The following is a 115,343-nucleotide window of genomic DNA, read 5'->3' as shown; positions in this document are numbered from 1 at the left end:
CCTTCCGCAGCCTTCTGCGACAATGCAGAGATCAGGCCGAGGCGGCGCACTTTTTTCGGCAGGTCATAACCATGGTCACGCAGAACCGGCCCGTGCACCACACCACCTGTGCGGAATTGCGGGGCACGCAACGAACCCTGACGTGCAGAGCCCGTGCCTTTCTGGCGATAGGGCTTCTTGGTCGTGCCGGAAATTTCGCCCATGCCTTTGACGCGGTGCATGCCAGCACGACGCTTGGCGAGCTGCCAATGTACGACGCGGGCCATAATGTCATTGCGCGGCGTAATGCCGAACAATTCCTCCGGAAGGATCACCTTACCGGCGCTTCCGTTATCGAGGGTCTTGATCTCGTATTCCATACCCTCAGTCCTCAACCGGCGGCCGTCAGAGTCGCAGCCGGATACGGCGCGTCAGCGTGACGGTCCTTCTTGATCGCATCGCGGATCAGCACCGTGCCGTTTTTAGCACCCGGGACTGAACCACGAACCATAATGAGATTACGCTCTTCATCCACCGCGGCGACTTCGAGGTTCAGCGTGGTGATGCGCTCATCACCAAGATGACCGGCCATTTTCTTGCCTTTGAAGACTTTGCCGGAATCCTGACGCTGTCCCGTCGAACCGTGTGAACGGTGACTGATGGAAACGCCGTGCGAAGCTTCGAGACCGGCAAAGTTCCAGCGCTTTATGGCGCCGGCAAAACCCTTACCTTTACTCGTTGCGGTCACGTCCACTTTCTGGCCGACGACGAAATGCGCGGCTGAAAGGCGTGTCCCCGCCTCAAGCACCGCGTCGTCACTGACGCGAAACTCGACAAGCTTCTTGCAGGGCTCGACCTTGGCGGCCGAGAAATGTCCACGCATGGGCTTGGAGACGTTTTTAACTTTTGCCTTGCCCATACCAAGCTGCACGGCCGTATAGCCGTCACGCTCAACATTACGGGTGGAGACAACCGTCACATCGTCGAGATGAAGAACGGTGACAGGCACGTGTGTGCCGTCTTCCTTGAAGAGTCGGGTCATGCCCAACTTTTTTGCGATCAATCCGGTGCGCATCGTCTGGACCTTAAAGCTTGATCTCGACATCGACGCCAGCGGCGAGGTCGAGCTTCATGAGGGCGTCCACGGTCTGCGGGGTCGGCTCGACAATATCGAGCAGGCGGCGGTGAGTCCGAATTTCGAACTGCTCGCGGCTTTTCTTATCCACATGTGGCGAGCGGTTAACAGTAAAACGCTCAATATGCGTCGGTAGCGGGATGGGACCCCGAACCTGCGCACCCGTGCGCTTCGCCGTGTTCACGATCTCCTTCGTGCTGTTATCGAGCACGCGGTGGTCGTATGCCTTGAGGCGAATGCGGATGTTTTGGCTGTCCATCTTTACAAATCGTCCAACTCAATAAGGTTCGGGGGCTACCCTGCTCCTTCTAAGCCTCGAAGGCTGACCCGACCAGGTGCGCCCGGTCGGGTCAGCCTTCGAGGCTATATTTTCGTTCAGGCGGTGATCGACGCGACCACACCTGCGCCGACAGTCCGGCCACCTTCGCGGATCGCGAAGCGAAGGCCTTCATCCATCGCGATCGGTGCGATCAGCTCAACATCCATCGCGACGTTGTCGCCCGGCATGACCATCTCTGTGCCTTCCGGCAGCTGGACAACACCCGTGACGTCCGTCGTGCGGAAGTAGAACTGGGGACGATAATTAGTGAAGAACGGCGTGTGACGGCCCCCCTCCTCTTTCGTGAGGATGTAGGCTTCGGCCTTGAACTTCTTGTGCGGGGTGATGGAGCCGGGCTTGGCCAGAACCTGACCGCGCTCAACGTCTTCACGCTTCGTGCCACGCAGAAGGGCACCGATATTATCGCCCGCCTCACCACGATCAAGAAGCTTGCGGAACATCTCAACGCCGGTCACCGTCGTCTTAACTGTGTCCTTAAGACCGACAATCTCAACTTCCTCACCGACATTGACCGCACCGCGCTCAACGCGACCCGTCACAACCGTGCCACGACCGGAGATCGAGAAGACGTCCTCAATCGGCATCAGGAAAGGACGGTCAATCGGGCGCTCAGGCTGCGGGATGTAGGAATCAACCGCTTCCATCAGCTCAAGAACGCGGTTCTCACCGATTTCGGCATCGCCATCTTCAAGCGTGACGAGCGCGGAGCCCTTGATGATGGGGATATCGTCGCCCGGGAACTGGTAGGAAGAGAGAAGCTCACGCACTTCCATCTCAACGAGCTCAAGCAGCTCAGGGTCATCCACCTGATCGACCTTGTTCAGGAAAACGACCAGCGCAGGAACACCCACCTGGCGCGCGAGCAGGATGTGCTCACGTGTCTGGGGCATCGGGCCATCAGCAGCGGAGACAACGAGGATCGCGCCATCCATCTGCGCCGCACCGGTGATCATGTTCTTGACGTAGTCAGCATGGCCCGGGCAGTCGACGTGCGCGTAATGGCGGTTTTTCGTCTCATACTCAACGTGAGCGGTCGAGATCGTGATACCACGTGCACGCTCTTCCGGCGCCGCGTCGATCTGATCATAAGCCTGATATGTCGCACCACCTGACTTGGCGAGCGTCTTAGTAATCGCAGCCGTCAGCGAGGTTTTGCCATGGTCAACGTGACCAATCGTTCCGATATTGCAGTGCGGCTTCGTCCGCTCAAATTTAGCCTTAGCCATCGTTCTCTCCATAACCCACCGCCGAAGTTACGGCGGGGAAGATTGCTCATTAACATCAGGTTCCGATTGAAACCCGAAACTGTTGAGCTGGTTAAACTTACCAGCGGTAGTGGCTGAATGCCTTGTTGGCTTCAGCCATGCGATGCGTGTCTTCACGCTTTTTGACGGCCGAACCGCGATTATTGATCGCATCCATCAGCTCGTTGGACAAGCGCTCCTGCATCGTGTTCTCGCCGCGCTTGCGCGACGCGTCGATCACCCAGCGTATCGCCAAGGCCTGACGACGTTCCGCACGGACTTCGACAGGCACCTGATACGTCGCGCCACCGACGCGGCGTGAGCGCACCTCGACGGCAGGCTTGACGTTGTCGAGCGCTGCGTGAAACATCGCAACCGGATCCGTCGAAGCACCGCCACGACGGCGGACAGCTTCAAGCGCACCGTAAACGATACCTTCAGCAGTCGATTTCTTACCATCGTACATTAGCGCATTCATAAAGCGCGTGATGACGACGTCTCCAAACTTCGGATCGGGAAGGATCTCACGCTTGACAGCGCGATGTCGGCGACTCATGCCTTATATTCCTCTTACTTAGGACGTTTCGCACCGTAAAGCGAGCGACGCTGGCGGCGTTTTGCAATACCTTGTGTATCCAGCACACCACGGAGAATGTGGTAGCGCACACCCGGAAGATCCTTCACGCGGCCGCCACGGATCAGAACCACGCTATGCTCTTGCAGATTGTGCCCTTCACCAGGGATGTAGCTGACGACCTCATACCCGTTTGTCAGGCGGACTTTTGCCACCTTACGCAAGGCCGAGTTCGGCTTCTTCGGTGTGACCGTATAGACGCGCGTGCACACGCCACGCTTTTGCGGGCACCCTTGCAGGGCTGGCACTTTATTCCGCTTCGCAGCAGGATCACGCCCTTTTGCGATTAACTGGTTGATGGTCGGCATTCGCCCTTCCCGATTCTCGTTTAAAGACAGACCAGATTCGCACCTGATCCGCGCGCATTCAACACAACTCAGCGCGCGATGCAAGATCGCCCGCCAAACAAATCTACCCCAGACCTTGGTTTACCAAAGATAAACGGCGTCCAAAGCAAAAAATAAAGTCTATCCTCGGCCTTAACGTCCCGAGAGACGGGGGAAGCCGGAAGCGTGCTACCTACGGCGCTTACCAGCAAAAGTCAAGCATCTGGATAGAGTCGCCACGATATTTACCGATACCCCAGCAATAAGCGCGCAGCCTGACGCTGCGCGCTTATTTTCAACCTCAAGCCTCCGATGATTCTTCGGTCGTTTCAACAGAAGTCTGCCCCAGTCGCTGGCGATCCTGAGAGGCGGCAATCGCCCGCAGGCGATTCATGACGCTGCCCGTTCCCGCCGGGATGAGACGTCCGACAATGACGTTCTCTTTCAAGCCATTCAGCGTATCGACCTTGCCCGCTGTCGCGGCCTCTGTCAGGACACGCGTCGTTTCCTGGAAGGACGCTGCCGAGATGAAGGACTGCGTCTGGAGCGACGCCTTGGTGATGCCCTGCAGAACAGGCGCACCGCGTGCCGGCGTCTCATCCAGCTTCAGTCTCTTGTCATTCTCCGTCTCGAACTCAATCCGATCAACGATTTCCCCGACAAGATAGGTTGTGTCGCCCGGCTCCAGAATTTCAACTTTCTGGAGCATCTGCCGGACAATGACCTCAATGTGCTTGTCATTAATCTTCACGCCCTGGAGACGATAAACATCCTGAATTTCATTCACGAGGTAATCTGACAGGGCTTCAACACCCATGACCTTGAGAATGTCATGCGGCACGCGCGGACCATCAACCAGCGGGTCTCCCTTCTGGACAAAATCACCTTCCTGAACGGAAACATGCTTGCCCTTCGGGATGAGGTAATTAGTCTCCTCACCCGTCTCATCATTTTTGACGATGATGCAGCGCTTCGACTTATAATCACGACCGATTTCGATGCGACCTTCCGTCTCGGCGATAATGGCGTGGTCTTTCGGGCGCCGCGCTTCAAAAAGCTCAGCAACGCGCGGCAGACCACCCGTAATATCACGCGTTTTGGAACCCTCACGCGGGATACGCGCCAGAACGTCACCCGCATGCACCTTCGCGCCATTATCGACTGATAAGAGGGAGTCCGGCGCAAGGAAGTAACGTGCGTCATTTCCGTTCCCCAGTTTCACGACATTGCCGGAAGCGTCCTTGACCTGCAAACGCGGCCGCAGATCGACGCTCTTGCCACCCTGCTTATAATCGACAACCACGCGAGAGGTCAGCCCCGTCACCTCATCCATCCGCTCAACCAACGTGATTGAATCGATGAGATCGAGATATTCGACCGTGCCGGATTCCTCAGTGATGATCGGTAGGGTGTAAGGGTCCCACTCAGCCATTTTGAGGCCGCGCTCGACATTCTGACCCTCCGTGACCAGCAGACGTGCACCATAAGGCACACGATAGCGGGCACGCTCGACATTTTTCTCATCCGTCAGCACGATCTCACAGTTACGCGACATGACGATCGTCATGTTCTGGCTGTTCTGCACGACGTTGCGGTTACGGATGGTCACCTTGCCGTCGCGGGACGCTTCCACCATGGATTGCTCAGCACCGCGCGTCGCCGCACCACCAATATGGAAGGTGCGCATCGTCAGCTGCGTGCCGGGTTCCCCGATCGATTGCGCCGCGATGACGCCGACAGCCTCACCGATATTCACCGGTGTGCCGCGCGCCAGATCACGCCCATAACAATGCGCGCAGACGCCGACACGACCGTCACAGGTCAGGACAGAACGGATCTGCACCGTCTCAACCCCGGCCTGCTCAATCGTCTCCGCCTCCGCTTCCTCAACCAGCGTGTTGCGCGGATAGAGGACCTTGCCGTCAGCTGGGTTGAGGACATCGGCGGAAAGGGTCCGCCCCAGAATACGCTCGGAGAGGGAGGAGACGATTTCACCTCCATCCATAACCGCACGCACGGTCAGGCCGCGCCCCGTGCCGCAATCATTCTCAACGATGATGCAATCCTGCGCGACATCAACCAGGCGGCGCGTCAGGTAACCGGAGTTCGCCGTCTTGAGCGCCGTATCCGCGAGACCTTTACGCGCACCATGAGTGGACGTGAAGTAATCGAGAACGGAGAGCCCTTCTTTAAAGTTAGCAATAATGGGCTGCTCAATAATCTCACCGGATGGCTTGGCCATCAGGCCGCGCATACCGGCCAGCTGCTTCATCTGCGCTGGCGACCCACGCGCCCCGGAATGGCTCATCATCCAGACGGAGTTGGTCGGCTTGCCGATGACCTGCTTCGAGATCTCCTTCATCATCGCGACCTGCACTTCATCCGTGCAGCGTGACCATGCATCGACCACCTTATTATAACGCTCACCCGCCGTGATCAGACCATCCTGATATTGCTGCTCGAACTCTTTGATCTCGGCCTGAGTCCGCTCAACAAGTGCCTGCTTCTCAACCGGGATGATCATATCATCCTTGCCGAAGGAGATACCGGCACGCGCCGCATGGCGGAAACCGAGCCCCATCAGACGATCACAGAAAATCACCGCCTCTTTCTGGCCGCAATGGCGGTAAACCGCATCGATCACGTCAGAGACGTTCTTTTTGGTCAGCTGCTTATTAACGACCTCAAACGGCACAGCCGCATTATCCGGCAGGATCTGCGCGATCAGCGCACGTCCCGGGGTGGTGATCACCACGCGCCGCGTCACCTGCCCCTCCGCTGAAGGGACTTCCAGTCGCAGGCGAATCTTGTCGTGCAGCTTCAGCGCACCTTCATTCATCGCCAGTTCAATTTCAGCGACGGAATGGAAGGCTGGCGGACCGGCTTTGGTCACGCGCCCTTCTTTATCATATTCCGCCTGATCCGGTGTCGCGAGATATTCCGGCACTTCGAGGCTGAGATAATAAAGACCCAGCACGATATCCTGTGAGGGCACGATGATCGGCTTACCATTGGCCGGGCTGAGGATGTTATTTGTCGACATCATTAGCACACGCGCCTCAAGCTGGGCTTCCAGCGAGAGTGGCACGTGCACGGCCATCTGATCCCCGTCAAAATCCGCATTGAACGCGGTGCAGACGAGCGGATGAAGCTGGATGGCCTTGCCTTCAATCAGGACAGGCTCGAAAGCCTGAATGCCCAATCGGTGCAAAGTCGGCGCACGGTTCAGCATCACGGGATGCTCACGGATCACCTCTTCAAGGATGTCCCAGACTTCCGGACGTTCCTTCTCGACCATACGTTTCGCGGCTTTAATGGTCGTGGCGTGACCATATTTCTCAAGCTTCGAATAAATGAAGGGCTTGAACAGCTCCAGTGCCATTTTCTTCGGCAGACCGCATTGATGCAATTTGAGTTCCGGCCCGACGACAATGACGGAACGACCGGAATAATCGACGCGCTTGCCCAACAGGTTTTGACGGAAACGCCCCTGCTTACCCTTCAGCATGTCCGAAAGGGACTTTAACGGACGCTTATTGGCGCCCGCAATCGCACGCCCACGCCGACCATTATCGAACAGCGCGTCCACCGCTTCCTGCAACATGCGCTTTTCATTCCGGACAATGATATCCGGGGCACGAAGCTCAATCAGACGCTTGAGGCGGTTATTACGGTTGATGACGCGCCGGTAGAGATCGTTAAGATCTGACGTCGCGAAACGTCCGCCATCAAGCGGGACGAGCGGACGCAATTCCGGCGGGATCACCGGGACGAGGTCCAGGATCATCCATTCCGGGCGGGAACCGCTCTCGGCGAATGAATCATAGAGCTTGAGGCGTTTGACCAGCTTTTTGCGCTTCGCTTCGGAAGTCGCGGCTTTGAGATCTTCCCGCAGCAGATCGCCGTCGGACTTATCCTGGTCACGCCCTTCCCGATCCACTAGGCCAGGGCGGTCGATTTCCTCCGCATGGAGGCGGGCTTTCCAGAGGATCTTCTTGATGGCCTCCGCGCCAATACCGACTTCAAGCCCCTCATCCGCGTAATCATCCAGCGCGTCGAAATATTGATCTTCCGACAGCAGGCTATATTGCTTGAACGGGCTCGTGCCCGCTTCAAGAACGATGTAGCTCTCGAAATATAGAACCTTCTCAAGATCTTTCAGCGTGATGTCGATCAGCGTCGCGATACGAGATGGCAGGGATTTCAGGAACCAAATATGCGCCACCGGTGAGGCGAGCTCAATATGGCCCATACGCTCACGTCGCACCTTCGCGAGCGTGACTTCAACACCGCATTTTTCGCAGACGATGCCGCGAAATTTCATGCGCTTATATTTGCCGCACAGACATTCATAATCTTTGATCGGGCCGAAAATACGGGCGCAAAAAAGCCCGTCACGCTCCGGCTTGAAGGTGCGGTAATTGATGGTTTCCGGCTTTTTGATCTCACCATAGGACCAGGACCGGATCTGCTCGGCTGAAGCGAGCTGAATTTTGATCTGATCAAAAGACAGGCTTTGGCCCGTCTGGCCCAAAATCTTCATCAGTTCGTTCATGCGCCAAGACCCCATTTCACGCGGCGGCCATGGGCCGCGCGCGCCTTATCATCAATGCAATTTTCAACAAATGACAGCGTCATCACGATGCACTTTGCTCCAGATCGACATTCAGGCCGAGAGATTTGAGCTCTTTGATCAGGACGTTGAAGCTCTCTGGAATACCGGCTTCGAAATCATCCTGCTCACGCACGATGGCTTCATAAACCTTGGTACGACCGGAGACGTCATCTGACTTGACGGTCAGCATTTCCTGCAACGTGTAGGCCGCCCCGTAAGCCTCAAGCGCCCAGACTTCCATCTCACCGAAACGCTGCCCGCCGAACTGGGCTTTACCCCCGAGCGGCTGCTGCGTCACGAGTGAGTAGGGACCGATGGAGCGCGCATGGATCTTGTCATCGACAAGATGGTGCAATTTGAGCATGTAAATATACCCAACCGTCGTTTTACGTTCAAAGCGTTCACCCGTGCGCCCGTCAATCAACTGAGACTGACCGGAACGATCAACCCCGGCCTTATCCAGCATATCTTCAATATCTGGAATCGACGCACCATCGAAGACAGGTGTTGCGATCGGCACGCCACGGCGAAGATTACCGGCCAGTTCGGAAAGCTGCGCGTTATTCATATCCGCGATGTCGCTTTCAAAAACAGCGTCGCCATAGACCGTCCGCAGACGCTCCAGCAATGCCATCTTCTCTTCCCCGTTGCGCTGATATTCATCCGCCAGGCGTCCGATATCCTGACCGATATTAGCACACGCCCAACCCAGGTGGGTTTCCAGGATCTGCCCGACATTCATACGTGAGGGCACGCCCAGCGGGTTCAGCACGAGGTCAACCGGTGTGCCGTCTTCAAGGAATGGCATGTCCTCAACCGGCACGACGCGAGACACGACACCTTTATTACCGTGACGACCCGCCATTTTGTCACCCGGCTGAAGCTTGCGCTTCACTGCAACGAAGACTTTGACCATTTTCATCACGCCCGGTGGCAACTCGTCACCACGCTGAAGCTTCTCAACCTTGCTCTCAAACCGCGCCTGAATACGCGCCATCTCGGCATCATATTCACGCCGCAGGGTTTCGAGCTCGGACATCACGCTGTCTTCCGACACCACAATGTGACGCCATGCACTGCGCGGATGCTCATTCATCACCTCATCAGTGATGACTGTGCTGGAACGTATCCCTTTAAAACCCGCACCCGCTGACTGATTCAAGAGGCGCTCACGCAGACGGTTGATGAAGCTGCGCTCCTGCACGGCGCGTTCATCATCCCGGTCTTTCGACAGGCGTTCGATCTCGGCGCGCTCAATGGCCATGGCGCGCTCATCCTTGTCGATACCACGACGGGAGAAGACACGCACATCAACGATCGTCCCCGTCGTGCCGGGCGGCAGCTTCAGGGATGTATCGCGCACATCGGAGGCTTTTTCACCGAAGATGGCACGCAGCAATTTCTCTTCCGGCGTGACCGGGCTCTCGCCTTTCGGCGTTACCTTACCGACCAGAATATCGCCGGGATTCACCTCCGCACCGATATAGACAATGCCCGCTTCGTCGAGATTGCGTAGCGCTTCCTCACCGACATTCGGGATGTCGCGGGTGATTTCCTCCTGACCCAACTTTGTGTCGCGGGCCATGACTTCAAACTCTTCAATATGGATTGAAGTGAAGACGTCATCACGCGCAATGCGCTCGGAGATGAGGATGGAATCCTCAAAGTTGTAACCATTCCAGGGCATGAAGGCGACGAGCACGTTACGCCCCAGCGCCAACTCACCCAGTTCAGTCGACGGGCCATCCGCGATGATGTCACCGGATTTGACGACATCATCAATATGCACCAGCGGGCGCTGATTGATGCAGGTCGACTGGTTAGAGCGCATATATTTACGCAGGCGGTAAATATCGACACCCTCCGTCGCACCGGTCTCACCCGTAGCACGGACAACGATACGAGCACCGTCGATCTGGTCAACGACGCCGTCGCGCCGTGCCACAATGGTCGCACCGGAATCGCGGGCAACAGCGGCTTCCATACCTGTGCCGACAAGCGGCGCTTCCGCCCGCACGAGCGGGACGGCCTGACGCTGCATGTTTGACCCCATCAGAGCGCGGTTGGCGTCGTCATTTTCCAGAAACGGAATCAACGCCGCGGCGACGGAAACGAGCTGCTTGGGCGATACGTCACAAGCCGTCACCTGCTCCGGCGGGACGAGACGGAAATCACCCGACCGACGCACGGAAACGAGCTCATCCGCGAGGCGCCCCGTCTCCTTATCAAGCTTGGCATCCGCCTGCGCGACGATGAGTTTCTCCTCCTCCATGGCGGAAAGATATTTCCACCCATCCTGAAGCATCCCATCCTTAACGAGGCGATAGGGCGTTTCAATAAAGCCGTACTTATTGACCTTCGCATAGGTTGAGAGCGAATTGATTAGACCGATATTCGGCCCTTCCGGCGTTTCAATCGGGCAGATACGGCCATAATGAGTCGGGTGAACGTCACGGACCTCAAACCCGGCCCGCTCACGCGTCAGGCCGCCCGGGCCCAATGCGGAAAGGCGGCGCTTATGCGTTACTTCCGAGAGCGGGTTCGTCTGATCCATGAACTGGCTGAGCTGGGATGAGCCGAAGAACTCACGCACCGTGGCCGCGGCCGGTTTGGCGTTGATGAGGTCATGCGGCATGACCGTGTCGATATCGACGGACCCCATACGCTCACGAATGGCGCGCTCCATGCGCAACAGGCCGATGCGATATTGATTCTCCATCAATTCACCGACCGAGCGGACACGGCGATTGCCCAAATTATCAATATCGTCTATCTGACCACGCCCATCTTTCAGGTCGCACATGATCTTGACCGTGCGCAGAATATCCTCCTTGCGGAGCACACGCACGGAATCCGGCACGTCAATTTCCAGACGCATGTTCATTTTCACGCGGCCGACGGCGGAGAGGTCGTAACGATCCGGGTCGAAGAAAATGCCCTGAAACATCGCCTCCGCTGTTTCCGGGGTTGGCGGCTCACCGGGGCGCATGACACGGTAAATATCGATCAGCGCATCATCGCGATTATTGTTTTTGTCCACGGCCAGCGTGTTACGGATCCACGGCCCATGAGTCGTGTCGATCGCCAGCATCGGGATTTCGGCAATACCGGCTTCCTCAAGAGTGGTCAGACGTGCGTCCGTCAGCTCTTCACCCGCTTCGGCATAAATCTCACCCGTGTGCTCATTGACGATGTCACGCGCGATGAAACGCCCCAGCAGATCGGCGCGACCAACGAGGACGTCATGGGTTTTTTCTGCGATCTTCTTGACGACGCGACTGGTCAGCTTGGCTTCCGCCTCAGCCACGATCTCACCCGTATCGGCATCATAAAGCGCTTCCAGCAGCTTCAGACCACGGAAGGCCTCCGGGTCAAACGGGCGGGACCAGCCTTTATCACCTTTTGAGAAAACAACCGTGCCGTAAAAATGCTCCAGGATCTCATCCGGATCCATGCCGCGTACGGAAAGGGCGTCAACATCGCCTCCTTCAGCCGCTTTCGCCGCGCGCGCCGCAGCGGATTGTGCCCCCTCAAGCGCGTAAAGCAGGGTCGTGACCGGCAATTTACGCTTCCGGTCAATGCGGACATAAATCAGGTCTTTGGCATCAAACTCAAAATCTAGCCATGAGCCACGATAAGGTATGACGCGCGCCGTAAAGAGATATTTGCCGGATGAGTGCGTCTTGCCCTTGTCATGATCAAAGAAGACGCCGGGGCTGCGATGCATCTGGCTGACAATGACACGCTCCGTGCCATTGATGATGAACGTCCCATTATCCGTCATCAGCGGCATATCGCCCATATAGACAGGCTGCTCCTTGATGTCCCGGATGGAACGGGAACCCGTATCCTCATCCACATCCCAGACGATCAGGCGGAGGATGACCTTGAGCGGCGCCGCAAAGGTCAGGCCGCGCTGGATGCATTCCTCAACATCATATTTCGGCTCCTCCAATTCGTAGGAGACGAACTCCAGTCGACCACGCCCCGCAAAGTCGTTGATCGGGAAAACGGAGCTGAAAACCTCCTGCAACCCCGTGCGCTGACGGCTGTCGGCGCTCACATTCATCTGCAGGAATGTCTCATAGCTGGACCGCTGCACATCAATGAGGTTCGGCATTGGAGCCACTTCGGGAATACGCCCGAAACTCTTACGGATCCGCTTGCGTCCCGTGAACGATTTGCTGACTGCGCTCATCTATCCCTGCCTCTAAGAACCAGACCTTCAAGTCTCCACCGACATGACCTGCAACGGCGACCGGAACGACTGACCGTTATAACCTCTTTATCGAAAACGGCAAAGCGGGCGGCACCGACGCGGGTGCCGCCCTCCTCGCTAAACTGAAGAAGCGACGGGCGCCTGAGGGACGCCTGAAGCCTCTGTGACGCTTACTTAATCTCGACCTTGGCGCCGGCTTCCTCAAGCTTTGCTTTAAGCTTGTCGGCTTCGTCCTTGCCGACGCCTTCCTTAACCGCTTTCGGCGCGGCCTTGCTGTCATCAACGAGCTGTTTGGCTTCTTTCAGGCCAAGATTCGTGTGGGCGCGGACTTCCTTAATCACTTTGATCGCGGTCGCACCCGGGTCGGTGATAAGAACATTGAACTCTGTCTGCTCTTCAGCAGGCGCGGCAGCCGCACCGCCAGCAGCAGGCGCTGCAACAGCAACCGGCGCTGCTGCGGAAACGCCCCACTTCTCCTCAAGGAGTTTGGAGAGCTCTGCCGCTTCAAGAACGGTCAGGGTTGAGAGTTCTTCGACAATTTTGTTGAGATCGGCCATGATGAATGGTCCCACTATACATGCACTGGTTTAAACGATGCAATCCCAAACCCCGCCCATCGGGCAGGAGATGAGATTGCGCTAGATGACAAGACTAGGCAGCCTCGCTTTTGGAATAGGCGCCAAAAACACGAGCAAGCTGTCCGGTCGGAGCCTGGACAACACTGGCGATCCGCGTGGCGGGGGTATTGAGCATACCCACCAGTTTTGCACGCAGCTCGTCCAGAGATGGCAGTTCAGCCAGTGCCTTGACACCGGACGCATCAAACGTCTGGCTTCCAAGCGCACCACCCAGAACAACCAGATTCTCATTCGTTTTGGCGAACTCAACGAGCACCTTTGCCATTGCCGCCGGATCCGCACCCCATGACAGGGCGGTCGGTCCTTTGAGCAACGGCGCGATACCGTCGAATTGGGTCCCTTCCAGAGCACGACTGACCAGTCGATTTTTAGCAACCTTATAAGTCGACCCCGTCGCACGGATGCGCCTGCGCAGCTCCGTCACATCAGCAACCGTCAAACCTTTATTTTCGGTGACGATCACGATGGATGTGCTGGCAAACACCTCGGCGAGGAATGCGACGAAGGCCCGCTTTTCCTGACGGTCCAATTGCTGTCTCCTCGTCAGCTGCATGATATCTCATGCAGCCTGGTTACCCCTGGCGGCTTCACCCTGTTGAAGCAGAGTGTCACCACCGCTCGCCTGTCCGTCGTCAGGAAGGCCAGTGCATGCGTAACCGAAATTACGCCAAATCCGGCAAACCGTCTGTCGCGCGGGGGCATATGCCTTTTAAGCCCCGAAGGGCACGTGCGGTCTTGGACAGGATAGGTGCGACATCAGCCACACCCTTGATACCTCCCGGCTTCTCGGCAGGCATCAATTTCGTAAAAGATGTTACAGTGACGCGATGTCCACGCGCACACCCGGCCCCATCGTCGATGAGACCGCCGCTTTTTTCAGATAAGTACCTTTCGCGCCAGTCGGGCGTGCCTTCTGCACCGCGTCAACAAGCGCTTTAATGTTCTCGACCAGTTTCTCGGCCTCAAACGATGCTTTGCCCACGCCCGCATGCACGATACCAGCTTTTTCAGCGCGATATTCAACCTGGCCGAATTTGGCCGCCGTGACGGCACCCTTGATGTCCATCGTCACTGTGCCGAGACGGGGGTTCGGCATCAGGCCGCGCGGCCCAAGCACCTTACCCAGACGACCCACCAGCGCCATCATGTCCGGCGTGGCAATGCAGCGGTCAAATTCAATTTCGCCATTCTGGACTTTTTCAGCGAGGTCTTGAGCGCCGACCACTTCAGCACCGGCGGCTTTCGCCTCCTCAGCTTTCGAGCCACGTGCGAAAACACCGACGCGCAGGGTCTTGCCCGTGCCATTCGGCAGGGAGATCAGCCCACGCACCATCTGGTCGGCATGACGCGGATCAATGCCGAGATTTAGCGAAACTTCAATGGTCTCGTCAAATTTGGCTTTGGCGTTGGTCTTGATCAGCGAAACCGCTTCCTCGATCGAATAGGCACGCGCGCGATCAACAGCGCCTCTGGCGGCGACGAGACGTTTATTCTTCGCCATTTTCTCAGCCCTCCACCACATCAAGGCCCATTGAACGGGCAGAACCGGCGAGCATACGCACGGCGCCATCAATGTCATGGGCATTCATGTCTTTAAATTTCGTTTCGGCGATCTCACGCAGCTGCACGGTCGTCACCTTGCCGACAGATGCCGCCTTGCCAACTGTCTGGCTACCCTTGGACAGTTTCGCGGCTTTCAGCAGAAAAAACGTGTTCGGCGGTGTTTTTGTGATGAAGCTGAATGTGCGATCCGCATAGGCCGTAATCACGACCGGGATCGGCATACCGGGCTCAAGCCCCTGTGTCTTCGCGTTGAATTCTTTACAGAACTGCATGATGTTAAGGCCGCGCTGACCCAGCGCCGGGCCCACTGGTGGGGATGGATTTGCCTTACCCGCGGGGATTTGCAGTTTGATGTAGCCAACAATTTTTTTGGCCATATCCGGGACTCCTTTATCGTTGACCCGAACCGCGGTACAATCGAATCCGTCATGCCTCGCAGCACGTCCCGGCCTCTCCCGCGTTTCGCTAAGTGGCGCCCCGTATCCTTTTAGAGGGCGGCATGTCAAGTGAAATGTGCACTCAGGTCACAATTCGCTGTGCCCGGTTGAGCTTTTCCGAGCGCCGACCGGCACGTCGCGCACAGGATGAAGCGGCCAGGTCACGATCCTTTCCCGGTCAGGTCGGATGATGCCGGATTAGCCCCTTCCCTGACGTCGTTGACTGGTAGGGCCTGGTGCAGCCCCTCATATTGCAAGGGATGGATCGGGTCGATCTGCTTCATTGTCGGCAGGCTCTGCCGCGTCCAGCTGCCACCCAGGGCGCGGATCAGCCGCACAGTGGCCTGAAGCTGCACTTGTCTGCGCCTGCACAGCGGCGATCCGGGCTGTGAGCGCCGCCTGCTGCGCCACCACAACATCGAGGTAATTGGTCAAGCCGCCCGTATAAAGCGCCATCGTCATGCGCTGCGTGCGCAATGCCGCGGAAACCGCCTCATATTGCTGTTTCGTCTGGCGGTCATAAAGCCGCGTCTGGGAAAGACCATCCTCAACATCCTGAAAAGCGGAGAGGATGCTGCCGCGATAAGCGTCCGCATATTGACGATATTGCGCCCAGGCCTGCTGCAAGGCTGCCCGGCGCAGGCCGCCAGTAAAGGCCGGTTCCACCACCTGCACACCGTATGACCACATGGAATTAGCAAGATTGCCGAAGCTGAAGCCGTTATTCTCAAACCTGCCACTCAGGCTGAACGTCGCACGACCGGGTAGAAGGCGGCGCGCGCCACACCGATTGCATGGCTGGCGGATGACAGGCGTCGCTCCGCCGCTGCAATATCCGGGCGGCGTTCAAGAAGCTGCGATAGCAGGCCCTGCGGCACGCGCACCGTGTCATAAGGCAGCACGACGTCGCGCTTGCGTTCGGCAATGCTGAACGCGGCGGGCGCGCGGTTGACGAGCACGGCGATCGCGTGTTCCAGCACCTCGCGCTGCGCCTGCACCCCTTCAAGCGCCGCGATGGTGCTGTGAAGCTGATTTTCCGCCCATGATACATCCAGCCCGGCTGCAATCGCTCCCGCCTGACGCAGGCGCGTGATCTTAACGGCGACCTCGAAATAAGTGATGGAATCACGATAAACCGCGATCTGGGCATCCAACCCGCGAAGGCCGATATAAGTGGAGGCCAGTTCAGCCTGAAGCATCAGCCGCAGATTGGCGTAATCCGCCGCCTGCGCCAGGTTTCGCTGGCCGCGCTCGGTATTGCGGATCTGATCGAAGAAATCCGGCTCCCACGTCGCGGCGCCACTATAGAAGACGTTGGACATGTAGATGGGTGAGGCACTGGATTGCGTGCGCCATAACCGCGTCCGGGAAGCGCGATTATTGCTTATCCCGCCTGTCGCACCGGCCTGCGGGTATAATTGGGCCTCCGCCTCCCGGGCGACATCGCGGGCCTGCGTGAAAATTTCAGCCTGCGCCTGTAGGTCCGGGTTATTTTCTGCCAGCAGCGTCTCAAGTCTATTCAGCTCAGGGTCTTTGAAAATCTCCCACCATGTCCAGCGGGAAGCCGCATCATTCGGGTGCGCGTCTTCCAGCACGCCCTGACCTTTCGAGCCATTCGGGTAAATATAATGGGGCGGCTGATAATGCGGTGCGAGATCACACCCCGTCAGCAGAAGGAGGAGTGCTGAAAGCGATCGCCGCACAGGGCGCCGACTTTCCGCATGTTTTTGACCCCGGACGCGCGTCATTTGCGGATCGCACCGACATGTTCTCCGGCGCAGCGCGGTCCGGCAGCACCTGCACGGGCGCGACCGGATGGTTCGGCGGGGCGGCGGATTATGCGGCCTTGTCATTATAACCCTTCGTAGTGGGGACAATCTTAACTTCATCCCCCTCCATCATATCGGCGGTAGGGTTTCCAACAATGTCATCGCCCGGTTTGATACCGTCAATAATTTGGATCGTCATGCCGTAATTGATCCCGGTCTCGACGCTGACAAGATGGATGTGGCGATCCACCACCGTCGCAACCTGCGTCCCCTGCGCCCGGAAAATCAACGCATTGACCGGGATAATAAGGATATCCGGCGCTCCGGGCACGATGAAATGCGCTGTCGCGTAAGAGTCCGGCCATAAAATATGGTTCGTATTATCCAGCGCCAGCTCCGTCACGATCGTGCGCGTCGCGGGTGAAAATGCCTGCGCCGTGGCGAGATAAGTCGCCGTGAACTTCCGGCCCGGATATTGCGGCACGGTGATTTTCGCCGAGAGCTTATCCGAAATGATCGAGGCATATCCCTGGGGGATGGAAACAAAGACGCGGATGCGATGAATATCCGCAACCGTAAAAAGCTCCGACGCGCCGCCATGCGCATTGAGGTCACCACTGCCCTCATTGACGTAATCACCGACATTGACGCGGCGCGACGTGACAATCCCATCAAAAGGGGCGACAATTTTCTTGAAATTCTCCAGCGCCTCGAAGCGCCCAACCTCATGGCGCGCCTGATCCACCTGCGCCTTTTTTGCTGCCGCATTTGCCGCCTGGACATCAACCTCCTGCCGTGAAACGGCCTGCGTATTGCGCAGCGCCGCCCAGCATTCAGCGGTAATGACGGCCAATCGATATTGCGCGGCCACGACTTCCTAATTGGCCTTCGCGGCCTCATATTGCGCGTCAAGGCATTGGGATGCTGATTTCCGCGAGGAAATCGCCGGTTTTTACGTGCGCACCATAATCCTTTTATCACATTTTCTCACATAGCCGGAGACCTGCGCATAAATCGGCGCCTGATACCACGCGGCCAGGTTGGCGGGCAGGTCAAGCCTGCGTTCCTTAGGTGCCGGTTTCGGCATGGATGATGGTGACGCGGACGTGCGCCAGATCTTCCACCTCTTTTCGCAGGGCACGGTAATGGAAATGCCGTTCAATAATGCCGATCAGCGCGATCAGCAACGCCGCCGCCACAAGCATCAGGATCTGCTTTCGTTGAAGCGTGATATTATGGGCCAGCTTCATGTCCGCACTCCTTTAGCCGGGGTGGGGTCCGTCCGGCGATGATGGATCATGGCAAAAACACAGGGCACGAAAAGCAGTGTCGCGATTGTCGCCACCAACAGCCCGCCAATCACGGCTTTACCAATCGGCGCATTATCCGAGTTGCTCATCGACATCGGGATCATGCCGACAATCATGGCAAGCGCCGTCATAATAACCGGGCGTATCCGCTCATACCCGGCCCCCAGCGCGGCTTTGAGGGCGTCCTCGTGGATTTCGAGCCGTTCACGCGCGAAGGCGACGACGAGGATGGCATTGGCAGTCGATGTGCCCATACACATAATGGCCCCCGTCAGGGCCGGGACAGAGAGGGATGTATGCGTCAGGAAGAGGCTCTCCACGCAATCCCGGCCAAGCGCCCCTGGCAAAGCCATGATGATGATGAAAGGGTCAAGCCAGGATTGAAAATTAACGACGATCACGAGATAGACCAGCACGACGGAAAGAATGAGCCCGATAATCAGCTGCCCATAAGCCTCGACCATCGTCACAGCCTGTCCCCGCACCACAATGTGGGAACCGCGCGGTAATTGGGACCGTATGGAATCCGTCACTTTTTTTGACCCCATCCACGACATTGCCGAGATCCAGCCCTTCATTGGACCCGTAAATATCAAATACCGGGATGATGTTATAATGCAACACCTGCGCCGGCGTGCCGGTCACGCTGATTTCCGACAGGTCTCCAAGCAGCTGGGACAGCTTGTTTTCAGGATTGCCGTCCCCTCTATCGATCGGCAATGTCTCCAGATCATTCATGGTTTGCAGATAGATCGTAGGCACCTGCACATCGATCAGGCGGGCGATCCCCTGCGGACTTAGCCAATAAACCTGCTCCACCTGCGCACTGCCTGAAAGCGCGACAAGTTCGTTACGCGCCACATCCTCTTCCGTGATGCCTGTCCCCATGGCGTAACTTCGCTGGGCGGCCAGGCGAATAGTGGGCTTCGTCATCGGCTGCTGGATGGAGAGATCCGCCAGGCCGGGGACGGTCAGCAGTTTCTTCTTCAGCTTTTTGGCGAACTCATAATTCCCGAACAGGTCCCGCCCACCACCTGCACATCGATCGGCGCAGGCAACCCGAAATTGAGGATTTTCGCGGTGAGATCGGCAGGCTGAAAGGTGAATTGCGTCCCCGGGAACGCATCCAGCAAGGCCGCGCGTAATTCCTGGCGGTAGCTTGCGATCGGGCTCTCGTCATTTTTCAGGGACACAGTGATATCGCAATCCTCGGCGCCCAAAGTCGGTGACGGGATGAAAGCCTGGTTCATCTGGGAAAATGGCAGGCCGCAATTGCTCAGGACGGAACTGATTTTACCGGGGAGCACCTCGTGCATTTTCTTTTCAACAAGCGAGGCAATCTTGCCAGATTCCTCCAATCGCGTGCCGATGGGTGCGCGCATATGGAGCTGCAATGTCCCCGATTTGATTTCGAGGAAGAAGTCACGCCCGACAAAGAGATAAAGCCCCATTGACGCCACCGAGACAGCGAGGAAAGAGGAGATGAAAAGCCGCCGCGCCGCGATCAGATGGCCGAGAAGCACCTCATACCGGTCGCGGAAATCCTTGAAACCCGTCTCAAAACGCATCTGAAGCCGTGTGAAGAACCCGACCGTGTGATGGTCTGACGGGTGCTCCTGCGCCTTATCATGTCCGGCCAGAAGATATTTCGCCATGGTTGGCACGAGCGTTCGGGATAAAATGAAGGAGGCCGCGATCGCGTAAATGATCGCTTCCGCCATCGGCATGAAGAGCCACCCCGCCACCCCTGTCAGTTCAAAGAGGGGGAACCAGACGATGCAGATACAGGTCGTCGAGACGAATGTCGGGATCACGATCTGATTGGCCGCGTCGATAATCGCGATTTCCAGATCCTTCCCCATTTCCAGATGCGCGTCGATATTTTCGACCATGACGGTCGCGTTATCGACAAGGATGCCGACAGCGAGGGCCAGCCCGCCCAACGTCATCACATTGATGGATTGCCCCGAAATTTGCAGAAAGATCAGTGACGACAAAATCGCCAGCGGGATGGATGTCGAGACAATCAGGGTGGAACGCCATGAGCCGAGGAAAAGCATCACAGCCAAGCTGGTCAACAACGCGGCGATCACCATCTCGCGCACCACATCCTCGACGGAATCTTTCACGAATTTTGAGGCATCCGTCAGGATTTTGATTTTTGTCCCCTTGGGGAGGGACTCTGAAATCTGCGGCAGCAGTTTTTTCACCCCCGACACGACGGAAAGCGTCGAGGCGTCACCACTTTTCATGATGACCATCATGACGGATTACCGCCCTTTGACGAGCACCATATTGGTTTGGGCGGCCCACCCGGATGCACATTGGCGACATCACGCAGATAGACAACGGCATTCCCAACCTGTTTGAGAGGGAGGTTATTGAAAGCCTCGATCTCTTTCGGCTGGGCATTTGTCTCGACCATATAATCATAGGGGCCGATACGCTGATCACCGGTGGGGAGCACGATATTCTGTTTATTAAGGGCATTCCCGACATCAACCGCGGAAAGATTATGGGCCATGAGCTTGGATGGCACGATGTCCACGGTGATATAAGGCGCAAGGCCCCCGTAAGGTGCGGGGATGACCACGCCCGGTATCGAAACAAGTTGCGGGCGAATCAGGTTAGACGCCATATTATAAAGGTCTGCACCATTCATCGTTTCTGAATTGATCTGAAGGGTCAGGACGGGGACGGAGGACGCATCATAGGCAAGGATCAGAGGCGGCGTCGCCCCTTGCGGCAATTGCTTGATGATCGTCTGAGAAACGGAGGTGATCTGGGTCTGTGCCGTTGAAACGTTCGCACCAGGCTGAAAGAACAACTTGACGATGCCGCGCCCGTAGAAAGAGCCACTTTCAATATGCTCGATATTATTGACCGTCGTGGTCAGGGCGCGCTCATAATAATAGACGATCCGGCCCGGCATATCCTCCGGCATCAGGCCAAGATAGGACCAGATGACGGCCACGACCGGGATTTTGATGCTCGGGAAAACATCCGTCGGCGTCGTGACCGCCGCGCGCACGCCGAAAATGACAATCAGAACGGAAAGGACGACAAAACTATAGGGGCGCCGCAGCGCGGTGATGACAACTTTATTCATCCAGACGGTCCGAAAATCGAGGGCGTATGCGGGCGAAACGCAGCTTTATCACGTTTCGACGCATCGACTTCACATCGCGCCACATGAAACTATGGTCAGGTTTCCGCCCGGTTTGGCTTGAAAATCGGCTGGTTATGACGAAGCCCGCCGGCGATTCAGAGGGTTTCGGGCAGGGGTTCTGTGAGCAATAAGTCGGCCTCCTCCTGATGTATCGCGAAAAACATCTGGAAAACAGCGCCAGGATTGGCCGTCCCCTCCCGATAAGACGAGATTTCGAGCGAGGTTCCATGCAGGCGGAGGATTGCCATGACCAGGCTGAGCCCGAGGCCGCTCCCCGGGATATGGCGGCTTTTATCCGAACGGTAGAAACGCCCGATCACCGCCTTGCGCTCGGATTCCGGGATGCCGATGCCGGTATCCGCGATGCGGAGCACAATCTGATTGCCCTCACGATAGGCCGCTGCCTCAATATGACCGCCAGCGGGCGTGAATTTGATGGCGTTATCGAGAAGATTGGCCATGACCTCAATCAGCAGGTCCCGGTCGCAATTGATCGGCAACGGGTCACCCCGGGATGACTTATCAATCAGGGTAAGTTGATGGGTCTCGGCAATCGGCTCATAAAGCTCGACCATATCCGCCACGATAATGCGGAGATCATGCGTCGCGAAGCCCGCCTTGCGGCGTCCATCCTCAAGTTCCGCAATGCGCAGGATCGCGGTGATGGTTGAAAAGCACTGGTCGAGATCCTGCGTCGCTTTCTCGATAACCTCATGCAATTCGGCCGCGTTGCGCTCTCCATTCAAGGCGCGCTCAAGCCGCACCCGCATACGGGAAAGTGGAGTTCTGAGGTCATGCGCGATGTCATTCCCGACATTGCGGATTTCAACCATCAAATACTCAATGCGGTCCAGCATCCGATTGACGGAACCCGCCAGGCGTTCGAGATCATCGCGGGATCGGCCTGCGGGTAATCGGCCGGACAGGTCCCCCTCCATAATGCGCTCAATCGCCTCATTGAGGCCGCCCACACGGGATAATGTGCGGTGACTGAGGTAAATCCCGACACATAGCGCGAAGGCGATGAGTGGCAGGAGGGAGTATACCATCGTGTGCAGAAGGGAGTTACGCAGACTATCGAGACGCCTCTGCGATATCCCAAAGACAAGCACATGGCGTGAAGGGAGGCGCGCTGTCAGAAACAGGTAATTATAACGCGGGCGGAGGGGAAGCGCGTAATTAAGCTGCTGGACATCATCCTCAATCCGCAACCCATCGGGCCAGGATAGGAGATCTCCCGCGATATAGCTTAAATCACGGTCAAAAAGCCCGACGCAATCGAGGGTCAGGTGGATTTTGCTGCCATTAATGCCCTCAAGCACTTGCACAATTGCCTGTTCCGGACGCTGGGCAATCATGAAAGCCTCACGCCGCAGAACGTTCTGGAGGTAAATAATCTCCGAACTGACAAACCGCAGATAGAAAAAGGTCAGGTTGCTCGCGACACCTGCAACGACGGTAAAGACAACGGCGAGCGTCAGTCTGAATGTCGCGGTCCTGAAAAGCCCCAGAATCTGCAAATCAGTCCTGGATACGCAGCATGAACCCGGCCCCCCTGATACTATGGATAAGCGGCGTCTCGCCGGGCGCGTCAACCTTCCGCCGCAATTTGCCTATATGCACATCTACAAGGTTCGTCTGGGGAATGAAACGATAATTCCAGACATCCTCAAGCAACATGGTCCGGGTCAGGACCTGATTGGGTCGCCGCATAAGATATTCAAGCAGGCGGAATTCACGCGGCAGGAGGTCAACCTCACGCCCCATGCGATCCACCTTGCGGTCAATTAGGTCCATCTCAAGCGGCCCGACGCGAAGTTTGGTGGCGCGGGACGAGTTCGGACGTCGGAGGAGTGCCTCCAAACGCGCGACCAGCTCATCCATCGCAAAAGGCTTGACGAGGTAATCATCCCCGCCCGCCTTAAAGCCCTGCACGCGCTCATCAACGGCGGAAAGGGCCGAGAGCACCAGGACCGGCGTCATGATTTCACTCTGACGCAATTCCTCGATGACGCTCAGGCCGTCAACATGCGGCAGCATCCTGTCCATTACGAAAATATCGAACTGCCCGCTTCTCGCGGTCGCAAGCGCTTCACGCCCGTCGGCAGCGCGGTCTGTCTTGAAACCGCGGGACTCAAGCTCCGCAACGATTTCGGCAGCCAATGTGTCGTCATCCTCGACGACGAGCACATGCGGCGCTTTCTCGTCACGATCGTCCTGCGAAACTTTTCTATCCTGTCTGACCATGGCTTATAATTACTTAAACGTTGAGATGTCTGAACTAAAAGCGAATTTAAATTTCATCCTCGAGGTCCCTTTCCGTCGCGTCCTCAATCGCATCGAGTTCACGAAGCCTCTTGCCGAGTACGCGCGTGCGGCGACGAGCAGCCTCAATTGTGTTGCTCATCGTTCCGGCGCCTTTCGCCAATTTTTCGAGAACGCCGTCCATTTTCATGATTTCCTGTCGGGTGACGCCAAGCAGCCGCGCGATGGTATCTGTCCGCTCCTCAAGCGCAATCGTGACATAACCGAGATGCACTGTGCGCAACAACGCGGGGATGATTGACGGCCCCATCACTATAATGCGGGAAACGCGGCTAAGTTCGTCGATCAAGCCGGGAATACGGGCGATTTCCGAGTATAATCCGTCAGTCGGCAGGTAAAGGACGGCAAATTCCACGGTTGAGGGCGGCGCAATGTATTTTTCCGCCATTTTTCGGGCCTCAAGGCGAATCGCCGTTTCGAGATTGCGGCGCTCAATCCGCTCAGCGGGCGCGTCGGCGCGCTCAATGGCACTCAGGAGCCGCTCATATGAATCGGTCGGGAACTTACAATCAATCGAAAGATAAGGTGCCGGGTGGGCGCGTGAGGGCATTTTGATCGCGAATTCGACGAAGACATTTTTCTCCGGGATCCGGAAATTACATTCATAAGCGTCGGGCGGCAGAATATCGTCCAGGATCGCCCTGAGCTGCGCTTCGCCCCAGCCGCCACGGGTTTTGACATTGGTGAATAAACGTTTGAGATCGCCGATCTGGGCGCTGACAGCCGTCACTTCCCCGATCGCTTTCTGCATCTCTGCAAATTGCTCGACCACGCGGGCAAAGGAGGTCTGCATCTGTTTTTCAACGCTGGCGCTCAATTGCTCATTGACGGAAGCGCGGATGGCCGCAAGCTGCGTCGCGTTGGAGGTGGCCATTTCCTTTAACGCATCTGACTGCGCAAGTCGGGCCTCCGCGTGCTCCCGCCAAAGACGTTGCGCGACATCGCCGAGGCGCTCATTCACGTCCAGATGCATGCGTTCCATCCGTGCCGTCAGAGCGCGCTCCGCCTCCCGAAACGCCAGTTGCGTCGCGCGACTTTCCGTGCTCTGCGTATCCTGAACATGCGTCTTCATCTGATCAAGCTGCGTCAAAAGATCCGCCGTGCCACGCCTCCCCGATCGTAACCAGAGAGACATGGCGATCCCGAGGCAGAAAAACGCAATGAGCCAGGGGAGGAAGGAGGCGACGCCGACATGCATGGAGAATAATCCCGTAATTTGTTGATTTATGAAAGATGGGGAAAGCCTGCCTCAAGACGGCGTCGCGTCAAGGGTCAATCACCGATTTTTGCGATAAAACATCCTCGCCCCAATGTGGCAGGATGCGGGATCGATAAGCATTCCGCCTATTTTTATTGTTTTTTACTGTTTCATCCACAGTAAAAATATGCGATGATTTCACGGTTTTATATGCTACCTCGCCTTCGTGACCGTGATTATTTTAAAGGGGTTTAGATGAGATTTTTTCGAACATTCTGTATCTGCATCCCGACCCTTTTTGCCGCCATGCTGGGCGCGGGGGCTGCTCAGACGACAGATGGTCTCGGCCGCACGACCGACGCACGTGGCGGGATCTTCTCGAAAGATCTGTCGGAAGGCCAGACTTATGATGGCGCAGGCAGGCTTTATAACCATCGCACGGCGAATGATCTCGTAACCGGTCCACGCAATGACTTCCGCCTGCATCTGGACGCGATGGGACGCATTTCCGACGCGCGGGGCCGACTTCTTGCTCATGTCAGCAGTGGGCGCTTCACGTCAGCGGAGGGCGGCTTTCTCGGTCGGCAAAATCCTGACGGACGCGTCTATGATGCGCATGGGACGTTCCTTGGCGTGGCGCCGCAGAGTGATGAGGTCGCCGTTTATCGTCCACTCAATCACGCACCCTGACGCACGGTGGCGGGCCGCGCCGCCGGTTTTCTTTTTCTCGCCCGCGCCGGAGAACGGGCTTTAGCCTCCTCCGCCTCAGCACCCCGTTTCACCTTTGCGGGGGCTGCGCGAAGGGCCTTCCGCCGCGGCTGCGCCTTCGGGGTGGCGCGTTCATACTGCCCTAGAAGTGCCTCACAGAAAATATCGAGATCATCGGGGTTGCGTGAGGAGATCATGTTTCGATCCTCAACCAGCGCTTCGTCTTTCCAACGCGCGCCTGCAGCGACAAGTTCCGTCCTATCGCCCCGCATGGACTGGATGCGGCCTTTCTCCAGCGCGACGAGCACGGTTTCAAACCCTGCTTTTTTAAGTTTCTTCCAGGGTTTCAGGAGTTCGACCTCCTCAACACCATGGGTGGCCAATATCGCGATTATTTTCGTCATCCTCGTCTCTCCGCACGGAATCTCTCCTTACGTAAGCGCATCAGGCCTGTGTCGGATTCGTTTACCCTGCATTGCGCGGGGCCTGAACTTCATCGGGGCGCGTCTGGCGCTATGTTGCCAGCGTCAATGCCTCAGAAATCAAGGTCCGTGTAATGAGGCGGCGGGGTGAAGCCGGGCAGTTTATCATGCAGAAGAGCGCGGAAGCTCGGGCGGGATTTGACGCGTGCGTACCAGTCTTTGGCGAAGGGCGCGCGTGACCAGTCAATATCCCCGATAAAATCGAGACAGGACAGATGCGCGGCAGCCGCCAGATCCGCATAAGTGAGCTGTGCGCCGCCCAGCCAGGCGCGCGTTTCTGAAAGCCATCCAATATAGTCGAGATGAAAGCGCAGATTGGCATATCCAGCGCGGATTGCCGTGCCACCCGGCGTGCCACGGCCTGAAATCCGCTTATCGACCTTTTCCCCCAATAGATTTCGCGACACTTCATTACTAAATTTGACGTCGAACCAGTTCAGGAGCCGACGCGTCTCGATACGTTCTTCCAGACTATGGCCCAATAAAGTTGAGCCCGTATAGGCTTCCTCAAGATATTCCGCGATAACACTACCGCCAGGGATGGCGAGGCCGGACTCCTCAACCAGCACGGGCACCTCACGCGCCGGGTTGAGTGCGAGGAAGTCCTCTCCACTTTCCCACACGTTTTCCACGCGCATCTCGAAAGGAATGCGTCTTTCCGAGAGAGAGAGCCGTGCAAGACGACTTTGAGGTGATAAAGGAAGGTGATAAAGAATGCGCATCCGGTACTCATTAATGGGCGTTGACGTTGGCAACAAGCCAAACCGTGTTACAAGCTCAAACTTTAAAGCCCGCATTCGCTTCATGCTTTTTGAGAAGATTTAATGTCCGAGCAAACAGTCGACATCGCCCAATCCCCACGTCCTATGACCATTCGGGCCTGTGGGTGCTCATTTATGGCCCTTGTCCTCGCCCCTCAGGCACCGATTGCGCAATGGCTGTCCGCGCTTGACCATCAGGTTGCGCGCTCATCCGCCTTCCTTAGTGGCAAGCCGATTATTCTTGATCTCGGTCTTCTGGACGCTCATTCTGAAGGGCTGGCGGATATTCAGGTCGCCTTGCGGGACTGGGATTTTCCACCCGTTCTGACCGGAGGCCCATGATATCGCCCCTCCGCGGTCGGGCCATTGCCGGGGTCGGAGGAAATGGAGCGGCGCGGATCTTCGCGCGGCGCATGTTTGCGGAACTCCTCGCCATCGATGGCTTTTACATGACGGCGGAGGAGATCGACCAGCAAAGTGTCGGTCAACCCGCGCAAGCCCTGTTGGATTCCGATCATGTCCTGATTCATCCGCTCACCTGAACTTTATTTCTGAATTTTCCGCGTTGCCGAAAACATTTCATTGTCAGTAGACTGGGACGTCATGATCGGACCATAAAACTAAGAGGAACCTGGAGCGCATATGGCCAAAGTGCTGGTAGTCACGTCGGGTAAGGGCGGTGTAGGCAAAACCACGTCGACAGCGGCACTAGGTGCCGCGCTGGCGCGGGTTGGCAAAAATGTGGTCGTCGTCGATTTCGATGTCGGGCTGCGCAACCTCGATCTTGTCATGGGGGCGGAACGTCGCGTCGTGTTCGATTTCGTGAATGTCATCCAGGGAGATGCCAAGCTCGGCCAGGCGCTCATCAAAGATAAAAGATGTGAGACGCTTTCCATCCTGCCTGCCTCGCAGACACGGGATAAAGACGCGCTGACATCTGAGGGCGTGGCCCGCGTCATGGCTGAACTGCGTGAGAAATTTGACTGGATCATCTGTGACAGTCCGGCTGGTATTGAGCGCGGGGCGCAAATGGCGATGCATCACGCTGACATGGCTGTGGTCGTCACCAATCCGGAAGTCAGCTCCGTGCGCGATAGTGACCGCATTATCGGCCTGCTCGACAGCACGACGGAGCGCGCCATTAAAGGCGAGAAGGTCGAGAAATTCCTCCTCCTCACCCGTTACGACCCCAATCGCGCCGCGCGGGGCGAAATGCTGAATACGGAGGATGTGCTGGAGATCCTCTCTGTCCCACTGATCGGCATCGTGCCGGAGAGTGAGGAAGTGCTGAAAGCCTCCAATGTCGGGGCGCCGGTCACTCTCTCAAACCCTGATTCCGCCCCCGCGCGCGCCTATGTCGACGCCGCAAAACGCCTGAATGGGGAAAAGATCGACCTTCAGATTCCGGTTGAGCGCAAGGGCATCCTGGACCGGTTGTTCAAAAAGAGATCAGCATGAGCCTATTCAACTTTTTCTCCCGGCCCAAAACCAGTTCCGTCGCCCGCGATAGATTGCAGATCCTTCTCGCGTATGAGCGGTCCAATCACGGGAACTCTGAGCTTATCAAAAAGTTACAGAGCGAGATCCTTGCTGTCATCAAAAAGCATGTCGCCATTGATGATGAGAAGGTTCACGTCAAAATGGACAGCATCAATGGCGAGTACGCCACGCTGGAAATTGACATTGAAATGCCGGGGCTGGAGAAGGCCAGTTAAGTCTGTGCGCACCCCTTCCCCGATCAACAGGATTGGGTGCCATGAGCGGATTTTTCAATAATATTCTTAACTCGGCCATCAGCGGCCTGAGTGGCCCGTTGCAAAAGAAACTGGGCAGCAGCCTGAGTGAGCTGCTCACGTCGGAGCAAGGTATTGAGACATTGCTTCAACAGGCAAAAGCGGCCGGTTTGGACGATAAGGTGCATTCCTGGATCGGCAATGGTAAAAACCTGCCAATTTCTTCTGAGGAAGTTCAGACTCTCTTATCGAATGAGCAGGTGCAGACCCTGATTTCCAAAACAGGGATCTCGCCGTCACTGATTATGCCCGCTCTGGCCATGATATTGCCGCGCCTTGTCGATAGTCAGACACCTGACGGCAAAGTCAATGGTGAGCCTCCGACGACAGCCTGACTGGCGCTGAGTGGCTGCTTCCCTGACAGGATAAATGACGTCACCCCGGGCATTTTGCCGGAGCGGCTGCGCTTTGCCGTAGGGTGTCGGCTTGTATGAATTGGAAGGTCACGGCAGGCCCTCGGCTCTTCCGATCGCCAAAACCCCAAGCTTTTTAGCGGTTTCCTAAAGATGGCAGGGTGCAGCGGGTTGCGGCAATATGCGCCGCCCGCCTCCCCCGGCTTGATAGCTGGATAACGGGTGCTCAAGCTTTTAAACAGGAGCCCGTTAATTACCTCTTCCTCTCCAAAACCGTCTCCCCGACCGAAAGTAACCATCGCGCGTGTGCACCGCGTTTTCATCGACACGATCACAGCAAGCGACCATTTGATGGAAGATCGGCTGTAGACGGTGCATCACCAGCCTCCCAGCCAATGATGCACCAATCAAAAACGTTTAAGGCAGTGCGCCTTTACTCAATAAAACCCAATTTGAATTGTATCTTCCCCGCGAGGGAGACGAGATCCGGGTCTTCCGGATAAGCGGCGAGCAGAGGGAAGAAGACAGAGCCGCCGACGATGCTTCGGCTCTTCCCGTCTTTGGGTCGAAGCCCCCAAAGATCCTGATACGTCATCGGAACGTTTTGCCCGTTCACCACCGCATTACCGATATAGAGCATGATATGCCCCGGGATGTAGATGAGGGTCTTGAAAGGCTTGCCATGATCCCTCAGATAAGCCAGGCGCGCGTTGACATCCTCTTTGCTGAGATCGACCACACGTACAGCAGATTGAATCTGCGCGGCCGAATTTCGCGGCAGGAATATGCCGAAAGGCATGAGCAGGCTGCGCAATTCCGCAGAGCAGTCATTATGGAAGTAGTCATTTCCCCATCCATAGGGCCTGTCATGCATCGTCCGCATCAAGGCCGCCACATGGCCCGACAGCATCTGCCACGGTATCGGGACGAAAGCATGGTCATCCAGCGTCACCCAATGGCGCTCCGCACTATTGCCTCGGCCCTGTACCGGTACCGCAACCTGGAAAATGCCGGGTCGCAACTTGCGGAATGGCAGTATCGTGCCTGGCCGCGCGGTGAAGAAGAATCGACCGCCATCGGCGACGCTGATAGAATCTCTGATGATGGCGCCGAGATTGCGGTTTGCCATCGCCACCCATTCCGTCACGAAACCCTGACTGACGGATGCGAGATCCTCACTATGCACCCAACCTATTACAGTCGGCGTGCACACATATTTCCAGCGTTCATCGCGGCTGGTCGTCAATATATAAACCGGGGCGCCGGGTCGGACGGCGGACATTTGCAGATTATCGAAAGGATAACCCTGCCCGGCCTGGCGGTAATCGTCAAAAGCCGGGTCATCGGTCGGGAGAACCCTCACCAATGTTTCCCTGAGGGCGATGGCGCGATGAGCGGGGTGGTAGTCGTGGCTGATATCCGTATCCGCATTCCCCCTAACTTCCATCTTCCACCGGGCGGAATGGGGCCTGAAATTCTGTGCCCATAGAACTTTTTTATCCGAGAGCAGCTGATTGACACTGGCATCGCGGACGGTTTCCGGCCCTTTCTTCAGGACAGATGCGATGTAAGTCGCGTTCCAGGGTGAGTTCTCGTCCTGCCCAAGGCCGAAATAACGGGTTTTCAACGCGGCAAAATATTTCTGCTGCGTCGCCTCATCCATAAGCGGGGTATTCGAATCAGGGCCCGCAGGAAGCCATTTATCAACAGATTGCGGATAATTATCTAGCGGGAAAATTTTTTTTGTCGGATCAATGTAAAGAGCCGCCGCACGACCAGGATGGGCAGCATCCTGCGCCCCTTTACCCGATGGGGCCGTTTGGCAGGCGGTCAAAATAAAGGTAACAGCCAGAAATAAAAGGTTACGATTTCTGACGGCGTGATTGATTTTCATTTGGCATCTCCGTCAGTAGCCGGTTTATTCGGTTCGTATGACGATCATACCTGGTTTCTGACGCATGTAATCTAGAAAAGGTGAATCAATGACCTTTCTATTTTCACGACGGGAAGAGGCATTTCGAAACCACACGCGCCCATCATGCCGCACAACGATGCCCACATGTGAGACATCCTCTTGTTCTGTAAGGGAATATACCCCCACATAGTCGCCCGTCCTGAGATGGTGCAGAACGCGCTCATTGATTCCCGCTGCCGGGATATAGGTTAATTTGCGCGTGGAAAAGCCGATACCCGGCACGTAAGGTTTGCCATTCGGCAGGCGATTCAGGTCCCTGTCGATGGTCACGTGATCAGGGCTGATTTCCGCTGTGACATCGCGCGCGATACGGGGCCGTCTCGTGAACCAGTCGGAAAAGAAATGTCGGCGGCTGGCATAAGAAACCTTGTTATCCGCGTAACGGATGTGAACAAGGTTTCGCAGAAACGTGTCCCTGTCATGACTGCGCGACAGCGCCTCGACATATTCAATTAACGTCGTGCAATCGACGAAGCTGAAATCCGCCACCAGCGCTTCTTCCGCGCCCGGCCCGCCAATGAGCGTGCCGCCACGATAAGGGGTACCCAGAAAAGCAGCGGAAACGCGGCTGATGATCTCACCGTGATTCTGACCTTCCTGCGGGCACACGATGTATCGGATGATGTCATCCAGCTTTTTTTCCGTGGGGCTGTCGATGACAATCTTATATCCGCGCGGTTTGGGTGCGGCGCAGCCTACCAGACATGCTGAGAGCAGCAGAAGAAACCATGTTTTTCCACGCATCGCGTCGCACCTTCACTTGAGAAAAACCTATCAGATCTTCCCAGAAAATTTTGCTATGGGATAGAGGGTTAACCTTGCAGAAATCGCCCCGCATATGATCGAGGGACGTATCGTCGAGAGGTGGCAAGGACTCATCCTTTGAGCGGGCATCGCGGCGCGAAGACGCATCCGGCCGGACGTTCCGAAGGGTGGGCAGCGAATCCCTGATGACGGGCAAAGGCGGCGGCCGCTCTCCGCGCTTTCCATCAAGGGTGGGGACGGTTGCTAGCAGAGCGCTGGTATAAGGATGGCGCGGGCGGCCCAACACGATGTCGGTCGGGCCGCTTTCGAGAATCATGCCGCTATAGAAAACAACCATGTGATCGCAGGTTTCAGCCACCACGCCGATATCGTGCGTGACAAGGATCAGCGCCATACCGAGAGGATCTGCGCCTGCACCGTCACATCAAGGGCTGAACTGGGCTCATCCGCAATGAGGAGGTCAGGTTGGCATGAAATCGCCATCGCGATCATCGCCCTTTGCCGCATCCTGCCCGAAAGCTGGTGAATATAACGATGCTGCGTCTCCTGCGGGTCAGGCAGGCCAACCATCTGCAGAAGCGTGATCAGCCCGGCCCCGACCCGATGACCCAGCAAAGCGGCACCCATACCGAGGGACAGACACCCCAGGGCGATCATCACCGCCGCGAGCCCGACAAGTGAGAATGTGACCGCCGCCACCATCACCTGCGTCACAACATTCTGCCCGTGATGCACGTAAGATGTCAGGCGGCGTTGGATAAAAATCCCATACATCATGCGGGTATATTGCTGCGGAAGGGGCCTGTCGAAACCATATTGGTGACGCACTTCAGCCAATAAGGTCGGGCTGGCTACCTTTACCGGCGAACCGAGCAGCGGGGTCTGTCCCTGGCGTCGCGAAGAAGACTGTAAACATCACAACTGAAATACCCGCCAGAACCGCGATACCATGGGCAAAACGGCGGAGGATGAAGCTCATATCATGTCGCGCCGACGCAAGACGCGGGTGCAGCTTTCAGAAACGATATAGAAGCTGAGAACGGTCAGCATGATCATCATGCCGGGCAGGATTGCAACGACGGGGCGGGTATAAATCAGCCCCTCCCCGTCACGTATCATTGACCCCCATGACACATCCGGCGCCTGCACCCCGAGTGACAGAAAGGAAAGAGCGGACTCCGCCAGCAGGCAGAGAGCCATCAGAAGTGGAAAAAACGTCATAAGGGACAAGAGCAGCCCTGGTAGGATTTCCCGCACCACCACCGTGAAAGGTGACGCACCAAAAGCTGCGGCGATTTTGACGTAATCGCGTTGCGCCAATTGCCGGACGCACGTCGTTAAAAGGCGCGCTGCATAAGGGAGGTAAACCGCCGCAATGACGCAGACAGGTATAAGGCGGTTATCCGCTGTCAATGTGACGGGGCCGAGCCGGAGCCCGTCCCGCAACATCGTCATGGAGAGGCAGCTCGCAAAAAGATAGACCGGCACTGCCCATAACATGGTCATGATCCATGACACGATCCGCTCCACCCCTCCCCCCCGGCATAACCAGCGCACAGGGGACAGAAATGTCGCAAGTGTCAGCCCGAGAAGCGCCGCCGCACTGGCAATCATGAGGCTGTTGCGACCACCACAGAGAAGGCGTGACGCAACATCCCGCCCCTGCGCATCGGCACCTAGCGCGTAAGGACCGGCACGCCAGCTCGGCCCGATCGGCGTATAACCGAGATGGAGGGGGTTGTTGTTTCGTTGCATGACACCCACCCGGTGCCCATCCCGATAGGTTGTGTCGACGATGTGACTTTCAAACGGTGTCATGCCATTGAGGCGCGCATAGGGTGCTGCGAATACCGCGCCCATAACGATGACACTGAGCGCGGTCAACGCAAGAAGCACGGAGATAGGTGTAAGCATGATCCATTCTCGCATTGATCTCCCTTCCCGCTATCTTTTTTCGTCCAGCCTTGCGGCCGTCGCGCTTCTCAATTTCGTGTCGTCAACGAAGCACCGTGCGTGCATCCGACATCTTCCCGTCTTTCGCTTTTCCGTTACTCATTTCGCATCTCATTTGCTGAATGTTAGGTTAGTTAAACGATCAGTGAGGGACGGTGTTCCCGCGATGAAATGCTGGAAAGCGCGCATTTTGACCCGCCTCGCCGATCAGCTGTCGGCGAGGCGGGTCATCTTATATCCTACCTGTTTCGGGGGACTTAAGGCGGTGCCTGAGTGATGCGCAATGCCGGGATTTTCGGTATATGACCGGGCTTGAAAAGACGGTCCGTTAGGCGGAGAAAGCGCGCGGCCCGAAACATAAGCGGGCAATATGCCGTCGCGCGAGGGCAAAATCGGGTGCGCCCGTCTGCTTACAGGCCAGCTCCAGCTCCTGCGTTGCGGAACAGGCGGCGAGAAGCGCGGCGCTGTCCCAACGCCGCACGGCCGTCCAAAATAAATCAGCGACCTTGAAGAAAATTGGCGGACGCAGGCCGCGTTCCGCCTCGGAGGGGGATGCGCCCTCATCCATCGCATGTCGCACCGTCAAGACACGCAGAAGCGCGTAAGAGCACGCGCGGACAATGGCCACCGGCACCGCGCCATCCGCAATGGCACGCTCAATCGCCGCATCGGCCTGCGCTCTCTCACCCGCCAACGCGCTTGACGTGGCATTGCTGAGGCTTTCCGCACGCGTGTCACCGATGCAGAGCTGCACATCATCAAGGCTGAGCGGCGCTGACGGTTCAGCAAACAGGATAAGCTTTTCAACCTCCTGACGGATTACGGCGCGATCAGCAGGCAGCACGCTCGACAGCCACGCCATCGCATCCCGATCCACCCTGACCTGCGCCGCGTCGAACATCGTGCGCAACGCGACAGAGAGGGAACGCCCTTCTTCAGGATAACAGGCGATCACGGCGACATCCTGCCGCTTTTCCATCGCGCTGCGCAATTTGGAGCGTGAGGCCAGTCCCGGCGCTTCAAGGAGAATGACATTATCGGACACGCCATAAAGCGCGCGCTGCAGCATCGGCAGGATATGATCCTGCACGTCCCGCACCCAGATGAGCCGTCGCCCGCCAATCAGGGAAAGTGCCGTGGCCTCCTCCTCAAGCCGGGCATGGTCTTCCCGATCCAGCACCACGACGCGAAAAGGATCATCTTTATCCGGCACGACCTGACCCGCGACCTTGATCGCGCGCTCACGGATCAAACCGTGATCCTCACCATGTAAAACAAATCCGCGCCACGCCAAAGCGTCACCAAGCACATGTTCGGTGCGTCGCGGTTCGATCTTCATCCGATATCACTCATCATCAATGCCGATATCCGTCCAGCCTGTTGCCGCCGCCGGGAAGCCATCTGGCCCCGCTTTCTGCATCGGCTGGCCATTTCGGGACGGCATGGCGTTCGGATCAAAATATTCCGGCACGACAGGCTTATTCCTCTGCGCAGGCGTGACATGGGAGGTGAACCACGCTGCCAGTTGCTCAGAGATCTGCCCGGCGAGATTTTTGGAAATGCGGGCGTCCAAAGCTTTAATATTCAGTGACTGCGCGAAATATTGCTGGAAGGTCGTCGTGTAACCGTCGAGTAGCGATGCATCCCCTTCCGCCAGAAGCTGAGGCTGATCCGCCACTGTGTAGAGGCGCCAATGTGCCGAGGCATTGGCACACATACGACCCGACGTGTTGTCCTTATGGATATCGACAGCATCAATCCCGACATTGCGACTGACGCTCAGAGTATATTTCTGCGGAATCGCACCATCGTCGGAACCGAGATCCTCCTGCAAAGCCAGTCGAAGCAACTGACCGCCACGATTACTGATGCGATCCACGAAAATCTGCGACATCTCGCTGCGCGCCGACTGTTTTGTCGCACCCCCCTCACCGTAAAGCGGGCGGAACCCACATGAGGCAAGGAGCAAAGCCGGGAGGATCGCAAATTTTTTCATATTTCAGGCCGATACGACAAAATTGACGATGCGTCGAGGCACGTAGATGCGCTTGCGGATGGTTTTACCCTCCAAAGCGCGTGCAACATTAGGCTCTGACAGCGCGGCTGAAAAGACGGTCTCCTCATCCGCATCGACAGAAATATCGATCGTGCCGCGCAGCTTGCCACCCACCTGAACCCCCAAAGTCACATAGCTGACGGTCAGGAGCGCTTCCTCCGCAATCGGCCATGACTGACTCACCACCAGACCGGCCTCAGGTGCGAGGCGATGCATCAGGGTTTCCGCCAGATGGGGCATCATTGGCGCGATGAGTAAGGCCAGCGTCCGTCCGGCCTCACGCCGTGTCGCCGCCATGCCGGCTTCATGACTTTTTTCCGCATCCGCAAGGGCGGACGTCAGTTCATAAATCCGTGCAATGGCGACATTCGGGGCAAAGCTCTCCATGGCCTGGGTCACGGCGGCGATGGTCCGATGCGTCACCTGCCGCAGGGCGCGGCCACCCGGCGCATGGGAAGCTTCCGACGCGTCATTCTCGGCAATGTGCGTTATTAAACGGTGCAATTTCTGGATAAAACGGTGGGAGGTCGCGATGCCAGCCTCAGTCCACTCAATATCACGCTCGGGCGGGCTGTCTGAAAGCACAAACCAGCGCGCCGTATCCGCCCCGTAACGCGCGATGATCTCGGTCGGGGAGACAGTGTTTCGCTTGGATTTGGACATTTTCTCCGAGCGGCCAATTGTGACCTGCGCGCCATTATCCCTGCGCACAACCCGGTCACCCTCCCGTCGCACATCCTCGGGTGAAAGCCAGCCCGACGCGTCGCGATAACTTTCATGCGTGATCATCCCCTGTGTGAAGAGCCCTTTGAAAGGCTCATCCACATCAAGATGTCCCGTTACCTTCATCGCCCGCGTAAAGAAGCGCGCGTAGAGAAGGTGCAGGATGGCATGTTCAATCCCGCCAATATAACGATCGACCGGCAACCAGCGCTCAGCCGCTTCCCGATCAACCGGTGCGACGGAATGGGGCGACACGTAACGGGCGAAATACCAGGAACTATCAACGAACGTGTCGAAAGTATCCGTCTCCCGTGTCGCAGCCTCACCGCATTGGGGGCAGGTCACGTGCTTCCAGCTCGGATGGTGATCCAACGGATTGCCGGATGTGTCGAAAGAAACATCCTCCGGCAATGTCACCGGCAATTGCGCGTCCGGCACCGGCACGGCACCGCACGTGGCGCAATGGATGATCGGGATCGGGCAACCCCAGTAACGCTGGCGGGACACGCCCCAATCACGCAAGCGCCAGCTGGCGGAAGCCGCGCCGGCACCCATATCCTCCAGCGCGGTGATCGCCCTTTTTTTGCCCGTTTCCGTATCGAGCCCATCAAGAAAGCCCGAATTATAAAGCGTCCCGTCATGGACATAAGCCTTGTCTTCGATGACGAAGCTTTCAGGCGATTCACCCGGTGGCAAAATGACGGAGCGCACGGGCAGGTGGTATTTCCGTGCAAAATCGAGGTCACGCTGATCCCCGCAGGGGCAGCCGAAAACAGCGCCCGTACCGTAATCCATCAGCACAAAATTGGCGATCCATACAGGTGAGATCTCATGCGGCGCAAACGGATTGACGACCCGCAAACCTGTATCGACGCCACGCTTCTCCGCGCTCTCGATCGACTCCTCACGCGTGCCCAGCCTTGCACATTCCTCCGCGAAGAGACGCACCGCCTCATTGTGAGGCGCCAAACGCGTCACGAGGGGATGATCCGCGGCGATGGCGACGAATCCCATGCCGAATAACGTGTCAGGCCGGGTTGTGTAGACCTCGATCGCATCCGCCATGGCATCAAACCCTTCCGGGGGATGATGCAGAGGGAAGGTGATGCGCGCCCCTTCCGAAAATCCGATCCAGCGTGCCTGCATGGCCCGCACGCGCGCGGGCCAGTCCTCAAGCCCCTCCAACCCGTCGAGCAGTTCTTTCGCGAAATCGGTGATTTTGAGGAACCATTGCGCGAGATGACGTCGCTCAACCAACGCGCCGGAGCGCCAGCCACGCCCATCCACCACCTGTTCATTCGCCAGCACGGTCTGATCAACCGGGTCCCAATTGACGGCGGACTCACGACGCTCAACGAGACCGGCCCGGAACATGTCCAGAAATAATTTTTGCTGATGCCCGAAATAGGACGGCAAGCACGTCGTGACCTCTCGCGTCCAGTCAAGGGAGAAGCCCAGACGTTGCAGCGTCGTGCGCATTTTCGCGATGTTGCTGAGTGTCCATTCCCGCGGGTGCACATTGTGCTCCCGCGCCGCATTCTCCGCTGGCAGGCCGAAAGCATCCCACCCCATCGGATGCATCACCTGAAAGCCGCGCGCCCTTTTATAGCGCGCCACGACATCGCCCAGCGCATAATTGCGCACATGCCCCATATGGAGCTGGCCTGAGGGGTAGGGAAACATTTCGAGTACATAATAAGTCGACGCGTTAAAATCCGGCACGTCCCCGACGGAAAAAGCGCCGATTTCCTCCCAGGCTTTCTGCCATTTCAGCTCCGTCGTTTCGAAATCCAGATTTGTGTTTTCTGTGGTGGTCATGAGAGGTCGATATTCTTTTCGTCAAATCACGTGAGTAAGGCTGTCAGATGCGCTTGGGAGCCGGGCAGCGTTTAGTCCCCGCCTTTATTCTCGGCCCGTAGCTCCCGCGCACGATTGAGAATACGGGTCGTGATATCGGAGACCGTATTGGACGAAACGGGGCTATCGACCCATTGCCCCCCCTGCCTCTCCTGCCGGAAGACGGCAACACGCAGGGAGTCTGAGCGCAGGCGGCGGCTCATGACATAAGCAGCGATTTTAAAACGCTCATCCGGGCTGGTGGGCGGGGTATACCAGTCCGTCAATATGATACCTCCCACCGCATCGGCGGAGGAAAATGGCATGAATGACAGCGTATCCAGCGCCCCGCGCCATAGATAGACATTGACGTCGTCTTTCAATTGGTCATCCCCCCCCGTCGCACCGCGATCGACGGTCATGAGATGATTTTTCGGCTTTGCAAGGCCGCTCGGGTCCCGGTCAGAGCTGCAACTCGCAAGCAAGGAAAACAGGAGCACGCCCGCAAAAACATTCAGGCGCAGAATGTGGTGATGATGGCGGGACCAGTGATCTGGCTTCGGGCGCGCGGATGCGATCATGTTACCTCTGAGCTGAAACGTTTAAGCGCGGCCCCCGTGGGCGCGCATGGTGGTTGGGTCCAAGTCTTTTCTATCCTGTGGTTCAGCTAAAGCCAAGCTTTGACACGGCGTCTCAACGCGGCAGGTCGGAAAGGGTCAGCATTTGACGCACCCATTCATAAATCATGAGGGCAGGTAGCTCAAGCGCGCGAGAATGCCCGTCACTGTCGCGTCCGGCGCGAGGCGCAGAAGGCGCTTGCCCGCAACGGCGGCGTCAACCGTCGCGCGACGCTGGATCAGCCCCATCAGATAGACAAGAAGCCCGGCTTCAGACTTCGGATAAAGGCAGATATAGGCGGTGCAGGCCTGGTGGGCTTCGGCATGTTCACCGCAGGCATGCAACACCATGGCGCTGATCGGCTCCAGCAATGCCAGGGCCGTGGAGGCCATTTTGCGGGCGCTGAATTCCCGTATCTCAACTCAAAGCCCGCGCTCGATCCCCGTCCAGCAGGGCATTGATCGCATTGAAGCAGTTGATGGAAGAGGACACAAATTTGGAGGAGCGGCCCGCGCTTTCCGAGTAAAGCGCGCGCCTGATCATATTGCCCCGGAAAGACAAGGCACGCATAAAGCATGAGATTGATGCTGAGCGGATTATACCTCAGATAGGAACTGATGCGATCAAGCGCGTGGGACAGCGCCCTGCACTCTTCCTCTTCAATCGGATGCCATCGCGTAAAATACCGCACCAGCCCGACCAGCGCCTTGACGTAAAGCACGATGATATTTTACTATTTTTTGCTTCGGCCCGTCGGACAAGCTCATTTAATTCCTCAGAACGGACGGAGTCACAATGTGTCGGCAAACAGGCGGCCCGCGCGGCGAGGCGCGTGGCGCTCAGTTCCGCGATCGGGCGGTTCAGGGCGCGCTGCCCCTCCCAGATCATCAACGCCCATTGCAATGACCAGGCAATGTAACGGCTAAAAGCGTTACGCTCCGCCTCCTCCTGCGGAAGGTTCAGGCGGATGGTTACCCAGTTCCGGTCAGCACCACGCTGGGACGACTCCCGCGGCTCCCCCAAATGGACGATGCTGACGACACGGAAATCAATCGCCTGGTGCGTCGCCTGAAAGAAGGGACTGGAGGAGGACGCGCTTTTCTGCCCCGGACGAAAGATCACTTGCAGCGTATCAAGCCGCACGAGTTCCACTTCAAGCTGCTCTGCCAAGGCGAAAGCTGTCGGTGTCAGATGGACTTCCGAAGGGGCTGAAAAAGCTTCGACAGCCACGCGGCCCAATATGCGGGGGACATTGCCTGACACAACCGGATGTCGATGCGGGGCGGGCTTACTTCTGATTGTCGGCGCCTCATTCGGCACCACCTCACGCGGTGCGACCTCCGTCTCCTTGAACAGGTTCTGGCTTTCTGAAAATCCGAATTCGGTTGACTCTGAGGCGGCGTGCGCCTGTATCTCCCGGATCAGTCGCATAGTTTCCGGCCCGGGCAATGCGCCCAATCGGTAATTGAAAAGATCCATGATCTCCGCACAGGTGCGTGAGGCCTTCCCCATCTTACCCTTGGTGACGAATGCCTGCAGACGTTCCCGCCAGCCCAGTTCATTCATCGTGTCGCGCTGCAGAAACCCTTCCGCGCAGGCAAGCATGGCTTCCGGGTCTTCAACCTGCGCCAGGACCTGACTGTAAAGCGACAAAATGTGACGATCGAGGCGTTTGCGCTGCGCGGTCAGCCAGGTGTCAAAAGCCGGGTCAATCGCGTTGAGTTCGGTCAGAAGCCCCTCACTGGGTGAAGGGACAAGCTGAAGGGCCTCGATGCCGCCATGCAGGATCTTCTCGACATCCACCCAGGTCAGGAAAAGCTTGAGTGTCAGGGCCTGCCGCTGAACCTCGACAATATCAGCGCCTAACGGATTAAGTGCGACAAGGAGGCGATGGATCTCCTGCCGGAGAGAAGCGCACGCCAGTTCATCCGCCCTGTTACTCCAAAGCAGAGGTCCGCAATGGTTTTACGCATGACGGGTTTGCGGTCGGAAAGCGCCAGAATAGTTAACAGACCCCGCGTCTTGCCACCCACTGGAAGCACACTCAGTCCGCCGGATGTCTCTGCCCCCATCGTCCCGAGAAGGCGGATCCGGAGGAGGCTTCCCTCCGAAGTTCCAAAGCTTCTCGAAGGCAGATTATATATGACTCGGACCCCGTCTTACCTGGACTGTACCGGTGCGGCGAAGGTCGCCATTTCGTGACACAATCATACCTATTCGTACTGCAACAAACACACCCGCCGCAAAAGGGTGCTCATGACATGCTTATACTTTCTTAACTTCCTTATAAACCCGGAAGCCAAACGGGCGACTTCGTGCGACTCGGCGCATTGGCTTGCGGTCCTCTGTCTGAAGACGCGTGAATAATGACTTATTATTTGCCGCTTGTTTCATATCGGGAAATAACCTAATCATCGGGCGGATGATGTCCGCGTAGCTCAGCAGGATAGAGCACAGGATTCCTAAGTAATTGGGCGCTAGAGGGGGAAACCTCTCCTGCGGATCCGCTCAAAATCGGGGAAAGCTCTGGCTGTCTCAGGCCGTGCCAATCCCGTGCCAAGCGCATTGCAAGTTGCAGGCGAAGGTGTAGAGACTGAACGGGCGGGGCCTAACATTTCCTCAGGAAATCAAGGCCAAGAGACAGTCCAGATCACGAACGGTGTCAGAGCCGGCAGTGAAAGCTGAAGTGGTACGAATCCTGGGGCCGTGGGTTCGAATCCCGCCGCGGACACCATGACGTTATCTTCATAATATATATTATAAAATATTGTGCGTTAATGCGGCAGCAGCAACACCCCAAGCCGTAATAAGATGCGTCGGACTCAAATCAGGCTTAAGTCAAATCAATCGAATTGGATGATGCGGGAAGTAAACCCGCATCTAACGATAGAGAGCGGATAAGGCGAGGATTGTTGCTTTCGGCAATCAAAAGCACGTGCCATGAACGCGGAAAATAATTGCCTTTTTAAGGGTTGAAAATGCCAAAATCGGCAAGGCTGAGATTGAGGTCACATGAAAAGCTGAAAGATATTCACTGGAAATCTTAACGCCCTCAGATCGTTGTTTCAGCGGCATGTTTGATAAAGGCACGAAGATATTTGAGATCCCGATCATTCTCCCGATGACCAAGAAAAATCTGCTTCAAGACGCCGTTTTTCCTGAGCCTTAAGGGGAACAGGTCAAAACGGCACACATATTCCTGCACGAGCCATCGTGGCAGCGCGGCGACACCGCGACCATGCGCAACCATCAGCAGCATGATGTCCGTCGTCTCGATAGGCTTGTGGCGACGCGGCTGGATACCGCCCGGTTGGAGGAATTGCGTATAAATATCCAGGCGCTCCGTTGAAACGGGATAGGTGATCAGAATTTCTTCAAGAAGATCCTCCGGCGTCACGTGATGCACGCCGCGCAAACGGTGCCGGGCCCCCACGACCAGCACGAGCTCATAATCAAAAACAGGGACGAAACGCAGCCCCGGTTTGTAGAGCGGATCCGGCGTGACCAGAATGTCGATCTCGTGCCCGATCAACGCCCCGATCCCGCCAAATTGAAATTTCTGACGGACATCGACATCAACTTTCGGCCATTGATCAAGGTAAGGGGCAACGATACGCGTCAGCCACTGATAACAAGGGTGACACTCCATCCCGATCCGTAATTTCCCCCGCTCACCGCGGGCAAATTGAAGCAACCGCTCTTCAACATCTTCAAGCTGGGAAAGCAGTCGGTTTGCCGTGCTTAACAGCCACGCACCGGCCTGGGTCAACGCCAGGGACCGGCCGTCCCGTCGCCAGATGGCAACACCGAGATTTGTCTCAAGCTTTCGGATTGAATGGCTCAAAGCGGACTGGGTCAGGTTCAGCTTCACGGACGCCGCGGTCAAAGACCCCTCCCGCGCAACGGCCTGAATAATTGCCAGATGTGAGCGGTCGATTATGGCCATCCGCGCCCCCTTCATGAATATTGCTCATCGATTCATGAAAATATATCATTTTTGCTCATATCTTAAAGTCCTTACCGTCGTGATCATCTTTGACAGAATAAGGTCACATGACATGGTCACGACCCATAATCTTGGTTTTCCGAGGATCGGCGCACATCGGGAACTGAAATTCGCGCTTGAAACGTTCTGGAATGGTCAATCATCCATCGACACGCTTGAGGAGGTCGCCGCGCAACTTCGTGCGCGTCATCGGCAGGATCAGTCGGGTCTAGACCTCATCCCGGTCGGTGATTTTTCCTTATATGATCATGTTTTGGATATGAGTGTCACGCTCGGCAACCTGCCCGCGCGCGCGCGCAGTTTTGATGATGACGCCATTCACGCCTATTTCCGTGCCGCACGGGGACGGTCCGCAAAAAATACGGAAGGGCACGTCGTCGCCGGTGAAATGACAAAATGGTTCGATACGAATTACCATTATATTGTGCCGGAATTGGACGCTGAAACGCGATTTCAACTCAACGCCACCCGCCTGCTGGCAGAGCTTGCTGAAGCCAGAAAACAGGGTGTCACCGCAAAACCCGTCATACTTGGCCCCGTCTCCTACCTCGCCCTTGGCAAAAGCAAAGATGGGTCGGATAAACTGACTCTCCTGAAACGCATCCTGCCAGTTTATGCATCATTACTCGCCGCGCTTGCCCATGCCGGCGCCGCGTGGGTGCAGGTCGATGAGCCCATACTTGTGACTGAGCTCGACGATGCCTGGCGGAATGCTTTCATCGAAGTCTATCGCACGCTGGACACGGGGTCCGTCAAAATCCTTCTGACGACTTACTTCGGGCAATTGAAGGAAAATCTGGCCGTCATCGCACGCCTGCCGGTGCAGGGTATTCATATTGATGCCATCAATGCGCGGGACGAAATGAACGAGCTGATCAGGCTCACGCAACCTTCCCAGGTTATTTCTCTTGGCGTCGTCAATGGTCGCAACATTTGGAAAACCGATCTCGATGCGACACTTGACTGGTTGGAGCCTCTTTCACAGAAACTCGGATCACGCCTGTGGCTGGCGCCTCATGCGTCGCTTCTGCATGTGCCTGTTGACCTCACCTTCGAAACCGGGATGGATGCGGAAATCCGCGCATGGATGGCGTTTGCCGTGCAAAAAATTGCCGAGCTCAAAATCCTTGCAGGCGCATTGACGCATGGGCGGGACGCCGTGGCCACCGCATTGGCCGCGTATCGCGATGCTGTCAAATCCCGTCGCGAGTCAGCACGGGTGAATAACGCAGCCGTCAAAGCCGCAACGCGAGATATTTCCGCGTCGCTTGGACAAAGACGCGATAATTTCGAGACACGCGCGGCGCGTCAGGCTGAAAAATTGAATTTGCCGCTTTATCCAACAACCACTATCGGGTCTTTCCCCCAGACGCATGACATCCGCATGGCCCGAACGCGGCTGAAAAAAGGCCTGTTGGATGTCGATGACTATAAAAAGCTCATGCGTCAGGAAATCCAGCGCTGCATCAGGGAGCAGGAAAAACTCGGCCTTGACGTGTTGGTGCATGGAGAAGCAGAGCGCAACGACATGGTTGAGTATTTTGGTGAGCAGCTGGAAGGATTTACCTTCAGCCAGAATGGTTGGGTCCAGTCCTACGGCTCACGCTGCGTCAAGCCGCCCATCTTATTCGGCGATATCAGCCGACCCAAACCCATGACCGTTGAATGGATCACCTACGCCGCCTCCCTGACAGACAAACCGATGAAAGGCATGTTGACCGGGCCGGTGACGATCCTCAATTGGTCGTTCGTCCGTGATGACCAGCCGAGAGCCACCACATGTTATCAGCTTGCCCTGGCCATACGTCAGGAGGTGCTCGATCTTGAAAAAGCCGGCATTCATATCATTCAGATCGATGAAGCTGCATTACGGGAGGGGCTTCCCTTACGACGATCACAATGGAAGGAATATCTATCCTGGGCTGTCGAATCTTTCCGCATTGCCGCGAATGGTGTGACCGACGAAACGCAGATTCACACCCATATGTGTTACTCCGAATTTAACGATATCATCGCTGAAATTGCTGAAATGGATGCCGACGTCATCACAATCGAGACATCCCGGTCAGATATGGAATTGCTGGATGTCTTCGAAACATTTGACTACCCCAACCAGATCGGGCCGGGTGTATATGATATTCACGCCCCGAATATCCCGGAGACATCGCAGATCATCGGCCTCATGCTTAAAGCGGGACGACGCATCCCGGCGGCGCGCCTCTGGGTCAATCCCGATTGCGGGTTGAAAACGCGCCAATGGCAGGAGGTCATCCCCGCACTGACAAATATGGTCAATGCAGCGCGCGCGCTCCGCGCGGGTCAGGCGTCACATGAGGATAAGGGCCTGGCGCAGTTGCCGGAAGCACCGGGGGCGTTTCCCTCTTAAAAATCTCTGGCGGGGTCGCGCCTATGAGTGCGACCCGATCCGCATTTTTCCGCCAATGCTGAGGCGTCGCCTCATCAGTAAATAGAGCAGGACGTAAGCCGCGACGATTGACCCACCCATCTGCCTGACATGCGCGTCGATCCAGCCCGTCAGCTTTTCAATGACGGGATGGTTGAAGGCCCCCAGGCAAGGAGTTCCTGCCCCCCGATGAAGAGGGCGATTGCGGCCGACACAAGTGTGACGAGGCGCTGGTAAGTGACACGTTGCGCCGGGCGGCTCCAGAGCTTCGCCATCAGAAATGAATCAACCCCATCGACCAGCATCATCCCGGCCGCGAAGATGACGGGGATCAGCACGACAGCGAAGACGGAAGCGCGCTGCGCCGCCGTTCAGGGCCATCAGGCCGATTTCACTCGCCGTATCGAAACCCAGCCCGAACAGGAAGCCCACCACCACCATATGCCCGGGTGACGTCACCCGCGACATCAGCCGCCCCGATCCTTTCCGCGTCTGCACAGGCCGGGCCGGGCGGAAGAGACTGTGAGGTTGGCGCCGCCGATGAGAAGAAGGAACAGAGCGGAAAAAAGCGCGCTAAAACGATTGTCGACCAATGGCGGCCCCTCTTCCAGAACATGGGACGAGGCATACCACGCAGCGATGCAGGCCGCCGTCAGGACAACAGCGGAATGCCCGATTGAAAAATACAGCCCGACCCGATGCGCCGGTCGACCGTGCAGCATCATCTAACGTGACACAGCGTCGATTGCCGCAATGTGGTCAACATCAAGCGCGTGCCTCAGCCCAAGTGTCCAGGCCAGCAGGATGACGGCATAGGGGATGCCGGGTGTCAGCGCGGACAAAACCCACAGGCCGATATTGAGCAGGAAAAGGTTGATCACCATTTTTGCTTCCCTTCCTTCAGGCCACGACTTTCAATCTACCTTTCTGCATGATGAAACGTGCAATTTCCATCACGCCTTCATCATCGCGCAGATTAGTAAAGAGAAAAGGTCGATCCCGCCTCATAAGCCGACTGTCATGCGCCATGACGTTGAGATCGGCGCCCATATAGGGTGCGAGATCCGTCTTATTGATAATGAGAAGATCACAGCGCGTGATGCCCGGGCCGCCTTTGCGCGGAATTTTGTCACCTGCCGAAACATCAATTACGTAAAGCGTCAGGTCAACGAGTTCCGGGCTGAAAGTCGCTGCAAGATTATCGCCCCCCCCCGCTTTCAATCAAAATGATGTCGAGCTGCTGGAATTTTTCCGTCAGCGCTTCAATTCCGGCGAGATTGATGCTGGCATCTTCCCGGATGGCCGTATGTGGGCAGCCGCCCGTTTCGATACCGAGGATGCGTTCCGCCGGCAGGGACCCGGCGCGGATCAGGAATTCAGCATCTTCCCGCGTGTAAATATCATTCGTGATCACCGCCACCTCGCAAAGGTCGCGGAAAAACAGGCATAATCTGTGCATCAACGTTGTTTTACCGGAGCCAACCGGCCCACCGATCCCAATTTTTAGGGGACGGGAATGATCGGATTTTTCCTGATGTGTCATCACGTTCTGAACAGCCTTGTTTTTTGCGTTTCATGCAGCATCGCGGCCAGGTCGGACGCGAAGCATATGCTGCCGACTTGATCGAGCGTCACATTCTGCATCCTCTCAATCATCCGCACAATCTCGCCTTCCAGGGCCGCCAGGACACGCAGCGACTCTGCCTGCCCCAGAGGAATGAGCCGCACACGGGCGGAAATCACCGCCAACACGGCACAATGTGCGTAAGCAAGTTGCGTTATATGTTCATAAAAACCACGTTGGCGGCACGTCAAGCCGAAAGCGCCCGGCAGGGGGGGCACTGCGCCGAGGGTGAAATCCGGCGCGCCTCGGTTTGGGGCGTATCAAAGGCAGGCCAGTTTTCGACAGCACGGAGAAAGGCTTTGTCTTGCTGCAACGTCTCCTCCCATCTCTCCCGCGATGAGGCGTGTGCCAGCGTATGAGCCGCGGCGGAACGGGCTGCATCTTCATCCTCCGCGCGTCACGCTGTCAACACCGCCGCAAGATCAACGCGGAAGGAACCATGGAGAAGCGGGTCACGCACCCAGAGAGTCAGCGTTTCAGCATCTCGGATATCCCCATTTTCAACGGCCCATTCCGTCCCGTGACTATAAGCGAAGCTCCCGATCGGCAGGGCGGGCGACACCCAGTTCAGCAGCCGTAACAGACGCATGGGACTGAGTTCCCGCTGTTTCGTCACTGTCTGATCACGGTTCAACGAGCGCAGAGGGGCATCAGGCAGGATGGTGATGATGACGGTGCGCGGGGCCGGAAACGGCATAAGCGCCATTTTCCGGGTCGAAACCACGATGCACGTGCGTCAGGTGACCCCCAAGCCCCTCAACCATCTTCTCAATCACCGGGTCATGGCGGATCGTGATGCGATCAGTGTGGATCATCGCACCAATATGTCGGTTGCCCACATGCCACGCCAATCTAAGGAGTGCATCCGTGGAATCCGCGCGGATTTCAGCGAGGGCCTCGGCTTCCGCCACGACAACAATAATCCGACCATCCGTCAGAACCAACCCGTCCCCGTCACGCATGAGACGCGGCGTATTGAGGTCAAGCAAAATGTCCGACCCATCTGCCAGCGTCAGGACCATGCGCCGCCGGAACCGGCCTTCATAATCGGCGCGATAGGATGTCGCGGCCCGCGCCGCGTCCCAGCTTCCCGCGGGGAGGATTTTCGTGCAACGTGTCATCAATAAAGAAAATACCTTTGCGCCATAGACAAGGCCATTGCCGGTTCACAGATTAAAAGCGCGCCCTCGGCCCGCACTTCGTAACTTTCCGCATCCACCTCAATGTGCGGCGTGGCATCATTACGCACCATATCTGCCTTGCTAATACCGCCGCGCACATTGCTGACCGGCAGAATAAGGCGTTTGAGATCGAGCGCGTGCTTGATGTCCTCTTCCACCGCAGCCTGGGAAACAAAGGTGATGCAGGTTTCAGAGACGGCACGTCCCAGCCCGCCGAACATCAATTTCGGCATGACAGGTGATGTGGTGGGGATGGAGGCGTTCGCGTCACCCATTTGCGCCATGACAATCATGCCGCCTTTCACCACGATGGACGACTTGACCCCGAAAAATCCAGGCTCCCATAGGACAAGATCCCCTAATTTACCGGTGGCGATTGAGCCGACTTCCCGCGCGAGACCATGGGCGATGGCGGGGTTGATCGTATATTTCGCGATATATCTCTTAACCCGCTCATTATCCGTCGCGCCGTCACCCGCCAGAGCGCCACGTTGCGCCTTCATTTTATGCGCGGTCTGCCAGGTGCGGATGATGACTTCACCGACACGCCCCATAGCCTGACTGTCAGAAGACATCATGGAGAGCGCGCCCATATCGTGCAATATATCCTCGGCCGCGATATATCCTCGGCCGCGATCGTCTCTTTGCGGATACGACTTTCCGCAAAGGCCATGTCCTCGGCAGAACATTTATCAAGGTGATGGCAGACCATCAGCATATCGAGATGTTCTTCCAGCGTACTGACCGTATAAGGGCGTGTCGGGTTGGTGGAGGAAGGCAGGACATTTTTGAGTCCAGCGAGTTTGATGATATCCGGCGCGTGCCCGCCCTCGGCCCCCTCCGTATGGAAAGCATGGATCGTCCTTCCCCCGATCGCCGCGATCGTGTCATCGACATAGCCACTTTCGTTCAGCGTGTTGGAATGCAGCATGACCTGCACATCCATCCTGTCAGCGACAGAAAGACAAGTATCGATCGTGCGTAAGGTGGTGCCCCAATCCTCATGCAGTTTGAGCGCGCACGCCCCGGCCCGCACCATTTCCTCCAAAGCTGAAGGCCGCGACGCATTTCCCTTTCCGGCGAACCCGACATTCACGGGCAAATTCTCGGCTGCCTGCAACATGCGGTGAATGTTCCAGGGGCCGGGCGTGCAGGGTCGTGGCGGCTGTGCCGGTTGCCGGGCCTGTGCCGCCGCCCAGCAAGGTTGTCATCCCCGCGGCCAGAGCTTCGTCTATCTGTTGAGGACAGATGAAGTGGATGTGCGTATCGACACCCCCCGCTGTCACGATTTTACCTTCCCCGGCGATGATCTCCGTGCAGGGGCCAATAATGACATCCACAGCCGGTTGCGTATCCGGGTTACCGGCCTTGCCGATCCCGCAAATACGCCCGGCCCGCAGCCCGATATCCGCTTTGACGATCCCCCAATGGTCGATAATCAGCGTGTTGGTAATGACCGTATCGCACGCCCCCTCCTCCGCGCTCAGCTGGGATTGCGCCATCCCATCGCGGATCGCCTTGCCGCCGCCAAATTTAACTTCCTCTCCGTAAAGGGTGAAGTCCCGCTCAACCTCCACCAGGAGGTTTGTATCTGCGGGGCGGATGCGGTCACCGATTGTCGGGCCGAAGCTTCTGACGTAATCCCATCGTCGCATGAATGTCATGGGTCGAGTTTTCCCATCACCGCCCCCTGAAAACCGATCACGACGCGCAGGCCACGATAAGGCACCAACGTGACATCGCGCGCCTGGCTCGGCTCAAACCGCATGGCCGCGCCGGAGGGGATATTGAGGCCCATACCGCGCGCCGCGGCGCGGTCGAAGAGAAGTGCCTGATTGACCTCGGCAAAATGATAATGGCTGCCGACCTGAATGGGCCTGTCCCCCGCATTCCGCACGCGTAGAACACAACGCGGCACGCCGACATTGATCGGAACATCCGCCTCGGCACAGATGATTTCACCAGGAATGACCTGGTTCAGAAAATCCCGATCATCGAATGGGGTCATGGACCGTCACCAGTTTTGTGCCATCGGGAAAGGTCGCCTCAACCTGCACCTCCGCGATAAGTTGCGCCACGCCGGACATGACCTGGCCCCGCGTCAGGACGGTGGCGGCGGATTCCATTAATCCCGCCACACTCTGCCCATCGCGGGCACCTTCCATGATGTGATCCGTCAACAGGGCGATCGCCTCCGGGTGGTTCAGTTTCACCCCGCAACTCAGCCGGTTCCGCGCTACCATTGCCACGAGAGAGATGAGGAGTTTTTCTTTTTCACGTGGTGTCAGCCACATAAATTTCCTCTGCTAGTATCGCCAGGATGGCGGCATATCGGCGCCGCGCCGCGGCACGTTCAAAGCCGCCTCATTAGAAACATGGAGGATAAGCTATTGGACATGCGCCCCACCGCCAATGGCCGCCCGTTCAAGCACCGCATCGCTGATGGCGTCCAATGTGATGGCATCGATAAAGAGGGGCGCACCATCCCGGTAGACGCACATCCGCTCCTGCAAACGCAGGCGATGCACACGCTCCCCGGCATAATGTCGCCCGAAAACGCGCGTCTCCACGCTGGTGAAGCGCGCATCGGTGGAAAGATGAACATCAAAATTCTGCGCCACAATGGGCGTGATTGTAATAGAGCGTCTCACGCGGCAGCCATTCCAGGATGGGCGCCCGCACCCACATGGCATATCGTCGTGACTTGCGAGGGGGCCTCGCCATCACGCACGCGCTGATAACGCTCCGCCCCTTGCGTCGAGAGGATGAGATGCGTGCGGTCGGGGCCATGAGAACACCCTTTCCAGGCAGTCTGACGCGGCAATGCCGCCAGAGACATTGACAATGATGCATTCCAGCGACGGGTGCGGCGAATGGGGGAAAAACGTTTTTAGGCAGCCGCTTTGACGCAACTGGTCAAGGCGCGTCCTCACCCCGTCATTTTTCACGGACATTTTCGACGCCCCCTCAGCACGTTGGAGCTTGAGGGCGGGGGGCCGGGTCATGGTCGTTTCGGAAAGGGCTTGCAAAGCGTTGGCGGCTCCGGAGCAATATTTCCGGTCAGGTTACATGGTTGTTCGGCTTTTGCAACGAGTTGCCATGGCTGATATTAATCACATTATGTCAGAGGATGACCCGACATGCGGACAGGATGGGCGGAGATCATGCCAGTTCAGCCCACCGGCCTTACTGCGCCAGGCGCACGTAACCGTGACACGCGGCTTTGATAACAGGCTCTCATCGCCCTGTCAGCAATCGCCATCAAAATATGAGGATGATTTATGAGCTCTTCCTTTCTCTTCATATGCACGGGCAATATCTGCCGTTCACCTTTGGCCGAGGCCGCGATGCGGAGGGAAGTCATGCAACGTGGCCTGTCCATCGACATCGCCTCTGCAGGGATTGACGGGTGGCATTTTGGCGACACACCGGATGATCGCGCGCAGCATGTCGCCGCGGCGGCGGGCCTGAAAATTGGGCATTACCGCGCCAAGCGCCTGGCACATGATGATTTTGCGCGATACACTCATATATTGGCCCTCGATGCCGGGCATTTACGCGCGTTGAAACGTCTCGCCCCGCCAGAGGTACGGGATAAAATTCATCTCCTCATGGATTTTCTACCCGGGCAGAAAAATGTGAGCGTCGAGGACCCCTATTACAAAGACATGGCCGCGTTCGAAAAAGCCTGGGCGCAAATCTCATCCGCCTGCGCGGCCCTCGCCCGGACCTGTCTCGACACGGGCGCGCATCACATCAAGATCTCACCCCGCTCATGATATTGAGGGAGACAGATCTGGCGGTGCTGCTCACCCCACGGAAGATTATCCGAGTATCGGAGATGCAGGGAGGTGACACGTCTTTCGTCTGGCATGTCATGCTTGATGGGGATGAGGCGGTTATCGTCAAAACGAGTCCGGCGCCTGACGTCGAGGCCCGCATGTTGCAGGCCCTCTCGACCTGTGGCGCGCCCGTCCCCGGAATGATTCATATCACGGACCGCCTGCTGGTCATCTCTTATGTTCCGAACGTCACCGCGTCAGAGGCGGGTTGGCAGGGTCTCGGAACCACCCTTCGGAAATTGCATGATGTGGCGCAGGATGCGCCTTATGGCTGGCCGGACAATTATGCAATCGGGCGCGTGGCCTTGCCGAAAGCACAATCTCACGATTGGGCCGCTTTCTGGATGCATGAAAGGCTTTGCCCCCTCGCAAGCGCCCTGCCCCCGAATTTACTGAGGCAATTTCAAGAATTGTCGGCCATAATGCAACGGCACCTGCCAAGGCACCCGAAACCTTCCCTTCTCCATGGTGATTTATGGCAGGGCAATGTTCTCTTCTCGGATCACGGTGTGAGCGCTTTGATTGACCCGGCCTGCATGATTGGCGATGCCCATGCGGAGTTCGCCGTCCTGACGCTGTTTTCTACACCGCCTCAAATGTTCTGGGACGCTTACCAAATTGATGCGACAAACTTGCAGCCGAAATTCACCATCTATCAATTATGGCCCGCTCTGATGCATTATCGGCTTTTCGGCGGCTCTTATTTAGGGCTCGTCTCTAATTTACTGGATAGGGTCGCCGATCACCTCAAAGCCGGTCATAAATAGCGCGCGGGGGCGGGGCTCAGCCCTTTGCAGCAATAGCGGCCAAGAAACGCGCAACGGCCTCAGCGCCCGGGTCAATAACATCATCCAGATGTTCAGCCGGGACATAAGCCGCGCGCCCGGCACCCGCCTTCATTTTTACCGTGGCGTCCGCCCCTTTTCGCGCCGCCTGCGCCACCTCAATCAGGGAGCCGCCCTGGTCGAGACAGGTGATCGCGGGCCAGAGGGCGTCAAGCATGGTTCGATCCCCCTTTTGCGCCCCACCATAGCGCGTCATCGCGTCTATACCGCGCTTCAGCCCCTGCACCCAATTCTGCTCCCGCCCGGCTGCCGTCAACATGATGGAAAGCAAAGCGCCGCTGGACCCACCACTATGGCGCGCCAGCAAACGCCCTAATGCCGCGCACAGCGCGTCGGGACAGGCAAATGGTAATTGCGGGAAAGCCTCGCTTATAATTTGCGCCGCGTCCGCGAAAGTTGAACCCGCATCACCATCGCCAAGTTTCGCGTCGAGCGCATTCAAATCCTGTCTAGCGTTGATCAGGGCGTTCAAACCGGCCTGCAGGCGGGTTTCCAGCGCGGCATGGTGCGTCGCTGGCGACGTGTAAGTTTTCGTCAATTCCGGCGCGGGCACGGTCGCTACTGGGGAAAACGGGGCCATGCCGGGCCAGAAAGAAGGTTCGACCGGTGCACGAAGCGCGTCCACAAACGCCTCTTCCGCCGGGAGGAGCGACAGGGAAAACCCGACCATATCCAGAGAGGTCATGATCGGGGCCGGGCCGATCACCCATTTCGTCCTTTCTGCTAGCGCAGTTTGCGCAAAGCTCGCGGCGATCGCACAGGCCTCCAAAGGCGGCACCGCGCCCAACATATTGATCATGACAATATGATCGCCAGGGGTCATAGCGGTTTCAAACCGCCCCACCACGCGGTGCATGAGCTGGTCAAGCGACGCGAGGGGGATCTTTTCCGCGCCGGGCTCCCCATGGACGCCAAGCCCCAGTTCCGCCTCATGAGGCCCGAGGCGATCCTGGTGATTTCCGTCATAAACATTGCAGTCGGTTAAAGCGAGGCCCAGAGAACGCACTTTACGGGAAGCATCCTCCGCATGGCGCGTCACCTCATCCAGCGAGGCGCCTTTCTCCGCGTGATAACCGGCAATTTTATGGATGAGGATTGTGCCCGCGATCCCTCTGGCACGCGCGTTTTGATCCAGCGCAATATCGTCCCCGACGATGATGAGTGAAATTTTATAGCCGAGCGCACGCGCCTGCTCCGCCGCGATACCAAAATTAAGACGGTCGCCCGTATAATTTTTGACGATGAGGAGGCAGCCAGCCGGACCGGTGACGGCGATGATGGCGGAAAGGATGGCATCAATCCCCGGTGAGGCGAAAACCGCGCCACACACGGCGGCTGTCAACATGCCGCGCCCCACAAAACCCGCATGGGCGGGCTCGTGACCCGACCCGCCACCGGAAATCACAGCGACACGGTCCGGCGGCACATGCTTTTGTAGCACAACATTGATGCTAGCACCCGCATCAAGCCGCGCCAGATGTGCGCCCTGGGATGATCTGAGAAGCCCGTCAATGGCTTCGGAAACGAGTTTATCCTGCGCATTGAGGAAGCGTTTGAGCATGACGGGTCTCCGATCCTTTTCGGAGACGATGGTCCACACACGCGCGGGAGGCAAATCACAATGTCATGGCGTATTAATGCGCCATTTCCGACATGTGGCCGTAACCGACATCATCCTGCGCCTGCCTGAATAATAAAACTTTCTGGGCAAGGCTTATCATGATGGCAGTGAGCAGAATAATCATGACGGCCAGCATGAGACGCCGAACCGTCATAAAGAAGGATGTTCCGAGCGAGAGCCGAACTTCTGATCCTCTCGCGAGGCCGGTGCGGCCGTGTCATCAGACGTTGGAGGGTCGGCCCCACTATTTGCGCAGCAATTCGCCGTCCCGCGTCTGCCGGATTCGCGTCGTCCGCGTTCCGCCCGGATCATATCCACCAGGCGCGTTAAACTGGCGGCCTCAGCCTGTGCCGTACTCGTCGCGCGCTCCAGCATGGCGACAAGCGCGTAAGTCATTTTCTTTTCCTGCTGTAGACGTCTCATGTTTCGACCGACACTTGCAATCACGGCGATCGTGGCGACCAAAAGCATCGCGAGTAAGGATTCGAAGATAATTTGAAACGTTAACATCGAATTTCTTGCTCATGCTGTGGCAAGGACACCCCTCGACCGTCCGAAGACCGATGATGTCGCGCCGTCATTTAAAATCGGGAAGTTTAACTTCCTATTCGGTCAACGCGGAGGATACGACAGATGATGCGATCATAAATTTAAGAAACCGCGTTTACGAAAAGTTTTCGTAAACGCGGTTTCTTAACTAGAAGTTCACGCTCTTTGGGATAATTTGTTGAGCGGAAAACCACAATCACCTCTGATGCTGAAATGGGCCGCCCGAACCAACAAAATTTCGGCGGATGCACGCCCTGATTTACCCGGATGCGTCACGGGTCGCCCCCTTCTGGCGGCACCCGACGCCGTCGCCTCAGGTTCTTTGTCGGGGACCGCTCTATTGGCAAGGCGCCCGGTTTTCACTACGATTGCGATTTGTGTTAAGTGGCAATCCGCAAAGAGGGGAAAGAATTTTGCCTCAGAATAACGCGGCGGATACCCCTCTCATCGACCCGGCCAATGAAGATTATCACAGAGATCTGGGCCGTCGACAGATGCAGATGATCGCGATCGGTGGCGCGATTGGCACCGGGCTTTTCCTCGGTGCCGGGGCGCGCCTTCACCAGATCGGCCCTTCTCTCGCGATTGATTACCTCATTTGCGGGTTTTTCTCCTTCCTCATCCTGCGGGCCCTGGGTGAGCTGATCATGTATCGCCCTACGGCTGGGAGTTACGTCTCCTACGCGCGTGAATTTTACGGTGAGCGCGCGGCGTATATCGCCGGGTGGATGACCTTCCTTTATTGGACGATGGTGGGCATCGTCGATATCACCGCTGTCGCGGTCTATATACATTTCTGGCCGGTTTTCGGTGACGTGCCGCAATGGGTCTTCGCGTTGATCGCGCTCTCTTTCATCGGGCTCGTCAATCTGGTCAGCGTCCGCTATTTCGGGGAATTTGAGTTCTGGTTCTCCATCATCAAAGTGGTGGCGCTCGTCTTTTTTCTGATCATCGGGATATGGGTTTGCGGGTGGCATATCCCCGTCGATGGACGTCGTCCGGGCTTCTGGATGATCTCGGCAAATGGCGGCCTCTTTCCCCATGGCATCATGCCCTCACTCCTTCTGCTTCAGGGTATTATCTTCGCTTACTCCGCCATTGAGCTTGTCGGGGTCGCGGCCGGGGAGTGCCATAACCCGCGCGAGATCATCCGTGGGGTGGTGCGGTCGATCTTTCTGCGTGTGACTGTTTTTTATGTCGGCTCCGTCATTCTACTCGTCTGTGTGATGCCGTGGTGGGCCTATCGCGCTGATCAGAGCCCGTTTGTCACATTTCTGGACGCACTCCATGTTCCGGGCATTGAGACCGTGATGAATATCGTCGTCATCACCGCCGCGCTTTCAAGTTTCAATTCCGGCCTTTACTCGACGGGTCGTATGTTGCGTGCCATGGCTTTCGGCGGCTCCGCCCCCCATGCCCTCAAGAAGATGAACCGCTTTTCCGTCCCTTATGTCGCGATTCTGACGACGGTCAGCGTCTATTTAATCGGGGTGGCGCTGAACTATCTGATACCATCCTCCGTGTTTGAAATTGCCCTTAATCTTTCAGCGCTCGGCATTCTGGCAAGTTGGAGCTGCATTATTCTCTGCCATATGCGGATGCGCACCCGCATCAAGGAAGGCCATATCCCGGAGCAGAATTTTAAAATGCCGTGGTATCCCTTTTCCTCCTGGCTGACCCTGGCTTTTTTTGCGCTCGTCATCGTCATGATGGCGTTCGATTACCCCAGCGGGACGATCACCATCGCGTTTATCCCCGTCATCACCATCGCCCTCATATTTGGGTGGAAAATGCGCGGGCGTTATGTGGATGAGAGCGTGGAGGAGTCCGCACGAATCCATCCAGCCAGATAAAGGGCGTCACGCCTCACATAGACATTGTGCGCCGGGGAGATGGAGAAATCCGCTCCCCGGTGTGTCATTTATGGCGGCCGCGATGCTAAATGCATCGCACGCCTTATGTCGCGTCCACATCTTGATTGCAGGAAAAGGGTATGCTTTCTTTTAAGTTCATCGGAAGGCGCAGCGTTGCGCCCGAGGAATCATACCCATCAGGGGACTAGTCCCGATAAGAAAGAAGTCAAGTCTTCGATAATCTCGCCATCGGCTTGAGCTGATTTTCCCACTTCGCCACCAGGGCGGCGGACAGGGAGTTGCCGATAACATTGGTCGAAGACCGACCCATATCCAGAAACGTATCGACACCGAGGATCAGCACAACGCCCTCCGCTGGCAGGTCAAATTGCGTCAGCGTTGCCGCAATCACTACGAGAGATGCGCGCGGCACACCGGCGACGCCCTTACTCGTCAGCATCAGAGTCAGCAACATCGCGATCTGCGTGCTCCATGCCAGGGGGATATCATAAACCTGCGCAATATAGATGCTCGCGAAGGAACAATACATCATCGTCCCGACGAGATTAAAGGAATAGCCGAGCGGCAGCACGAAAGATGAAATCTTCCGGTCGACGCCAAATTCGGCAAGACGTTCAAGGATGAGTGGGTAAGCGGCTTCGGAGGTGCTGGTTGAGAAGGCGACGAGGAAGGGCTCACGCAGCAGGTCAACCAGTTTGAAGGCCGATTTCCCGAGAAAAATCAGTGAAACACCGACGAGCGAGAGCCACAGCACGAGAAGCGCCAGATAGAATTCGCCCATAAACTTGCCATAACTGACGATGATCGAGAGACCATTGACGCCGATGGTCGCCGTCAAAGCGCAGAAAACAGCGATCGGCGCCAGCAGTATGATGAAGTTCGTCATTTTGAGAATGATGTAGGAGAAGCTCTCCACCCATTCGAGGACGAGTTTCGACTTCTCAGGCAGGGCCGCCGCAGCGCAACCGAAGATGACGGAGAAGACGACGATCTGAAGGATCTCATTATCGCTCATCGCGTGGAAGATGGAGTCCGGAACGAGATGATTGACGAAGTCGAGGAGGTTGAGGCTACTCGTCGAAATACCGGACGCAGACGACATGGAGATGCGGTGCATACCGCCACCCGGCTCAAAGAAATTGACAAGCAACATGCCCAGCGTCAGCGAGAAGAGTGACGAACATATAAACCAGAGCAACGCCTTGCCACCGACACGCCCCACACTGGCCGCGTCGGTCATGCGCCCGATCCCAACCGTCAGCGTGGAAAATACCAGTGGCGCGATGATCATTTTAATGAGGCGAAGGAAAATCGTGGAACCAATAGAGACATAATTGGAGATTTGCTGCTGCATGGCCGCGGAAGCACAAAGGGCATGGATGGCGCCCCCCGCCGCGATACCGGCAATCATGGCGATAATGATAGCCCACAACATCCAATTTTGCTTCATACGATACCCTCGATTTTATATGTTCAAGGCTCTATTAACCGGACTCGCCTGTAACGCCAAATCTCGCGACGCCATCAAGGCCGTCACGAGTTTATTTCTGCGCCGGGTCCGGCCATTCAACGAGGATTTTGGTTTTGACCATCTGAGGCAAAGGGACATAATCGAGTCCGCGTGCTTCAGCGTCGCCCTCCATCAGGCCCGCGGCGAAGAAACGCCGGACGGCTTCCTTGGCGTGATCGCACGGGACGAGGACGTAGGTGGCGCTCATGATCGGCCAACCATTCGCCCCACCTGTATCGAGCAGGTCAACGACATTCCCCTTGGCGCGCTGCCACGACGCCGCACGTGCTGCGGCCTCGAAGCTGGCCATATCCGGTTTGATAAAAGCGCCCGTGCGATTGGCGAGGGCGATCACCGGCAGATGATTTTGTTTCGCGTAAGCATATTCGACATAGCCAATGCCGCCATCCGTCTGACGGACACCCGCCGCTACACCGTCATTCCCCCTTGCCCCCGCGCCACCGGGCCACGCGACGGAAGCCCCGGCGCCAATCTCGCGCTTCCAAGATGGAGAAACTTTGGAGAGGTAGGAGGTAAAAACGAAGGATGTGCCGGAAGCATCAGCACGATGCAGGGGCGCAACAGATGTTTCCGGCAGGTTCACGCCAGGGTTCAGGCGTTTGATCCGCGGATCGTCCCAATCGAGAATCGAGCCGTCGAATATCCCGGCAAGGGCGGGGCCATCAAGACGAAGGCGGGAAACATCCACGCCCGGCAGATGCGCGATGATGACGATCGCCCCCATGACACTGGGAAACTGATAAAGGTGCCCCGCTGCCAGACTTGCCATGTCCAATGGCTTATCTGTCGCGCCGAAATCCACGGTGCGGGCGAGGATCTGATTGACACCTGCGCCTGAGCCCACGCTTTGATAATTGACGAGAAGATGATGGGAGGTTTTGACAGCCTCGCCCCATGCACCGTAGATCGGGGCCGCGAAGCTGGAGCCTGCCCCTGTAATTTCATCTGCCGAAGCCGCCTGCGCCGTCAGGCAGAAGACCCATCCCGTGAAAAGAATAATCCATCGTTTGAGGCGCATCTCATAAAGCCTTTTCTGAGGGGCGTTGTTCTTCACTTTTCATCTTTCGCATCGGACATTGTTTTTTGCGCCATTCGTAAGGGACTGACAAGCACCGGAATGACGTTCACGCATGATCGACGGGGGCGTGGTTTCAGGGTCATGATTTGGCGTGGCACCGGGGAGCCATACCTCGCATCGAAACCCCTTCCCCGCCGCGCTGATAATTTTCAGCCGGCCCGCGTGACGATCGACAATATGCTTGACGATGGCCAGGCCAAGCCCGGACCCGCCGATATTTTCATTGACGACACGATAAAATTGTTCCGTCAAACGGGGAAGGTGCTTTGCAGCAACACCCGGTCCGTTATCCGACACGCTGAAAATGACGCCGGACATGGCGTCTCCCCGCGCCGTCACCACAATTTTACAATGCGGCCCGGCATGTTTCAGGGCGTTCTCGACGAGATTGAGAAGCATCTGGGCTAATTGATCCGCATCGCCGGGGAAAGAGATTGAGTCGACTTCTTCCGGCATCATCACCTGACCGGAATATTGACGGCTGAGCCCGGCAATTTCCTCCCTCATGCGTGGCCAGAGCCTGTCGAGATGCAATTCCGTCTCCGGCCGCCAATGGGCGAGTCGTTGCGCGCGGGAAAGATGCAGAAGCCGGTCAATCAGCCTACCCATCCGTGCCGCCTGACGGGACATGATGGCGAGGAATTCCTTCTGCGCCGCCGGGTCATCAGCAGCCTGCCCCTCAATTGTTTCCAATATGGCGGAAATGGAAGCAAGCGGTGTACGCAGCTCATGGCTGGCATAGGCGACAAAATCTGCCTGCTTGCACTGTATGGTGGCGGCCTCCGTATGGTCGTCCAGCACGACGATCATGTGATTTTCCCGCTTGCGCGTCTTACGCGTTTGAGTCTCCGCCCACCTGTTCACGCGGATCTGGAGGACGCGCTGCACCGGCACGTCAACTTCCAACTGCGTGGAGATCAGGTTGCCGGATCGCGCCGCGCTCACGGCCGCCTGCAAAGCGGGATGTCGCAGGATCGCGCCCAGCGCGTCTCCGAACATCGCCACCGCACGATGATTGGTGAAGACAGATCGCCCCTCACGATCCAGAACGATCAACGGGACCGGCACAGATTCTGCAAATGTGAAGCGCGTGTCATCCGTTTCGGTCAGGCTCGACGATGAATCGGGGCGTGATGGAGTAGCGTGCCACCGCCCCCTCTCCCTGGCGCGCGAAATCTGTCGGAAAAGGAAGAGAATGGCCCCTATCATGACGAGCAATATGATCGTCAGCATGGAGGGCTGTCAGGCCTGGTCGTCAAGCGCATAGCCTGCCGACCGGACTGTCCTGATATAATCAATGCCGTCATTGGCTTTCATGGCCAGCCTCAGGCGTCTGATATGCACGTCGATCGTCCTTAATTCGACGAAGATATTTTCATTCCAGACGCGCTTCAAAAGTGTCTCCCGAGAGAAGACCTCCCGCGGGTGACGCATGAAAAATTCGAGAAGGCGGAATTCGGTTGGACCCAGATTCAGCGGGTGCGGCCCGCGTAAGGCGCGGCAGGTCTGAACATTCAATGTGAGATCCTGAAAACGCAGAACCTCCCTTCGTGGCGGGGTTGCGCGGCGCAAGAGGGCGCGGAGCTGTGCCTCCAGCGCTTCAAAACTGTAAGGTTTGGTCAGAAACGCATCTGCGCCGCTATCCAGCCCTTCAATACTGTCCTCCTCCGCCGATCGCGCCGTCATCAGTAAAACAGGAAGGGTGCGCAGTGCCTCTGTCAGCCTTATCCGGCGGCAGAGATCGGGCCCCGACAGGCCGGGCAACATCCAGTCGAGAATGATCGCATCCGGCGGCGCATCCTGAAGGCGCGCCCAGGCCGCCTCCCCCGTCGTGAAAGCCTCGACCCGATAACCCATCCCCGTCAAATTATAGCGCAGCATGGTCTGGAGGGCGGGATCATCTTCAACGAGGAAAATAAGTTGCGCCACGGACGTCACATTACTGGTCAATCGCGTCCGTAGCCGAGCTTTTCCCTCTCGGGCGCACGGGCGGGAGGTTTTCACCCTTTACCGCGTAAAAGACGCGCTCGGCGATATTGGTGGTGTGATCACCAATCCGTTCCAGATTTTTAGCGATAAAGAGAAGATGGATGCAGGGCCCGATATTGCGCGGGTCTTCCATCATGTAAGTCACCAACTCCCGGAACAAAGCGGTGTAATATTCATCGACCTCGCAATCCGCTTCCCAGACTTCCTGGGCGCGTTCCGGGTCCTGCAACGTCATGGCATCGGCGCCACGACGGAGATTTTCCTGCACCATCCGCCCCATATTGCGCAGACCGGAGAGGGAGAGACTGTCCGTCAGGTCAACCCGCGTACTGCGTCGGGCAACGGAGGCTGCGTAATCACCGATACGTTCAAGGTCACTGCTGATTTTAAGCGCCGACACGATCTCCCGTAAGTCGCCCGCCATGGGGCTGCGGAGGGCAAGGAGGCGGATTGCAAGCCCTTCGATGTCCCGTTCAAGCTGGTCGACCATCGGATCATGGTCGATCGCCTCCTTCGCTGCGGTGACGTTATGGTCAAAGACCGCTGAAACAGCCTGAGAAACCTGGTTTTCAACAATGCCGCACATACGGGCCATCATGCCGCGCAGATGGTCAAGCTCGTGCTCAAAACTTTTAACAGTGTGTACGCCATCCATACCCATCTCGACACCTCATGAAAACCGTATCAGCCAAATCGTCCCGTAATATAATCCTGCGTCTGTTTCTGACGGGGGTTGGTGAACATCTTGTCGGCGTCTCCTACTTCCACCAGCGCCCCCATATAAAAGAAGGCCACCTGGTCCGCACAGCGCGCCGCCTGCTGCATATTATGCGTCACAATCGCGATGGTGAAATCCTCCTTGAGCTCATCCAGCAGCTCCTCAATCCGCGCTGTTGAGATCGGGTCAAGCGCGGAGGTCGGCTCATCCAGCAGCAGGACTTCCGGCCGTGTGGCGATGCTGCGGGCGACGCAAAGACGTTGCTGCTGCCCGCCGGAAAGCCCCGTCGCCCCGTCTTTCAGGCGGTCGCGGACTTCCTTCCACAATGCCACGCGCGTTAAGGCATCCTCAACGCGCATATCCATTTCTGAGCGGGATAATTTCTCATGAAGTCGCACGCCGAAGGCGATATTTTCATAGATCGACATGGGGAAAGGTGTCGGTTTCTGAAAAACCATGCCAATCCGCGCCCGCAGCACATTCACGTCAAGCGACGGGTCAAGGATATTGACCCCGTCAAATGTCACCTGCCCCTCGGCGCGCTGGCCGGGGTAGAGGTCATACATGCGGTTGAAAACCCGCAGCAAAGTGGATTTACCACAGCCGGAAGGCCCGATCATGGCCGTGACGCGCTGTTTAAGAAAATCCAGATTGATCTTCTTAAGTGCCTGGTGATGTCCGTAATAGAAACTGAGGTCCCGTACGGCAATGACGGCATCCGCCTTGATGCGCGCCGTGTCCCGCTCTTTCAGTGCTTCAGAAGCCTGACTCATGCAATCTGCCTATCCTTTAACGACCACTGTTGCGAATACAGAACCGTGCGATAATATTGATGCCCAGCACGCCGATCGTCACGATCAGCGCGCCTGCCCAGGCCAGGCGCACCCAATCCTCATATGAGGCCGCGGCATATTGATATATGGCAAGGGGAAGACTTGCCATCGGCCGGCTCAGGCTGAATGACCAGTTCTGATTACCCAGTGATGTAAATAAAAGCGGGGCTGTCTCCCCACTGACCCGCGCCAGTGCCAGCAGGATACCGGTCAGCACGCTGGGCGCGGCGGCGCGCAGGCATAAAAGCAGAACGACGCGCCATTGCGTGGCCCCAAGAGCCGAGCCAGCCTCACGCATGGCTACCGGTACGAGGCGCAGCATATCCTCCGTCGTTCGCACAATGATCGGCACGGCCAATATGGCCAGCGCCACAGAACCCGCAAAACCGGAAAATCGATGGAAGGGCGCGACGAGGATTAGATAAACGAAAAGTCCGATCAGGATGGATGGCGCGGAGAGAAGCACGTCGGAAACAAAGCGCACCGTAAAGGCGAGGCGCTCACCGCTTCGACATTCAGAGAGATAGATCCCGCAGCCCAGCCCGATCGGCGTCGCCATCAGCAGGCCGATAAATGTCTGGATCAGGCTGCCAACGATCGCATTAGCAAGGCCTGAATGATGGCCTGGTGGCCCCATCGGGACCAGAAACGTCGCCAGCGACATGCCGGCGAGACCATTTTTAAGCAGCGTCCATAAAATGGAGACGAGCATAATGACGAGGCTCACCGTCGCCAGAATTCCGAGGAGTGTGGCGAAACGGTCCGCCATATGGCGACGCCGCAGGATACCGCTTCTTCGCCACCCATGATGCTGGGGATGCGGTGCCTGTGAAAGGTGTTTCATGCCTGTTTACCGCGCAGCAGCCATCGCGCTGCACCCAGTGTCGCAAAGGAAAGGACCATCAGGATAAATCCGAGGGCAAGCAGGGATGATAATTTGAGGCTCCCCGCGGCGCTCTCGGGAAATTCAAGCGCGATAAGCGATGCCACGCTGTTGCGGGGGGAAAAGAGTGACCAGCCCATGATATTAACATTGCCGATGACGAAGGTCACCGCCATCGTCTCACCCAGCGCGCGCCCGACGCCGAGGACGATCCCACCGATTATCCCCGTCCGCGCCCAGGGCGCCACGATGCGGCGCATGACTCCCCACCTGTTTGCACCCAGGCCGAAAGCACTCTCCCGCAACATGGTCGGCGCGACTTTGAAGACGTCGCACATGATGGCCGTCATAAGCGGCGTGATCATGATCGCGAGCACGATTCCGGCGGACATCAGCCCGAGGCCGTAAGCCGGCCCGTTTACGAGATCCTGAATGAAAGGAGTGTGCCGAAAGTGATGATGTAAAAAAGGCTGCACATGCCGCGCCATGAAAGGCACAACGACAAAAAACCCCCACATCCCGAAGATAATGGACGGCACAGCAGCGAGAAGCTGGATGGCGGAGGCAAAAGTGGCAGCAACAATGCGCGGCGCAATGAAAGTCAGCCAGAAGGCGGTGCCGAAGGCAATCGGCACGGCGAGCATCACCGCGATGAAGGTTGATGCCACTGTCCCGAAGACAGGCGCGAGCGCACCATATTGCTGCGTCACCGGGTTCCAGACATTGGAGATGATGAAATTGAGGCCGAAATGGCGAAAGGCGGCGAACCCGCCAACCCCCATACTGACGACCAGCCCGCCCAGCGCAAGCAGCACGATGAGCGCGCAGAGGCACGCCACACCCCGAAAAAGGCGATCCCCTTTCCAAAATGGCGTTTCGCCAATCTGAGGAATGGATCGACCGACGTCTCGAGCATCGGAGATAAGCGTCATATGTGTGTCGGACCCTAACCTGACCGGAAAGCAGACTGGACAATAAAAACCAATCCGCTTTGCTGACGACCCGGTTATAACGCGAATGCGCCCGAAATCGTCAAGGGCTCGAATCGCGACCCACGCGGCGCACTGCGCCATGCACCGCTTCCGCGCCCTGTCATCCAGCCCGTCAAGGGGGGCTCCTCATGACGATTTTCCTTACCTGTCCTTGATGCGGGGTTTTTCAGCGACCTTTGTGCAAAGGATTTGTGAAGTTTTTTTGACAACGCCTCTGACACCCCATCTCTGCGCGCTGCATGTCACCACGATGCTCTGAGATAGTGAGACGGCCTGAAATATAACGGTTCTCAGGAAAAGCTTTTTTGACAGCGCATAAGGGAGACACCATACATAAAACAAGGACATTCTCTGTCGATTATTCTTAGGCTACAGGTTCCATCATGACTGCGCAGAGTTCACCATTCCGTGGACTGGTCGATTTTTACGAAAACGGCGTGGCACGCGGTTGGGCCATTCATCTCAATCGCCGCGACCCCCTTTATATCCACGTGCTGATTGATGGGCAGGAAGTCGCCGCGGTGGCGGCTGCGTCGCCGCGCCCTGACCTCGGCAGCCTCATAAAATCCGGCGAGCAGAATATTGGATTTACGTTTGACGTCCCGGCGCCCTATCTTGACGGTCAGGCACGTGCCCTCTCCTTCCGCTTTCCTGATGGCAGTATTGTGCCTGTCAGCGTCTCCGGCACGGGGCAGGACTTCACGGAAGAACTTTTGATCGGCGATGACGCCTCCCAGCAAATTACCGGCTATTTCGAAGGACTGCTCAGGGACAGGTGGTGGGTTGGGTCCTCATCCCGGGGGAAAGCAGGGCATTGGAAGGCGGGGCAACGGTCGCTTTATCGATTGACGGGCGTCATATTGCACGCGTCAAAGCGGATCGCTTCCGCGGGGATGTTGGCGAATCCATCGATGCGGATGGGCTCTGTGGCTTCTCAGTGCCCGTGCCCACGGCGTTTCGTGATGGAAAGCCGCATCTTTACGCTGTCACGGTCGAGCCATCAGGCGTGGAGTTTGTCAACAGCCCGATGCGATCATCCATCGCCGATGATCGGCTGGAGGCAGAACTTGTCGATGTGACAGAGACGATTAATCGCCTGCATCGCGATCTCTCAGCGCTGCGCCGCAAAATCCGTGACATCATGCCGCATGGCGGACATAGTCTTGCAGACTATGATAGCTGGGCCCGCGCTTACTATGCCCGCCTCCGCACCGCGGTTGATTATGAACGAACACGCACACCTTTGCCCGACTCTCCCCGCGTGTCAGTCCTCTGCCCCGTTTATAAGTCGATCCTGACGGATTTCATACAGGCGGTGCAATCCGTCATGGCGCAGACATACCCGCATTGGGAGCTCATTTTCATTGATGATGGCCGCGCTGATGCGACAATTTCACACAAGATCGATACGTTCTGCGCGGCGGATAAGCGGATGCGGGTCATCACGCTCCCGAAAAATCAAGGCATCGCCGGCGCCACCAATACGGGCCTTATGGAAGCGAAAGGCGATTATATCGCGTTTTTCGACCATGACGATGTGTTGGCTGATGTCGCGCTGGAAGTGATGGTCCGCGCTGCTCTGCGCACGCACGCCCAGTTCCTTTATTCCGACGAGGATAAGATTGACCTGCATGGGTGCTTCCGCGACCCGAATTTGAAACCGGATTTTTCTTATCGTTATTTGCTGGGCTGCAATTACATCTGTCATCTGACGATGCACGCGGCGCTCGCCCGCAAAATCGGCCTGCTCGATGGCACTTATAAGCGCGCAAGACCATGATTTCCTCCTGCGTGCGGTCGAGATATTGCAACCCTCGGAGATCTGCCATGTGCAGGATATTCTCTATCACTGGCGCATTACTGAAAATTCGACGGTGGCCAGTCTGAAAAATAAAAGCTGCGCTGTTGAAGCAGGGGTGCGGGCTGTCGCGGCGCATCTCAAACGGCGCGACCTCAAAGCCAGACCGGCTTCCATCGATAAGCTGACGATTTATGACGTGCGCTGGCAGTATCGGGGTCGCCGCGCGTGACGATCATCATACCCTTCAAAGATGAGAGCGATATGACGGAACGCTGTGTCACAGCGCTTCTCGATCGCACGCAATATGCTGCCTTCGATGTTATTCTCATCGATAACTGGTCAGTCACCCCGGCAGCAAAGCGCTTTGCCGCGCAGATGCGCAAAATTGAGGGCGTGACAGTTTTGCGAGTGAAGGAAACCTTTAATTTTCCCCGCTTCAATAATTTTGAAGCTCGGCATACAGATGCGCCTTTCATTTTATTCATGAATAATGATGTCGTCATTGAAAATGCTGCCTGGCTCCGCCTCATGGTCAATGAGTATCTCGGGGCGGAAGATGTCGCCGTTGTCGGGAATATGCTGCTTTATAAAGATGAGACCATCCAACATGCCGGTGTCATTATCGGCCCAGATGTGATCGGCGTACATGCCCATCGCCGTTTCGCGCTGCATGATAAAGGCTATATCGGACGCATCGCCCTGACGCATGAAGTCTCCGCCGTGACGGCGGCCTACATGCTGGTGCGGCGCGATGTTTTTCTCGCTGTCGGCGGGTTCGATGAGGATCATCTCTCGATTGCCTATAGGGCATCGCGTCCTTTATGTGGCGGACAGCGTGGCCCATCATCATGAGAGCCACTCCCGCGGCACGGATGACCGACCTGAGCATGAAACGCGATTTTTCCTGGAGACGCAGTTTATGCGGGAGAAATGGGCCGGATATGAGGATTTCGAGTCCGACCCATATTACGCGCATTACTTCCGCACCGATGTCACACCGTTCATGGATCTGCGCCGACCGGAGGAGATCTCCGCGCCGGACGAGCTTTAGGCCCGCGCATCGCGGGCCTCGTCTGTTGCGTCACTCCATCTCGGTGATTGATTTGCCGCTGGTGCGATATTCCTCAGCGACGCTGGCAAGGTAAATGCCAAACCCACCGAGAGATAGAAGCATCCCGACCCAACCAACGGCACTCCAGCCCAGGCCGGACGTGATGGCGATGCCACCCAGCCACGGCCCGACCGCATTGGCGATGTTAAACGCGCTCTGATTAAGCGCTGCCGCCAATCCCTCAGCCCCCACCGCCACAGCGAGAAGGCGGGAATTAACGACCGTGGCCAATCCGCCACTGGCGCCGATCATGAAGACATTGATGCATAAGGGGATGAACCGGTGCGCTGCCTCCGGGAAACCCGCCATGGAGGCCGCCCCCATCAGCAGCACGCCACCCAGCGTCGGCACCATGCGTCGATCCGCGAGGAAGGCACAAACAACCGTGCCCACCGTCATCCCAACGCCGAAAATCGCGAGGAGCACGGGCAGAAGCGTAGCGGGAACATGGGTGACGTGGGTCAGGATCGATGCGAGATAGGTATAGACGCAGAATACCCCCCCGAAACCGACCGCCCCGATTGCCAGGGTCAACCAGACCTGCTTGAGTTTCAGAACTGACATTTCTGAGACAATGCTCGCATTTTCCCTGGGGCGGACATCGGGTGAGAAGCGGGCAATTAGGACCATGGTGAGGGCAGCGAGGGCGGCAATAAGGGCGAAGGCCCAGCGCCACCCCACAAGCTGCCCAAGAAAATTGGCAAGCGGCACGCCGCAAATGGTCGCCAATGTCAGGCCGAGAATCACCCGCCCCACCGCCTGAGACCGTTTATTGGGCGGGACAAGATAGGAGGCGACAATCCCGGCAATGCCGAAATAAGCTCCGTGCGGCACGCCGCTGAGGAAGCGGAAGATCAGGAAGGCTTCGAAATTGGGCGCCAGCGCACCCAGGCCATTTGCAACACAATAAAATAACATCATTGCGATCAACATGCGCTTGCGGCTCATCCTGGCGGAGAAAAGCGCGATGATGGGCGCGCCGAAGCACACGCCGCACGCATAGAGGACAATGGCATAGCTGGCCTGCGGGTCCGTCAGGCCGAAACTGTGCGCGACCATGGGCACGATGCTCATGGTCGCGAATTCGGCCGTTCCGATCGCGAAGGAACCAAGACCAAGGGCAATGAAAATAATCAGATTTTCTTGGGATGTGCGGGGGATCACATCGTGATGGGAAGCGCCCATAAACTCCTCATTAAGTCTCACCCACCGGCGACAAACGCAGGCTTCGGCAGTTTATGTACCAAGAGCATGCCCCCAAGAAATAGTTAAGCCGGTTCAATGCGTCGATTGACTATTTTTTATTCAACTCGGCACGCGCTCAATCGTTCATCCCCGACGACGCGTGACGCGGCGGACAATCATGGGGACTTCTTGCGCAACATATGTTGTCGCGCCGCATTTCCCTCTTGATTTCAGCACGTGGGCGCACAACGATTAAGTTTGAACCCCTTGAAGGTCAGGGATTTATCCGCGTCAGCGTGGCGGCGGACTGGCCCAGTTTACAAGGCAAAGGACAATGTAATGACTTCCAGAAATATGATGCACACGACGCAGAATAACCTCAAATCCAACGCCAAGGCGGTCTCAATTGATACGCTCAATGCCCGCCTCGCGGATCTGATTGATCTCTCCCTCATCACGAAACAGGCGCATTGGAATTTGAAGGGGCCGCAATTCATCGGTGTGCATGAAATGCTTGATGGTTTCCGAGACAGTATTGACGCGCTTGTCGATGAAGTGGCGGAACGCGTGGTGCAGCTTGGCGGAACCGCTTTCGGCACGGCGCAGAATGTGACCAGCACGCCCTCCTGCAAGCCTTACCCGACTGATATTTATAAGATCGCCGACCATGTGGCCGCACTGATTGACCGTTACGGCACCGTCGCCAATAATGTTCGCGGCGCCATTGATAAGACGGATGACGCGGGCGACGCTGATACAGCTGACCTCTTCACGGAAGCATCGCGCGCTTTGGACAAGCATTTGTGGTTTCTGGAAGCTCACGTGCAGGAGCCGACAGGTGCCATGCGGGACGGCGACGATAAAGGCGCACGTTAATTTCACCTTTTGAATTGAAAACGCCCCCGAGGCGAACGACACGTTCAACCGGCTGGCGCAACGTTTGAGCGCCGATCGTGCCGCCGCGCTTTTAGGCGAAGCCGCAAGGCGTCCGCAGGTGGCGCAATTCGCGCGAGGGCGTGGCATGATGCAAACCACCTTTCCCGGCAGATTCCTCGGCCACGTTGCGCCGTATGGCGTTGAGCTGACCTGGCCCCATGCGAATCGCAGCAGGCAGCTCGACCGCCGATGGCGAAATCGAAGCGGCCCCACGATTCGCCAAGATGTCAACGCCGCGTTAACCGTCGATGCTCTGACCAACAGCCAAATATCGTCCAGCCTCAACGCGATCAGGGTCGGCTCAGCGGTAGCAACAAAATCGCGCGTGACGCGGGTCCGCCAGAGCCATCCGGAAAACGCGCGCCCACTTCCAGGCCGACCGCCTCATGGCCGAAAAACCCAGGCCGCGCATGGCCCTGACGCGCAATCGGACGGGCACGCTACGCAATCAGGAACGGGCGCATGTTCTGAAAGATATTGCTGCCGACTCGAGCGCAGCGACTCGGCCGACGGCGGAGGGGCAATGCGTGATCACGATGTCGAGCGAAAAATGAACCATTTGTAATGTCGACACGAAATTCAGCCCCCCTGGGGCGACCCGTTATCAAACGCTGTCCGAGGCTAAAGCGCGCTGAAATGAAGAGAGGCTGCAAAATTTCCTGAGAAATCAAATAGTAGCGAAGCCATCATCGTGAACAACCATGAGTTGCAGCCTGGATTCATTGCGCGTCAGTGGATAGAAGTCCGGCCCCTTAATATCCCCGAACTATCTGTATCTGAACTTTTCGTGAATAAATTATAGTAGCATTTTAAAACTGGATTGTTATCCTCGTCCCTAGGTTTGAGAGCCCTGCCAACTTAGGCGGACATGCTCACAACGGCTTCAGGGAACGGACAAATATTCAAGATCAAGATGATGCCAAGCGAGACCGAGGTGCTGTTTCCAGCCGGGGTACAATTGACGGAGTTGGAACACGAACTGCGTGAGGACAATATTCCGTTCGGCTGTAAATCAGGTGCTTGTGGCGCATGTGTCATCGAGGTGTTGGACGGCCTCGCGAATCTTAACAACAAAGAAGAAGACGAGGACGAATTTCTAGAGATGCTTGGCTTCTCTGGTCCAGGCTTCAGGCTGGCATGTCAATGCCAACTGAATGGTGCGATCACATTACGTGTCGCGAAATAAATCTATTCGATTCTTAGTAAAAAAACGAAAGGAAATTGTCATGAGTATTCAAAATCGTGTGAAGAATGTGAGTTATGACTATGATGGCGCGCCCTACATCAATGCACAACGTTCCGCGCAATTACGTGCGGAGATCGATGCCATCATCGATCGCCAGGTCGATAATTGGTACGAGACCGTGTGCCCTACGCCGCGCATCTTGAAGGCAAGTCAGTCAACTCCGCTTACTACCAGCGTCACCTGATCGAGACAGCATGGCGCATCCGGCTCCTCCGCGTCGCGGAGTCCAAAGCATTGGCGGAAATCGCCAAGACAAGCCCGCGGGCGGCACAGATCTGGGCGAATTATGAAAATGAAGAAATGCTCCATGACGAGCTGTTCATCCAGGATTTAACGCGCGCGGGCGTTTCCCGTGAGACCTTCCTCGAGACCGAACCCTATCTGTCGACAAAGCTGCTCGTCGGTTACTTCTCCTACCTGCTCGACCATGAAGGGTCGCTGGGCGTCGTCGTTTACTCCTACCTGGTGGAGTACGTGAACGTGAAGCTGGAGCCCCGGAAGATTGAGGCGCTCAAAGAGTCGGTCGGTGAGCAGAACATCTCCGGGCAGATCTCCCACTCCCATACTGACATCAATGATGATCACCCGGGCGAAGTCTGGCAGGCCGTGCGCCATTTGCTGCGTAGTGAGGAGAATATCGCTTCACTGAAACGCTACCTGGGGGAGCATCAGGACATTCTGGCGATGTAGTTCAAGGAGCTTCACGACGACAAGGTCGGCGCGCTGACCGAGACGCTCGCCGCTTAACACCAGCTATAGGAGGTACGCATCATGGAGAACGGTGGCGTTCTTATCTTGAGCCATTGCGGCTTCTCTTTCGCGGAGGATCTTATCGCTGCGATTGAGAAACGGGGATTGCATCCGTGGGTGGTGAGTTCCAGGCCATTGCCTGAGCACGGGGATCAGCGTTTACAGATCCTCCGATCAAAGGAATGGCTCCTCTTCACCGTGGATTCCCACGAGCTTAAGCAAGGCGATGTTTTGAACACCATCGATTCTCTCCAACAGCAGGGCCTTCACGTTCGGGGATGCATCTCAGTATGGGAGGGTTACCGACACTTGATGGCCTATGCCAATGAAAGGCTGGAGGTGCAGGACGTGGCGCCTGCCCTCGTGCCGCTTCTGCGCAATAAGTTCTATGTCAGAAACGTTCTGCACGCAAGCGGCCTCAGCCAGGTCAAAGCCGAGACGTTGACGCCTGAACGCCTGCAAACCCTGCAGGGGACCGGCGCTGACTATTTCATCAAGCCGATCCAGGGCGTTGCGTCCTATGGCACCTTCAAGCTGACGCCGGATTTGACGTGGGCCACGCTTGAGCGGATTGCTGAACAGATTCGGCAGGATACGGTTTACGCCAATGTCATCGGTAGTGGCGTGGAGTTCCTTGTCGAAGACTATCTGGACGGGGCCGAGTTCAGCTTCGAGGCGCTGGTGCTGAAAGGTGAAGCCTTCATCCTCGCTATCCACGGAAAATGTGGGTTGACCGAGAATCGGGTCACTGTCCTTGAGGAAAGCTGCACCAGCCCACCGATCTCCATCGGCCATGAGGCCATCGCCGCTGGCATCAGCTGGATCCGAAGCGTTCTGCAATGTCTGGAAGTGGGTGAAGGCTGCTTCCACATCGAAACCCGTTTCAACGGAGGTCGATGGGATCTGATTGAAGCCAACCCGCGTATTGGCCGGCAGCCTGATTTCCCATAGCGTCGAGGCGCTGAATGGCGAAGCCAGCATGTTGACGCTTTGGCTCGATTTGCTGCTGGAAGGCGCGGCATTCCGTCCCACCCTGCAAAAACTGAGCTACCCGGATGATGGCGAGGCACCGGGTGAGACAGCCACCTTCTTCCGCGTCTACTTCGCGTCGCCAGGTCGTATCGCGCGCATTGTTGAAAACCCGATGCCATGGTCTCCACGGATCAAACAGGTTTTGTTGCAGGAGGAAGACGAAATTCCCGATGCCTCGTGCGAAGTCTTTATGGGCCAATTCCTTTGGCAACTGCCAAGGCAGGAGCGTGAAACGGCGTTCCCGTCTCTTCTGGCTAAATCCGCCGAGGCTCTGCAGGTTATTTATGAGTCGAATGAGATTGAGGTCGGCACCGCGCCGCCGCTGCTGCTGATTGTCGATTATAATCTCTCACACGTCGGTGATGTCGCGCACATCGTGCAACTCGTCCGCGACACTTACGATGCGGGGACTGTCCTTGTCCGACATCGTCCGGGAGAACTTGATAGAGCATTGTGCGACCATGTCGTCGATCTTGACCCGTTGGCGCCAGACTTCGTCGAACAGGCTTTGTTGCAATTGCAGCCACTGCGTTCCCGCCTCAAAGCGGGCCTGGTCTTCTCGGACAATGTCGTTCAGAGCGGTGCACTATTGCTTGAGAAGCTCGGACTGCCGGTCGATTCAGCATCGCTTGCGGCGGGTGCCTACAGCAAACAAGCCTACCGCAATTTGGAAACCAGCATATGGGATCTGCTGAAAGCCCAGCGCGTCATGGCACCGGCCCTCATCATAACAATCAAGGAGTATAAAAATGGAAACCTCTCGCCGTAAATTCCTTCAAGGGTCATCGACGATTGCCACTGCAGGAATGATGCTGGGATTAGCAAGTGGTAAAGCCCAGACTGCGGAGCGGAAGCCGACGCTTGATCCGTCCGATTGGACATCGGTACGTGCACAGTTCAATCTTGATCCCAAACTGGCCCATCTGGCCAACTTCTTCCTCGCCTCCTATCCGGCACCTGTGCGTGAAGCGATAGAGCGCTACCGCGACGCGCTCAACGCGAACCCCTATTCCTATCTGGATGACCATATGTTCATGCAGACCCGCGACATGCTGTGGCGCAATGTCGCCAAGGCGGCGGCGGAATATGTCGGCGGCAAGCCAGATGAAATCACCCTCACCGCCAGAACGACATGGGGACTATCGCTGATTTATAGTGGCCTGCAACTGCGCCCCGGTTAGGAGATCCTGACGACAACGCATGAGTTTTACGCGCATCATGAATCAATCCGCCTCGCGGCCGATAAAACGGGCACAAAGTCCGCAGGGTCACGCTCTATGATACGAGCGCCAAAGCTTCGGCTGATGAGATGGTGAAGCGACTCATTTCAGCCATTCGACCCCAGACGCGGGTTGTGGGGGTCACATGGATGCATTCCGGCACGGGCGTCGTGCTTCCCATCCGGGCTGTTTCTGACGCTCTGGCCAAGGTCAATCGCAATCGCGACGAGTCGGATCTGGTGCTGCTCGTGGTGGATGGCGTGCATGGTTTCGGCGTCCTTGATGAGGATATTGCGCGCCAGGGAAGCGACTTCTTCTCAGCGGGCACGCATAAATGGATTTTCGGGCCGCACGGCACTGGCATGGTATGGGGGCGCAATGAAAGCTGGGCACTCCTGAAGCCGACCGTTCCGTCATTAATGGCCAGTGAGCTGAATGCCGCCTGGCGCGCGGGTCAACCGCCGAAAAGGGCCTGTCAAGGCCGCCTGGATCAGCCCCGGAGGCTTCTTTGCCTATGAACATCAGTGGGCCGTCACAGAGGCTTTCGCGTTCCATAAAAGCATTGGTCGTACACGGATCACCAACCGCATCCTCGATCTCAATGGTTGGCTGATTGAAGGTTTGTCGAAGATGAAGCGCGTCACCATGCACACCCCTTCAAAACGTGATCTGCATGCTGGTTTCGTCTGTTTCGAGGCAGATCAGATCAAGCCTGAAGAGGTCGGCGCGCGTCTGCGCAGCAAAGGCATCATTGCAAGTCCATCGCCATATGCGAATCCGTCCGTGCGATTCTCGGCGGGCATCGTCAATAGCGAAGCCGATATTGAGCGCGCCCTGGATTGTTCATCGCTGGCGCGCGCGGCACCGTCGATGCGCCTGCAGAACGCCCCGCGCGACGTGGCACAATGCGACTCGGCTGCCCGTGAACGACCCTCTGTGGATCATCTCTCTGGAGGCGAGGGCCAATCGAATCCTCACGTCACGCAGAAGCGGGGTCATGATGAAGGCAACTCGTCACATGGTACCCGCAACGGTTATTCCGCTCACCTACCTGAGCCGTCATGATTGACCGGTAAACACCATAACCCACGGTTTCAGGGCAAAGCACCCGATATCAAAAGCGGGATATAAATGCCCAGTCAGCGACCGGTCGTGAATGCGGCCGTCAGATAACCTTTTCCACATATGCTGCCTCGGGCGTCAGGATAGCTCCGTCCCTTGCGATGGGAATCATCAGGGGCACCGACTTGCCGGTCGCCCTCTCAAGCAAGTGGGAATGTCGCTCCCCGCACGTGAATAAATGTCGCTCACCCCATTGCCGCAACGCGACCACGATGGGAAAAAGGCACTCACCCTGGGCCGTCAATACATATTCCTGATAGGCCGTTCCGTCCGAAGCTGACTGCATCTTCAGGATCCCCGCATCGACAAGCTTGCGCAGGCGATGCGACAGAATGTTGCGCGCGACGCCCAGACTCCGCTGGATGTCGCCGAAACGGCGATTGCCATCGAAAGCATCCCGCAGAATCAACAGTGACCATCGGTCCCCGAAGATATCGACGGAACGCGCGATGGGACAAGGTTCATAGAGTTTTGGCTTGCGCTTAGACATATGACATCCGGGCTTTAGGTTAAGTGACCTCTGATGAGTTTCTTTTTAAAACTAAGTGACGTAGCATTCAACTAGTTGTATTTTGCAACCGAATTATCTGGATGGCGAAACATGAAAGTTTCTTCCGAAACGTCGGCATTGCCCAATCGGGACTCTGCCTCTTCCCGAACGTCGACAATGTCGCGCGGGTTAACAATGCTGTTTGCGATCGCCAGCGGTATGAGTGTCGCGAATGTCTATTTCGCGCAGCCCCTGCTGGACACGTTGGCGCACGATTTTTCCATCAGCCGTGCTGTTGTCGGCGGCGTGGTCACCTCAACGCAGGTCGGTTGCGCTTTGGCCTTGTTGCTTTTGGTTCCGCTCGGCGACCGCGTCGATCGCCGCCGTTTAATGGCATGGCAGTTGCTGGGGCTGGTGGGCGTGCTCATTGTCGTGGCCACGGCGCCCTCCACGCCGGTGCTGCTGGTCGGTGCTGGCCGTTGGCATGCTCGGGACGGCCATGGACGCAAGGTTTGATTGCCTATGCAGCAAGTGCCGCCCTGCCTGAGGAGCAGGGGCAGATTGTCGGTATGGTGCAGGGCGGTGTGTTCATTGGCTTGCTTTTGGCCCGCGTCTTTGCGGGCGGTATCAATGACATTGCCGGCTGGCGCGGCGTATATGTCAGCTCTGCGATACTTATGCTGGCGATCGCGCTTCCATTATGGCGTCGCTTGCCAGCCTTGCCGCGCGACCCGAATGCGTTGAGCTACTTCCGGCTGATCGCCTCAATGCTCACGCTGTTGCGGCAGGACAAAATGCTGCAGGTGCGTGGCATTCTGGCGCTCTTGATGTTCGCAGACTTCAATATTTTCTGGAGCGCACTCGTTTTGCCATTGAGTGCCCCGCCTTATAATTTTCATCACACCGCAATCGGTGCCTTCGGGTTGGCGGGCGCGCTCGGCACTTTGGCCGCCGCGCGTGCCGGGCATTTGGCCGATCGCGGCTATGCCCAATATACGAGTGCCGCAGCATTGTTGATTTTGCTGGTTGTCTGGTGGCCCATCTCGCTGTTGGGGCAATCATTATGGGCGTTAATAATTGGCATTGTGTTGCTTGACCTGGGCGATCAGGCCCTGCATGTCACCAACCAGAATTTGATCTTTCGCAACCGCCCTGAAGCGAGTAGTCGGCTGGTCGGGCTCTATATGATTTTTTACGCGGTCGGCAGCGGGCTTGGGGCGATCAGCACGACGGTCACTTATGCGCATTCTGGCTGGCAGGGCGTCTGTATTTTGGGCGCGGCGGTGAGTTTACTGGCGCTGGCATTCTGGGGATGACCCGCCTATTCGCGGCAGGCCGTAAATGAGAAAAATGGGCAGCATTGTCTTCCACAAAGATATCGGTAAGTATCAAGTTGATCACTGTAGTGCCAACCTCCGTCAGAGGCCGTCCCGTAAACGCGCAGTCTGAGGCTGCGCGTTCTTTGTTTCGGGGGTTGTTTATCCTTTGCGCTCGGATAAATATGGCCGTCACGAGCTGCCAATCGTCTCGGAAGCGACTTAATTCAGCTTTCCAATGCGGCGCGTCTATGAGGTGCCCGGGGGCAAAATCGCCGCCATCTCATAAAATGATCTGAATCGGAGCTGAACCGACGTCCCTTCGGCAGTTACGTCCATCGAGCTATTTTTGCGTAAGATCTATTCCGGTCAGCGTCACACCATCAAGGTCATTCTAACCCCAAGTCGTTGGTTGCGAAATCGGCACTTTGATTAAAGACCGTGCCCTAAGGAAACGGCCCCTTTCGGGGCCGCCTTTATGACGCTCTCTAGAATGACACGCTTAAGCCAACGCGGCCTCTTTCTGTCGCGACGCCGCAGGGTCCGGCGTGCGGATGAGGTAATCAAACGCCCCCAAAGCCGCTTTCGCACCCTCTCCCACCGCGATGACGATTTGCTTATAAGGCGTCGTTGTCGCGTCACCCGCAGCGAAGATGCCGGGAACGGATGTCGCGCCATGCACATCAACAATGATTTCTCCCTGGGGATTCAGAGAGAGCGCGTTGCCGAGCCAACCTGTATTGGGCAGCAAGCCGATCTGAATGAAAACTCCCGAAACGGGCAGGGTCACATCCTCGCCGGACGCATCCTTATAGATGAAATGCTCAACCGTCTCGCCATTCCCCGCAATGAACTGCGTCAATGCCTCCATTTTAATGTCAACATTCGGCATGGAGCGCAATTTATCCTGTAAAACCTTATCAGCTTTGAGTTGCGCGCTGCGTTGCAAGAGGGTCACGTGGCTGACGATCCTGGCCAGATCAATCGCCGCTTCGATACCGCTATTCCCGCCACCGATCACGGCGACGCGCTTGCCCTTATAAAAAGGGCCGCCACAATGCGGGCAGAACGCGACACCCTTTGTGAGATATTCAGTTTCACCCGCGACATTGAGGTGACGCCAATGTGCTCCTGTCGCCAAGATAATGGTGCGCGAGGACAGCAGCACATCCCCATTCAAAGCGATCTGATGATAAGCGTCCGGTTTTGACGCGGGAATGAGCCGCTCCGCCTTCTGGCCGGAAATGATTTCCACTTCATAGGCGCGGACATGGGCTTCAAACTGAGCGGATAATTTCGGGCCATCCGTCTCCGGGATCGAAATATAATTTTCAATGTCCGCTGTTTCCATGACCTGACCGCCAAAGCGATCCGCGATGATGCCCGTCCCAGGCCCTTGCGTGCCGCGTAAATCGCAGCCGCGGCCCCGGCAGGGCCTCCGCCGATGATCAGGACATCAAAGGGCGCTGCATCCTTATATTGTTGCGCGGCTTTTGCCGGCGCCGCGTCATCAAGCTTGGCCAGGATCTCCATCGCATCCATACGCCCGGAGGCGAAGGGCGCACCATTCAACTCAATCTGCGGCACGGGCATGATGTTCTTACGCGTCACTTCTTCCTGAAAAAGCGCGCCATCAATGATTTCATGTTTGAAGGAGGAGTTAAGGACACACATCGCATTGATGGCCTGCACCACTTCCGGGCAATTCTGGCAGGAAAGCGAAATGTACGTCGTGAACTGGAAGTCGCCCTCCAAATCGCGAATCTGCGCGATCGTCGCATCCGGTAATTTGACGGGAACACCACCAACCTGCAGCACGGCGAGGACGAAAGACGTCAGCTCATGCCCCATCGGGATGGCGGTGAAACGAATGGACTCCGTCCCATCCTGCGCAGCGACAGAGAAGGAAGGCTGACGATCCCACTCACCATCTTCATGAAGCGCGATGTTTTCGGACAAAGTAGCGCATTCCGACAGGAACTGCCTCATCTTTGACGCGGCGTCGCTATTATCAAGGGATGCACGCAAGGTGACGGGCGTTTCAATCTTCCCCAAAACGTCCCGTAATTGCGATTTGAGGGTTTCTTCAAGCATTTATGCCTCCTCTGCCGATCCTGCATGGGGCGCGGATATTTCACCGCGCCCCAAAGCATTAGATCTTGCCGACAAGATCTAATGAGGGTTTCAGGGTCTCACCACCCTCTTTCCATTTCGCGGGGCAAACCTCACCCGGGTGCGATGCCACATATTGCGTGGCCTGCACCTTCTCGATCAGCTCTTCCGCCTTGCGGCCGACGCCGCCCGGGGTGATCTCGATATATTGGATGCGCCCTTCCGGATCGATCAGGAAGGTGCCACGATCTGCGAGGCCTGCTTCCTCAATCATCACGTCAAAATTGCGTGAGATCTGGCCCGTCGGATCCGCCAGCATCGGGAATTTGATTTTGCCGATCGCCGGTGATGTTTCATGCCAGGATTTATGGGTAAAGTGTTTATCCGTCGAAACTGAGTAAACCTCAACGCCGAGTTTCTGGAATGTTGCGTAATTTTCAGCGAGATCTTCCAGCTCCGTCGGGCAAACGAAGGTAAAGTCCGCCGGATAGAAGAAAATGACAGACCATTTGCCCTTGAGGTCCTTATCTGTGACCTTCGTGAACTGTCCATTATGGAACGCGTCGGTCTCAAATGGTTTGATGACTGAATTGATGCGCGGCATATCTTTGCTCCCTTTAAACACATCATCGTTGTTTAACGACCCTTTCATCCCACGTATGGACATGGTTGGGAAACAGTTTATATCGATGAGTTTGATAGACAAAACCGTTTGTAAATAATTTTAAATAGATGTAGCCTGTCACAATGACCTATATGACGCTCTCCGGACTTTCCCTGCGCGATATTGAATATATTGTCGCTGTCGATGATCTGCGAAATTTCTCCCGCGCGGCTGAACGCTGCGGCGTCAGCCAGGCGGGACTGTCCGAGCAGGTGCGCAAGCTGGAAGCGTTTCTCAATGTCCAGCTCTTTGAGCGCACACGCCGTCATGTCGCGCCCACGCCGGATGGGGCGCGGATCATCCATTTCGCTCGCCATGTCGTGGCGGCCGCCACGACATGGTGGAGATGGCGCGCTCACTTGATGGGCCGTTGGAAGGTGTTTTGCGCATCGGGGTTATTGCGACGCTCGGCCCTTATTATGTCCCGCGCCTGATCCCCCTGATTCGGGAGAAATACCCTCAGCTTCAGCTGCAATTAACGGAGGGCCTGATCGATAAATCGCTGGAGAGGTTGGCGCAGACTGAGCTGGATATCGTCCTTGCCACCCTCCCCTGCGACCAGACGAACCTTCAGTCTCTACCGCTTTTCCATGAGCCTTTTGAGGCGGTCTTCCCCAAAAATCATCCGCTGGCACGCAAGCCGCGTGTTGACATTAACAGTTTGCGCGGCAACGATCTCCTCCTGCTTGAGGATGAGCATTGCCTACGCGATCAGGCCCTCTCCCTCTGTCAATCATCCGGTGGGGAAAGTCGTCGCCTCGCCACCAGCTTCGAAATGTTGTGGCATATGATTGGTGCCGGGGAAGGATATTCATTGATCCCCAAATTGGCATTGCAACATCGGACAGAGTGGGAAGGCTTGATTTCCTGCCTCCCTGTCTCGGAAGGTGGCCGCCAGATAGGCGTGGTCTGGCGCGCGTCAGACCCGCGACAGCAGACTTTCATGGAGTTTGGTGCTTTCCTGCGGCAGCACACCCCGGAGGGCTGTCAAAAAGTCGCCTGAGAGGGGGCGCGAAACGCCTGATTAAGAGAGTTACCCGGCCATCTCAGACTCAGAATAACCAGCTCCAGAAACCATGTTCCTTAAGCGACTCACGACATCGGGCAAATTGGCGCCGATATCGCGCGGCGCGGCCGCCAACATTGCGCGCCACACGCACCAACCATGATTTTCGACGATATGTGCCTTTTTGATAACCGCCCCACCCTTCATGATAGGCGAGATATTGGCGGCGCGCGTCATAAACGGGCACGTGATTGGTACGACGCGTCTCCGTCACATACCAATTGATGAATTTGAGCGAATCTTCGAAGTCCTCCCGGCTGCCACTTGTATCATTCGCCCGCTCATAATCCGCCCATGCACCATTCTGCGCCTGTGGGTAGCCGTAGGCCGATGTGATGTGCCCCCACGGGATCACCCATAAGAAGTAAGTACGTTGCGTGTGCAGGTTACTGTGGAAACCCGATTCCTGATGGATGATTGCCATCGGCACGTTGAGCGGCACGCCCGATTTCTTCTCCTGCCTGATCGCCGCCCGATACCAACTGCGCTTTTCCTTGAAAATTGCGCATATATTTTCCGGGTGGGAGGGAGGAGATGGCACGCAGCCCGTCATGAATAGAAAAACGACGCCGAAACAGGCAAGCCATGCGGCATGCCTGAGAGGGGCACGGCTATTGAAATTTGATGCGTGTCGACCCGACCCCGATATGGCTGGATCTCCTTATTTGTACTTGTAGGGAACGCGCTCATCCGACACGTCATGCCGAAATTTGTCAATCCTGCCGAGACTGCCGTCACGTTGGGACCACGATAAATGTCGCGCGGAGACAACGTGCAGTAAGGTGATTACGATCGGGGGATCGGCCAGAAAAAATGTATCCCCGCCCATATGGCGATCAATGCCAGTGCCATGACGACGAGAAGCTTGTAGCTCGGCGCGCGGGGCGGGCCATCATCCGGCGGGATGTCGGGCGGATTGCGGAAGAGATGTTTGAGGTCCGACATCTCCTGCTTAACCCGCTTGCAATGCATCCTGCATATCCTGCCATTCCCGCTTCGACAGACCGGAATTCTTGACCGTGACCTTTTCACCCTGCAATTGCCGACGCAGAACGGACAGCATGGAGGCAGAAAATATATGTGCGCCGACGCGATAATCCTGAAAAGCCTCGGCAGCATTGGGGACCCAGGCCGACAGAATTTCCGTCATGACTTCTGCATAAGCCCGGATCTCATATTGCGCATGTGCATCAATCCGCAGGCTGAGGAAATGCATGAGGTTATTGAGATCAATTTTCCAATACCATTGGGTATAGGTGTTGAGCGTCAAATTCATTCGGGCCAGCTCACGCGCGACATTATGGCCGTCCGGATCAAGCATTTCCTCATAATGGGCGTAACAACGCTGCGCATCCTCGCGCAGAATGTCGAGCACTTTTGCCGCCTGATCCGGCGGAAGCACCTCGCCACGCCCCTGACGGTTGACCTTGCTTTGCTGCGCAAGCTGATCCGGCGCAGGAATGTAAAATTCTCGGTCAAGAATGGAGTAACGCGCGGAATATTCATTGACGTTAGCGGTGCGGTGGCGAATCCACTGACGCGCGATAAAGACCGGCAATTTGATGTGAAATTTGATTTCACACATCTCAAACGGCGTTGAGTGGCGATGCCGCATGAGGTAGCGGATCAGGCCGCGATCCTCGAGCACCTTCTTTGTGCCTCGCCCATAGGAAACGCGTGCCGCCTGCACGATGGCCGAATCATCACCCATATAATCGATCACCCGCACGAAGCCGTGATCGAGCACCTGGAAGGGTTTATAGAGGATAGCCTCCAGCGCCGCGACACTGGGTCGAAGCGTTTCGGAGGGCGTGCGGCGTTGCGCTTCGATCTCGGCGATGTGTTCGGGAGAAAGTGCCATGGCATGACGCTACACGTTTTTTGCTTGATGACCAATATCATACCCTCATGCGGGCCGGATTTTTTTAGGGCGCGTGTGACGTAGATGCATCGTGCTTGTGTTTCGCATATCGAACACTTATAATCATCGCGCCGGAGGGGAAACCCTTGGCTATGGCGATAAACGGTAAGTGGAATAATCGTTACGGACCCGGGGGCAGTGCCCGGCGTCTCCACCAGATAACCGCCCCTCCGCGGTCAATGGGGACGAAACAGTCTCGACGTGCGTGGTAAAGACTTGTCTTTTGCTCGGCATTGTACCGCCGTTATCGGGCTAACTTACAAGTGCCAATGACAACTCAAAGGTGCTCGCTGTCGCTGCATAAGCGATAAGCGCGGTTCGGGAGGCACCGGGCAACAGAAGCCTCCCACAATCAGGTGACTTAACAAATGGGTTGCCTTTGGTGTAAGGTGGCCCCGTCCTTTACAGGCTCAAGACAAGATGACATGGGCAACCTGCAATGAGCGATTTTTCCGACGATAATGGCCAGGGCGACCTACCGACGAGCCTCCTTCCTTATGATAAATGGCTGGAAGACTCCTATCGCGAGGTCATGATACGCGCCCTTGAATTCGCGCAGGCTAATGGGTTGCCGGGTGAGCATCATTTTTACATCGCTTTCCAGACCGGTGATTCGCGCGTCGACATCCCCGCAGCGCTTCGTGCCCAATATCCAAAAGAGATGACGATCGTGCTGCAACATCAATTCTGGGACCTCAATGTTGATCGGGAGGCACGCCGCCTCACAGTTGGGCTCTCCTTTGGTTGTGTTGCCAGCAAATTATCGATTCCATTCGGCGCAATCGCCGGCTTTACCGACCCCTCTGTCGGCGTCGCGCTGGGCTTTCAGCCGGTCGCATCGCCATCACTGGCTGCCGACGATTTGTCGACTGAGGCAACGCCGGAAGATACAACAGCAGAAGCCGTGTCGGCAGCCAGTGATGGCGATGCGCAGATCGTTCGACTGGATGCGTTCCGCAAACGTCCCACTTCGTAGCGCGTATTCCTCATAAGAGGTGTCGCGTGTACAACACTCCGTCGCGCCGCGCCTGGCCTGAAACGGAAATGCGGCCTGAAGCCATTCGGGACGCGGCCTTTTAAATGAGAGACGCGCGCACTTATCGCCGTCCAGGAGTGATAAGCTGAAAAACTTTATTCTTCTCGCCGCCACCTCAGCTCTTGCGACAACAATTCTCTTTTACATCCAGCTTCCTGCAGCTTTGCTTATCGGCGCGATCATATCGGCCGTTATATTTGCCTCGTTCGATCGGATGATTGCGGTCCCTCAGTCGGCCTTTGTCGTGGCGCAGTGTGGTCGGGCTGTTGATGGTCCACACCCTGCATCTCGATTATCTGAAGGAAATCGCCTCCCAATGGCCGATTTTCGTGGTCGGTGTTTTTTCGGTCATCGTGCTCAGCTATATCATCGGTTACGTCCTGGCGCGAATGCAGATTCTTCCAGGCAGCACGGCGCTTTGGGGCGCGTCGCCCGGCTCTGCCAGCACGATGGTGCTTTTATGTGAAGCCTTCAATGCGGATCAGCGCCTTGTGGCCTTCATGGCCTATATGCGGGTCACCCTTGTCGCCTGTTTGACGACGACGGTCGGGCATCATTACATGACCGGCCACACGCCGCCCGTGTGGTTGACCATGCAATCTCCCGGCTCCCTGCTTCAGACATTGATTGTTTTTGTCATCGCCGTCGTGATCGGGGGGCGATTGCGCCTGCCCTCCGCGCCGATGTTGCTGAGCCTTTTCATCGCCATCGTCGCGCAAACTTATACCGGCAAAACAGCTGATCTGCCTTTATGGCTGCTCGCGCCGAATTACCTGGCCCTTGGCTGGGTTATTGGGGCGCTTCACGCGCAAAGCGATGCACCATGCCTGGCGCGCCTTACCGGCGGTGGTCACGGCAAATCTGATTTTGATCATCGCCTGGCCGATCGCGAAGCTGATGCATACAAGCTACCTTGCCGCCTATCTCGCGACCAGCCCTAGCGGGTCAGATTCGGTCGCGATCATTGCTATGTCGCTTCCGGTCGATCGGGGCTTTGTTATGGCCATGCAGATATTCCGACTTTTCACCGTGCGCGCGACCACGCTGCCGCTTGCCATGGGGCTGGCGCGGTTGCTCCCACCGGAACTGTCAGAAAAGCCTGAGAAGCGCGCCTGACATCACCAGTTTTCACTGATCAGCCAGAATTCCTCCGACGTCAGGGTAATGAGGTTGCCATTCGGGCCTTGCGTGCAGGCGGCCGCTTCCGCCTAGGCCCGGACACGTTCAACCAGAGTTTTCCGGCGGAGATGCGCTTCTGATGGCTCTTTAACCTGGCCCAGCGCGACCAGCGACATCTTCGCAGCTTTGGCGACACGCGTCGCATCCAATAAAGCGTATGACATGTTATTTCCCTCCAAACGTCGTTAATAATCGACGCTCAGTTTTTGAGATTATAGAAGTTTTGACGTTCCCACAACGAAACTCGTGTCGAGCGGAAAGGCATTGAGGGTGCGCCCGGACTTGCTGCCAGCTTCTGCCCTCTACCCGTCATTGTCCACAAAATCGGCCTCCACCCTTCAGCGATCGTCACCTTTTCAGGCGCGTTGAAAACAGCTACAACACGTCATCGCCCCGCATCTCATGCCGATCGCAGGCACCGTCTAACCCGATGCCGCATCAGGCGCGGAGCGTTTTAAGCTGGCATTTACCGTGACTTTCAGCCTAAACGAGCGGCATGATGCGGACGGCCGATTTTGATTTCCACCTTCCTCCCGAAAATATTGCAGCGTCGCCTGCGCGACCGCGTGAGGCCGCGCGCCTTCTTGTCATACCAACGCCAGACACCGCCAACGCCCCCTTGCCCGATAAACTGCCGACCGCGACTGTGAGGGATTTCCCTAAATTCCTCCGCCCCGGCGACCTTGTCGTGGCGAATGATACCGAAGTCATCAAAGCGCGCCTCGACACAATGCGGGGTCATGCGAAAATCGGGATTACCCTTGATCGCATCCTGCCCGATGGAAGCTGGCACGCCCTGGCGCGCAACGCGCGGCGGCTCCATGCGGGCGATCAACTGACATTTTCAGATGACAACGTCTCGGCTGAGATCATTTCAAATGAGGGTGATGGCGGCGTTGTGCTGCGCTTTTCCGCAGAAGGCGCGGAATTTGACGCTTTCCTGACACGCTGCGGGGCGCTGGCCCTGCCACCTTATATCGCCCGGCCTTTCGGCCCGACAGCACAGGATGCCGTCGATTATCAAACAATTTTTTCGAGAGAGAAAGGCGCGGTCGCGGCACCGACAGCGGGGCTGCATTTCACCCCCGCCCTTCTGGACGCCATCGACGCGGCCGGTGCTCAACGTTGCACAGTGACACTCCATGTCGGGGCGGGCACCTTCCTGCCTGTCCGGAGTGACGACCTGTCCCAACATGTCATGCATGCGGAATGGGGTGAGGTGTCGATGGAAACGGCGCAACGTATCAATGAAACACGTCGTCGGGGCGGCCGCGTCATCGCCATCGGGACCACCGCCCTGCGCCTGCTGGAAAGCGCGACGGCGAAGGATGGCACGGTCGCCGCATGGCGGGGGGAGACGTCGATCTTCATCACACCCGGCTATCGCTTTCGCGCGGTGGACGTGCTTCTCACCAATTTTCATCTGCCGAAATCAACCTTATTTATGCTTGTCTCGGCTTTCGCCGGGATAGAGACGATGAAGCGGGCCTATCAACAGGCCATCACGGAGGGTTTCCGCTTTTATTCCTACGGTGATGCCTGTCTGATTTTTCGCCACAAGGATAGCCGCTATGACTGATATGCAATGGATCGCCATCGCGCAGGATGGCCAGGCACGTGCCGGCATTCTGCAAACGGCGCATGGTGATGTTCCGACCCCGAGTTTCATGCCCGTCGGGACAATGGGCACGGTCAAGGCCATGATGGCGGAGAGTGTCCGCGCGACAGGTGCGGGCATCATCCTTGGCAACACCTATCATTTGATGCTGCGCCCCGGCGCTGAGCGCGTGCGCAAACTCGGTGGGCTTCACCGCATGATGGACTGGCCCGGCCCCATTCTGACCGATTCAGGCGGGTTTCAGGTCATGTCACTCGGCGCGCTGCGCAAGCTGGACGAAGACGGGGTGACGTTCAACTCCCATATTGATGGCAGTAAGCATCGCCTGACACCGGAGAGTAGCACGGATATTCAACACGCGCTGGACGCGACCATCACCATGGCTTTCGATGAATGTCCGGCTTTGCCCGCAACGTCGGAGCATCTCGCCCAGTCCATGGAACGCTCCATGCGCTGGGCGGCCCGGTCTCGCGAAGCATTTGTGCCGCGTCCGAGATACGGGCAGTTCGGCATTGTGCAGGGTGGGACAGAGCCGGAATTACGGGCGCAATCGGTCAAAGCCTTGTTGAATATCGGTTTCGAAGGTTACGCGATTGGCGGGCTTGCGGTTGGGGAAGGTCAGGCGCTGATGTTTCAGACGCTGGATGTCACGGCCCCACGCCTCCCCGCGGATAAACCGCGCTACCTGATGGGAGTTGGCACGCCGGATGATATGCTGGGCGCGGTGGCGCGCGGCATTGATATGTTTGATTGCGTCATGCCAACCCGCGCCGGGCGCACGGCACGCGCTTATACGGAACGCGGCACACTGAATTTGCGTAATGCCTGCCATGCGGAAGATTTACGCCCCATCAGCCCATCATGCCCCTGCCCCGCCTGCACGAAGCATAGTCGCGCTTATCTGCATCATCTTTTCCGCGCGGGTGAAATTTTGGCGCCCATGCTTCTGACCTGGCATAATCTCACTTATTATCAGCGCCTGATGCAGAAGATGCGCGCTGCCATTATCGGCGGGACGTTCGACGCGACAGCCCGGAAGATGCGTGATGACTGGGGGCGCGGCGACTAGTCGCTGGATGAATGGCCGCAGCCCCACCTTCCACCCGTGCCGTGACGCGCTCACTGGAAGATCACATCCGGCATCACGCGGCCCCTTACTGGGCTTCAGCAGCGTGGGTTTCGCCCGGCCGATCTGCCCGAAACCGTCTTGTCACGCTTACGGGAATTTGTCGCTGCCGGGCGGCATGGCACCATGTCATGGATGGCAGATCATATGGAAGCCCGTGCGCAGCCGCGTCACCTTTGGCCGGAGGTGAAAAGCGTCATCAGTCTCGGCTTGTCTTACACACCGGAGGGAGACGCACTGGCGACTTTGCACAAACCGGATTGCGGCAATATTTCCGTCTATGCGCGCCATCGGGATTATCATGATGTCGTTAAAGGCCGATTGAAGCAACTGGCCAATCAGATCATCAAATATGACCCGGATGCGCAGGTAAAGGTATTTGTCGATACGGCGCCCGTCGCTGAAAAACCCCTTGCCGCGCAAGTCGGGCTGGGGTGGTAGGGCAAGCATACAAACCTTGTCTCACGGGATGAGGGGTCATGGCTTTTTATTGGCACAATTTACACCACGACCCTGCTTGAACCGAGCCCGCACCGGGCTGGGCAATGCGGCACCTGCGCGCGCTGCCTGGATGTGTGCCCCACCCGGGCTTTCCCACAACCTTACGCGCTGGACGCACGTCGCTGCATCTCCTACCTCACCATCGAGCATCACGGCCCCATTCCCATGGCGTTGCGCCCTTTGATCGGAAACCGTATTTATGGTTGCGATGATTGCCTCGCTGTCTGCCCATGGAACCGCTTTGCCCAAATGACAGCGGAGATGAAGCTGACCGCACGGCCTGACCTGGTCGCACCAACCTTACAGGCGCTTTCCCGCCTTGACGATGCGGCATTCCGCACGACATTCTCAGACTCCCCGATTAAACGGATTGGCAGAAACCGGTTTATCCGCAATGTCCTCATCGCCATCGGCAATGCGGGCCGCCCCGCCCTGCTGCCGGAGACGTGGCGTCTGCAACATGATACCGACCCCGTCATCACTGAAACGGCACGCTGGGCCGGGACGCGACTGCGCAGCCGCGAAATCTGCTCTGAATGAAGCCGCGCCGAAGAGGATCCGCCTATGTCGCAACTGGTCAAAAAGAGCTTCTCATTAAACGGCCACCGCACGAGCATCACGCTGGAGAACGCTTTTTGGGCGCGTCTCCAAAAGATGGCGGGTGAGCGCACCCTGGTCAGCATCATTGTCAAATTCGATACGGAACGCGATCAGAACCAGTCCCTCGCCTCGACATTGCGTCTCGCCGTCCTAAAGCATCTGGAGGCAGAGCTCGCCTCATGCGGCGCGACAGGGCGTGACGGATGATGCATCACCCGTCACGCTGTTTGCGCGGGTGGGGACAGGTGAAGATCCGACGTTTCCGGCGCCTTTTTTTATCACTCTGTGTTGTGGCATGGATGACGTCAGGTACCGCGCCCCTCCCTTGCATGATCTGTGACCCTGTCTGCCGCTGGTCCGGTCACCGTGATCAAAGGTCACGTCGCGCGGGATGCGATGCAGCGTTATCAATTCACCCTCAATCAGCCTCGGGAGATCCGCATTCATCTCGCCTGCGAGGAGGAGGATGTTTCGTTCCAACTAGTTTCTCCGGCTCGCCTGCCGATTTACGATAGTCGCTACGGGGTGGAGGGACGTAACTTCGACATGCTTCTGACCATCAAGGGACGCTACGAAATCGGCGTCATGCCCGGGCTTGACGGGCTGCGCGGCCATGACATCGCAGCGCCTTTCACCCTCTCGGTCGCCGCTGACTAACCTCGCTCCCGCAACAGCTTCCCTGTCGTGATTGATGCGCATTCAATGCTCGTGATAAGTTGAGGGCATGGGCATGTGGGGCAAAATGTTTGGCGGTATTGCGGGCTTCGCGGTTGGTGGCCCGATCGGCGCGTTGATGGGGCTGGGGCTTGGCCATGCCGCCGATAATGGTCGCCTGCTTGAAGGGCCTGCCGGGGGTTGGGGTGAGAGATGGCGCAGCCAGGGCACGCCGGACCCGCATGGCGCGGCTTTTCTCGGTGCGGCAAAAATGGCCGCGCTTCTGGGAAAGACGGACCAGCTTTTTGCCATTGGCCTCGTTGTTCTGAGCGCTAAATTATCCAAATCAGACGGACCTGTGAACTGGACGGAAATTGCCTGTTTCAAAAAATTATTCCAGTTTCCGCCCGATAATGTGCGCGAGATCGGCATGTTATTCGACCAGGCGCGCCTGCGTGTCGATGATTTTGAAATGTATGCGCGCGAGCTCGGGCGTGCCTTCCGACATGACCCGTCCCCGCTTGAAAATCTCCTCACCGCTCTTTTCACGATTGCGCGGAGCGACGTAAAACCGGGTCATGATCTTGATCCTGCTGAAATCCGTTTCCTGCGCCGGACTCATCAGCTTTTCGGCCTCCCGGTCGGGAATTGGGATCGGTTTTATGAGGGGCGGCCACCCCCCGCGACCCACGCGGTGGAGGCTTACCGCATTTTAGGACTGACCCCCAGCGCAAGTGATGCGGAAGTCAAATCCCGATGGCGGGAGCTGATCAGACAGCATCATCCTGACATCGCCCGTCAGAAACCCCTCTCCGACTCCGCAAGGAGAGAGGCGGATGACAGGATGGCGCAGATTAATGGCGCGTGGGACCGCATTAAAAGGGATCGCAGATTGTAAGCCCCCGCATCAATGACGACAATGCACGCGCTGACAAACCGTCCACACCCCGTTAAAAAAACATGAAATTGTGCTGGGACTGACGCCTTCGTACCACGGCATCACATATTTCGGGGCTTTCGCAATTGTGGTATCTTGTTTGAAAGTGTAGATCCGCACTAAACAGTTATTTAGCATCGATGCTCTATCCTCGATTCCGCTATAAACGGATCTGGCGCCGTCAACCGACGTCTGCGCATCATCGTGATGTATGAAATCTGAGGGCGGAGACGCCAATTTTGACTTGCTGGGTGGCAAAATGCATCCAAGTGACGGAAAGACTCGTTTATAATGCCGTTGTCTTCCCCACGATTAGAGGACCCGAATGACAAATTCCTGTGATCAATATTACACTCCCATCGTTGGAAGACGTTTAAAATTCGCGACGATTTTCCGTCGATTTTACTCTTTTAAAACAGCGATAACCGGCATGGCTGTCGCGCTGTTCTTCAATGGATGCACGTCCTGGCGTGTTGAACCGCCTAAAGACCCGGAAGCACTTGCTGATTACAAGGAAGCCAACGACCCTTACGAGCCGTTGAACCGCAAAATGTACGACGTCAATATGTGGGCCTACCACAAGGCGTTGCGGCCTCTTGGCAAGGCGTGGGCATGGGCGGTACCGCGTCCTGTTCGCAATGCGATCGGCAGCATCAATGAAACCTGGTATATGCCTTCCGTGTTCTTCAGTGATGTTGGCGCAGGCAAGCCGCGCCGTGCCGGGGATGACTTCACGCGATATGTCATCAATATGACGGTCGGTCTTGCAGGCATCTTTGACGTTGCGAGTTCGGTCGGCTATCCGCACCATGACAGTGACCCGGGCCTGACGCTGGCCTCGTGGGGCGTACCGAGCGGCCCCTATCTCTTCCTCCCCGGGGTTGGCCCCAATACTTTCCGCGATGCGTCGGGCTTCGCCATCGCACAGAGCCTGTCTCCCATCAATTACGTGCCGCGCGGCTATTACCTCCTGACCTTCATTTGGGGCTACAATGTTACGGGGGCCTTTAATAATTTTACGAACCAGATCGACTCACTTGACCGCCTCGAACAGGACTCTCTGGACCCGTATGCGTTTCTTCGCAGTGCATGGCAGCAGAATCGCGCCAGCCAGGTTGAAGCTCTACGCAATGATCACCGCGCTACCGTTCCAAACTGGTATTGATTGAGGACCGCATTCAATGAAACTCTTCAAATTTCGCAGACATTCGGTTTGCATTCTTGCGGTTTTGGGCGTTTTTGCGCTTTCCACGCCAAAGGCGTCTGCCCTCGATAAAGACGCCTCCCATTTTGTCAGTGATTTCGGCGGCCAGGTCGTGGCCGTCGTCAATAGTGACCAGTCTATGGCGGCGAAGAAAAAGGCCATCCTGCCTCGGACGGTATTGGCGCATTGCCACACCGGCGGAAAGAGCGCGCTACCTTAAGTTGTTTAATCAGGTGCTTGTCAATGCCGTGTACGAGAAGATCGGCCAATATCGCGGCGTCTCGCTTGAGGTGACGGGCAGCCTCCTCTCATCGAACGGGAATGGCACTGTCGTCAGCGCGAAAATCATGCGCCCACACCAGCCTGTCGCCAACATGCAGGTGCTTGTGGTGGATCATGACGGGTTCAAAGTTGTTGATCTCATGGGTGAAGGCACAAGTATGCACCTCACCCAGCGTCAGGATTACTCGTCCTACCTTGCACGCAGCTGATTGCCGCCCTCGAACGCCAGATTTCCCGTCATCGCTGATCAACAGCATTCTCTGACCATCATTTTCAAAACGGCGCGCGGCCACCTCTGCGCGCCGTTTTATTTATGGTCGAGCACCGCCTCATAAACCGGCATTTCACGTCCATCACGTTGGAAGATTTCGCATTGCCGCATCCCGATCGAGCGGAGGACCGTTTGTGAGGCGAGATTATCCGCGTTCGCCACGGCGATGACGCGATGGATCCCGGCCGTGCGCGCGTAGGAAAGGGCAGCGCCCGCAGCTTCCCACGCGAGGCCGCGCCCCTGTAAATGGGGGAAAAGTGCAAAACGAAGCCCGATGCCGCGACCGTCCGGCCTCTCATGGAAACCGGTTAGGCCGACAAAAACCCCTTTTTCCAATATCGAGAAAATACCGATTTTGCGGCACGCCCAAAAGGCCATATCCTCCGCGAGTTCCGCCTCCACCTGCCCCGGCGTCCGTACATCGCCCAGCATCCGCCCAGCGTCCGCCCGAAGGACGCGGCATTGCCTTTAGCCGCCGAAGGTCGGCGAGATCATGCCAGAATACGGGACGCAGAAAGAGGCGCTGCGTGCGGATGGTGCGCAATTGACTCATCGGATCACAAGATGGGTCCGACGCCGTCAGAGCACGCGACATCATGGCGTGCGGGGCGCTCGTCACGGCGTCTCTACCTTTATAAGTCCGATTTCGTGCAATGTCGAAACGCGGGAGGCGGTAGGAACGTGTCGTTACAGCGCCCGCACGCGCTTTGATCAGCGTGCGAGTGGGCGATATTGGATGCGGCTGGGCTCCGTCGCTTCCGGACCGAGGCGACGCCTTTTGTCTTCCTCATAATCCTGGAAATTCCCCTCAAACCACTCAACGTGACTATCGCCCTCAAAAGCGAGAATATGCGTCGCGAGCCTGTCGAGGAACCATCGATCATGCGAGATCACCACGGCGCAGCCAGCATAATCCGCGAGCGCATCCTCAAGAGCACGCAGAGTATCGACGTCGAGATCGTTGGTGGGTTCGTCCAGCAAAATGACATTGCTGTCCGTCTTGAGCATTTTTGCGAGGTGGACGCGATTCCGCTCACCACCGGATAGAACACCGACACGCTTCTGCTGGTCGGCACCTTTAAAGTTGAAAGCACCGACATAGGCACGTGAAGGCACGGCGCGCTTGCCAAGATGGATCACATCCGTCCCGCCGGAAATTTCCTCCCAGACCGTCTTGTCATCTGCAAGAGAATCGCGCGACTGGTCAACGTAACCGAGTTTGACGGTGTCTCCAACTTTCAAACTGCCCGTGTCGGGATGCTCCTGCCCCGTGATCATGCGGAAAAGCGTGGATTTACCCGCGCCGTTCGGCCCGATCACACCGACAATGCCGCCCGGTGGGAGTTTGAAGCTGAGATTCTCAATAAGCAGGCGATCACCAAACCCCTTCGTCAGATTTTCAGCCTCAATGACGGTCCCGCCAAGGCGCGGGCCGGGCGTGATGACGATATCCGCCGTGCCGCCAACACGCCCCTGACTAGCCGCGAGCATTTCCTCATATTTGGTGATACGGGCCTTGCTTTTCGCCTGACGCGCTTTGGGGGAGGCGTTGATCCAGTCCTGCTCCGCCGCGAGGGCGCGTTGCCGGGCGCTTTCCTCTTTTTCTTCCTGCGCCAGTCGCTTCCGCTTCTGCGTTAACCAGGAGGAATAATTGCCTTCAAACGGGTAACCCCGCCCACGCTCGATTTCGAGAATCCAATTCGTCACATTATCGAGGAAATACCGGTCATGGGTAATAACCATCACCGTGCCCGCATAATCGCGCAGGGTTTTTTCTAGCCAGGCGACGCTTTCCGCATCCAAATGGTTCGTTGGCTCATCAAGGAGGAGCAAGTCAGGTTTCTCTAGCAAAAGGCAGCAAAGCGCAACGCGCCGCCGCTCCCCTCCTGAGAGATTGGAGACGGGACTATCCGCGGGCGGGCACCGCAGCGCGTCGAGCGCGATTTCCAACTTGCGATCAAGCTCCCACCCGTCACCGGCATCGATCGCTTCCTGCAACTCGGCCTGTTCTGTGAGGAGGGCATTCATCTCCTCATCGCCCATCGGCTCCGCGAATTTCATGGAAATTTCGTTGAAGCGATCCACCGCTTTCTTGAGGGCACCAAAGCCCTGCGCCACATTCTCCCCGACCGTCAGGGTTTCATCCAGCTTTGGCTCCTGCTCCAGATAGCCGATGCGTGCACCCTCAGCGGCCCAGGCTTCACCCCCATATTCCTTCTCAATCCCGGCCATGATTTTCAGAAGGGTGGATTTACCGGCGCCATTGACACCGAGCACGCCAATCTTCACGCCGGGGAGGAAGGACAGGGTAATACCCTTGAACACTTCTCTCCCGCCAGGATAAGACTTGGTGAGGTCCTTCATGACATAAACATATTGGTATGAAGCCACGTCAGGACCCCCGATCAAGAAAATTGGACATGCCGCATCAAGAAGAGTGCATCTTGCGGAATGGTGCGGCAGAAAACCTATGCGCCCGGCAGGACTCGAACCCGCAACCAAGCCGTTATGAGCGGCCTGCTCTAACCAGTTGAGCTACAGGCGCCTAGGTGGTCCCGAAATTGCGCAGTTTGCAGATCTTTGCAAGCGATTAAGTGCATCTCAGGGATATTTTTGCGCATAATGAAGTTGAAGGCGTAAAGCGGAATTGTCGATCCCCTACGGCACCGCTTCCGCCTGATTCAAGGAAAGATCATAATGATGACGCTGAAAACGGGTCGCGTGGCCATTCATTATTGCACGCAATGTCATTGGCTGCTACGGGCTGCCTGGCTTGCGCAGGAACTGCTGCAAACTTTCGGAGAAGACCTCGCGGAAGTCGCTTTACGGCCCGACCATGGTGGGCGGTTCGAGATCATGGTCGATGATCACGTGATCTGGGAGCGCAAGGCCGATGGGGGCTTTCCGGAAGCGAAATATCTCAAGCAGCGCGTTCGCGATGTGCTCTTTCCTGAAAGAGATCTCGGCCATACGGATCGCCATCGTGGCGCGGACTGAAATTCCGCCTGTGCAAGCCTCCTGACTAAGGGTAAAAGAGGCTTAAATTTCCGCCATTCAAACGTCAAACAGGACTCTATCCATGGATCTCTCAAAAATCCCGACAGGCAAAAACATGCCGGACGATATCTACGTCGTTATTGAAATCCCGGAGGGGTCTTCCGTCAAATATGAGGTGGATAAGGAAAGTGGTGCTGTCTTCGTTGATCGCTTCCTCTTCACGTCCATGAGCTACCCGGCAGCTTACGGGTTTATCCCCGGGACGTTGGCGGCGGATGGTGACCCGGCCGATGCCCTTGTCCTCGCGCCCGGCCCGATCAGCCCCGGCGCGGTGATCCGCGTGCGTCCTGTCGGTATGCTGAAAATGGAGGATGAGAGCGGACAGGATGAGAAAATCGTCTGCGTCCCCCATGACAAAATCCATACGCAATATAGCGACGTCAAAACGATCGACGATTTGCCCGTCATTACCCGCAGCGCCATCTCCCATTTCTTTGAGCGTTATAAAGATCTCGAAAGCGGCAAATGGGTTAAAATCACCGGATGGGCCGGGCCGGAGGAGGCTAAAAAGATTATCATCGCAGCACATGAAGCGGCGCGGAAATAAAGTCTTTTCCACGAAAGTCGGCAAGGATCCTGACCGGCCACGCCTGCCCTCTTTCCCGATACGGGCGGAAGAAAGGACGGTCCGACGTCCCTTCCTACCGTATGATGCGTCGGAATAAACTCAGACCGGTCACGTTGCGGCGTGACCGGCTGTGAATTTCAGAAGCGCGCGACGTCTAAAATGATGCGCTCATAATGATTGAAATAAACGTCGAGATCGAGATGCACCTCAGCCTCACGCCGGACATTCCGTCTTAGATTATTCGACAATTCCCGGTCGATCAAAATCTGGTGGATACTGCCTGTGATCGCATCCGGATCAAGGCAGGATGTCAGAAGGCCCGTCTCCCCATTTTTAATGAATTCCTGCACGGGTTGGGTATCGCTCCCGACAATCGGGCAGCCAATGGCGAGCGCTTCACGAAGGGACCAGGAGGCGACGAAGGGATAGGTCAGATAAATATGCGCATCTGATCGCTGAAGTAACTTCAGGTAAAGCGGGTAAGTGACCTGCCCGAGGAAATACGTGCGTGACAGGTCAAGCCTGTCCCCCAATTCTGCCAGTAGGGCTTCACGCCAATTGGCGAAACCCTTCCCCGGCAGGCGGCCGTAACTGACGCTGTCCCCGCCGACAATCGCGACTTCCACATCCGGCCTTTCAGCCAGAAGGCGCGGCAAAGCACGCATGAAACTGTGGAAACCCCGATAAGGCTCAAGGCTTCGCGCGACGTAAGTGACGAGTTTCTTCTCCGGCGCGATGACATGCCCGTTAATTCCCAGCGGACGTCGCGCCGCACCCGGGTCAGGCCGACAATGATTAAGATTTGACCCCTTCCCTGATCAGATTGATCTGAGGACGCACCCAGGATGGATAGGTTTTCAACTGGAAATCGGTTGGTGTCTGCCCGTGTTCATTTAGACTGAGCGCCAACAGATTGACGGCATTTTTCTGTCGCACGACCGGAAGCAATTCAGCCTCCAGCGGGAATTCAGGGTCAAAATCAACATCGTAACCCTTCGTATGATAGAAAAATTCAAAATATCCGAGAAGCGGTGTGGTTGGGTAGACATCTTTAATATCCAGTAATTCGCCCCAACCATGATGTCCGATAATCACGTCGGGGATAAAGCCGAGCGCTTTCAGGTTACGCGCCGCACGGTCCACGGCCTCCGCGCGGAGAAGGCCGAGCTCATATTCATGCAGCCCGGGCATTGACCTGACTTCCGGCGCATGGGCGATGCGGTAAAGCACGCGGCGCACGTTTTTAATCGCGTTTTCATTGACTTCCGAAATGAAAACAATCTCATTTTCCGGATTTCGTCGCAGATGACGAATAATATGCAGAAACTGACCGGGAAAATTCTGGTGGATGAAAAGAAAGCGCACGTTTTGTTCGTCCTGGGTCTCAGCTTGGAGCCTGTTCCGCGAAGGTGCAGGCGCATTCATCCGTGACGGGCATCACCGTAAGGGTCATGAACGTCGCGGAGGATGCGCGTGACGAACCCACGATTTTCCTCATGCGTCAGGAGGGTGATGACACCGGAAGCGGCCAGGAGATGCAGCGCCTCCCTGAGTTGCGGGTCCGGGGTTGCATCATTGATGACGAGTATTTCCAGGTCACCAGTCCGCGCATCCAGCACGGATTTGAGGCAGGCGCGGCTTTCCGCCAGGCCGCAATAGGCGGGGATGATAACGAGACAGGCTTCCCACCTTTTGAGTGACCCTGCGCGCGGCAATGACGCTGAAAGCCGCGCATCGCCCGACGAAACACGCGGAGGGCGCGTCCCCACAGGGCGCGCAGCGCTGGCGACACAGGGCTCTCCCATCAAATGGCGCCCATAACGGTCCGTCACGTCGATCCGGGCATCGCACGGGATGGATTTCAAGGGAAACGTGAATCGCCGGGCGGCGCGAAATATTGCGTAACGATTCATGTCCCCCGCATCTTCCTGCAGCAGGATGCGATGGGCGTGACCTTCGCTTTTGATCAGGATCTCGGCAGGCGTTTCCGGATCATGCGGATACCAGATCCAACCTTCCAATTTCCCGTTTTTACAGGTGACGAAACCCTCTGTCTGCCGAATGGCCTGCAAGTCGACAGGCGCGCCGAGGAGAGGCTTATCGTCAACTAACACGGTAAGATGCGTCGCCGCCACTCAGTTTTCAGGCAGAGTAAAAGGTAGAGAGACATTTTGCGCGACGAGATGATCATCCAGCTTAATGCTGATCGGCGCGTCGCTCTGCCCGATGACAGCACCGTCATTGCTGACACCGCACCACCCGTCTTTATCGACGTGCCGCCTTACAAGGTCCGCTGTCGGAAAAATTTCAGGTGGCGGGGCGTTCCGGCTGAGGAGCGCTTCTGTAACCACGCAGGCTTGATCAATTCGTTGCAATCTGAGCCAGGTGACCGCAAGAGCCGCTGAGACACGGGGCGACACCGTGAAGTCGGCAAGTTTGCTGAGCTGCACACAAGCTGCCGCCCAATCCCCTGCGGCGAAGTAAGCGAAGGCGTCGCGCTGCGGCAACATTGAGGTCATCCGGCGCCATACGGGTGGCGCGGTCAAGTCAAGTTATGGCCTGCGTGTAATCCCCTGAGAGGGCGGCCTCCGTGCCGCGTCGGTAAGATATCTGGGCACGTTAATCGGTCCAGCATTTCCAATCCGCGCGCTGACGTGCCGAGACTCTATGGCCGTAACCGGTGAAGAGCGGCCGCGGCCTTTTTCGTCGGGCAGGGCCGTCATCCGGCATCGACAACCATCGATTTATTCAGCGCGATAAGGGCCTGTGACGCCTCCGGAACACCGGATTTCTCAGCGCGCTCGTACCAAAGCTGCGCGCCTGCCAGATTGACCTCACCGCCCAGGCCACGCTCAAGATACCGACCCAACATTAATTGCGCCAGGCCGTGACCACGTTCCGCCGCGAGGCGAAACCCGCTTTGCGCCTCTGCGCGGTTCTGTTCCTCAGCATGATGGCCACCGCCCAGCATCGCTCCAAGACCGAACATGCCATCGACATTGCCACGCTGCGCGGCCGATCGGTAAAGCTTGAGTGCACGTGGGTGATCTTCCCCCAGAACGGTTGTTCCGGTCACGAGGAGTTGCGCCAGCGCAACCTGTGCCTCCGGCATCTTGGGCATCTACCGCTTTCTCCAGCCATTCGACGGAAGCCGCCGAGTCCGCTTCGACGCCGAATTCGCCGCCATAAAGTCGACCTAACCAATATTGCGCATTGACGACGCCCTTCGCCGCGACCTTGAACCATTGGATAGACGCCTGCGGATTTTCCTCCGTGTCCACCCCCTGTGCCAGGCAGACGCCGAGATTGAACGCCGCCACCAGGCTCCCGTCTTCAGCCTCGGTCATGAAGCGCTTGGACAGATCTGATTTCTGGGATTCCGACCCGACACCGATCAGGGCCAGATTGCCGAAATCGGCACTTGCGACTGAATCGCCTATCTCCGCCGCCGCATGGCCCATCTCTGCCGCAAGGCGGTACCATCCCCCCGCATCCTCAAAATTGGGGGCGTGGTCAAAGCCACGAATATTCAGGTCGCCGAGTATCGCGGCAGCTTCGGCCTCCCCTTTCAGCACGGCACGACGGAGCCATGTCTCGGCCTGAAAAAAGGTCTTTTTCAACGCCGCGGTCATGGAGCAGGTAAACACCGTAACGCAACGCGGTCGCCGTAACGCCGCCTTCAGCCGCTTTCTGAAAATTCCGCGCGGCACAGACATCGTCGCGCGGCTCGACAATCCCGAGTTCATAAACCCAGCCAAGATAGAAAAAAGCGGTTGGCAGGCCGGCATCCGCCGCCTTACGCAAGAGAGCGATCGCGCTTTTGTCCGGTGACGACTGAAGGCACGCAATGCCGAGGCCGAGCCCCCCTGCGGAGAGCCCTTTTCATGCGCGATCTCATACCATTTGAGGGCTTTCTGCTCATCCTTGATATCATCCGGACCGGATGAATAAATATAACCGAGGAGCCCCGCCGCCTCGACATGCCCGGCCTCAGCAGCTTTGAGGGCCCAGGGCAGCGCCCCGGCCAGGTCAGGCACCCGGCTCTCTCCATCGAAACGCCGCTATAGACGTCCTCACTCTCAGGATCGAAGCCCTTCGGGTAGCCGATAAGGTGAAGTATGGCGAGAAAATATTGCACGTCCGTATGGCCGACCTCCGCAGCGCGGCGCAGTCAGCGCTCACCCTCCCGAAACTGGTAGGGTGTGCCGCATGCCTCAAGGTAAGCGCGCCCGACGCGATATTGCGCCTCAACCATACCCTCTGCCGCAAGGGCCGAGAGGCGAGAAAACCCGTCGACGGCCCGATCATCCTCTTCAAGAAACGCGATTGCGTTTTGCAGACACCGCGGCTTCGGGACAAACATATTCAAGCGAGGGGAAATCGCCACTTGCTTTTACCTCAATGTCTTTGACCTCTTTACGAGGGCTCTCTCAGCCCAGACGAAGTTGCCGCTGTCAAACGATTGAAGAAATATTGCAGCACCGTCCGTTTGCCTACCTGAATATTCGCCGTGACCGGCATACCCGGTATCGGATGGAGAAGGACGGCACGCCATGCAGCGTGTAGCGATCAATCCGCAGACGGACACGGTAAAAGCCATTCGCCATGGATTGTGGTGACTGACCGCGTTCCGCCGCGCCAGCGACGTCCTGAGGGGCATCCTCACTTGAGAACGTATCCGCACTGATGACGCGGACGGTGGCATCCGCGCGCCCATACTGATTATAGGAAAAGGTGGAAAATTTCAGTAAAGCGTGGTCACCAAGTTTCACGAATCCTGCATCCTGACCGCGCAGGACCGCCTCCATCTCAAGCGCCGCGCCTGTCGGGACGAGACTGACGAGAACCTGCGCCCCCTGCACCACCGCCCCGACCGAAACTTTCGCGACGTTTAGGACGACATCATCCTCCGGGGCCCGCAATAAAATCAGCTCGCTGCGCAATTTGGATTTCGTAAATTCGGCCTCCGACTCATCATATCGGTGCTGGGCTTCGCTGAGTTTCGCATAAACATCGGCAAGCCAGTTTTCCTTGAAGGCGGCGAGCTCCTGCTGCGTTGCGCAAGTTTGGCCCTGGCCACGTTAGCATTTTGCTGCGCCTCAATCTGGGCGCGCTCCGCGTTGATCAGTTCACCCTGCGCGCCTAGAGTCATCAAGCGGCTTCCGATAGCTTCCTTCTGAAGTTTCTGACGCATTTCGAGGATCTGACCCCCAATATTGGCGCGCCCCCGATACATGGCGGCACTGGAAACATAACCCTGGATCTGACTCTGAAGTGAGGTGATTTCCTGCTCATATTGCTGGGTTTTAGCCGCAAATTCAAGCCGTCGCTTCAGGAAAGCCGCCGCCTCGTTGACGGAATAGGGATTTTTGATGTCCGCCGAATATTCCTTGCCTTCAGCCTCCGCCTTGAGGCGATTGACCGTCGCCTGATAAGCATCCCGCTGGGCGCGTTTATCGCCAATATCCGCTGTTGTGATCGTGGGATCAAGATGGGCGAGGATCTGCCCTTTCTGCACCATATCGCCCATATTAACGTCAACGGAGCGCACAATGGACGTCTCCAGCGGCTGTACGATGATAGTGCGCTCGACAGAGACGAGCCTTCCGGGGGTCATGACGATTTTATTCATGGGGAATAACGCCGCGGCAAGGAAGCACATGATGAACATCCCCCCCACGACCCACATGATGTAGAGCGCCGCCGGGGAGGGCGGCATGTTGACGAGAGACGCTGTCGGGGAGTGGAACTCCAGCAGCGCGAGCGGCATATCCTGTTGCGCAAACGGGTCGTCAGCCTCATGCGGCGCAATCGGATTGACGGGACCGTCATTTTCCTTCTCGGGATCCTGCTCGACAATATCTTTGTCACTCATTTTTCTTTCCCCCGGGAGAAACATCGCGCCCGGAATCATTATCCGACGATCCGGAGGATTCATGGTGATATGTGTGACGATTCTGCTGCATCCAAAGCGTGCGGCAGACGTCGCAGCGTTCCAGCAGGACGGCATGGGGCGCGACATCAATCACCTGCCCGCGATCCATGACGCAGATCATGTCGTAATCCACCAGGGAGGAAAGACGGTGTGAGACAATCACCATCGTGCGTCTCTGACTGATGCGCTTCAGATTGGCATTCACGAGGGCCTCGCTCTCCGGATCAAGGGCGGAGGTCGCTTCATCAAGGATCATCAGTTTCGGGTCACTGATCACGGCGCGGGCGATGGCGAGGCGCTGCCGCTGACCACCTGGAATATTGGTCGAGCCTTCCTCAATCTGGGTTTCATATCCTGCGGGCATCCGGTCGATAAATTCCTCAGCGCCCGCCAGACGTGCGGCGCGGATAACGTCATTCATCGTGTAACCAGGCCGACCGGAAACGATATTATCAGCGATCGACCCCCTGAAAAGAAAGTTATCCTGGAGGACCACGCCCAGAGAGCGTCGTAAATGCGTCAGATTGATTTCTCGCATTCAAGCGCGTCGAGGCGGAGGAACCCTGTATGCCCCGGCTGACACCCTGTAAGAGACGCGTAATTGTGGATTTGCCGGAGCCTGATCCACCCGACGAGCCCCAACATCGTCCCAGCAGGCACCTCAAATGTCACATTGTTAAGGGCTTTGTTGGAAGATCCGGGATAAGTGAAATCGACATTCTGGAAAGACAGGGCGCCGCGCAGAATTGGCCGCATACCCGTTGTGAGCGCTTTCGTTTCCGTCGGCTGGTTCAGGACAATGCCCGCTTCATTAAGCAAGGTTGTCACCTGATTGACGTCTTCAAGGATTTTGGCGAGACTGACGAGCGGCGACGCAACGCGTGAGCCGAGCATCATGAAGGCCAAAAGCGCACCGACACCGCTATTTGTCTTGAGCGCAAGATAGGCCCCGACGAGGATGATCCCGCGATTGATGAACATATCGAGCGGCATCACGAGTGTGGCAGGCCAGTTTGACATGCGGCCTGAAGCGAGCTTCCAGCGGATGACATTGGCGGTCGTCTCGTCCCATTTCTTCCGCCTTGTCTGCTCCAGCGCGAGGGTCTTGATGGTCCGAATACCCGCGACGGTTTCATAGAGGACGGAGCCCCTCTCCATCTCCGCATCAACCATCTTCGAATAAACGCGCGTCATGGGCGGTAGAAAGACGACGACAATCAGGTCAATCAGGCCAGCACAGGCGAGAGTCATCCAGGCGAGCGTTGTGCTCATGTAAAAAAGTACAGGTAGAATCACGAAAAGCGTGAACATGTCGAGGAACGTTGAAAGCAGCTTGCCCGTCAGGAAGTCACGCACGCGATAAAGGGCCATATAACGGCCAATCACGCGTTCCGTCTGCTCCCGCTCATAAAATTCCAGCGGAAGTGAGAGAAGTCGGTTGAATACGTACAGGAAGATGCGTGCATTCAACCGTGTCGTCATGACAAGCGTCAATTCCCGACGCGCATAAGTCAGCATAATTTCGTAAAAAGTGAATATCACCACAATACCGGTGATCGAAATCAAAGTCGCGGTCGAGTGATAATTAACGACGCGATCCACCATCTGCATCACAATTAATGCGGGAAAGATCTGGAGAACGGCCAGTATCATCGAAGCGAAAACGATGTTGCGGAGACTGACTTTCTCACGCAGGACGATCTTCGCGAACCACATCATATCAAAGCGCGCATCGGCCTCGGAAAGGTCGCAGCGGCGTTTGACGAGCAATATGTCCCCGGTCCAGACCTCGGATAAACGCAACTCATCCACCGGGACGGGTGTCGCATTTTCAGGCGCAAGCGGGTCACGAAGCCAGACAATATTGCGTTCGGGGTCAGCGCGCACCATGAGGGCCGCGGAACCGTCACGCAACATCAGCACCACGGGGGCGTATTGTACATCCGCACGAGAAAGCGCCATTTAATGCGCATCCCCTTGGCGACAGCACCAAAATCATTGAGCCACCGTGCTAGTGTCGCCGGAGAGGGGGATGTTTCACCGGGCTCAGCCGCGAAATCCTTGATATCGAGCTCGATACCGTGGGATTTTGCGGCGGCCATGGCTGCACGTATCCGGATATAAGCCGGACTTGCCTCGCCCGTTAATCCAGTTTGTTTACCAGTCTGATCCACCAATTGCCCTCATACGATGCAATGAAAAACGCGGAAACACTCACTTGGGATTTATAAGATGCCGCTCCTAAAACAAATGCACGCATCTGCAAAGCGGCCTATAGCACAAAAAAGGGCTCTCCAGTGAGAAAACACAGTGCCAGAATTGTCATATTAACTTTAAATTCGTAATATGCGCGTCACAAAATTTACGAATATGGCGGCACATCGAGCGTCACACGCGATGCAAGCATAGGTTGCGCCGCAATGCCTGCCTGTAACGACGTTAACAAGTGTGGTGACGCCACATAAACAAGCTCCTTCGTGAGGGTGTCAGAGGCACTGAGCAAGCGCGATCACTTCACGATAAATCTCATCCGCGCCCTTATGCCGGACCTGACGGCAGGGACATTGTGCAGCGTGACGCCAGGGTGATGACAGGATGGAGGGTGTCTCCGCTATTTTGATAATGCGGTGCCAATGGTGGGATGAGGGCCGTTGACCCTCCGTGAGGAGAATCGCGCCTGATCGTCTTGCCGCGGACCAGTCCGGCACGTGTGCGGCCAAAGTAAGGTTGATGCGGCTCAATATATTGCGCTCCATGTCCGGCCCATCACAAGGGGCCTGCCTCATTTAAGCGTTTCGCGCTCTTGCGCTCAAGCCGGGACGCATTTTAGTTTGACTTTCGATAGGGGCTGACGCGCGACGACACGCCCTGATCTCGTCAGATTTTCACTGAAAGCCTCCATATGACCCGCCCAGCCTTACTCGAACTTCTGAGGGATCGCGTCCTCCTCTGTGATGGCGGGATGGGCTCAAAAGTTCAGATGCTCGATCTTGATACGAAGCGGGATTATTGGGGGCAGAAGAATTGCACGGAAATCCTCTCTCTCACGCCCTGAAATCATCCGGGATATTCACCGCAGCTATTTTGAAGCCGGGGCGGATATGGTCGAGACAAACAGTTTCGGGGGCTCCGTCATCACTTTGGCGGAGTTCGGCCTTCAGGACCGCGCGCGAGAGATCAACAAGCTGTCCGCTGAGCTGGCGCGTGAAGCGGCGGAGAGCTTCGTCGATAGTCACCATCGCTATGTTATCGGGGCTCCTGTCGGCCCGGGCACCAAACTCCCCTCACTCGGCAATATTGATTATGACACGCTGGAAGCGGGGCTCGTCGTCCAATGCCTCGGCCTGATTGATGGCGGGGTTGACGCCATCCTGATCGAGACATGTCAGGATACGTTGCAAATCAAGGCCGCGGTCAATGCCGCGAAAATCGCGAGCGGGCAACTCGGGAAAGAAACGTCGATTTTTGTTCAGGTGACGGTGGAAACGACCGGCACCCTCCTCGTCGGGCCTGATATCGCGGCGGCAGCCACCGTCGTGAATGCGCTGGATGTGTCCCTGATGGGCCTCAATTGCGCCACCGGCCCGCAGGAAATGGCGGAGCATATCAGCTGGATGGCTGAGAACTGGCCGGGGCTGATTTCTATCCAGCCCAATGCCGGACTGCCGGAACTGGTCGATGGCAAGACGCATTACCCCCTTTCACCCGATGATATGGCCAGTTGGGTTGAGCGTTTCGTGCTGGAAAACGGCATTAACCTCGTCGGCGGATGTTGTGGGACATCAACCCCGCATATCGCGGCGCTCGACACGATGTTACGCAAATTGGGGAAGGATTCCTGGCGCCCGACGCCGGTAAAGCGCAGCGTCCATTGGGTGCCCTCCGTCGCCAGCCTCTATACACAGACCGCGTTGCGACAGGAAAATAGTTACTTTTCCATTGGCAAAAGATGCAACGCCAATGGCTCGAAAAAATGGCGCACATTGCAGGAAGCGCATGACTTGGCTGGATGCGTCGCGGTCGGGCGGGAGCAGGCGGCCGAGGGCTCAAACGCGCTCGATGTGTGCACGGCTTTTGTCGGCCGTGATGAGATTGCGGAAATGAATGAGGTGATCACGCGCTTCACCACCGCCGTCAATGCGCCCCTCGTGATCGATTCGACGGAAACGAACGTGATTGGGGCTGCGCTGAAACGTCATGGCGGTAAACCCATCATCAACTCCATCAATTTTGAGGATGGGCGGGACCATGCGGATGCGCCTGGCACGGAAATTCGGGGCCGCCGTGATCGGGCTCACGATCGACGAAGTTGGTATGGCCAAAACGCCGGAAGATAAACTGCGTATCGCGGACCGCCTGATCGAGGTGGCGTGTGGCGAATTCGGCCTGCCGCAGGCCGATTTGATGATCGACCCCCTTACCTTCACGATTGCGACCGGCGTAGAGGATGATCGCAAATTGGGGCTATGGACCCTTGAGGGCATTCGCCTTATCCGGGAAAAATATCCGGAGGTGCAGATTATTCTCGGCCTCTCCAATATTTCATTCGGCCTTGATGCGGCGGCGCGCGCCGTGCTGAATTCCGTCTTCCTTGACCACGCGGTCAAAGCAGGCATGACGGGCGCGATTGTGCATGTCAGTAAAATCCGCCCGCTTCATCTGATCGCGGCGGAGGAGGTGCAGGTCGCGGAAGACCTTATTTTCGACCGGCGTCGGGAGGATTACGACCCTTTACAGAAACTCCTGTCACTCTTCAGCAGACGCAAGGCGGAGGACGCCACCGCCAAGCGCCGCGCCGAAACACCGGAAGAGCGCCTGAAAGACCGAATTGTCGATGGAGACCGGAAAGGGATTGAGGGGGATCTCGCAGCCGCGATGGAGAAAATTGTGCCGCTCAACATCATCAATGACGCCCAGCGCGACGTCATTGGCCTTCAGGTCGTGACTGTCGGGCAGAAAGCGTCGGACCTGGCGCGGGATTGGTTTGAGGCCAATCGATATCAGGATTACCTGTATCTGCACGGCCTTTCCGTCGAGATTGCGGAGGCCATGGCGGAATATACGCATAAGCGGATGCGCGCCGAACTCGGATTTTCCGGCGAGGATGCGCGCGACCGGGAAAAATTGCTGGCGCAGGGCTATCGCGGCTCGCGCTATTCTTTCGGCTATCCCGCCTGCCTACGATTGGAAGATCAGACGTCCATTCTGAACCTGCTTGAAGCCGATAAAATGGAGATTTCGCTTTCAGATGGCTACCAGCTCCACCCGGAGCAATCGACCCCGCGCTCGTGATTTTCAACCCGAAAGCGAAATATTTCACGATGTGAGACCGCTTTGAAATGTGACGACCGCGGCGTCAAACTAGGCCCATCCCGGTCGAAACCGGGATGGGTGTGGGGTTATTTCCCGTAAGTCGGGTAGTCCGTATAACCCTCTTCCGTCTGGGAATAGAAGGTCTTAATATTCCAGGGCCCAAGGGGGAGGTCCTTCTGCAATCACGTGACGAGGTCCGGATTGAAGATGAAGGGCCGACCGAAAGCAATACCGTCCGCCGTGCCGTTCGCAACCGTCTCAATCGCCTGAGACCGCGTATAGTCGGAATTCAGGATCAGAGGTCCGTTGAAAACTTTACGGATCGCGTCGTGAATTTTCGGCTGGTCTGTGCTGCCGTAAGTCCCTTCCGGCCCGATCTCCCGAAGCTCTAGGAAGCCGATCCCGAGATCGCTGAGCATTTTCGCCGCTGGCACGAAGACGGACTCAGGACTCAGGATCAGGCTCAAAGCAACCCTGCGTGTCCCCGTTGGGCGACAGCCGCACAGATGTGCGCGCCGCACCAATCTCCTTGATAATTCGGGCCGTTGCCTCTTTGAGGAAGCGGATGCGGTTGTCCGGCGCGTCACCATATTCATCTTCGCGGAAATTGGAGTTACTCCGCAGGAATTCGTCCAGCAGATAGCCATTGGCGCTGTGAATCTGAATGCCGTCAAAGCCTGCCTGCATCGCATTGCGGGCCGCGATGCCATATTGCTCAACAATCTGTGCAATTTCCTCGACGGTCAGGGCGCGCGCCGTCTCCGCATCTTCCTTGCCTGCGTAGATGTGCAGTTTCATGTCAACACATGTCGCTGAACTTGAAACAATCGGCTCACCCGTGACGGATGAATGCGCCATACGCCCCATATGCCAAAGCTGCGCGACGATTTTGCTGCCCTTATCATGGACAGCCTGCGTGATCGGACGCCATTTTTCGACCTGTTCATCACTCCAGATCCCCGGGGCGTGGGGCCAGCCGAGACCCTGTCTGGAAATGCCGACACCTTCCGAGATGATCAACCCGGCCCCGGCGCGTTGCGCGTAATATTCCGCCATGATCGGCGTCGGGACATGGTCACGCGTTGCACGAGCTCGCGTGAGGGGCGCCATTAATATGCGGTTTTTGGCTTCTATGGCGCCGAGTTGAATCGGTGAAAAAAGATCTGACATAAATTTTCCTATTTGGTCATCTTTCCATCGGGATTGACAGGAATGGGATGTGGCCAGCCCTTTTTTGACCGGCCAGGAAAGGCGCGTTGCCGCCTTTCACCTGACCGAACTGCGCATCACGTCGGGCGATTTCAACCCTTGAAGTCGAAACATATTAAATTTATTATTAATTAATGATTGACGCGGTGATCGCCGTGCGAAACGCGATTGACCTAGCTTTCGTCAGGGTCTCTCTGCCAGATCGCGAATTGCAGCCACGTTGCAAAGCCAAGCCACAGCACCATGGGTGCGATGGCGCATGTTGCTTTGATATCGCGCCGACAGGATGCAGCAACGCCCCCGGAAGCCAAAAGAGTCATCACCGCGGCAAGCCCGGATGCGACCTGCAAACGTCGCCATTGAAAAGCAACGAGGGGGAAGGCTAAAATCCCTGTGGTAAGCAGCGCCCATAAGGTGATGCGCGTCCGTTTCTCACAGGAGGGCGCGTCGGTCATGGCCCGATATCCGTAAAAAGCGAGTCCCAACCCCAAAATCGGCCAGATTGTCGAAAAAACATAAGGCGGAGGCGTGAGATCAGGCTTGTCCAGATCTCAATACCGTTTTGCCGTTGCGGAACCCTGCCGCGCAGGCCCCAGCCATCCGCCAATGCCCAACGACGTGGCAACGGCGGAAAAAGAGATGATCGCAGGAAAAGGACGTATCACACACTCCGGCCAGGCTGGCCGCATCACGGCGGCGGAGCTGGATCTCGCTCCGCCGCCGTGATGCGGCCCGATGAGGGTTCCCAGACAGCAACGCGCTGATCCCCGTTTTGTCCTGAAATCTCGATGATGACATCACCATTTGCACGTGGCACGATATTGGTGATGCGCGATTGACCAGTGACATGAAGCAAAGCGCGACGGACTTCATGCGGGGTCGCGACCTCCGGACGAAGGTGGCGGAAGATGATGACGGTCACCAGCGCGACAAGTCCGACGATGATCAGAACTCCCATCACAATGACGAGTCCTGTCAGGGCGCGAGAAGGGCCGGGATTCGGGTCTTCCAGATTCATGACACACAGCACTTTTTATTTGCTAGAACCACCCTGATGAACCCCCTGCCCCATCATGAAATCGATACAAAACTGGAAGTCTCACCGGAGGATGCCGGCCAGAGGCTGGATCGTTTCCTTACCGGCAAGCTAAGCGCCTATTCTCGCAGTCGTTTGAAAACCCTTATTGAGGCTGGACACATCACCTGCAATGACATTGCCATGACGGAACCGTCAAGTTTGACGCGCGCCGGCCAGGTGATTCGCATCATCGTGCCGGGCGCCCTGCCCGCCACCCCGATCGGCCAGGATATCCCGCTGAACATTATATTTGAGGATCGCGACCTCATCGTGTTGGATAAGGCGCCGGGACTGGTGGTGCATCCTGCCCCCGGCAATGAGGCGGGGACGCTGGTCAACGCGCTGATTGCTCATTGTGGTGACCGGCTGGAAGGTATCGGGGGCGAGAAACGTCCGGGCATTGTGCATCGTCTCGATAAGGACACGTCCGGGCTGATGGTCGTCGCGAAGACGGCATTGGCGCATAACGCCCTTTCAGAGGCCTTCGCCGCCAGAAATATTGAGCGCGCCTATCACGCACTTGCCTGGGGCATTCTCCCTCCCGAAATCATTTTCGAGGGTGCAATCGGCCGGGATCGACGGGACCGTAAGCGTATGGCCGTCGTCACCGGGCAGGGAAAACACGCCATGACAAAGGTGCGGACCCTGTCGGTCCATGGGGGATGCGTCTCGAAATTTGAGTGCCGTTTGATGACGGGTCGGACGCACCAAATCCGCGTCCATCTCGCCCATGCGGGCCATCCGCTTCTGGGTGACCCGGTTTATCTGCGCCGCATCCCCGCAGCCGCGAAAAATCTGCCCCTCCCCGCGCGGCAGGCGGCGCTGGATTTTCCCCGTCAGGCTTTGGATGCTGTGGTGCTAGGCTTTACCCATCCCCGCACCGGAAAAATGTTACGTTTTGAGAAAAGCTTGGCACCGGATATCGTGCAACTCCTTGATACCATTGGTGTTTAAACCCGAGTAATACGGTACTGTTTATTGACAAATTTCGGTGCTTTTGTTATAGAGAGGTATATTCAGGGTGTGACGCAAACTGAAGGCGGGGCATCAAATATGTCGCTTAAATCAAGGGCATATTTCGAGGGCAAATTCCCAAAATGCGTCTCAGGGTTGCGGCCTGGCCGTCCCTGATCTCAGGAGTGAGAGCATATGGTTTCTACCTCAGCGGTCTCTATAGATCCGGAAGCAAGCTTAACCCGTTACTTACAGCAAATCCGCCGTTTTCCACTTCTCACAGCGGATGAGGAAAGCCGCCTGGCCCGTCTTTGGCGTGACCGTCAGGACGCGAATGCAGCCCATAAACTTGTGACATCTCATCTGCGCCTGGTCGCGAAAATTGCGATGGGCTATCGTGGTTACGGCCTCCCCGTCAGTGAACTCATCAGTGAAGGCAATGTCGGGATGATGCAGGCGGTTAAACGCTTCGACCCTGAGCGCGGCTTCCGACTGGCGACGTACGCCATGTGGTGGATCCGCGCCGCGATGCAGGAATACATCCTCCATAGCTGGTCTCTCGTTAAAATTGGCACGACAGCGGCTCAGAAAAAACTGTTCTTCAACCTGCGCCGCCTGAAAGGTCAAATGCAGGCCATTGATGATGGTGATCTCAAGCCGGAACAGGTGAACCAAATCGCCAAAGCGCTCGGCGTTTCGGATGCTGAAATCGTATCAATGAATCGCCGACTGACAGCCCCGGACCGCAGTCTGAACGCCCCGTTGAAAAGCGATGGCGAGGGTGAGTGGCGGGACCGGCTGGTGGATGAAGGCGCGAACCAGGAAAAACGCCTGGGAGAAGCCGAGGAATTATCCGGGCGTCAGGACATGCTCTCCAAAGCCTTGCTGACGCTTAACCCGCGTGAGCGCCATATCCTGCAGGAGCGTCGTTTGAAAGAGGAGCCTTCAACTTTGGAGGATCTCTCTCATCACTATAATGTCTCTCGCGAGCGTATTCGCCAGATCGAGGCGCGGGCGTTTGAGAAATTGCAAAAAGCTATGTCGGCGGAAGTTGAGGCGCGTCGCCTCTCTAACGCAAAGCTGGTCGCGCAACGTCATGTCGAGATGGTGAAATAAGACCTTACAAATCGGGCCAGGGTCCGGAATTGGAGCGGGTAAAAATCATTCCCGCTCCAAAATCGGCCGATCACTTTAGATCCGTCTAGGGATCTCAAAGTTTTAATCTTCAAACGGGTCCCGCATCAGGATCGTATCATCACGTTCCGGGCTGGTTGAAAGCAATGTCACCGGCGCTTCAATTAGCTCCTCAATGCGGCGAATATATTTGATGGCCTGAGCCGGCAGATCAGCCCAACTCCGGGCACCAAACGTTGTTTCTTTCCATCCCTGAATTGTTTCGAAAACAGGTTTGACGCGCTTTTGCGCCGCCGGGCCAGACGGGAAGATACTGACCGCCGCGCCATCGAGCGTGTAACCGGTGCAGATTTTGATTTCATCAAAACCGTCAAGCACGTCCAACTTCGTTAAGGCAATGCCATTGACGCCGCCGACCTTCACAGCCTGACGCACCAAAACCGCATCGAACCAGCCACAACGCCGGGGCCGCCCCGTATTCGTGCCAAATTCGTGGCCACGCTGGCCGAGTGTCGTGCCATTCACGTCAAATAATTCGGAGGGGAAAGGCCCTTCCCCCACGCGGGTGCAATAGGCTTTGGCAATACCGAGCACAAATCCGACATGGGCCGGCCCAACACCGCTGCCACTCGCCGCAACAGCCGCGACAGTGTTGGAACTTGTCACAAAGGGATAGGTCCCATGATCAACATCCAGCATGACGGCCTGCGCCCCCTCGAAGAGGATACGCGCACCGCTGCGGCGGGCCTCATCGAGACGCGCCCAGGCTGTGCAGGCGTACGGCAGGATGCGGGGCGCGAGGCGTGCAATGTGGTCCTTCAAAGCCTGCTTCGTGAAAGTCGGTGCGCCGAGCCCCGCCAATAAGGTGTTGTGATGCAGGAGGAGCTCATCAAGCTTCCAATCCAATGTTTCCTCTTCCGCGAGGTCGCACAGGCGGATGGCACGGCGCGCCACCTTATCCTCGTAAGCCGGCCCGATCCCGCGCCCGGTTGTGCCGATTTTACGATCACCCCGGGCCGCCTCACGCGCGCGATCCGTAGCCACATGCACGGGCAGGATCAAAGCGGCATTATCCGCCACCCAAAGTGTCTCCGGTGACACAGTCAGGCCTTGAGCGGTAACACGCTCAAACTCAGCCAGGAAAGCTTCCGGGTCGACCACCACGCCATTCCCGATCACGCCGGTTTTGCCGCGGACGAGGCCGGAGGGAAGCAGCGATAATTTATATGTCTGATCACCGACGACAAGGGTATGGCCCGCATTATGACCGCCCTGAAACCGCACCACGACATTCGCGCGGCTTGCCAACCAGTCAACGATTTTGCCCTTGCCTTCGTCACCCCACTGAGTGCCGATTACGGTAACGTTGGACATAAAACCCCCTTAAACCTCAACCAATTTATCTTGCAGAATGCAATATACGCAGCGTAACCGCCGCGCTTCCGCGCAGGAGTCCGAAGCATCATCAAGTTCGGCGACGGTCGCAAAACCGTCCTCACGCAATTTATGGGACATTGCGACGGACGTGCCGTGCGGCAGGTAGACCCGCTTTTTCAGGGAAACAGGCGGCCCGAGGCGCTTTTAAAAGCGCCTCGGGCCGCAATGTCATGCCGCAGGCTGCTTCCTGCTCATAAGAGAGATAGCGCCCACCTCGCCCGATTTCCTCCCGCACATCCGCAGCGAACACCGTCATGCACAGACCCGTGTGATATTGCCAGCTCCGAAACTCAGCCGGGTCAATTGTCAGGATAATCGCCGGGTCAGCCGCCCACACGGCGTTCACGACTTCCTGAAGTCGCTTGACCGCGTCGGCCGCGGAAGGCGGCAAATCCAGTTGCGTCAGAATTTCCAATGCGTGGCGCGCAGGACCCGTGGCACGCAGAAGCTGCGTCAGGACGGGCGCGAGCGCACCGCCCAGATCTCGCACCGCCGCAACATCCTTCCGGTCAAGGGCTTGTATCAACGTGACCTCTTGCGCCGCCGTAAATGTCTCTGTGGCAATCAGCGCCCTGGCGATATTCGGGCAGGAGAGGTCAATGAGGACATTCGCCACCTGCAGGGCGCTCAGTGCTGAAGAGGTGACAAGGATCACCCCCGCATCAGCCTGAGCGCTGTCCGGGCCGATCAATTCAAGCCCGACCTGGGTGATCTGCCGGACGCCATCACGCCCCGGCGTCCCGACCAGCACGCAGCTCCCCGCATAGGACAGGCGCAAAGGGCGCGGCCTTTCCGCCAGGCGCGTCGCAGCAATGCGGGAGATCTGCGCCGAGAGCGCCTGGCCGCCCCCCCGCGAGCAAAGACGCTTCAAATTCGATGAGAGGCGACCTGACCTGCTCATACCCGTATTGGGAGAAGACGCCCATGATCCGGGCAATGCCCTGTGCCTGTGCCTCTGCCTCCGCCTCATGCTGTAAAAGGTCGATGAAGCCGGTCGGGAGGAGGGTGACGGGTGGTTCCTGCGGTGCATTCATGGGGCGGCCTCCGCTTTAACCTGCGCATAAGCCCACTCAATCCAGGGCAGAAGCGCCGCGATATCCGCGTGTTCAACCGTGGCCCCACCCCAGATGCGCAGCCCCACCGGCGCGTCTCGGTAATGGGCCAGATCATACCCCGCCCCTTCCTGCTCCAGAAGGCCGACCAGTTTTTTGACGATGGCGGCCTGTCTGTCAGCAGCAAGCGATGTGAACCATGACGCCGTGAATTTGAGGCAGATAGATGTCGGGGAGCGGATCGCGCGCGTCTCCGCGAGGAAGTCGATCCAATTTGTCGCCTCCACCCACTTTGTCACAACGTCGAGGTTTTTCTGCACCCGCGCCTTGAGGCCCTTCAGCCCGCCAAGGGCACGCGCCCATTCGAGACCGTCCCGCGCATCTTCGACGCACAACATGGAGGGCGTGTTGATGGTATCTCCCTTGAAAATACCCTCAATGAGCCCTTTCGCGTTCGTCAGGCGGAAAATCTTGGGCAGCGCCCGCTTCGGCGCGTTTTCAAGCCGCGCCACAGCACGGGGACTGAGCGCCAACATGCCATGCGCCGCCTCCCCGCCCAGAACTTTCTGCCACGACCATGTCACGACATCGAGCCGGTCCCAGGGGAGATCCATCGCAAAAGCCGCCGAGGTTGCATCGCAGATTGCCAGCCCCGCACGCGCTGAAGGAATTGTGAAGTCCTGCGGCATACACACGCCGGATGTCGTGCCGTTCCAGGTCAGGACAACATCATGAGACCAGTCAATCCGGGTGAGGTCGGGCAAGGCCCCGTAGGGCGCAGCGGGGATATGGAGGTCAGGGATGTTCAATGCATCGCGCAGGTCGGCAGCCCAGAGGGCTGAAAAACTCTCAAATGATAGGACATCGACAGGCCGTGTCCCGGCCAGCGCCCAGAGAACCATTTCCACCGCACCAGTATCGGAAGCCGGGACGATCGCCACCCGCCAATCGGGCGGAATTTCAAGGACCTCCTTCGAAAGCTCAATGACGTCACGCAGGCGCGCGCGCCCTTCCGCCGCACGGTGTGAGCGACCGAGAAACGCTTTTTCAAGGTTTTGAAGGGACCAGCCAGGACGCTTGACGCAGGGACCGGAGGAGAAATAGGGCCGCGCAGGTTTCAGAGACGGGCGTTGAAGCATAATCGATCCAGAAATGGTAAAGGGCCGACAGTAAATCGCCCGCGGCGATTCATGCGCACAACCTTTGGTACGAGAGGGGGGACTCGAACCCCCATGCCTTGCGGCGGTCGATTTTGAGCCGACTACGTCTACCGTTCCGTCACTCTCGCATTGCAGCGATCCATATAATGTCTCAGCCGGAAACGCAATCTTA

117 protein-coding genes, 2 tRNA genes, 1 other RNA gene and 14 pseudogenes (1 of these 134 only partly in view) are annotated in these 115,343 nt (G+C 56.9%); 45 read left to right on the top strand and 89 right to left on the bottom strand.

Annotated features, from left to right (window positions below; genetic code table 11):
* From rplD to AAYR33_00945, 14 genes are all read right to left on the bottom strand, one after another.
* A protein-coding gene (gene rplD / locus AAYR33_01010) for a 50S ribosomal protein L4 (protein XAO71589.1) crosses the window boundary here: on the bottom strand, positions 1-359 show its 5' portion. Its footprint begins 259 nt before the window's first position; only the first 359 of its 618 coding nucleotides appear in the window; its start codon is at positions 357-359; the stop codon falls past the left edge of the window.
* Between the two features lie 11 nt (positions 360-370).
* Positions 371-1,054, bottom strand: a complete 684-nt coding sequence (gene rplC, locus AAYR33_01005; protein XAO71588.1) for a 50S ribosomal protein L3 — start codon at positions 1,052-1,054, stop codon at positions 371-373.
* A gap of 10 nt (positions 1,055-1,064) precedes the next feature.
* Complete coding sequence (gene rpsJ / locus AAYR33_01000) at positions 1,065-1,373, bottom strand: 30S ribosomal protein S10 (GenBank protein XAO71587.1); 309 nt, start codon at positions 1,371-1,373, stop codon at positions 1,065-1,067.
* Positions 1,374-1,489: 116 nt separating this feature from the next.
* On the bottom strand, positions 1,490-2,680 hold the full coding sequence (gene tuf, locus AAYR33_00995) for an elongation factor Tu (protein XAO71586.1): 1,191 nt from the start codon (positions 2,678-2,680) through the stop codon (positions 1,490-1,492).
* A 97-nt stretch (positions 2,681-2,777) separates the two neighbouring features.
* On the bottom strand, positions 2,778-3,254 hold the full coding sequence (gene rpsG, locus AAYR33_00990; GenBank protein ID XAO71585.1) for a 30S ribosomal protein S7: 477 nt from the start codon (positions 3,252-3,254) through the stop codon (positions 2,778-2,780).
* Positions 3,255-3,268: 14 nt separating this feature from the next.
* A complete protein-coding gene (gene rpsL, locus AAYR33_00985) occupies positions 3,269-3,640 on the bottom strand; it encodes a 30S ribosomal protein S12 (protein ID XAO71584.1) in 372 nt (123 codons plus the stop codon).
* A 319-nt stretch (positions 3,641-3,959) separates the two neighbouring features.
* A complete protein-coding gene (gene rpoC, locus AAYR33_00980) occupies positions 3,960-8,213 on the bottom strand; it encodes a DNA-directed RNA polymerase subunit beta' (protein XAO71583.1) in 4,254 nt (1,417 codons plus the stop codon).
* An 82-nt stretch (positions 8,214-8,295) separates the two neighbouring features.
* Positions 8,296-12,471: a DNA-directed RNA polymerase subunit beta gene (rpoB, locus tag AAYR33_00975; GenBank protein XAO71582.1), complete on the bottom strand. Its 4,176-nt coding sequence runs from the start codon at positions 12,469-12,471 to the stop codon at positions 8,296-8,298.
* Between the two features lie 191 nt (positions 12,472-12,662).
* Positions 12,663-13,049 (bottom strand): 50S ribosomal protein L7/L12, encoded by a 387-nt coding sequence (rplL, locus tag AAYR33_00970; protein XAO71581.1) that lies wholly within the window; start codon positions 13,047-13,049, stop codon positions 12,663-12,665.
* A gap of 94 nt (positions 13,050-13,143) precedes the next feature.
* Positions 13,144-13,659, bottom strand: coding sequence for a 50S ribosomal protein L10 (rplJ, locus tag AAYR33_00965; GenBank protein ID XAO71580.1), 516 nt, complete (start codon positions 13,657-13,659; stop codon positions 13,144-13,146).
* 285 nt (positions 13,660-13,944) lie between these two features.
* Positions 13,945-14,631 carry a 50S ribosomal protein L1 gene (gene rplA / locus AAYR33_00960; protein ID XAO71579.1) on the bottom strand — a complete coding sequence of 229 codons (687 nt, stop codon included), beginning with the start codon at positions 14,629-14,631 and terminating at the stop codon, positions 13,945-13,947.
* A 4-nt stretch (positions 14,632-14,635) separates the two neighbouring features.
* Positions 14,636-15,070: a 50S ribosomal protein L11 gene (gene rplK / locus AAYR33_00955; protein ID XAO71578.1), complete on the bottom strand. Its 435-nt coding sequence runs from the start codon at positions 15,068-15,070 to the stop codon at positions 14,636-14,638.
* A gap of 306 nt (positions 15,071-15,376) precedes the next feature.
* Positions 15,377-15,874: a TolC family protein gene (locus AAYR33_00950; protein ID XAO72324.1), complete on the bottom strand. Its 498-nt coding sequence runs from the start codon at positions 15,872-15,874 to the stop codon at positions 15,377-15,379.
* Complete coding sequence (locus tag AAYR33_00945) at positions 15,871-16,833, bottom strand: TolC family protein (GenBank protein XAO71577.1); 963 nt, start codon at positions 16,831-16,833, stop codon at positions 15,871-15,873. Before AAYR33_00945 ends, AAYR33_00950 begins: the two co-directional genes overlap by 4 nt.
* Here AAYR33_00945 and AAYR33_00940 point away from each other — a divergent pair.
* Positions 16,812-16,988, top strand: a complete 177-nt coding sequence (locus tag AAYR33_00940) for a hypothetical protein (protein ID XAO71576.1) — start codon at positions 16,812-16,814, stop codon at positions 16,986-16,988. The genes AAYR33_00945 and AAYR33_00940 overlap by 22 nt on opposite strands.
* Here the strand turns inward: AAYR33_00940 and AAYR33_00935 are convergent.
* The 5 genes and pseudogenes from AAYR33_00935 to rmuC form a co-directional block, all read right to left on the bottom strand.
* Positions 16,982-18,149 (bottom strand): annotated as a pseudogene (locus tag AAYR33_00935) (efflux RND transporter periplasmic adaptor subunit). The gene AAYR33_00940 and the pseudogene AAYR33_00935 overlap by 7 nt on opposite strands.
* Positions 18,146-21,318 (bottom strand): annotated as a pseudogene (locus AAYR33_00930) (efflux RND transporter permease subunit). The pseudogenes AAYR33_00935 and AAYR33_00930 overlap by 4 nt, the downstream one beginning before the upstream one ends.
* Positions 21,319-21,473: 155 nt before the next feature.
* Positions 21,474-22,898 carry an ATP-binding protein gene (locus AAYR33_00925; protein ID XAO71575.1) on the bottom strand — a complete coding sequence of 475 codons (1,425 nt, stop codon included), beginning with the start codon at positions 22,896-22,898 and terminating at the stop codon, positions 21,474-21,476.
* Between the two features lies 1 nt (position 22,899).
* Positions 22,900-23,625 (bottom strand): response regulator transcription factor, encoded by a 726-nt coding sequence (locus AAYR33_00920; GenBank protein ID XAO71574.1) that lies wholly within the window; start codon positions 23,623-23,625, stop codon positions 22,900-22,902.
* Between the two features lie 46 nt (positions 23,626-23,671).
* A complete protein-coding gene (rmuC, locus tag AAYR33_00915; protein ID XAO71573.1) occupies positions 23,672-24,901 on the bottom strand; it encodes a DNA recombination protein RmuC in 1,230 nt (409 codons plus the stop codon).
* 255 nt (positions 24,902-25,156) lie between these two features.
* On the opposite strand from rmuC, the gene AAYR33_00910 reads away from it, so the two are divergent.
* Positions 25,157-25,591, top strand: coding sequence for a hypothetical protein (locus AAYR33_00910; protein ID XAO71572.1), 435 nt, complete (start codon positions 25,157-25,159; stop codon positions 25,589-25,591).
* On the opposite strand, the gene AAYR33_00905 is transcribed toward AAYR33_00910, so the two are convergent.
* Entirely contained in the window at positions 25,579-26,013 is a 435-nt protein-coding gene (locus AAYR33_00905) for a DJ-1/PfpI family protein (protein ID XAO71571.1), read from the bottom strand. The two genes, AAYR33_00910 and AAYR33_00905, sit on opposite strands and share 13 nt — an antisense overlap.
* 131 nt (positions 26,014-26,144) lie before the next feature.
* Positions 26,145-26,813, bottom strand: a complete 669-nt coding sequence (locus AAYR33_00900; GenBank protein XAO72323.1) for a glutathione S-transferase family protein — start codon at positions 26,811-26,813, stop codon at positions 26,145-26,147.
* 174 nt (positions 26,814-26,987) lie between these two features.
* Between AAYR33_00900 and AAYR33_00895 the strand changes: the two genes are divergently transcribed.
* The 5 genes from AAYR33_00895 to AAYR33_00875 all read left to right on the top strand — a co-directional run bounded on the left by AAYR33_00895 (position 26,988) and on the right by AAYR33_00875 (position 28,980).
* Positions 26,988-27,194: a hypothetical protein gene (locus AAYR33_00895; GenBank protein XAO71570.1), complete on the top strand. Its 207-nt coding sequence runs from the start codon at positions 26,988-26,990 to the stop codon at positions 27,192-27,194.
* Positions 27,191-27,394 (top strand): septum site-determining protein MinC, encoded by a 204-nt coding sequence (locus tag AAYR33_00890; protein ID XAO71569.1) that lies wholly within the window; start codon positions 27,191-27,193, stop codon positions 27,392-27,394. Before AAYR33_00895 ends, AAYR33_00890 begins: the two co-directional genes overlap by 4 nt.
* A 100-nt stretch (positions 27,395-27,494) precedes the next feature.
* A complete protein-coding gene (gene minD / locus AAYR33_00885) occupies positions 27,495-28,310 on the top strand; it encodes a septum site-determining protein MinD (GenBank protein XAO71568.1) in 816 nt (271 codons plus the stop codon).
* On the top strand, positions 28,307-28,567 hold the full coding sequence (minE, locus tag AAYR33_00880; protein XAO71567.1) for a cell division topological specificity factor MinE: 261 nt from the start codon (positions 28,307-28,309) through the stop codon (positions 28,565-28,567). Before minD ends, minE begins: the two co-directional genes overlap by 4 nt.
* 41 nt (positions 28,568-28,608) lie before the next feature.
* On the top strand, positions 28,609-28,980 hold the full coding sequence (locus AAYR33_00875) for a YidB family protein (GenBank protein ID XAO71566.1): 372 nt from the start codon (positions 28,609-28,611) through the stop codon (positions 28,978-28,980).
* A 451-nt stretch (positions 28,981-29,431) separates the two neighbouring features.
* Here AAYR33_00875 and AAYR33_00870 read toward each other — a convergent pair whose 3' ends face one another.
* From AAYR33_00870 to AAYR33_00805, 14 genes and pseudogenes are all read right to left on the bottom strand, one after another.
* Positions 29,432-30,892 (bottom strand): SH3 domain-containing protein, encoded by a 1,461-nt coding sequence (locus AAYR33_00870; protein XAO71565.1) that lies wholly within the window; start codon positions 30,890-30,892, stop codon positions 29,432-29,434.
* Positions 30,893-30,916: 24 nt separating this feature from the next.
* Positions 30,917-31,717, bottom strand: a complete 801-nt coding sequence (locus AAYR33_00865) for an N-acetylmuramoyl-L-alanine amidase-like domain-containing protein (protein ID XAO71564.1) — start codon at positions 31,715-31,717, stop codon at positions 30,917-30,919.
* A 146-nt stretch (positions 31,718-31,863) separates the two neighbouring features.
* Positions 31,864-32,323, bottom strand: a pseudogene (locus AAYR33_00860) (oligopeptide/dipeptide ABC transporter ATP-binding protein).
* Between the two features lie 244 nt (positions 32,324-32,567).
* Positions 32,568-32,717: a hypothetical protein gene (locus AAYR33_00855; GenBank protein XAO71563.1), complete on the bottom strand. Its 150-nt coding sequence runs from the start codon at positions 32,715-32,717 to the stop codon at positions 32,568-32,570.
* Positions 32,714-33,667, bottom strand: a complete 954-nt coding sequence (locus tag AAYR33_00850) for an ABC transporter permease (GenBank protein XAO71562.1) — start codon at positions 33,665-33,667, stop codon at positions 32,714-32,716. The genes AAYR33_00855 and AAYR33_00850 overlap by 4 nt, the downstream gene beginning before the upstream one ends.
* A 352-nt stretch (positions 33,668-34,019) precedes the next feature.
* Positions 34,020-35,030, bottom strand: coding sequence for a DNA polymerase III subunit delta (holA, locus tag AAYR33_00845; protein XAO71561.1), 1,011 nt, complete (start codon positions 35,028-35,030; stop codon positions 34,020-34,022).
* A gap of 6 nt (positions 35,031-35,036) precedes the next feature.
* The gene (locus tag AAYR33_00840; protein ID XAO71560.1) at positions 35,037-35,687 is read right to left on the bottom strand and encodes a hypothetical protein; all 651 of its coding nucleotides are present in this window, start codon (positions 35,685-35,687) and stop codon (positions 35,037-35,039) included.
* A 3-nt stretch (positions 35,688-35,690) separates the two neighbouring features.
* On the bottom strand, positions 35,691-38,288 hold the full coding sequence (gene leuS, locus AAYR33_00835) for a leucine--tRNA ligase (GenBank protein XAO71559.1): 2,598 nt from the start codon (positions 38,286-38,288) through the stop codon (positions 35,691-35,693).
* Positions 38,289-38,359: 71 nt separating this feature from the next.
* On the bottom strand, positions 38,360-38,887 hold the full coding sequence (locus AAYR33_00830; protein XAO71558.1) for a DUF3576 domain-containing protein: 528 nt from the start codon (positions 38,885-38,887) through the stop codon (positions 38,360-38,362).
* A gap of 162 nt (positions 38,888-39,049) precedes the next feature.
* The gene (locus AAYR33_00825; protein ID XAO71557.1) at positions 39,050-39,316 is read right to left on the bottom strand and encodes a hypothetical protein; all 267 of its coding nucleotides are present in this window, start codon (positions 39,314-39,316) and stop codon (positions 39,050-39,052) included.
* 25 nt (positions 39,317-39,341) lie between these two features.
* Positions 39,342-39,494, bottom strand: coding sequence for a hypothetical protein (locus tag AAYR33_00820; protein ID XAO71556.1), 153 nt, complete (start codon positions 39,492-39,494; stop codon positions 39,342-39,344).
* 33 nt (positions 39,495-39,527) lie between these two features.
* Positions 39,528-40,727 carry a bacterial transcriptional activator domain-containing protein gene (locus tag AAYR33_00815; GenBank protein ID XAO71555.1) on the bottom strand — a complete coding sequence of 400 codons (1,200 nt, stop codon included), beginning with the start codon at positions 40,725-40,727 and terminating at the stop codon, positions 39,528-39,530.
* Between the two features lie 59 nt (positions 40,728-40,786).
* Positions 40,787-40,996, bottom strand: coding sequence for a hypothetical protein (locus AAYR33_00810; protein ID XAO71554.1), 210 nt, complete (start codon positions 40,994-40,996; stop codon positions 40,787-40,789).
* A gap of 980 nt (positions 40,997-41,976) precedes the next feature.
* Positions 41,977-42,870 carry a LysR family transcriptional regulator gene (locus AAYR33_00805; protein ID XAO71553.1) on the bottom strand — a complete coding sequence of 298 codons (894 nt, stop codon included), beginning with the start codon at positions 42,868-42,870 and terminating at the stop codon, positions 41,977-41,979.
* Between the two features lie 112 nt (positions 42,871-42,982).
* On the opposite strand from AAYR33_00805, the gene metE reads away from it, so the two are divergent.
* A complete protein-coding gene (gene metE, locus AAYR33_00800; GenBank protein ID XAO71552.1) occupies positions 42,983-45,316 on the top strand; it encodes a 5-methyltetrahydropteroyltriglutamate--homocysteine S-methyltransferase in 2,334 nt (777 codons plus the stop codon).
* A 149-nt stretch (positions 45,317-45,465) separates the two neighbouring features.
* Here metE and AAYR33_00795 read toward each other — a convergent pair.
* The 12 genes and pseudogenes from AAYR33_00795 to AAYR33_00740 all read right to left on the bottom strand — a co-directional run bounded on the left by AAYR33_00795 (position 45,466) and on the right by AAYR33_00740 (position 50,984).
* Positions 45,466-45,775, bottom strand: a pseudogene (locus AAYR33_00795) (hypothetical protein).
* A gap of 26 nt (positions 45,776-45,801) precedes the next feature.
* Positions 45,802-46,059: a hypothetical protein gene (locus tag AAYR33_00790; GenBank protein ID XAO71551.1), complete on the bottom strand. Its 258-nt coding sequence runs from the start codon at positions 46,057-46,059 to the stop codon at positions 45,802-45,804.
* Positions 46,060-46,218: a hypothetical protein gene (locus tag AAYR33_00785; GenBank protein ID XAO71550.1), complete on the bottom strand. Its 159-nt coding sequence runs from the start codon at positions 46,216-46,218 to the stop codon at positions 46,060-46,062.
* Positions 46,219-46,234: 16 nt separating this feature from the next.
* A pseudogene (gene ureG, locus AAYR33_00780) lies at positions 46,235-46,877 on the bottom strand (urease accessory protein UreG).
* Positions 46,877-47,176: an urease accessory UreF family protein gene (locus tag AAYR33_00775; GenBank protein XAO71549.1), complete on the bottom strand. Its 300-nt coding sequence runs from the start codon at positions 47,174-47,176 to the stop codon at positions 46,877-46,879. Before AAYR33_00775 ends, ureG begins: the two are co-directional and overlap by 1 nt.
* 179 nt (positions 47,177-47,355) lie before the next feature.
* A complete protein-coding gene (locus AAYR33_00770) occupies positions 47,356-47,655 on the bottom strand; it encodes a hypothetical protein (GenBank protein XAO71548.1) in 300 nt (99 codons plus the stop codon).
* Complete coding sequence (locus AAYR33_00765) at positions 47,609-48,079, bottom strand: urease accessory protein UreE (protein XAO71547.1); 471 nt, start codon at positions 48,077-48,079, stop codon at positions 47,609-47,611. The genes AAYR33_00770 and AAYR33_00765 overlap by 47 nt, the downstream gene beginning before the upstream one ends.
* Positions 48,079-49,803 (bottom strand): annotated as a pseudogene (gene ureC, locus AAYR33_00760) (urease subunit alpha). The gene AAYR33_00765 and the pseudogene ureC overlap by 1 nt, the downstream one beginning before the upstream one ends.
* Entirely contained in the window at positions 49,800-50,147 is a 348-nt protein-coding gene (locus AAYR33_00755) for an urease subunit beta (GenBank protein ID XAO71546.1), read from the bottom strand. Before AAYR33_00755 ends, ureC begins: the two are co-directional and overlap by 4 nt.
* The gene (locus tag AAYR33_00750) at positions 50,131-50,433 is read right to left on the bottom strand and encodes an urease subunit gamma (protein XAO71545.1); all 303 of its coding nucleotides are present in this window, start codon (positions 50,431-50,433) and stop codon (positions 50,131-50,133) included. The genes AAYR33_00755 and AAYR33_00750 overlap by 17 nt, the downstream gene beginning before the upstream one ends.
* A 93-nt stretch (positions 50,434-50,526) precedes the next feature.
* A complete protein-coding gene (locus AAYR33_00745; protein ID XAO71544.1) occupies positions 50,527-50,790 on the bottom strand; it encodes an urease accessory protein UreD in 264 nt (87 codons plus the stop codon).
* Positions 50,787-50,984 carry a hypothetical protein gene (locus AAYR33_00740; protein XAO71543.1) on the bottom strand — a complete coding sequence of 66 codons (198 nt, stop codon included), beginning with the start codon at positions 50,982-50,984 and terminating at the stop codon, positions 50,787-50,789. Before AAYR33_00740 ends, AAYR33_00745 begins: the two co-directional genes overlap by 4 nt.
* A gap of 436 nt (positions 50,985-51,420) precedes the next feature.
* Here AAYR33_00740 and AAYR33_00735 point away from each other — a divergent pair, with 436 nt between their 5' ends.
* Both AAYR33_00735 and AAYR33_00730 read left to right on the top strand, forming a co-directional pair.
* Complete coding sequence (locus tag AAYR33_00735) at positions 51,421-51,918, top strand: low molecular weight protein-tyrosine-phosphatase (protein XAO71542.1); 498 nt, start codon at positions 51,421-51,423, stop codon at positions 51,916-51,918.
* The gene (locus AAYR33_00730; GenBank protein ID XAO71541.1) at positions 51,915-52,748 is read left to right on the top strand and encodes a fructosamine kinase family protein; all 834 of its coding nucleotides are present in this window, start codon (positions 51,915-51,917) and stop codon (positions 52,746-52,748) included. Before AAYR33_00735 ends, AAYR33_00730 begins: the two co-directional genes overlap by 4 nt.
* A 16-nt stretch (positions 52,749-52,764) precedes the next feature.
* On the opposite strand, the gene AAYR33_00725 is transcribed toward AAYR33_00730, so the two are convergent.
* The 3 genes from AAYR33_00725 to AAYR33_00715 form a co-directional block, all read right to left on the bottom strand.
* Complete coding sequence (locus tag AAYR33_00725; GenBank protein ID XAO71540.1) at positions 52,765-54,387, bottom strand: dihydroxyacetone kinase subunit DhaK; 1,623 nt, start codon at positions 54,385-54,387, stop codon at positions 52,765-52,767.
* Between the two features lie 73 nt (positions 54,388-54,460).
* Positions 54,461-54,601 carry a hypothetical protein gene (locus AAYR33_00720; GenBank protein XAO71539.1) on the bottom strand — a complete coding sequence of 47 codons (141 nt, stop codon included), beginning with the start codon at positions 54,599-54,601 and terminating at the stop codon, positions 54,461-54,463.
* Complete coding sequence (locus AAYR33_00715; GenBank protein ID XAO71538.1) at positions 54,598-54,870, bottom strand: hypothetical protein; 273 nt, start codon at positions 54,868-54,870, stop codon at positions 54,598-54,600. The genes AAYR33_00720 and AAYR33_00715 overlap by 4 nt, the downstream gene beginning before the upstream one ends.
* Before the next feature lie 539 nt (positions 54,871-55,409).
* Here AAYR33_00715 and AAYR33_00710 point away from each other — a divergent pair.
* Positions 55,410-56,849 (top strand): amino acid permease, encoded by a 1,440-nt coding sequence (locus AAYR33_00710; GenBank protein ID XAO71537.1) that lies wholly within the window; start codon positions 55,410-55,412, stop codon positions 56,847-56,849.
* Between the two features lie 226 nt (positions 56,850-57,075).
* Here the strand turns inward: AAYR33_00710 and AAYR33_00705 are convergent, their stop codons facing one another.
* The 8 genes from AAYR33_00705 to pstC all read right to left on the bottom strand — a co-directional run bounded on the left by AAYR33_00705 (position 57,076) and on the right by pstC (position 64,834).
* Entirely contained in the window at positions 57,076-58,320 is a 1,245-nt protein-coding gene (locus AAYR33_00705; GenBank protein XAO71536.1) for a dicarboxylate/amino acid:cation symporter, read from the bottom strand.
* A gap of 91 nt (positions 58,321-58,411) precedes the next feature.
* Positions 58,412-59,419, bottom strand: a complete 1,008-nt coding sequence (gene pstS, locus AAYR33_00700) for a phosphate ABC transporter substrate-binding protein PstS (protein ID XAO72322.1) — start codon at positions 59,417-59,419, stop codon at positions 58,412-58,414.
* A gap of 39 nt (positions 59,420-59,458) precedes the next feature.
* Positions 59,459-60,712, bottom strand: a complete 1,254-nt coding sequence (locus tag AAYR33_00695; protein ID XAO71535.1) for an ATP-binding protein — start codon at positions 60,710-60,712, stop codon at positions 59,459-59,461.
* A 9-nt stretch (positions 60,713-60,721) separates the two neighbouring features.
* Positions 60,722-61,429: a response regulator gene (locus tag AAYR33_00690; protein XAO71534.1), complete on the bottom strand. Its 708-nt coding sequence runs from the start codon at positions 61,427-61,429 to the stop codon at positions 60,722-60,724.
* Positions 61,419-62,129: a phosphate signaling complex protein PhoU gene (gene phoU / locus AAYR33_00685; GenBank protein ID XAO71533.1), complete on the bottom strand. Its 711-nt coding sequence runs from the start codon at positions 62,127-62,129 to the stop codon at positions 61,419-61,421. Before phoU ends, AAYR33_00690 begins: the two co-directional genes overlap by 11 nt.
* 23 nt (positions 62,130-62,152) lie before the next feature.
* The gene (gene pstB / locus AAYR33_00680) at positions 62,153-62,959 is read right to left on the bottom strand and encodes a phosphate ABC transporter ATP-binding protein PstB (GenBank protein XAO71532.1); all 807 of its coding nucleotides are present in this window, start codon (positions 62,957-62,959) and stop codon (positions 62,153-62,155) included.
* A gap of 16 nt (positions 62,960-62,975) precedes the next feature.
* A complete protein-coding gene (pstA, locus tag AAYR33_00675) occupies positions 62,976-63,788 on the bottom strand; it encodes a phosphate ABC transporter permease PstA (protein XAO72321.1) in 813 nt (270 codons plus the stop codon).
* A 71-nt stretch (positions 63,789-63,859) separates the two neighbouring features.
* Positions 63,860-64,834, bottom strand: coding sequence for a phosphate ABC transporter permease subunit PstC (gene pstC, locus AAYR33_00670; protein XAO71531.1), 975 nt, complete (start codon positions 64,832-64,834; stop codon positions 63,860-63,862).
* Between the two features lie 443 nt (positions 64,835-65,277).
* On the opposite strand from pstC, the gene AAYR33_00665 reads away from it, so the two are divergent.
* The 5 genes from AAYR33_00665 to AAYR33_00645 are packed head-to-tail and all read left to right on the top strand — an operon-like array spanning position 65,278 to position 67,746.
* Positions 65,278-65,973, top strand: a complete 696-nt coding sequence (locus tag AAYR33_00665; protein XAO71530.1) for a hypothetical protein — start codon at positions 65,278-65,280, stop codon at positions 65,971-65,973.
* Complete coding sequence (locus AAYR33_00660) at positions 65,922-66,674, top strand: glycosyltransferase (protein ID XAO71529.1); 753 nt, start codon at positions 65,922-65,924, stop codon at positions 66,672-66,674. The genes AAYR33_00665 and AAYR33_00660 overlap by 52 nt, the downstream gene beginning before the upstream one ends.
* The gene (locus AAYR33_00655; protein ID XAO71528.1) at positions 66,646-66,924 is read left to right on the top strand and encodes a hypothetical protein; all 279 of its coding nucleotides are present in this window, start codon (positions 66,646-66,648) and stop codon (positions 66,922-66,924) included. Before AAYR33_00660 ends, AAYR33_00655 begins: the two co-directional genes overlap by 29 nt.
* The gene (locus AAYR33_00650) at positions 66,921-67,547 is read left to right on the top strand and encodes a glycosyltransferase (GenBank protein ID XAO71527.1); all 627 of its coding nucleotides are present in this window, start codon (positions 66,921-66,923) and stop codon (positions 67,545-67,547) included. Before AAYR33_00655 ends, AAYR33_00650 begins: the two co-directional genes overlap by 4 nt.
* Positions 67,531-67,746: a hypothetical protein gene (locus AAYR33_00645; GenBank protein ID XAO71526.1), complete on the top strand. Its 216-nt coding sequence runs from the start codon at positions 67,531-67,533 to the stop codon at positions 67,744-67,746. Before AAYR33_00650 ends, AAYR33_00645 begins: the two co-directional genes overlap by 17 nt.
* A gap of 30 nt (positions 67,747-67,776) precedes the next feature.
* On the opposite strand, the gene AAYR33_00640 is transcribed toward AAYR33_00645, so the two are convergent.
* The gene (locus tag AAYR33_00640; protein ID XAO71525.1) at positions 67,777-69,012 is read right to left on the bottom strand and encodes an MFS transporter; all 1,236 of its coding nucleotides are present in this window, start codon (positions 69,010-69,012) and stop codon (positions 67,777-67,779) included.
* Between the two features lie 318 nt (positions 69,013-69,330).
* On the opposite strand from AAYR33_00640, the gene dps reads away from it, so the two are divergent.
* The 8 genes from dps (at position 69,331) to AAYR33_00600 (ending at position 75,240) form a co-directional block, all read left to right on the top strand.
* On the top strand, positions 69,331-69,867 hold the full coding sequence (gene dps, locus AAYR33_00635; protein XAO71524.1) for a DNA starvation/stationary phase protection protein Dps: 537 nt from the start codon (positions 69,331-69,333) through the stop codon (positions 69,865-69,867).
* Between the two features lie 928 nt (positions 69,868-70,795).
* Positions 70,796-71,113 (top strand): 2Fe-2S iron-sulfur cluster-binding protein, encoded by a 318-nt coding sequence (locus AAYR33_00630; GenBank protein XAO71523.1) that lies wholly within the window; start codon positions 70,796-70,798, stop codon positions 71,111-71,113.
* Between the two features lie 165 nt (positions 71,114-71,278).
* Positions 71,279-71,863 carry an iron-containing redox enzyme family protein gene (locus AAYR33_00625; protein XAO71522.1) on the top strand — a complete coding sequence of 195 codons (585 nt, stop codon included), beginning with the start codon at positions 71,279-71,281 and terminating at the stop codon, positions 71,861-71,863.
* An 81-nt stretch (positions 71,864-71,944) separates the two neighbouring features.
* A complete protein-coding gene (locus AAYR33_00620; GenBank protein XAO71521.1) occupies positions 71,945-72,874 on the top strand; it encodes an ATP-grasp domain-containing protein in 930 nt (309 codons plus the stop codon).
* Entirely contained in the window at positions 72,849-73,724 is an 876-nt protein-coding gene (locus AAYR33_00615; GenBank protein ID XAO71520.1) for a hypothetical protein, read from the top strand. Before AAYR33_00620 ends, AAYR33_00615 begins: the two co-directional genes overlap by 26 nt.
* Positions 73,705-74,136, top strand: a complete 432-nt coding sequence (locus AAYR33_00610) for a twin-arginine translocation signal domain-containing protein (GenBank protein XAO71519.1) — start codon at positions 73,705-73,707, stop codon at positions 74,134-74,136. The genes AAYR33_00615 and AAYR33_00610 overlap by 20 nt, the downstream gene beginning before the upstream one ends.
* Before the next feature lie 128 nt (positions 74,137-74,264).
* The gene (locus tag AAYR33_00605; GenBank protein ID XAO71518.1) at positions 74,265-74,693 is read left to right on the top strand and encodes an aminotransferase class V-fold PLP-dependent enzyme; all 429 of its coding nucleotides are present in this window, start codon (positions 74,265-74,267) and stop codon (positions 74,691-74,693) included.
* Positions 74,611-75,240: an aminotransferase class V-fold PLP-dependent enzyme gene (locus AAYR33_00600; GenBank protein ID XAO71517.1), complete on the top strand. Its 630-nt coding sequence runs from the start codon at positions 74,611-74,613 to the stop codon at positions 75,238-75,240. The genes AAYR33_00605 and AAYR33_00600 overlap by 83 nt, the downstream gene beginning before the upstream one ends.
* A 100-nt stretch (positions 75,241-75,340) precedes the next feature.
* Here the strand turns inward: AAYR33_00600 and AAYR33_00595 are convergent, their stop codons facing one another.
* Positions 75,341-75,787 carry a helix-turn-helix domain-containing protein gene (locus AAYR33_00595; GenBank protein ID XAO71516.1) on the bottom strand — a complete coding sequence of 149 codons (447 nt, stop codon included), beginning with the start codon at positions 75,785-75,787 and terminating at the stop codon, positions 75,341-75,343.
* Between the two features lie 111 nt (positions 75,788-75,898).
* Here AAYR33_00595 and AAYR33_00590 point away from each other — a divergent pair, with 111 nt between their 5' ends.
* Positions 75,899-76,303 (top strand): MFS transporter, encoded by a 405-nt coding sequence (locus AAYR33_00590; protein ID XAO71515.1) that lies wholly within the window; start codon positions 75,899-75,901, stop codon positions 76,301-76,303.
* Positions 76,300-77,103, top strand: coding sequence for an MFS transporter (locus tag AAYR33_00585; protein ID XAO71514.1), 804 nt, complete (start codon positions 76,300-76,302; stop codon positions 77,101-77,103). The genes AAYR33_00590 and AAYR33_00585 overlap by 4 nt, the downstream gene beginning before the upstream one ends.
* Positions 77,104-77,605: 502 nt before the next feature.
* Here AAYR33_00585 and ahpF read toward each other — a convergent pair.
* Both ahpF and ahpC read right to left on the bottom strand, forming a co-directional pair.
* Positions 77,606-79,197, bottom strand: a pseudogene (gene ahpF, locus AAYR33_00580) (alkyl hydroperoxide reductase subunit F).
* A 58-nt stretch (positions 79,198-79,255) separates the two neighbouring features.
* Positions 79,256-79,819 carry an alkyl hydroperoxide reductase subunit C gene (ahpC, locus tag AAYR33_00575; protein ID XAO71513.1) on the bottom strand — a complete coding sequence of 188 codons (564 nt, stop codon included), beginning with the start codon at positions 79,817-79,819 and terminating at the stop codon, positions 79,256-79,258.
* A 143-nt stretch (positions 79,820-79,962) separates the two neighbouring features.
* Here ahpC and AAYR33_00570 point away from each other — a divergent pair.
* A pseudogene (locus AAYR33_00570) lies at positions 79,963-80,882 on the top strand (hydrogen peroxide-inducible genes activator).
* Positions 80,883-80,931: 49 nt separating this feature from the next.
* Here the strand turns inward: AAYR33_00570 and AAYR33_00565 are convergent.
* The 3 genes from AAYR33_00565 to thyX all read right to left on the bottom strand — a co-directional run bounded on the left by AAYR33_00565 (position 80,932) and on the right by thyX (position 82,806).
* Positions 80,932-81,594, bottom strand: a complete 663-nt coding sequence (locus AAYR33_00565) for a hypothetical protein (protein ID XAO72320.1) — start codon at positions 81,592-81,594, stop codon at positions 80,932-80,934.
* A gap of 137 nt (positions 81,595-81,731) precedes the next feature.
* Positions 81,732-81,890, bottom strand: coding sequence for a hypothetical protein (locus tag AAYR33_00560; protein XAO71512.1), 159 nt, complete (start codon positions 81,888-81,890; stop codon positions 81,732-81,734).
* A 7-nt stretch (positions 81,891-81,897) separates the two neighbouring features.
* Positions 81,898-82,806, bottom strand: a complete 909-nt coding sequence (gene thyX / locus AAYR33_00555) for an FAD-dependent thymidylate synthase (protein XAO71511.1) — start codon at positions 82,804-82,806, stop codon at positions 81,898-81,900.
* 91 nt (positions 82,807-82,897) lie between these two features.
* On the opposite strand from thyX, the gene ssrA reads away from it, so the two are divergent.
* From ssrA to AAYR33_00535, 4 genes are all read left to right on the top strand, one after another.
* Positions 82,898-83,217: a transfer-messenger RNA gene (gene ssrA / locus AAYR33_00550) on the top strand.
* 88 nt (positions 83,218-83,305) lie between these two features.
* A complete protein-coding gene (locus AAYR33_00545; GenBank protein XAO71510.1) occupies positions 83,306-83,842 on the top strand; it encodes a ClpXP protease specificity-enhancing factor SspB in 537 nt (178 codons plus the stop codon).
* A gap of 299 nt (positions 83,843-84,141) precedes the next feature.
* Positions 84,142-84,843 carry an AbrB family transcriptional regulator gene (locus tag AAYR33_00540; GenBank protein XAO71509.1) on the top strand — a complete coding sequence of 234 codons (702 nt, stop codon included), beginning with the start codon at positions 84,142-84,144 and terminating at the stop codon, positions 84,841-84,843.
* The gene (locus AAYR33_00535; protein XAO71508.1) at positions 84,749-85,018 is read left to right on the top strand and encodes an AbrB family transcriptional regulator; all 270 of its coding nucleotides are present in this window, start codon (positions 84,749-84,751) and stop codon (positions 85,016-85,018) included. The genes AAYR33_00540 and AAYR33_00535 overlap by 95 nt, the downstream gene beginning before the upstream one ends.
* Positions 85,019-85,020: 2 nt before the next feature.
* Here AAYR33_00535 and AAYR33_00530 read toward each other — a convergent pair.
* Positions 85,021-85,245, bottom strand: a pseudogene (locus tag AAYR33_00530) (hypothetical protein).
* A gap of 332 nt (positions 85,246-85,577) precedes the next feature.
* Here AAYR33_00530 and queA point away from each other — a divergent pair.
* From queA to AAYR33_00485, 9 genes and pseudogenes are all read left to right on the top strand, one after another.
* Complete coding sequence (gene queA, locus AAYR33_00525; protein XAO71507.1) at positions 85,578-86,660, top strand: tRNA preQ1(34) S-adenosylmethionine ribosyltransferase-isomerase QueA; 1,083 nt, start codon at positions 85,578-85,580, stop codon at positions 86,658-86,660.
* On the top strand, positions 86,653-87,768 hold the full coding sequence (tgt, locus tag AAYR33_00520; protein XAO71506.1) for a tRNA guanosine(34) transglycosylase Tgt: 1,116 nt from the start codon (positions 86,653-86,655) through the stop codon (positions 87,766-87,768). Before queA ends, tgt begins: the two co-directional genes overlap by 8 nt.
* A gap of 7 nt (positions 87,769-87,775) precedes the next feature.
* A pseudogene (gene queG, locus AAYR33_00515) lies at positions 87,776-88,866 on the top strand (tRNA epoxyqueuosine(34) reductase QueG).
* Positions 88,867-88,890: 24 nt separating this feature from the next.
* Positions 88,891-89,133 (top strand): ribbon-helix-helix domain-containing protein, encoded by a 243-nt coding sequence (locus tag AAYR33_00510; protein ID XAO71505.1) that lies wholly within the window; start codon positions 88,891-88,893, stop codon positions 89,131-89,133.
* Positions 89,134-89,262: 129 nt separating this feature from the next.
* Positions 89,263-89,583, top strand: a complete 321-nt coding sequence (locus AAYR33_00505) for a hypothetical protein (GenBank protein XAO71504.1) — start codon at positions 89,263-89,265, stop codon at positions 89,581-89,583.
* Positions 89,584-89,650: 67 nt separating this feature from the next.
* Positions 89,651-90,478 (top strand): TerB family tellurite resistance protein, encoded by an 828-nt coding sequence (locus AAYR33_00500; protein XAO71503.1) that lies wholly within the window; start codon positions 89,651-89,653, stop codon positions 90,476-90,478.
* 469 nt (positions 90,479-90,947) lie between these two features.
* A complete protein-coding gene (locus AAYR33_00495; protein ID XAO72481.1) occupies positions 90,948-91,682 on the top strand; it encodes a VacJ family lipoprotein in 735 nt (244 codons plus the stop codon).
* Positions 91,683-91,698: 16 nt separating this feature from the next.
* Positions 91,699-91,941: a hypothetical protein gene (locus AAYR33_00490; protein XAO71502.1), complete on the top strand. Its 243-nt coding sequence runs from the start codon at positions 91,699-91,701 to the stop codon at positions 91,939-91,941.
* A 1-nt stretch (position 91,942) separates the two neighbouring features.
* Positions 91,943-92,212 carry an ABC transporter substrate-binding protein gene (locus tag AAYR33_00485; protein ID XAO71501.1) on the top strand — a complete coding sequence of 90 codons (270 nt, stop codon included), beginning with the start codon at positions 91,943-91,945 and terminating at the stop codon, positions 92,210-92,212.
* Between the two features lie 98 nt (positions 92,213-92,310).
* Here the strand turns inward: AAYR33_00485 and AAYR33_00480 are convergent.
* From AAYR33_00480 to AAYR33_00470, 3 genes and pseudogenes are all read right to left on the bottom strand, one after another.
* A pseudogene (locus AAYR33_00480) lies at positions 92,311-92,827 on the bottom strand (GNAT family N-acetyltransferase).
* Positions 92,828-92,985: 158 nt separating this feature from the next.
* Positions 92,986-94,665, bottom strand: coding sequence for an energy-dependent translational throttle protein EttA (gene ettA, locus AAYR33_00475; GenBank protein ID XAO71500.1), 1,680 nt, complete (start codon positions 94,663-94,665; stop codon positions 92,986-92,988).
* A gap of 80 nt (positions 94,666-94,745) precedes the next feature.
* Positions 94,746-94,819, bottom strand: a tRNA-Ile gene (locus tag AAYR33_00470).
* Positions 94,820-94,974: 155 nt separating this feature from the next.
* Here AAYR33_00470 and AAYR33_00465 point away from each other — a divergent pair.
* Complete coding sequence (locus AAYR33_00465) at positions 94,975-95,271, top strand: SelT/SelW/SelH family protein (GenBank protein ID XAO72480.1); 297 nt, start codon at positions 94,975-94,977, stop codon at positions 95,269-95,271.
* Between the two features lie 82 nt (positions 95,272-95,353).
* Positions 95,354-95,878: an inorganic diphosphatase gene (gene ppa / locus AAYR33_00460; protein XAO71499.1), complete on the top strand. Its 525-nt coding sequence runs from the start codon at positions 95,354-95,356 to the stop codon at positions 95,876-95,878.
* Positions 95,879-96,036: 158 nt separating this feature from the next.
* Here the strand turns inward: ppa and AAYR33_00455 are convergent, their stop codons facing one another.
* From AAYR33_00455 to AAYR33_00405, 11 genes and pseudogenes are all read right to left on the bottom strand, one after another.
* Positions 96,037-96,636 (bottom strand): glycosyltransferase, encoded by a 600-nt coding sequence (locus tag AAYR33_00455; GenBank protein XAO72479.1) that lies wholly within the window; start codon positions 96,634-96,636, stop codon positions 96,037-96,039.
* Positions 96,637-96,694: 58 nt separating this feature from the next.
* Entirely contained in the window at positions 96,695-97,264 is a 570-nt protein-coding gene (locus AAYR33_00450) for a hypothetical protein (GenBank protein XAO71498.1), read from the bottom strand.
* 56 nt (positions 97,265-97,320) lie between these two features.
* The gene (locus AAYR33_00445; protein ID XAO71497.1) at positions 97,321-98,013 is read right to left on the bottom strand and encodes a glycosyltransferase; all 693 of its coding nucleotides are present in this window, start codon (positions 98,011-98,013) and stop codon (positions 97,321-97,323) included.
* 21 nt (positions 98,014-98,034) lie between these two features.
* Positions 98,035-98,445, bottom strand: a complete 411-nt coding sequence (locus AAYR33_00440; protein XAO71496.1) for a hypothetical protein — start codon at positions 98,443-98,445, stop codon at positions 98,035-98,037.
* Between the two features lie 173 nt (positions 98,446-98,618).
* Positions 98,619-98,888, bottom strand: coding sequence for a hypothetical protein (locus tag AAYR33_00435; GenBank protein ID XAO71495.1), 270 nt, complete (start codon positions 98,886-98,888; stop codon positions 98,619-98,621).
* On the bottom strand, positions 98,845-99,936 hold the full coding sequence (locus AAYR33_00430) for a tetratricopeptide repeat protein (protein XAO71494.1): 1,092 nt from the start codon (positions 99,934-99,936) through the stop codon (positions 98,845-98,847). The genes AAYR33_00435 and AAYR33_00430 overlap by 44 nt, the downstream gene beginning before the upstream one ends.
* Positions 99,937-100,070: 134 nt before the next feature.
* On the bottom strand, positions 100,071-100,286 hold the full coding sequence (locus AAYR33_00425; GenBank protein ID XAO71493.1) for a hypothetical protein: 216 nt from the start codon (positions 100,284-100,286) through the stop codon (positions 100,071-100,073).
* Between the two features lie 106 nt (positions 100,287-100,392).
* The gene (locus AAYR33_00420; GenBank protein XAO71492.1) at positions 100,393-100,842 is read right to left on the bottom strand and encodes an HlyD family efflux transporter periplasmic adaptor subunit; all 450 of its coding nucleotides are present in this window, start codon (positions 100,840-100,842) and stop codon (positions 100,393-100,395) included.
* Positions 100,827-101,774, bottom strand: a complete 948-nt coding sequence (locus AAYR33_00415; protein ID XAO71491.1) for a hypothetical protein — start codon at positions 101,772-101,774, stop codon at positions 100,827-100,829. Before AAYR33_00415 ends, AAYR33_00420 begins: the two co-directional genes overlap by 16 nt.
* A pseudogene (locus AAYR33_00410) lies at positions 101,767-103,936 on the bottom strand (peptidase domain-containing ABC transporter). The gene AAYR33_00415 and the pseudogene AAYR33_00410 overlap by 8 nt, the downstream one beginning before the upstream one ends.
* A gap of 384 nt (positions 103,937-104,320) precedes the next feature.
* On the bottom strand, positions 104,321-104,590 hold the full coding sequence (locus AAYR33_00405) for a hypothetical protein (protein XAO71490.1): 270 nt from the start codon (positions 104,588-104,590) through the stop codon (positions 104,321-104,323).
* A 146-nt stretch (positions 104,591-104,736) separates the two neighbouring features.
* On the opposite strand from AAYR33_00405, the pseudogene AAYR33_00400 reads away from it, so the two are divergent.
* Positions 104,737-107,161, top strand: a pseudogene (locus AAYR33_00400) (homocysteine S-methyltransferase family protein).
* 72 nt (positions 107,162-107,233) lie between these two features.
* Here the strand turns inward: AAYR33_00400 and AAYR33_00395 are convergent.
* From AAYR33_00395 to AAYR33_00385, 3 genes and pseudogenes are all read right to left on the bottom strand, one after another.
* Positions 107,234-108,317: pseudogene (locus AAYR33_00395) on the bottom strand (alkene reductase).
* A gap of 212 nt (positions 108,318-108,529) precedes the next feature.
* Complete coding sequence (locus AAYR33_00390) at positions 108,530-108,904, bottom strand: TspO/MBR family protein (GenBank protein XAO72478.1); 375 nt, start codon at positions 108,902-108,904, stop codon at positions 108,530-108,532.
* 140 nt (positions 108,905-109,044) lie between these two features.
* Positions 109,045-109,386, bottom strand: coding sequence for a hypothetical protein (locus tag AAYR33_00385; protein XAO71489.1), 342 nt, complete (start codon positions 109,384-109,386; stop codon positions 109,045-109,047).
* 24 nt (positions 109,387-109,410) lie between these two features.
* Here AAYR33_00385 and AAYR33_00380 point away from each other — a divergent pair, with 24 nt between their 5' ends.
* Positions 109,411-110,388: an RluA family pseudouridine synthase gene (locus tag AAYR33_00380; protein ID XAO71488.1), complete on the top strand. Its 978-nt coding sequence runs from the start codon at positions 109,411-109,413 to the stop codon at positions 110,386-110,388.
* A 195-nt stretch (positions 110,389-110,583) separates the two neighbouring features.
* The gene (gene rpoH / locus AAYR33_00375) at positions 110,584-111,504 is read left to right on the top strand and encodes an RNA polymerase sigma factor RpoH (GenBank protein ID XAO71487.1); all 921 of its coding nucleotides are present in this window, start codon (positions 110,584-110,586) and stop codon (positions 111,502-111,504) included.
* A gap of 102 nt (positions 111,505-111,606) precedes the next feature.
* On the opposite strand, the gene AAYR33_00370 is transcribed toward rpoH, so the two are convergent.
* From AAYR33_00370 to AAYR33_00345, 6 genes are all read right to left on the bottom strand, one after another.
* Positions 111,607-112,896 carry an adenylosuccinate synthase gene (locus AAYR33_00370; GenBank protein ID XAO71486.1) on the bottom strand — a complete coding sequence of 430 codons (1,290 nt, stop codon included), beginning with the start codon at positions 112,894-112,896 and terminating at the stop codon, positions 111,607-111,609.
* A 9-nt stretch (positions 112,897-112,905) separates the two neighbouring features.
* Positions 112,906-113,037, bottom strand: coding sequence for a hypothetical protein (locus AAYR33_00365; GenBank protein XAO71485.1), 132 nt, complete (start codon positions 113,035-113,037; stop codon positions 112,906-112,908).
* The gene (locus AAYR33_00360; protein XAO71484.1) at positions 113,027-113,737 is read right to left on the bottom strand and encodes an ATP phosphoribosyltransferase regulatory subunit; all 711 of its coding nucleotides are present in this window, start codon (positions 113,735-113,737) and stop codon (positions 113,027-113,029) included. Before AAYR33_00360 ends, AAYR33_00365 begins: the two co-directional genes overlap by 11 nt.
* Entirely contained in the window at positions 113,685-113,993 is a 309-nt protein-coding gene (locus tag AAYR33_00355) for an ATP phosphoribosyltransferase regulatory subunit (GenBank protein ID XAO71483.1), read from the bottom strand. The genes AAYR33_00360 and AAYR33_00355 overlap by 53 nt, the downstream gene beginning before the upstream one ends.
* Positions 113,990-115,150: a phosphoserine transaminase gene (locus AAYR33_00350; protein ID XAO71482.1), complete on the bottom strand. Its 1,161-nt coding sequence runs from the start codon at positions 115,148-115,150 to the stop codon at positions 113,990-113,992. The genes AAYR33_00355 and AAYR33_00350 overlap by 4 nt, the downstream gene beginning before the upstream one ends.
* Before the next feature lie 65 nt (positions 115,151-115,215).
* Positions 115,216-115,299 (bottom strand) — tRNA-Leu (locus AAYR33_00345).
* Positions 115,300-115,343: the final 44 nt, after the last annotated feature.

It is taken from the genome of Acetobacteraceae bacterium (assembly GCA_039613835.1).
GTDB lineage: Bacteria > Pseudomonadota > Alphaproteobacteria > Acetobacterales > Acetobacteraceae > Sorlinia.
This window is presented reverse-complemented; position numbering and strand designations above follow the sequence as displayed.

Bases quoted from the DNA above. Each gene is read 5' to 3' on its own strand.
- rplK (XAO71578.1), bottom strand. From the start codon at position 15,070: ATGGCCAAAAAAATTGTTGGCTACATCAAACTGCAAATCCCCGCGGGT.
- pstB (XAO71532.1), bottom strand. From the start codon at position 62,959: ATGAGTCAGGCTTCTGAAGCACTGAAAGAGCGGGACACGGCGCGCATC.
- AAYR33_00805 (XAO71553.1), bottom strand. From the start codon at position 42,870: ATGGCCATAATCGACCGCTCACATCTGGCAATTATTCAGGCCGTTGCG.
- AAYR33_00630 (XAO71523.1), top strand. From the start codon at position 70,796: ATGCTCACAACGGCTTCAGGGAACGGACAAATATTCAAGATCAAGATG.
- ahpC (XAO71513.1), bottom strand. From the start codon at position 79,819: ATGCCGCGCATCAATTCAGTCATCAAACCATTTGAGACCGACGCGTTC.
- ppa (XAO71499.1), top strand. From the start codon at position 95,354: ATGGATCTCTCAAAAATCCCGACAGGCAAAAACATGCCGGACGATATC.
- tuf (XAO71586.1), bottom strand. From the start codon at position 2,680: ATGGCTAAGGCTAAATTTGAGCGGACGAAGCCGCACTGCAATATCGGA.
- queA (XAO71507.1), top strand. From the start codon at position 85,578: ATGATGCGGACGGCCGATTTTGATTTCCACCTTCCTCCCGAAAATATT.
- AAYR33_00730 (XAO71541.1), top strand. From the start codon at position 51,915: ATGATATTGAGGGAGACAGATCTGGCGGTGCTGCTCACCCCACGGAAG.
- rmuC (XAO71573.1), bottom strand. From the start codon at position 24,901: ATGCATGTCGGCGTCGCCTCCTTCCTCCCCTGGCTCATTGCGTTTTTC.
- rpoB (XAO71582.1), bottom strand. From the start codon at position 12,471: ATGAGCGCAGTCAGCAAATCGTTCACGGGACGCAAGCGGATCCGTAAG.
- AAYR33_00510 (XAO71505.1), top strand. From the start codon at position 88,891: ATGTCGCAACTGGTCAAAAAGAGCTTCTCATTAAACGGCCACCGCACG.
- metE (XAO71552.1), top strand. From the start codon at position 42,983: ATGGTCACGACCCATAATCTTGGTTTTCCGAGGATCGGCGCACATCGG.
- AAYR33_00830 (XAO71558.1), bottom strand. From the start codon at position 38,887: ATGATCGCATCCGCGCGCCCGAAGCCAGATCACTGGTCCCGCCATCAT.
- AAYR33_00785 (XAO71550.1), bottom strand. From the start codon at position 46,218: ATGGTGATCAACCTTTTCCTGCTCAATATCGGCCTGTGGGTTTTGTCC.
- pstS (XAO72322.1), bottom strand. From the start codon at position 59,419: ATGCGCCTCAAACGATGGATTATTCTTTTCACGGGATGGGTCTTCTGC.
- AAYR33_00620 (XAO71521.1), top strand. From the start codon at position 71,945: ATGGAGAACGGTGGCGTTCTTATCTTGAGCCATTGCGGCTTCTCTTTC.
- AAYR33_00825 (XAO71557.1), bottom strand. From the start codon at position 39,316: ATGGCCTCCACGGCCCTGGCATTGCTGGAGCCGATCAGCGCCATGGTG.
- rplC (XAO71588.1), bottom strand. From the start codon at position 1,054: ATGCGCACCGGATTGATCGCAAAAAAGTTGGGCATGACCCGACTCTTC.
- AAYR33_00865 (XAO71564.1), bottom strand. From the start codon at position 31,717: ATGCGTGGAAAAACATGGTTTCTTCTGCTGCTCTCAGCATGTCTGGTA.
- AAYR33_00605 (XAO71518.1), top strand. From the start codon at position 74,265: ATGGTGAAGCGACTCATTTCAGCCATTCGACCCCAGACGCGGGTTGTG.
- thyX (XAO71511.1), bottom strand. From the start codon at position 82,806: ATGGCACTTTCTCCCGAACACATCGCCGAGATCGAAGCGCAACGCCGC.
- AAYR33_00875 (XAO71566.1), top strand. From the start codon at position 28,609: ATGAGCGGATTTTTCAATAATATTCTTAACTCGGCCATCAGCGGCCTG.
- AAYR33_00595 (XAO71516.1), bottom strand. From the start codon at position 75,787: ATGTCTAAGCGCAAGCCAAAACTCTATGAACCTTGTCCCATCGCGCGT.
- rpsG (XAO71585.1), bottom strand. From the start codon at position 3,254: ATGAGTCGCCGACATCGCGCTGTCAAGCGTGAGATCCTTCCCGATCCG.
- rpsJ (XAO71587.1), bottom strand. From the start codon at position 1,373: ATGGACAGCCAAAACATCCGCATTCGCCTCAAGGCATACGACCACCGC.
- AAYR33_00610 (XAO71519.1), top strand. From the start codon at position 73,705: ATGGAAACCTCTCGCCGTAAATTCCTTCAAGGGTCATCGACGATTGCC.
- leuS (XAO71559.1), bottom strand. From the start codon at position 38,288: ATGACCACCACAGAAAACACAAATCTGGATTTCGAAACGACGGAGCTG.
- AAYR33_00695 (XAO71535.1), bottom strand. From the start codon at position 60,712: ATGCTGACGATCATATTGCTCGTCATGATAGGGGCCATTCTCTTCCTT.
- dps (XAO71524.1), top strand. From the start codon at position 69,331: ATGACTTCCAGAAATATGATGCACACGACGCAGAATAACCTCAAATCC.
- AAYR33_00560 (XAO71512.1), bottom strand. From the start codon at position 81,890: ATGTCGGACCTCAAACATCTCTTCCGCAATCCGCCCGACATCCCGCCG.
- minD (XAO71568.1), top strand. From the start codon at position 27,495: ATGGCCAAAGTGCTGGTAGTCACGTCGGGTAAGGGCGGTGTAGGCAAA.
- AAYR33_00715 (XAO71538.1), bottom strand. From the start codon at position 54,870: ATGAGACGTCTACAGCAGGAAAAGAAAATGACTTACGCGCTTGTCGCC.
- AAYR33_00890 (XAO71569.1), top strand. From the start codon at position 27,191: ATGATATCGCCCCTCCGCGGTCGGGCCATTGCCGGGGTCGGAGGAAAT.
- AAYR33_00490 (XAO71502.1), top strand. From the start codon at position 91,699: ATGAAACTCTTCAAATTTCGCAGACATTCGGTTTGCATTCTTGCGGTT.
- AAYR33_00500 (XAO71503.1), top strand. From the start codon at position 89,651: ATGGGCATGTGGGGCAAAATGTTTGGCGGTATTGCGGGCTTCGCGGTT.
- AAYR33_00750 (XAO71545.1), bottom strand. From the start codon at position 50,433: ATGTGGCTGACACCACGTGAAAAAGAAAAACTCCTCATCTCTCTCGTG.
- minE (XAO71567.1), top strand. From the start codon at position 28,307: ATGAGCCTATTCAACTTTTTCTCCCGGCCCAAAACCAGTTCCGTCGCC.
- AAYR33_00910 (XAO71572.1), top strand. From the start codon at position 25,157: ATGAGATTTTTTCGAACATTCTGTATCTGCATCCCGACCCTTTTTGCC.
- rpoH (XAO71487.1), top strand. From the start codon at position 110,584: ATGGTTTCTACCTCAGCGGTCTCTATAGATCCGGAAGCAAGCTTAACC.
- AAYR33_00435 (XAO71495.1), bottom strand. From the start codon at position 98,888: ATGTTCGGTCTTGGAGCGATGCTGGGCGGTGGCCATCATGCTGAGGAA.
- AAYR33_00495 (XAO72481.1), top strand. From the start codon at position 90,948: ATGGCTGTCGCGCTGTTCTTCAATGGATGCACGTCCTGGCGTGTTGAA.
- rpsL (XAO71584.1), bottom strand. From the start codon at position 3,640: ATGCCGACCATCAACCAGTTAATCGCAAAAGGGCGTGATCCTGCTGCG.
- AAYR33_00850 (XAO71562.1), bottom strand. From the start codon at position 33,667: ATGCGAGAATGGATCATGCTTACACCTATCTCCGTGCTTCTTGCGTTG.
- AAYR33_00590 (XAO71515.1), top strand. From the start codon at position 75,899: ATGAAAGTTTCTTCCGAAACGTCGGCATTGCCCAATCGGGACTCTGCC.
- pstA (XAO72321.1), bottom strand. From the start codon at position 63,788: ATGGCGGACCGTTTCGCCACACTCCTCGGAATTCTGGCGACGGTGAGC.
- AAYR33_00790 (XAO71551.1), bottom strand. From the start codon at position 46,059: ATGATGCTGCACGGTCGACCGGCGCATCGGGTCGGGCTGTATTTTTCA.
- AAYR33_00415 (XAO71491.1), bottom strand. From the start codon at position 101,774: ATGAGTGACAAAGATATTGTCGAGCAGGATCCCGAGAAGGAAAATGAC.
- AAYR33_00905 (XAO71571.1), bottom strand. From the start codon at position 26,013: ATGACGAAAATAATCGCGATATTGGCCACCCATGGTGTTGAGGAGGTC.
- AAYR33_00900 (XAO72323.1), bottom strand. From the start codon at position 26,813: ATGCGCATTCTTTATCACCTTCCTTTATCACCTCAAAGTCGTCTTGCA.
- holA (XAO71561.1), bottom strand. From the start codon at position 35,030: ATGAAGATCGAACCGCGACGCACCGAACATGTGCTTGGTGACGCTTTG.
- AAYR33_00855 (XAO71563.1), bottom strand. From the start codon at position 32,717: ATGAGCTTCATCCTCCGCCGTTTTGCCCATGGTATCGCGGTTCTGGCG.
- AAYR33_00765 (XAO71547.1), bottom strand. From the start codon at position 48,079: ATGACACGTTGCACGAAAATCCTCCCCGCGGGAAGCTGGGACGCGGCG.
- AAYR33_00665 (XAO71530.1), top strand. From the start codon at position 65,278: ATGACTGCGCAGAGTTCACCATTCCGTGGACTGGTCGATTTTTACGAA.
- AAYR33_00720 (XAO71539.1), bottom strand. From the start codon at position 54,601: ATGACGGTTCGGCGTCTCATGCTGGCCGTCATGATTATTCTGCTCACT.
- rpoC (XAO71583.1), bottom strand. From the start codon at position 8,213: ATGAACGAACTGATGAAGATTTTGGGCCAGACGGGCCAAAGCCTGTCT.
- AAYR33_00465 (XAO72480.1), top strand. From the start codon at position 94,975: ATGACGCTGAAAACGGGTCGCGTGGCCATTCATTATTGCACGCAATGT.
- AAYR33_00770 (XAO71548.1), bottom strand. From the start codon at position 47,655: ATGCCGTTTCCGGCCCCGCGCACCGTCATCATCACCATCCTGCCTGAT.
- AAYR33_00870 (XAO71565.1), bottom strand. From the start codon at position 30,892: ATGAAAATCAATCACGCCGTCAGAAATCGTAACCTTTTATTTCTGGCT.
- AAYR33_00755 (XAO71546.1), bottom strand. From the start codon at position 50,147: ATGACCCCATTCGATGATCGGGATTTTCTGAACCAGGTCATTCCTGGT.
- AAYR33_00705 (XAO71536.1), bottom strand. From the start codon at position 58,320: ATGAAGCAAAATTGGATGTTGTGGGCTATCATTATCGCCATGATTGCC.
- AAYR33_00810 (XAO71554.1), bottom strand. From the start codon at position 40,996: ATGGGGGCAGAGACATCCGGCGGACTGAGTGTGCTTCCAGTGGGTGGC.
- AAYR33_00545 (XAO71510.1), top strand. From the start codon at position 83,306: ATGAGCGATTTTTCCGACGATAATGGCCAGGGCGACCTACCGACGAGC.
- AAYR33_00405 (XAO71490.1), bottom strand. From the start codon at position 104,590: ATGGAGCGCAATATATTGAGCCGCATCAACCTTACTTTGGCCGCACAC.
- AAYR33_00820 (XAO71556.1), bottom strand. From the start codon at position 39,494: ATGCGTGCCTTGTCTTTCCGGGGCAATATGATCAGGCGCGCGCTTTAC.
- AAYR33_00350 (XAO71482.1), bottom strand. From the start codon at position 115,150: ATGCTTCAACGCCCGTCTCTGAAACCTGCGCGGCCCTATTTCTCCTCC.
- AAYR33_00365 (XAO71485.1), bottom strand. From the start codon at position 113,037: ATGTCCCATAAATTGCGTGAGGACGGTTTTGCGACCGTCGCCGAACTT.
- tgt (XAO71506.1), top strand. From the start codon at position 86,653: ATGACTGATATGCAATGGATCGCCATCGCGCAGGATGGCCAGGCACGT.
- phoU (XAO71533.1), bottom strand. From the start codon at position 62,129: ATGGGTATGGATGGCGTACACACTGTTAAAAGTTTTGAGCACGAGCTT.
- rplA (XAO71579.1), bottom strand. From the start codon at position 14,631: ATGGCGAAGAATAAACGTCTCGTCGCCGCCAGAGGCGCTGTTGATCGC.
- AAYR33_00735 (XAO71542.1), top strand. From the start codon at position 51,421: ATGAGCTCTTCCTTTCTCTTCATATGCACGGGCAATATCTGCCGTTCA.
- AAYR33_00600 (XAO71517.1), top strand. From the start codon at position 74,611: ATGCCGCCTGGCGCGCGGGTCAACCGCCGAAAAGGGCCTGTCAAGGCC.
- AAYR33_00655 (XAO71528.1), top strand. From the start codon at position 66,646: ATGGCACTTATAAGCGCGCAAGACCATGATTTCCTCCTGCGTGCGGTC.
- AAYR33_00660 (XAO71529.1), top strand. From the start codon at position 65,922: ATGCGATCATCCATCGCCGATGATCGGCTGGAGGCAGAACTTGTCGAT.
- pstC (XAO71531.1), bottom strand. From the start codon at position 64,834: ATGACGCTTATCTCCGATGCTCGAGACGTCGGTCGATCCATTCCTCAG.
- rplL (XAO71581.1), bottom strand. From the start codon at position 13,049: ATGGCCGATCTCAACAAAATTGTCGAAGAACTCTCAACCCTGACCGTT.
- AAYR33_00380 (XAO71488.1), top strand. From the start codon at position 109,411: ATGAACCCCCTGCCCCATCATGAAATCGATACAAAACTGGAAGTCTCA.
- AAYR33_00355 (XAO71483.1), bottom strand. From the start codon at position 113,993: ATGAATGCACCGCAGGAACCACCCGTCACCCTCCTCCCGACCGGCTTC.
- AAYR33_00840 (XAO71560.1), bottom strand. From the start codon at position 35,687: ATGAAAAAATTTGCGATCCTCCCGGCTTTGCTCCTTGCCTCATGTGGG.
- AAYR33_00370 (XAO71486.1), bottom strand. From the start codon at position 112,896: ATGTCCAACGTTACCGTAATCGGCACTCAGTGGGGTGACGAAGGCAAG.
- AAYR33_00895 (XAO71570.1), top strand. From the start codon at position 26,988: ATGGCCCTTGTCCTCGCCCCTCAGGCACCGATTGCGCAATGGCTGTCC.
- AAYR33_00725 (XAO71540.1), bottom strand. From the start codon at position 54,387: ATGCTCAAACGCTTCCTCAATGCGCAGGATAAACTCGTTTCCGAAGCC.
- AAYR33_00920 (XAO71574.1), bottom strand. From the start codon at position 23,625: ATGGTCAGACAGGATAGAAAAGTTTCGCAGGACGATCGTGACGAGAAA.